At 64.9% G+C, this 94,267-nt stretch carries 94 protein-coding genes and 1 pseudogene; 61 read left to right on the top strand and 34 right to left on the bottom strand.

Annotation, left to right across the window (positions count from 1 at the left end; genetic code table 11):
- Positions 1-171: 171 nt before the first annotated feature.
- From ACFWCF_RS23685 to ACFWCF_RS23665, 5 genes are all read right to left on the bottom strand, one after another.
- Entirely contained in the window at positions 172-723 is a 552-nt protein-coding gene (locus tag ACFWCF_RS23685) for a PIN domain-containing protein (RefSeq protein ID WP_378566818.1), read from the bottom strand.
- A gap of 1 nt (position 724) precedes the next feature.
- Positions 725-1,162 (bottom strand): helix-turn-helix domain-containing protein, encoded by a 438-nt coding sequence (locus tag ACFWCF_RS23680; RefSeq protein ID WP_378566815.1) that lies wholly within the window; start codon positions 1,160-1,162, stop codon positions 725-727.
- 206 nt (positions 1,163-1,368) lie between these two features.
- Complete coding sequence (locus ACFWCF_RS23675; protein ID WP_378566812.1) at positions 1,369-2,184, bottom strand: N-formylglutamate amidohydrolase; 816 nt, start codon at positions 2,182-2,184, stop codon at positions 1,369-1,371.
- 140 nt (positions 2,185-2,324) lie between these two features.
- Positions 2,325-2,852, bottom strand: a complete 528-nt coding sequence (locus ACFWCF_RS23670; protein WP_378566809.1) for a DUF2510 domain-containing protein — start codon at positions 2,850-2,852, stop codon at positions 2,325-2,327.
- Between the two features lie 37 nt (positions 2,853-2,889).
- Complete coding sequence (locus ACFWCF_RS23665; protein ID WP_378566806.1) at positions 2,890-3,738, bottom strand: ribonuclease HI; 849 nt, start codon at positions 3,736-3,738, stop codon at positions 2,890-2,892.
- 176 nt (positions 3,739-3,914) lie between these two features.
- Between ACFWCF_RS23665 and ACFWCF_RS23660 the strand changes: the two genes are divergently transcribed.
- The 3 genes from ACFWCF_RS23660 to ACFWCF_RS23650 are packed head-to-tail and all read left to right on the top strand — an operon-like array spanning position 3,915 to position 8,802.
- Positions 3,915-5,984, top strand: coding sequence for a helix-turn-helix transcriptional regulator (locus ACFWCF_RS23660; protein ID WP_378566803.1), 2,070 nt, complete (start codon positions 3,915-3,917; stop codon positions 5,982-5,984).
- A gap of 2 nt (positions 5,985-5,986) precedes the next feature.
- Positions 5,987-7,600, top strand: a complete 1,614-nt coding sequence (locus ACFWCF_RS23655) for a type I restriction-modification system subunit M (RefSeq protein WP_378566800.1) — start codon at positions 5,987-5,989, stop codon at positions 7,598-7,600.
- Positions 7,597-8,802 carry a restriction endonuclease subunit S gene (locus tag ACFWCF_RS23650; RefSeq protein WP_378566797.1) on the top strand — a complete coding sequence of 402 codons (1,206 nt, stop codon included), beginning with the start codon at positions 7,597-7,599 and terminating at the stop codon, positions 8,800-8,802. Before ACFWCF_RS23655 ends, ACFWCF_RS23650 begins: the two co-directional genes overlap by 4 nt.
- 69 nt (positions 8,803-8,871) lie before the next feature.
- Here ACFWCF_RS23650 and ACFWCF_RS23645 read toward each other — a convergent pair whose 3' ends face one another.
- Together ACFWCF_RS23645 and ACFWCF_RS23640 are read right to left on the bottom strand one after the other, a co-directional pair.
- On the bottom strand, positions 8,872-9,318 hold the full coding sequence (locus ACFWCF_RS23645) for a GNAT family N-acetyltransferase (protein ID WP_378566794.1): 447 nt from the start codon (positions 9,316-9,318) through the stop codon (positions 8,872-8,874).
- Positions 9,319-9,432: 114 nt separating this feature from the next.
- Positions 9,433-10,623, bottom strand: coding sequence for a Fic family protein (locus ACFWCF_RS23640; protein WP_378566791.1), 1,191 nt, complete (start codon positions 10,621-10,623; stop codon positions 9,433-9,435).
- Positions 10,624-10,822: 199 nt separating this feature from the next.
- On the opposite strand from ACFWCF_RS23640, the gene ACFWCF_RS23635 reads away from it, so the two are divergent.
- Both ACFWCF_RS23635 and ACFWCF_RS23630 read left to right on the top strand, forming a co-directional pair.
- A complete protein-coding gene (locus ACFWCF_RS23635; protein WP_378566788.1) occupies positions 10,823-12,088 on the top strand; it encodes a VWA domain-containing protein in 1,266 nt (421 codons plus the stop codon).
- 5 nt (positions 12,089-12,093) lie between these two features.
- Positions 12,094-12,543: a DUF6508 domain-containing protein gene (locus ACFWCF_RS23630; protein ID WP_378566785.1), complete on the top strand. Its 450-nt coding sequence runs from the start codon at positions 12,094-12,096 to the stop codon at positions 12,541-12,543.
- Between the two features lie 632 nt (positions 12,544-13,175).
- Here the strand turns inward: ACFWCF_RS23630 and ACFWCF_RS23625 are convergent.
- Both ACFWCF_RS23625 and ACFWCF_RS23620 read right to left on the bottom strand, forming a co-directional pair.
- Entirely contained in the window at positions 13,176-14,039 is an 864-nt protein-coding gene (locus tag ACFWCF_RS23625) for a nucleotidyl transferase AbiEii/AbiGii toxin family protein (RefSeq protein ID WP_378566782.1), read from the bottom strand.
- Positions 14,036-14,866 (bottom strand): type IV toxin-antitoxin system AbiEi family antitoxin domain-containing protein, encoded by an 831-nt coding sequence (locus ACFWCF_RS23620; RefSeq protein WP_378566779.1) that lies wholly within the window; start codon positions 14,864-14,866, stop codon positions 14,036-14,038. Before ACFWCF_RS23620 ends, ACFWCF_RS23625 begins: the two co-directional genes overlap by 4 nt.
- A 401-nt stretch (positions 14,867-15,267) precedes the next feature.
- Here ACFWCF_RS23620 and ACFWCF_RS23615 point away from each other — a divergent pair, with 401 nt between their 5' ends.
- Entirely contained in the window at positions 15,268-16,311 is a 1,044-nt protein-coding gene (locus tag ACFWCF_RS23615) for an LLM class F420-dependent oxidoreductase (RefSeq protein ID WP_378566776.1), read from the top strand.
- Positions 16,312-16,323: 12 nt separating this feature from the next.
- Here the strand turns inward: ACFWCF_RS23615 and ACFWCF_RS23610 are convergent, their stop codons facing one another.
- The 4 genes from ACFWCF_RS23610 to ACFWCF_RS23595 form a co-directional block, all read right to left on the bottom strand.
- Positions 16,324-17,169: a phosphotransferase family protein gene (locus ACFWCF_RS23610; protein ID WP_378566773.1), complete on the bottom strand. Its 846-nt coding sequence runs from the start codon at positions 17,167-17,169 to the stop codon at positions 16,324-16,326.
- A 43-nt stretch (positions 17,170-17,212) separates the two neighbouring features.
- Complete coding sequence (locus ACFWCF_RS23605; RefSeq protein WP_378566770.1) at positions 17,213-17,848, bottom strand: RES family NAD+ phosphorylase; 636 nt, start codon at positions 17,846-17,848, stop codon at positions 17,213-17,215.
- A gap of 9 nt (positions 17,849-17,857) precedes the next feature.
- Positions 17,858-18,484, bottom strand: a complete 627-nt coding sequence (locus tag ACFWCF_RS23600) for a hypothetical protein (protein WP_378566767.1) — start codon at positions 18,482-18,484, stop codon at positions 17,858-17,860.
- A 66-nt stretch (positions 18,485-18,550) separates the two neighbouring features.
- Positions 18,551-19,198 carry a pyridoxamine 5'-phosphate oxidase family protein gene (locus ACFWCF_RS23595; protein WP_378566764.1) on the bottom strand — a complete coding sequence of 216 codons (648 nt, stop codon included), beginning with the start codon at positions 19,196-19,198 and terminating at the stop codon, positions 18,551-18,553.
- Between the two features lie 80 nt (positions 19,199-19,278).
- Between ACFWCF_RS23595 and ACFWCF_RS23590 the strand changes: the two genes are divergently transcribed.
- The 3 genes from ACFWCF_RS23590 to ACFWCF_RS23580 all read left to right on the top strand — a co-directional run bounded on the left by ACFWCF_RS23590 (position 19,279) and on the right by ACFWCF_RS23580 (position 22,619).
- Positions 19,279-20,724 carry a PLP-dependent aminotransferase family protein gene (locus ACFWCF_RS23590; RefSeq protein WP_378566761.1) on the top strand — a complete coding sequence of 482 codons (1,446 nt, stop codon included), beginning with the start codon at positions 19,279-19,281 and terminating at the stop codon, positions 20,722-20,724.
- Between the two features lie 101 nt (positions 20,725-20,825).
- The gene (locus ACFWCF_RS23585) at positions 20,826-21,602 is read left to right on the top strand and encodes a hypothetical protein (protein WP_378566759.1); all 777 of its coding nucleotides are present in this window, start codon (positions 20,826-20,828) and stop codon (positions 21,600-21,602) included.
- 171 nt (positions 21,603-21,773) lie between these two features.
- Complete coding sequence (locus ACFWCF_RS23580; protein WP_378566756.1) at positions 21,774-22,619, top strand: SGNH/GDSL hydrolase family protein; 846 nt, start codon at positions 21,774-21,776, stop codon at positions 22,617-22,619.
- A gap of 16 nt (positions 22,620-22,635) precedes the next feature.
- Here ACFWCF_RS23580 and ACFWCF_RS23575 read toward each other — a convergent pair whose 3' ends face one another.
- From ACFWCF_RS23575 to ACFWCF_RS23565, 3 genes are all read right to left on the bottom strand, one after another.
- A complete protein-coding gene (locus ACFWCF_RS23575; protein WP_378566753.1) occupies positions 22,636-23,235 on the bottom strand; it encodes a DUF2510 domain-containing protein in 600 nt (199 codons plus the stop codon).
- A gap of 82 nt (positions 23,236-23,317) precedes the next feature.
- The gene (locus tag ACFWCF_RS23570; RefSeq protein WP_378488635.1) at positions 23,318-24,022 is read right to left on the bottom strand and encodes a DUF4352 domain-containing protein; all 705 of its coding nucleotides are present in this window, start codon (positions 24,020-24,022) and stop codon (positions 23,318-23,320) included.
- Between the two features lie 32 nt (positions 24,023-24,054).
- Positions 24,055-24,555 carry a hypothetical protein gene (locus ACFWCF_RS23565; protein WP_378488634.1) on the bottom strand — a complete coding sequence of 167 codons (501 nt, stop codon included), beginning with the start codon at positions 24,553-24,555 and terminating at the stop codon, positions 24,055-24,057.
- A 136-nt stretch (positions 24,556-24,691) separates the two neighbouring features.
- Between ACFWCF_RS23565 and ACFWCF_RS23560 the strand changes: the two genes are divergently transcribed.
- On the top strand, positions 24,692-27,886 hold the full coding sequence (locus tag ACFWCF_RS23560; protein WP_378566750.1) for a type I restriction endonuclease subunit R: 3,195 nt from the start codon (positions 24,692-24,694) through the stop codon (positions 27,884-27,886).
- A gap of 110 nt (positions 27,887-27,996) precedes the next feature.
- On the opposite strand, the gene ACFWCF_RS23555 is transcribed toward ACFWCF_RS23560, so the two are convergent.
- The gene (locus ACFWCF_RS23555) at positions 27,997-29,004 is read right to left on the bottom strand and encodes an ABC transporter substrate-binding protein (protein ID WP_378566747.1); all 1,008 of its coding nucleotides are present in this window, start codon (positions 29,002-29,004) and stop codon (positions 27,997-27,999) included.
- 156 nt (positions 29,005-29,160) lie between these two features.
- Here ACFWCF_RS23555 and ACFWCF_RS23550 point away from each other — a divergent pair, with 156 nt between their 5' ends.
- Complete coding sequence (locus ACFWCF_RS23550; protein ID WP_378566744.1) at positions 29,161-29,505, top strand: CD225/dispanin family protein; 345 nt, start codon at positions 29,161-29,163, stop codon at positions 29,503-29,505.
- Here the strand turns inward: ACFWCF_RS23550 and ACFWCF_RS23545 are convergent.
- Positions 29,444-30,547 (bottom strand): hypothetical protein, encoded by a 1,104-nt coding sequence (locus tag ACFWCF_RS23545; RefSeq protein ID WP_378566741.1) that lies wholly within the window; start codon positions 30,545-30,547, stop codon positions 29,444-29,446. The genes ACFWCF_RS23550 and ACFWCF_RS23545 overlap by 62 nt on opposite strands.
- A gap of 30 nt (positions 30,548-30,577) precedes the next feature.
- Complete coding sequence (locus tag ACFWCF_RS23540; RefSeq protein WP_378566833.1) at positions 30,578-31,522, bottom strand: GlxA family transcriptional regulator; 945 nt, start codon at positions 31,520-31,522, stop codon at positions 30,578-30,580.
- A gap of 125 nt (positions 31,523-31,647) precedes the next feature.
- Between ACFWCF_RS23540 and ACFWCF_RS23535 the strand changes: the two genes are divergently transcribed.
- Complete coding sequence (locus tag ACFWCF_RS23535) at positions 31,648-32,286, top strand: isochorismatase family protein (RefSeq protein WP_378566738.1); 639 nt, start codon at positions 31,648-31,650, stop codon at positions 32,284-32,286.
- 133 nt (positions 32,287-32,419) lie between these two features.
- Here the strand turns inward: ACFWCF_RS23535 and ACFWCF_RS23530 are convergent, their stop codons facing one another.
- The 4 genes from ACFWCF_RS23530 to ACFWCF_RS23515 all read right to left on the bottom strand — a co-directional run bounded on the left by ACFWCF_RS23530 (position 32,420) and on the right by ACFWCF_RS23515 (position 36,380).
- Complete coding sequence (locus tag ACFWCF_RS23530) at positions 32,420-33,034, bottom strand: dihydrofolate reductase family protein (protein WP_378566735.1); 615 nt, start codon at positions 33,032-33,034, stop codon at positions 32,420-32,422.
- A gap of 42 nt (positions 33,035-33,076) precedes the next feature.
- Complete coding sequence (locus ACFWCF_RS23525) at positions 33,077-34,483, bottom strand: amino acid permease (RefSeq protein ID WP_378566732.1); 1,407 nt, start codon at positions 34,481-34,483, stop codon at positions 33,077-33,079.
- On the bottom strand, positions 34,476-35,729 hold the full coding sequence (locus ACFWCF_RS23520; protein ID WP_378566729.1) for a Glu/Leu/Phe/Val dehydrogenase dimerization domain-containing protein: 1,254 nt from the start codon (positions 35,727-35,729) through the stop codon (positions 34,476-34,478). Before ACFWCF_RS23520 ends, ACFWCF_RS23525 begins: the two co-directional genes overlap by 8 nt.
- Positions 35,730-35,870: 141 nt before the next feature.
- The gene (locus ACFWCF_RS23515; protein WP_378488624.1) at positions 35,871-36,380 is read right to left on the bottom strand and encodes an Lrp/AsnC family transcriptional regulator; all 510 of its coding nucleotides are present in this window, start codon (positions 36,378-36,380) and stop codon (positions 35,871-35,873) included.
- 187 nt (positions 36,381-36,567) lie between these two features.
- Between ACFWCF_RS23515 and hppD the strand changes: the two genes are divergently transcribed.
- Complete coding sequence (gene hppD / locus ACFWCF_RS23510) at positions 36,568-37,773, top strand: 4-hydroxyphenylpyruvate dioxygenase (protein ID WP_378488623.1); 1,206 nt, start codon at positions 36,568-36,570, stop codon at positions 37,771-37,773.
- 36 nt (positions 37,774-37,809) lie between these two features.
- Here the strand turns inward: hppD and ACFWCF_RS23505 are convergent, their stop codons facing one another.
- Positions 37,810-38,346, bottom strand: coding sequence for a helix-turn-helix transcriptional regulator (locus tag ACFWCF_RS23505; RefSeq protein WP_378488622.1), 537 nt, complete (start codon positions 38,344-38,346; stop codon positions 37,810-37,812).
- Positions 38,347-38,474: 128 nt separating this feature from the next.
- Between ACFWCF_RS23505 and ACFWCF_RS23500 the strand changes: the two genes are divergently transcribed.
- Both ACFWCF_RS23500 and ACFWCF_RS23495 read left to right on the top strand, forming a co-directional pair.
- Positions 38,475-38,897, top strand: a complete 423-nt coding sequence (locus ACFWCF_RS23500) for an Hsp20/alpha crystallin family protein (RefSeq protein ID WP_378488621.1) — start codon at positions 38,475-38,477, stop codon at positions 38,895-38,897.
- 99 nt (positions 38,898-38,996) lie between these two features.
- Positions 38,997-39,290: a hypothetical protein gene (locus ACFWCF_RS23495; RefSeq protein WP_378566726.1), complete on the top strand. Its 294-nt coding sequence runs from the start codon at positions 38,997-38,999 to the stop codon at positions 39,288-39,290.
- Between the two features lie 228 nt (positions 39,291-39,518).
- Here the strand turns inward: ACFWCF_RS23495 and ACFWCF_RS23490 are convergent, their stop codons facing one another.
- Complete coding sequence (locus tag ACFWCF_RS23490) at positions 39,519-39,962, bottom strand: SRPBCC family protein (RefSeq protein WP_378488619.1); 444 nt, start codon at positions 39,960-39,962, stop codon at positions 39,519-39,521.
- Positions 39,963-40,119: 157 nt separating this feature from the next.
- Between ACFWCF_RS23490 and ACFWCF_RS23485 the strand changes: the two genes are divergently transcribed.
- The 5 genes from ACFWCF_RS23485 to ACFWCF_RS23465 all read left to right on the top strand — a co-directional run bounded on the left by ACFWCF_RS23485 (position 40,120) and on the right by ACFWCF_RS23465 (position 44,970).
- A complete protein-coding gene (locus tag ACFWCF_RS23485) occupies positions 40,120-41,247 on the top strand; it encodes an NDMA-dependent alcohol dehydrogenase (RefSeq protein WP_378488618.1) in 1,128 nt (375 codons plus the stop codon).
- Between the two features lie 35 nt (positions 41,248-41,282).
- Positions 41,283-41,909 (top strand): TetR/AcrR family transcriptional regulator, encoded by a 627-nt coding sequence (locus ACFWCF_RS23480; RefSeq protein WP_378488617.1) that lies wholly within the window; start codon positions 41,283-41,285, stop codon positions 41,907-41,909.
- A gap of 81 nt (positions 41,910-41,990) precedes the next feature.
- Complete coding sequence (locus tag ACFWCF_RS23475) at positions 41,991-43,208, top strand: acyl-CoA dehydrogenase family protein (protein WP_378566721.1); 1,218 nt, start codon at positions 41,991-41,993, stop codon at positions 43,206-43,208.
- Complete coding sequence (locus ACFWCF_RS23470) at positions 43,205-44,236, top strand: phosphotransferase family protein (RefSeq protein WP_378566718.1); 1,032 nt, start codon at positions 43,205-43,207, stop codon at positions 44,234-44,236. The genes ACFWCF_RS23475 and ACFWCF_RS23470 overlap by 4 nt, the downstream gene beginning before the upstream one ends.
- A complete protein-coding gene (locus ACFWCF_RS23465) occupies positions 44,233-44,970 on the top strand; it encodes an SDR family NAD(P)-dependent oxidoreductase (protein WP_378488614.1) in 738 nt (245 codons plus the stop codon). Before ACFWCF_RS23470 ends, ACFWCF_RS23465 begins: the two co-directional genes overlap by 4 nt.
- Before the next feature lie 19 nt (positions 44,971-44,989).
- On the opposite strand, the gene ACFWCF_RS23460 is transcribed toward ACFWCF_RS23465, so the two are convergent.
- Positions 44,990-45,589: a ribulose 1,5-bisphosphate carboxylase large subunit gene (locus ACFWCF_RS23460; protein ID WP_378488613.1), complete on the bottom strand. Its 600-nt coding sequence runs from the start codon at positions 45,587-45,589 to the stop codon at positions 44,990-44,992.
- Positions 45,590-45,682: 93 nt separating this feature from the next.
- Between ACFWCF_RS23460 and ACFWCF_RS23455 the strand changes: the two genes are divergently transcribed.
- From ACFWCF_RS23455 to ACFWCF_RS23440, 4 genes are read left to right on the top strand one after another with little or no spacing between them, the layout of a single operon-like run.
- Positions 45,683-46,186 carry a methylated-DNA--[protein]-cysteine S-methyltransferase gene (locus ACFWCF_RS23455; RefSeq protein ID WP_378488612.1) on the top strand — a complete coding sequence of 168 codons (504 nt, stop codon included), beginning with the start codon at positions 45,683-45,685 and terminating at the stop codon, positions 46,184-46,186.
- A complete protein-coding gene (locus ACFWCF_RS23450) occupies positions 46,167-46,676 on the top strand; it encodes an RNA polymerase sigma factor (protein WP_378488611.1) in 510 nt (169 codons plus the stop codon). Before ACFWCF_RS23455 ends, ACFWCF_RS23450 begins: the two co-directional genes overlap by 20 nt.
- Before the next feature lie 8 nt (positions 46,677-46,684).
- Positions 46,685-47,260: a methylated-DNA--[protein]-cysteine S-methyltransferase gene (locus ACFWCF_RS23445; RefSeq protein ID WP_378488695.1), complete on the top strand. Its 576-nt coding sequence runs from the start codon at positions 46,685-46,687 to the stop codon at positions 47,258-47,260.
- Complete coding sequence (locus ACFWCF_RS23440; protein WP_378566715.1) at positions 47,257-48,153, top strand: DNA-3-methyladenine glycosylase family protein; 897 nt, start codon at positions 47,257-47,259, stop codon at positions 48,151-48,153. Before ACFWCF_RS23445 ends, ACFWCF_RS23440 begins: the two co-directional genes overlap by 4 nt.
- Here the strand turns inward: ACFWCF_RS23440 and ACFWCF_RS23435 are convergent.
- Positions 48,105-49,691 (bottom strand): bifunctional 3'-5' exonuclease/DNA polymerase, encoded by a 1,587-nt coding sequence (locus ACFWCF_RS23435; protein ID WP_378566712.1) that lies wholly within the window; start codon positions 49,689-49,691, stop codon positions 48,105-48,107. The two genes, ACFWCF_RS23440 and ACFWCF_RS23435, sit on opposite strands and share 49 nt — an antisense overlap.
- Positions 49,692-50,010: 319 nt before the next feature.
- Here ACFWCF_RS23435 and ACFWCF_RS23430 point away from each other — a divergent pair, with 319 nt between their 5' ends.
- Positions 50,011-50,784, top strand: a complete 774-nt coding sequence (locus ACFWCF_RS23430) for a CPBP family intramembrane glutamic endopeptidase (protein ID WP_378566830.1) — start codon at positions 50,011-50,013, stop codon at positions 50,782-50,784.
- 7 nt (positions 50,785-50,791) lie between these two features.
- On the opposite strand, the gene ACFWCF_RS23425 is transcribed toward ACFWCF_RS23430, so the two are convergent.
- The gene (locus ACFWCF_RS23425) at positions 50,792-52,135 is read right to left on the bottom strand and encodes a YhgE/Pip domain-containing protein (RefSeq protein WP_378566710.1); all 1,344 of its coding nucleotides are present in this window, start codon (positions 52,133-52,135) and stop codon (positions 50,792-50,794) included.
- Positions 52,136-52,260: 125 nt separating this feature from the next.
- Here ACFWCF_RS23425 and ACFWCF_RS23420 point away from each other — a divergent pair, with 125 nt between their 5' ends.
- The 7 genes from ACFWCF_RS23420 to ACFWCF_RS23390 all read left to right on the top strand — a co-directional run bounded on the left by ACFWCF_RS23420 (position 52,261) and on the right by ACFWCF_RS23390 (position 57,221).
- Positions 52,261-52,875: a DUF4178 domain-containing protein gene (locus ACFWCF_RS23420; protein ID WP_378488693.1), complete on the top strand. Its 615-nt coding sequence runs from the start codon at positions 52,261-52,263 to the stop codon at positions 52,873-52,875.
- Complete coding sequence (locus ACFWCF_RS23415; RefSeq protein WP_378566707.1) at positions 52,872-53,378, top strand: DUF2617 family protein; 507 nt, start codon at positions 52,872-52,874, stop codon at positions 53,376-53,378. The genes ACFWCF_RS23420 and ACFWCF_RS23415 overlap by 4 nt, the downstream gene beginning before the upstream one ends.
- A complete protein-coding gene (locus ACFWCF_RS23410; protein ID WP_378566705.1) occupies positions 53,366-53,776 on the top strand; it encodes a DUF4247 domain-containing protein in 411 nt (136 codons plus the stop codon). Before ACFWCF_RS23415 ends, ACFWCF_RS23410 begins: the two co-directional genes overlap by 13 nt.
- 33 nt (positions 53,777-53,809) lie before the next feature.
- Complete coding sequence (locus tag ACFWCF_RS23405) at positions 53,810-54,280, top strand: DUF350 domain-containing protein (protein ID WP_378488605.1); 471 nt, start codon at positions 53,810-53,812, stop codon at positions 54,278-54,280.
- Between the two features lie 13 nt (positions 54,281-54,293).
- Complete coding sequence (locus ACFWCF_RS23400; protein WP_378566702.1) at positions 54,294-55,859, top strand: polyamine aminopropyltransferase; 1,566 nt, start codon at positions 54,294-54,296, stop codon at positions 55,857-55,859.
- A gap of 70 nt (positions 55,860-55,929) precedes the next feature.
- Positions 55,930-56,280, top strand: a complete 351-nt coding sequence (locus ACFWCF_RS23395; protein ID WP_378566699.1) for a PadR family transcriptional regulator — start codon at positions 55,930-55,932, stop codon at positions 56,278-56,280.
- Entirely contained in the window at positions 56,277-57,221 is a 945-nt protein-coding gene (locus ACFWCF_RS23390) for a permease prefix domain 1-containing protein (protein WP_378488602.1), read from the top strand. The genes ACFWCF_RS23395 and ACFWCF_RS23390 overlap by 4 nt, the downstream gene beginning before the upstream one ends.
- A 98-nt stretch (positions 57,222-57,319) precedes the next feature.
- On the opposite strand, the gene ACFWCF_RS23385 is transcribed toward ACFWCF_RS23390, so the two are convergent.
- Positions 57,320-57,982, bottom strand: a complete 663-nt coding sequence (locus ACFWCF_RS23385; protein ID WP_378566696.1) for an IclR family transcriptional regulator — start codon at positions 57,980-57,982, stop codon at positions 57,320-57,322.
- A gap of 178 nt (positions 57,983-58,160) precedes the next feature.
- On the opposite strand from ACFWCF_RS23385, the gene ACFWCF_RS23380 reads away from it, so the two are divergent.
- From ACFWCF_RS23380 to ACFWCF_RS23330, 11 genes are all read left to right on the top strand, one after another.
- A complete protein-coding gene (locus tag ACFWCF_RS23380) occupies positions 58,161-58,592 on the top strand; it encodes a nuclear transport factor 2 family protein (RefSeq protein WP_378566693.1) in 432 nt (143 codons plus the stop codon).
- A 53-nt stretch (positions 58,593-58,645) separates the two neighbouring features.
- Positions 58,646-59,476 carry a glucose 1-dehydrogenase gene (locus ACFWCF_RS23375; protein ID WP_330133604.1) on the top strand — a complete coding sequence of 277 codons (831 nt, stop codon included), beginning with the start codon at positions 58,646-58,648 and terminating at the stop codon, positions 59,474-59,476.
- Positions 59,469-60,266 (top strand): SDR family NAD(P)-dependent oxidoreductase, encoded by a 798-nt coding sequence (locus tag ACFWCF_RS23370; protein ID WP_378488599.1) that lies wholly within the window; start codon positions 59,469-59,471, stop codon positions 60,264-60,266. The genes ACFWCF_RS23375 and ACFWCF_RS23370 overlap by 8 nt, the downstream gene beginning before the upstream one ends.
- Positions 60,263-61,750 carry an FAD-dependent oxidoreductase gene (locus tag ACFWCF_RS23365; RefSeq protein ID WP_378566690.1) on the top strand — a complete coding sequence of 496 codons (1,488 nt, stop codon included), beginning with the start codon at positions 60,263-60,265 and terminating at the stop codon, positions 61,748-61,750. The genes ACFWCF_RS23370 and ACFWCF_RS23365 overlap by 4 nt, the downstream gene beginning before the upstream one ends.
- A gap of 35 nt (positions 61,751-61,785) precedes the next feature.
- Positions 61,786-63,117: an MFS transporter gene (locus ACFWCF_RS23360; RefSeq protein WP_378488597.1), complete on the top strand. Its 1,332-nt coding sequence runs from the start codon at positions 61,786-61,788 to the stop codon at positions 63,115-63,117.
- Positions 63,118-63,225: 108 nt separating this feature from the next.
- On the top strand, positions 63,226-63,753 hold the full coding sequence (locus ACFWCF_RS23355; RefSeq protein WP_378566687.1) for a MarR family winged helix-turn-helix transcriptional regulator: 528 nt from the start codon (positions 63,226-63,228) through the stop codon (positions 63,751-63,753).
- Between the two features lie 121 nt (positions 63,754-63,874).
- Positions 63,875-65,074 carry a homogentisate 1,2-dioxygenase gene (locus ACFWCF_RS23350; RefSeq protein ID WP_378566684.1) on the top strand — a complete coding sequence of 400 codons (1,200 nt, stop codon included), beginning with the start codon at positions 63,875-63,877 and terminating at the stop codon, positions 65,072-65,074.
- Entirely contained in the window at positions 65,071-65,955 is an 885-nt protein-coding gene (locus tag ACFWCF_RS23345; RefSeq protein WP_378566681.1) for a hypothetical protein, read from the top strand. The genes ACFWCF_RS23350 and ACFWCF_RS23345 overlap by 4 nt, the downstream gene beginning before the upstream one ends.
- Complete coding sequence (gene fahA, locus ACFWCF_RS23340) at positions 65,952-67,142, top strand: fumarylacetoacetase (protein WP_378566678.1); 1,191 nt, start codon at positions 65,952-65,954, stop codon at positions 67,140-67,142. The genes ACFWCF_RS23345 and fahA overlap by 4 nt, the downstream gene beginning before the upstream one ends.
- The gene (locus ACFWCF_RS23335; protein WP_378566675.1) at positions 67,139-67,897 is read left to right on the top strand and encodes a CoA transferase subunit A; all 759 of its coding nucleotides are present in this window, start codon (positions 67,139-67,141) and stop codon (positions 67,895-67,897) included. The genes fahA and ACFWCF_RS23335 overlap by 4 nt, the downstream gene beginning before the upstream one ends.
- 2 nt (positions 67,898-67,899) lie before the next feature.
- Positions 67,900-68,547, top strand: coding sequence for a CoA transferase subunit B (locus ACFWCF_RS23330; RefSeq protein ID WP_378566672.1), 648 nt, complete (start codon positions 67,900-67,902; stop codon positions 68,545-68,547).
- Positions 68,548-68,609: 62 nt separating this feature from the next.
- Here ACFWCF_RS23330 and ACFWCF_RS23325 read toward each other — a convergent pair whose 3' ends face one another.
- The 3 genes from ACFWCF_RS23325 to ACFWCF_RS23315 all read right to left on the bottom strand — a co-directional run bounded on the left by ACFWCF_RS23325 (position 68,610) and on the right by ACFWCF_RS23315 (position 70,375).
- Positions 68,610-68,828, bottom strand: a complete 219-nt coding sequence (locus ACFWCF_RS23325; RefSeq protein ID WP_378566669.1) for a helix-turn-helix domain-containing protein — start codon at positions 68,826-68,828, stop codon at positions 68,610-68,612.
- Positions 68,828-69,460, bottom strand: coding sequence for a hypothetical protein (locus tag ACFWCF_RS23320; protein WP_378566666.1), 633 nt, complete (start codon positions 69,458-69,460; stop codon positions 68,828-68,830). The genes ACFWCF_RS23325 and ACFWCF_RS23320 overlap by 1 nt, the downstream gene beginning before the upstream one ends.
- Before the next feature lie 186 nt (positions 69,461-69,646).
- A complete protein-coding gene (locus ACFWCF_RS23315; protein ID WP_378566663.1) occupies positions 69,647-70,375 on the bottom strand; it encodes an MOSC domain-containing protein in 729 nt (242 codons plus the stop codon).
- Positions 70,376-70,428: 53 nt separating this feature from the next.
- Between ACFWCF_RS23315 and ACFWCF_RS23310 the strand changes: the two genes are divergently transcribed.
- Complete coding sequence (locus tag ACFWCF_RS23310; protein ID WP_378566660.1) at positions 70,429-71,397, top strand: LLM class F420-dependent oxidoreductase; 969 nt, start codon at positions 70,429-70,431, stop codon at positions 71,395-71,397.
- A gap of 87 nt (positions 71,398-71,484) precedes the next feature.
- Positions 71,485-72,381, top strand: coding sequence for an alpha/beta fold hydrolase (locus ACFWCF_RS23305; RefSeq protein WP_378566657.1), 897 nt, complete (start codon positions 71,485-71,487; stop codon positions 72,379-72,381).
- Here ACFWCF_RS23305 and ACFWCF_RS23300 read toward each other — a convergent pair.
- A complete protein-coding gene (locus ACFWCF_RS23300) occupies positions 72,337-73,527 on the bottom strand; it encodes an MFS transporter (protein ID WP_378566654.1) in 1,191 nt (396 codons plus the stop codon). The two genes, ACFWCF_RS23305 and ACFWCF_RS23300, sit on opposite strands and share 45 nt — an antisense overlap.
- 141 nt (positions 73,528-73,668) lie before the next feature.
- Between ACFWCF_RS23300 and ACFWCF_RS23295 the strand changes: the two genes are divergently transcribed.
- Complete coding sequence (locus tag ACFWCF_RS23295) at positions 73,669-75,039, top strand: amidase (protein WP_378566651.1); 1,371 nt, start codon at positions 73,669-73,671, stop codon at positions 75,037-75,039.
- A gap of 11 nt (positions 75,040-75,050) precedes the next feature.
- Here the strand turns inward: ACFWCF_RS23295 and ACFWCF_RS23290 are convergent, their stop codons facing one another.
- A complete protein-coding gene (locus ACFWCF_RS23290; protein ID WP_378566648.1) occupies positions 75,051-76,238 on the bottom strand; it encodes a CaiB/BaiF CoA transferase family protein in 1,188 nt (395 codons plus the stop codon).
- Between the two features lie 235 nt (positions 76,239-76,473).
- Here ACFWCF_RS23290 and ACFWCF_RS23285 point away from each other — a divergent pair, with 235 nt between their 5' ends.
- The 15 genes and pseudogenes from ACFWCF_RS23285 (at position 76,474) to ACFWCF_RS23215 (ending at position 94,194) form a co-directional block, all read left to right on the top strand.
- Positions 76,474-78,138 carry a helix-turn-helix domain-containing protein gene (locus tag ACFWCF_RS23285; protein WP_378566645.1) on the top strand — a complete coding sequence of 555 codons (1,665 nt, stop codon included), beginning with the start codon at positions 76,474-76,476 and terminating at the stop codon, positions 78,136-78,138.
- A 164-nt stretch (positions 78,139-78,302) separates the two neighbouring features.
- The gene (locus tag ACFWCF_RS23280) at positions 78,303-79,742 is read left to right on the top strand and encodes a uracil-xanthine permease family protein (RefSeq protein WP_378566642.1); all 1,440 of its coding nucleotides are present in this window, start codon (positions 78,303-78,305) and stop codon (positions 79,740-79,742) included.
- 87 nt (positions 79,743-79,829) lie between these two features.
- Positions 79,830-80,744 carry an FAD binding domain-containing protein gene (locus tag ACFWCF_RS23275; protein WP_378566639.1) on the top strand — a complete coding sequence of 305 codons (915 nt, stop codon included), beginning with the start codon at positions 79,830-79,832 and terminating at the stop codon, positions 80,742-80,744.
- A gap of 68 nt (positions 80,745-80,812) precedes the next feature.
- The gene (locus ACFWCF_RS23270) at positions 80,813-81,415 is read left to right on the top strand and encodes a (2Fe-2S)-binding protein (protein WP_378566827.1); all 603 of its coding nucleotides are present in this window, start codon (positions 80,813-80,815) and stop codon (positions 81,413-81,415) included.
- Positions 81,416-81,432: 17 nt separating this feature from the next.
- Positions 81,433-83,904 (top strand): aerobic carbon-monoxide dehydrogenase large subunit, encoded by a 2,472-nt coding sequence (gene cutA / locus ACFWCF_RS23265; protein ID WP_378566824.1) that lies wholly within the window; start codon positions 81,433-81,435, stop codon positions 83,902-83,904.
- On the top strand, positions 83,901-84,542 hold the full coding sequence (locus ACFWCF_RS23260) for a carbon monoxide dehydrogenase subunit G (RefSeq protein WP_378566636.1): 642 nt from the start codon (positions 83,901-83,903) through the stop codon (positions 84,540-84,542). The genes cutA and ACFWCF_RS23260 overlap by 4 nt, the downstream gene beginning before the upstream one ends.
- A 209-nt stretch (positions 84,543-84,751) precedes the next feature.
- Entirely contained in the window at positions 84,752-86,854 is a 2,103-nt protein-coding gene (locus ACFWCF_RS23255) for a hydantoinase/oxoprolinase family protein (protein ID WP_378566633.1), read from the top strand.
- Positions 86,851-88,803 carry a hydantoinase B/oxoprolinase family protein gene (locus tag ACFWCF_RS23250; RefSeq protein ID WP_378566630.1) on the top strand — a complete coding sequence of 651 codons (1,953 nt, stop codon included), beginning with the start codon at positions 86,851-86,853 and terminating at the stop codon, positions 88,801-88,803. Before ACFWCF_RS23255 ends, ACFWCF_RS23250 begins: the two co-directional genes overlap by 4 nt.
- 3 nt (positions 88,804-88,806) lie before the next feature.
- Positions 88,807-89,637, top strand: coding sequence for an NmrA family NAD(P)-binding protein (locus tag ACFWCF_RS23245; RefSeq protein ID WP_378566627.1), 831 nt, complete (start codon positions 88,807-88,809; stop codon positions 89,635-89,637).
- Between the two features lie 78 nt (positions 89,638-89,715).
- Positions 89,716-90,495, top strand: a complete 780-nt coding sequence (locus ACFWCF_RS23240) for an enoyl-CoA hydratase (protein WP_378566821.1) — start codon at positions 89,716-89,718, stop codon at positions 90,493-90,495.
- 67 nt (positions 90,496-90,562) lie between these two features.
- Positions 90,563-92,080 carry an acyl-CoA synthetase gene (locus tag ACFWCF_RS23235; RefSeq protein ID WP_378566624.1) on the top strand — a complete coding sequence of 506 codons (1,518 nt, stop codon included), beginning with the start codon at positions 90,563-90,565 and terminating at the stop codon, positions 92,078-92,080.
- A 90-nt stretch (positions 92,081-92,170) separates the two neighbouring features.
- Positions 92,171-92,290: pseudogene (locus tag ACFWCF_RS23230) on the top strand (acyl-CoA dehydrogenase); the annotation flags it as partial.
- Between the two features lie 29 nt (positions 92,291-92,319).
- The gene (locus tag ACFWCF_RS23225; RefSeq protein ID WP_378566621.1) at positions 92,320-92,820 is read left to right on the top strand and encodes an LGFP repeat-containing protein; all 501 of its coding nucleotides are present in this window, start codon (positions 92,320-92,322) and stop codon (positions 92,818-92,820) included.
- A 60-nt stretch (positions 92,821-92,880) separates the two neighbouring features.
- Positions 92,881-94,046, top strand: a protein-coding gene (locus ACFWCF_RS23220; RefSeq protein ID WP_112320133.1) for an IS3 family transposase whose coding sequence is annotated in 2 segments (ribosomal slippage) — positions 92,881-93,153 and positions 93,156-94,046 — 1,164 coding nt in all. Because the reading frame shifts where the segments join, the coding sequence is not laid out codon by codon here.
- Positions 94,047-94,065: 19 nt separating this feature from the next.
- Entirely contained in the window at positions 94,066-94,194 is a 129-nt protein-coding gene (locus ACFWCF_RS23215; protein ID WP_378566617.1) for a hypothetical protein, read from the top strand.
- Positions 94,195-94,267: the final 73 nt, after the last annotated feature.

The following is a 94,267-nucleotide window of genomic DNA, read 5'->3' as shown; positions in this document are numbered from 1 at the left end:
CCCCGGCGGGGTGGGGGTGCGGCCGCTGGGCCAATGGGGGTTTGTCGTTGGGTCACAATTTTGGGGGCTTCCGCCCCCTCACCCGGGCCCCCAATCCACACTGTTGAAAGGCGACGAGCCACCGGGCGTGCGGCCGAAGCGCTTCAGCTGCGCTGGGTTACCGCGCGGTCCCTATCGCCGGAGAGCCGCAGCAGAGATCGGCAAACCGGCCGCGGCGAGCCGGTCACATACATCCGAGGGTGTTCCGGGCGGATTGCGCCAGGCGGCGGCAGTCGCGCTGACCGCCTGATGGACCCGCGCCCCGTCCAGATTGAACAAGTCCATCACGAACTCATCCGGGTGCTTGGCCTCAACACCGAACTGTGCGAGCGCAGACTCGGGGAAATCTCGCAAGTTTGCGGTGACGATGACCTGAGCTCCAGCTCGAATCGCCGCGGCGAGCACATGGCGATCATTCTCGTCAGGCAGAGTGAGGGCTGGGATGAGTTTCTCGTATCCGGTGATCAGGCAGTCTGGTACAGCCGCGTTCATCAGTTCGCGCAGCTTCTTCATTCTCGCGGCCGGGATATCTGGACGGTCCTCCGCCAAGTTCCCGAAACTCTCGTCGAGAATGCGATCGGTCCACCGCGCGTGCACAAGCCCGGTCTGCGCGAGTCTGATCAACACATCCCGCAAAACATTCGGATACAACACATTTGCGTCGTACAGCACAGTGAATGTCACGTCAGTACAGCCCGAGATCGTCCGTCAATGCCGCGAGTTCATCTGCAGCAGTGCGTGCACTTCTCAGCTGGGAACGTTGGTACGAAAGAAGTGACGAAGCGAGGATTCGGCGATGGCGGCCGACCAGTCGATAGTCGATATGCCCTTCATTCAGCAGCTTGATTACATGGGGGCGCGAGACATTCAGCATTTGTGCAGCCTGTTGCGTCGTCAACTCTGCATGCGCAGGGACCACGGTGACGCCTTGCCCTGCTGCCATGTTGGCCAACACATCGCGGATCAGGTTCAGGGTGGTGCGAGGCAGGTGCACCGACTCTGTAGTGCCCGCAACGGTCACATCGAGAGTCTCGCCAGCTCCCGGCTCGACGCCACGCAAGACCTGGAGCGCCTGACGCGCCTGCTCTTGTTCGATAAGACTGGGCTGCTCACCATCGGACATAACTCACCTCGCATCCATCCGAAACGTCATGACACTTCAAACGCAATATACGCAGCATTCGAAATAAACGCAACGACATGTCAGGGTAGTCTGCCTCCAAACCACAGATGACGTCGCGTTCCCCGACCCGGATCGAATCCCGCCCACCGCGACGCGTGAGGCAACCCACGCAAGCGGGGCAGGCGTGCAGCGCAGTCCGGGCTTGGTTACTCATCGGCCGCCACCCGTGTAGTGATTTCGTCGATGAGGGTGGCCAAAGCACCGCCGAGCCGGTCGACGCGCGCAGCGTCTGGGGTACGTGGCTTGGTGAGGTAGACGTCGCGGCGCACCTCGATCATCACCGACACCACACGCTCATTGTGGCGGTAGTGACGCAGCGGCACGTAACATCCGGAATAGGGTGTGTTTTCGGCGATTTGGTCGAGTTCGGTGAGGGACGCGAATGCGCCACGGGTCGCGTCGAGAAGCCAATCGGGTGTGTGGTCCGGGTCGGTGCCGATGCACAATGCCGGGCGCGCGGCAGCGGGGTCCTCGAAGCCGGATGGATTCTCGGGATACGAGTGCAGGTCGATGATCACCGCACGCCCGCACGTGTCCAGACGATCGTCGACTGCTGCGGTGACCGCGTCGGCGTAGGGGCGGAAGTGAGCCTCGATCAGTTCGGTGGCACGGGGGTACGGCTCGGGTCGTAGCCGTGTGCCAGTGCAGGTGCGGGTGTAGACCGCACCCCGCCCGAAGGTGTGGGCCGGCTCTCCTGCGTCGGGAAACCGTTCGGGATCGATCACTAGGCGCGAGAGCATGTTGACCACGACAGTCGGACGCCGCAGGGTATGGCGCAGTGCCGCCGCGGCGATCTCGTCGGTGGCGGTGTCGGTCGATTCGTCGAGCTCGGCGGCGAGTTCAGCCTCGGTCAGGAGCAGGTCCGCGCGCACATCTGGCGTGATGACGCGGGATGCGTGTGGCACGTGGATGAGTACCGGAGACCGATTGTCTCCTGGTGTGACGAGTGCAGCGCTGGGCACGTGTTTCCCCTCCTCGGTATGGCCGAGCTCGCAGCGTTCGGCAGTTCCGCTGTAGTCGTCGATGGGCCGAGCAATGCCTCGCCGGTCTGGTTGTCGAGGCTGACGTCGATCTCGGACACGACATGTACGGCTGACGGAGGTCACGCCTTCGGTGGCCGCTTCATGATGGAGGACGACGTCAGGCACAGCGCCGCGGAGGAAATCAGCAGGAGCCACAGTCCCCAACCGATCTGGACGCCGACTGTCTCCCCGAAGAACTCACCGGTGACCGACGTGAGGTTCATGATGTCGACGATCGCGATCACCAGGCAGATCACTCCCACGACGGGTGTGCCCCAGCGCAGTGCTGCCCAGACATCGGCGCCTTGGGAAAACCGTAAGAACAGCGACACCGCGGCAACTACGCCCAGGATCAAGGTGATGATGCCGTCGCCATCCACCCCGCTCTTGGAGAACGCAAAGAAGCTCGCCCAAGGGCCCAAGCTCCCGATGACGATGCCGCCGCTCGCGACGAGCGCAGCGATCAGGTTGGCCGTGTATCGCCGGTCGGTCGGAGGCGTGTGGAGAGCAGCGTTGGGTCGAGTCTGCTCGCCCCATTGCTGACCGTCCCACCACCGTTCGAGGCCGGGGTTATGCGGGTCTGGATGCCATCCGGCAGTGAGGTTCATGGAGAATCCTTTCGGGTCTGGAACTTGTCTGTCTCATTCATGCTGTTGCCGAGCGAGATTCATCGAGTGAGGCAACAATGTTGCGTGCAATTTCCTCCGCTACCGCATGTGATGCGTTCGCGTCGTAGCAGCGCCGTGCCGCCACAGCGAGACGGTGTGCTGCTTCGTTGAGCGGGTGTCCGTCGTGTCCGCGCACCCAGGAGAACTGCACCGCTCGGCCCTTGATCGAGCGGTGAATGCGATCGACCACCGCGGAGATCCCGGGGCGTCCTTGGTAGGTGCCCTCGAGGCATGCGATCGCGAGCCGGCTGTCGGTGAGGATGTGCAGATCGCGGTCGGAGAACTTGGTCGTGGCCATCTCGATGGCGAGCAGTTCACCTTCGAGGATCGAGCGGGCTTCGGGCACCATGTGCATGCGGCGAGCGCCCGTCTCGGAGATGCATCCGAGGCCGGTGCCGTGCAGATTCCTGGCCTTGGATGCATCGGTGGCAACGACCAGCGGCGGCAGGGCTGCATGCGCTGCTTCGCGCCGTGCTTCCTCCTCTGCGAGGAGCGCGGCGACGTGTGCGCCGATAGCGTCGGAGGCGTGCTGAAGCAGTGTGCCGAGCGGACCGAACGGGGTATCGACGGACTCGACGGCGGGGAACGAGTCCGACACGGACTTCAAGGCCCGCCGGAGGTCGGCATCAGAAATATGGAGCCTCGCCGACGTATCGCGGGCACGCTCGTACAGGGCAGCGAAGGCGTCGAGGCCGGCCTGGTACCGGTCGGCGTCGTCCTTACCTTCCCTGGTGAACAGCGTGACATCGGTATCGGTGGCGAGAACGGCGCAGGTCATGGTGTTCGGACCGGTGTGGATCTGACGGATGTGGATCGCGGCGAGCATGTGGTTTCTCCCTCGTCTTCGGCTGCCAAGATCATGGTTCGGAGCAGCGAAAGAGAGTAAGGAACGAGGCGATAAGGGGGGATATCGTATTGCGTAACGCTCGTGTCCGGGGGTCCCGATAGATTCTTGGACGAACACGGCAGGCGTCGCGGGAACTACGGAAAGGGGCCGACGACGTGATCGATGAACCGGTCCTGCTGCTCACCAAGAGCGACATTGCATCGCTCGCCGGTGTGCAGCGACCCGTCGTCTCTGTGTGGCGCACCCGCTACAACGACACCGACCGGCCGTTTCCGCAGCCCGTCCGGATCGATGCACGGCAGGAGAGGTTCGCCGCAGCCGATGTCGTCGACTGGCTGAAGGAGCGCAAGCTCGGCAACAACGACGCCCTCGCAGAAGACGTCGCGATCCACGCGGCGCTCGACCATCCCACCGACGCCGACCCTGAAAGCGTGTTCGCGGGGATCACAGCATTGCTGTGCCTCAAGGCTCAGCTCGGAACGCCACTTGCCGACCTCGACGGCGACGACATCCTCGATGAGGCCGACAACCTCGATCCAGACGACGCCTACCTGTATCGGGAACTCGACGCGCTCGGCGATCACCTCGTCACCTATGCGCGGCATGCCGACCGCATGGCCGACGCCGCGTACACGCCCGAGCGGGCATTCGAAGCGTTGATGTCGCAGCGCTTTCGTCGTCCGATGCCGGAACTGGCGGCGTCGACCCTTGCAGCGGGTGCGCATGAGTTGTGCGTAAGTGTCGCAACGGCTCTCGTCTACGACGATCGTGCGGCATTCGTCGATCCTTCGATCGACAGCAGCGACCTGTTCGTCGCCCTGCGGAAAGAACTGTCCGAAGACATCGAGCCGATCGCGATCACCGGTCGCGCAAACACCGCGTCCGCCCGACTCGCGCGTCGACGCCTCGCCATGCACCGCTGGCGGCGACACCCCGCACCCGAGGGCGGGTTCGGCAACGACTTCTCGATCGACCGACCCGCACTGTTCTTGACCCAGTACCCCTCGCCGTCCACGCTCGGGTACTCACCGATCGAGATGCTCACCGAGGTCGACAACATCACGGTGCAGATGAGCAGCGAACACTACGCAGTGGTCATTGCACCTGCGGCTGTGCTGGTCGACCCGGTGCGCGACCGCGACACACTGTCGATCCGATCGGGCATCCTCCGGTCGGGTCGGCTTCGCGCGGCAATCCGGCTGCCCGAGGGGTTGCTCGTCACGAAACCCGGAACGGCGATGGCGCTCTGGGTGCTGGGCGCCGCCGACGCTCAGATCGCGCCGGCCGACCAGTGGACAGTGCTGGCCGACGTCAGCGACCGCCCGCTCGATCACCCGACCATCGACGGTGTCGTGTCCGATGTGGTGGCCGCGATGGGATCGTGGGATTCGGTCTGTGCGCACGCATTCCAGTTCGGCGCGATCTACAGGACGGCAGACCTCCTCGCCGACGACGGCAGGGGACTTGTCGCGACTCGTCACGTGCGGCCCTCCGGCCGGGGAGACGAAGTGGCGAGCCGGGTGATGTCGCTGGTCGATGCCACGAACAGTCATGCACACCGCATCGAGGGTGATCTCCGTGTGACGGTCGAATACGACCGAGCAGGAGTCGCAACGCTACCCACGGCCGGCGACCTCGTAGCCCAGCACAAACTCAGCCTCGTGCCCGGCAATCGGATCGACGAGGGCGATCTCGAACCCGATGGAAAGGTCCGCGCGATCGGGCCAGCAGAGCTGCTGGGGGAGAGGGTGATCGGGGAGCGCGGTGTAGACAGACTCGTGCACACCACGAAATATCCGAGCAGCCGCTACAGCGAACCTGGCGACATCGTGTTCTGCACGTCACCGAGATTCGGAATCACCATCGACGCCGAGGGTTCATCGCTCGTGGTCGCGCCTGCACGAGTGCTGAGGGTGCGCAACGGCGCAGTCGACGGTCTTGTCCCCGAGGTCATCGTCCGGCACGTGAAGAAGCTTGCCGCTGTGGAGAAACCCACTGGAGCGATCCGGGCGGGCCGGCGGTGGAAGGACTGGACGATTCCGGTGATCGCCCCCGACCGCGTCGGCGCCGTCGTAGAAACGTTGCGGGAATTCGACACACGACGACGCGAAGCGCAGAACCTGCTCGACAGCGTGAATGAACTGACCGACACAATGATCGACGGCGTGACTCGCGGAGTCCTGTCCGTCACTGTAGAAAACCGGCACGTCCCAGAGGAAGGGTGAAGATGCCACCGAGGAAGAAGGCGACGGTCACGGCACCGTCGACCATGAAGGAACTGAAGGATACGCTGTGGAAGGCCGCCGATAAACTGCGCGGTTCCATGGACGCGTCCCAGTACAAGGACGTCATCCTCGGGCTGGTGTTCCTCAAGTACGTGTCGGACGCGTTCGAAGAACGCCGCCAGCAGCTCGAAGCGGAACTGATCGCCGACGGTCTGGACGAGGAAGGCGTGGCGTCGCTGATCGACGACCGCGACGAATACCTCGGATCCACCGTGTTCTGGGTGCCTGAGGAGGCGCGCTGGGACTACCTCGCGCAGAACGCGAAGGGTATCCAGGAGTCGTCCGGGATCGAAGGCCGAACCATCGGCCAACTGATCGACGCTGCAATGCGCGGCTTGATGGAGGAGAACTCCACCCTCGCCGGCACACTCCCCATCATCTTCAACCGCGACAATGTCGACCAGCGTCGCCTTGGTGAGCTCCTGGATTTGCTCAACGACACCCGCTTCACAGGCGAGGGAGCACGTAAGGCCCGCGACCTGCTCGGGGAGGTATACGAGTACTTCCTGGAAAAGTTCGCCCGTGCCGAGGGTAAGCGTGGTGGCGAGTTCTACACGCCTGCAGGTGTTGTGCGCGTTCTCGTCGAGATGCTCGAGCCGTACAACGGACGTGTCTACGACCCGGCTTGTGGTTCGGGTGGCATGTTCGTGCAGGCAGAGAAGTTCACCGAACATCACGGCGGTAGCCCCGCCGATATCTCGGTGTACGGGCAGGAACTCAACGAGCGCACGTGGCGGATGGCGAAGATGAACCTCGCGATCCACGGCATCACCGCCCAGCTCGGTGATCGGTGGGAAGACACGTTCGCTCAGGACAAGCACCCCGATCTCCTTGCCGACTATGTGATGGCCAATCCGCCGTTCAACATCAAGGATTGGTCGCGCCGCGAAGACGACAAGCGGTGGAAGTTCGGTGTGCCGCCGGCCGGTAACGCGAACTACGCGTGGATTCAGCACATCATCGCGAAGCTTGCCGAAAAGGGCAGCGCAGGTGTGGTGATGGCGAACGGTTCGATGTCGTCGAACTCCGGTGGTGAGGGCGAGATCCGCGCGCGTCTGGTCGAGGCGGATCTGGTGTCGTGCATGGTGGCGTTGCCGACGCAGCTGTTCCGCAGCACCGGTATCCCGGTGTGCACGTGGTTCTTTGCGAAGGACAAGGCGCCAGGTGTGAAGGGTTCGATCGATCGGCGCGGGCAGGTGCTGTTTATCGACGCCCGCAACCTCGGTTACATGGTCGACCGCGCGGAGCGGGCGTTGTCGGACGACGATATCGCGAAGATTGCGGGCACGTTCCATGCTTGGCGGGGAACAGAATCCGCGAAGGGTGTCGAATACGTCGACGAGCCGGGCTTCTGCTATTCGGCTTCTTTGGCTGAGATCAAGGAAGCTGACTACGCGCTGACGCCGGGTCGGTATGTGGGTGCGGCGCCACTCGAAGATGACGGTGAGCCGATCCAAGAGAAGATCGCGCGGTTGACGAAGGAACTGTACGAGCAGTTCGACGAGTCGGCGCGTCTCCAGGCTGTTGCGCGCGAGCAGTTGGGGAGGGTGGAGTGATCGGACCGGTGAGTCTGGACGAGGTTTGCATATCCATTGTCGATTGTGAGCACAAGACTGCTCCGATTGATGAGGCTGGAGAGTTCTTTGCAGTCGGTACGCCTGCGATGCGTGACGGGGTAATCGATTACTCCCAAGCGCGCCGCATATCGAGAGATACATTTGAGAAGTGGACGCGCAGACTCAGTCCGCGCGTCGGCGATCTGCTCTTTGCGCGTGAGGCGCCAGTTGGGCCAATTGTGAGAATTCCGGTCGGCGAGAATGTAGCTCCGGGACAGCGCACTGTCCTCATTCGTCCCAATCCAGACGTCGTGGACTCGAGATTCTTGTACTATTTTCTCGGATCTCCGATGGCGCAGCAGCGACTTCAGGATCGCGCAGCAGGTTCGACAGTTGCGCATCTTAATGTCGCGGACATCAGGGACTTTGAGCTCGGTTTGTTGCCAGCCCTTGAGGGGCAGTATGCAATCGCCGAGGTCCTCGGCGCCCTCGACGACAAGATCGCCGCAAACCGCAAGCTGGCCGCAACCGCTGATGAACTCGCACGTGTCCACTTTCGGGAGATCTCAAGTCGGTCGGTTTGCTTGGACGAGGTCGGGTCAGCCTACGATGATGTTGCTGTAATCGGCGGCGGTGGAACCCCGAAGACCACCATGTCGGAGTATTGGGATGGCGATATCCCTTGGGCCACACCGACGGATGTTACAGCGCTCGATGTCCCATCGATCGGATCGACGGCGAGATCGATCACGGAAGAAGGACTCGCCAACAGTTCAGCGAAGCTGTACCCGGCCGGTTCCGTCCTGATGACCTCACGAGCGACGATTGGTGCGTTCGCCATTGCGGAGGAAGGCATCGCCGTGAACCAAGGGTTTATCGTGGTGAACGCGAAAGACCCAGAGAACCAATGGTGGCTGTTCCATGACATGCGTGCACGCGTCGATGAGTTTATCGCCCACGCAAACGGAGCCACCTTCCTTGAGATTCCGCGAGGACGGTTCAAGACACTGCCGGTCGCAATTCCAGATCGGGATGTTGTTGCAGATTTCTCGGCCAAGGCTGCTGAGTTGCACAGAGTTTCTGTGAGCGCGGCGACCGAGTCACGCTCGCTCACTACGCTTCGTGATGCACTGCTCCCACGCCTGATGTCCGGCGAGCTCCGCGTCCGCGACGCTGAGAAGTCTGTCGAAGCCGTGTTGTAGCCAGACCGACCACGGATTTGGGTGGATTCTTGCCCGCTCTCCGGGCAAAATCCACCCAAATCGAGTTTCCTACCGAGGCGGCCGTGTCGTGGTCACGCGCATCGGGACGTGGTTGATCCCGGCCTCGATGTAGTTCGGTCCTGTGCGGGCGAATCCGAAGCGCTCGTACCACTTTTCGAGTCGCGCCTGCGCTGATATCTCGACCGCGGTTGGAGACGCAGCCACAGCGGCCTCGATGAGACCGGCCGCGAGCCCACGGCCACGAGCCGAGCGCGCTGTTGCAACCCGGCCGATATGGGCGGGGTCGCCGTCATTGATCAAGCGAAGCGTCGCCACCACCGCATTGTTCTCTTCGATCCAGTACAACTCGGTGAACGGCTCGAGATCGACACCGTCCAATTCTGGCTCGTCGACGATGCGCTGCTCGTGGACGAACACGTCGGTGCGCAGCATCAGGATCTTGTACAAGGTGACAGGGTCGATGGCCGCGAGGGATGCATGCTTGATCGCTGGCATGAGTCGATCCTACTGTTCATCGATGGCGCGCCACTGCAGATGGAGATCTCGAAGCCGCTGCAATGCAAAGTGCTGAAGGACAAGAATTGGGGCAGCCTGGCGCGTCAGCCTCCGTCACACATGATCGGTGGTGCGTTTACCGATCGCAGCGCTGAGTGCGTCGAGTTCGGCCAGCACGTCCGTCACTGCCCAGATTCGATTCCGTTTCCTCTCCGACAGGACTTCGAGCACCCCCGCCTCGGTGAGCCGGTCCAGCGCCCGATAGGTGCTGACGTCGGTTGTGCCGGTAATTTGCTGTGCGGCATCGGCATTGAATACAGGAGTGTCGAGCAGGGCGTCGAGTAGTTTCGCGTCGGCCGAGTTGGCGCGTGGTTTCGCCATCGCCCGCCACCGGTCGGGAAGCTCGGAAAGTGCTCGGGCTGTTTCTTGCGCCGCCTCGCTGGAATGGATCGCGGCGACAGCAACATACTCGACGAATCCGTCTGCGTCACCGTCGCGGTAGCGGGTGAGTTTGTCGAAGTAGCGACGAGTATTGGCGAGCATCACCGAGGCCAGAGGAACCGTGACCCGGCGGGTCAGGCCGCGTCGGCGCAGGATTGCGCTGATCAACGCACGGCCGATTCGACCGTTGCCGTCGGTGAAGGGGTGGATGGATTCGAACTGCGCGTGCGCCAGCGCTGCCTGGGCGATGATCGGCAGGTCGGTGCGGTTGGCAAACGCCAGGAGATCTGCCATCAACTCCGGGACCAATTCAGGAGGTGGAGGTACGTGCAGAGCATTGATCGGGGTGTAGTCGCTGCCACCGATCCAGTTCTGGACTTCGCGTACCGCACCGGAATCGCTCGCGGTGTAGTAGTCGGGGGCCATCAGCAGTCTGTGTGCAGCGAGGAGGCTTTCCAGGGTGATCGGCCCCTTGCCGGCGGTGTCGACCATCGCGATCAGCGCCTGCACGGCGGCGAGTTGCGACTTGGCCTCATCGCTGGCTTTCCCGCCGGCCGCTGCCTTCCCGAACGCACGCCACCCCGCGTCGATGTGCTCGATCTTCGACGAGGCCACTGATTCGCTCCGGAGCAAGAAATCGGACAACGGTGCCAGATGGTCGCCGAAGCCGGCCTCGAGTCGAGCGACGGCGATGACGGCCGCCTCCTGAGCCCGAGCGACAGCACCGACAGCGTCGTACTCCAGGGAGGCGATCATCGGGGGAATGGACACCTCGATGTTTTCGAGAGTCCGGTCGTCGCGCGACCCCTGTCGCTGTCGCGGGTTCCACGATCGCCTCTCGATTCGGTGCGATGGCCAGACCATGCAGCTCCCTCAGGAAACGTAACTATGCGTAGCTATACCGTAGTTTAACCAGAATAAACGTAACTATGTGCAACCATACCGTATTTCTCATTTGTAAACGTAGCTAAGCGCGGCGGTGGTGTATGAAGAGCCAGCCATCAGTCATCGACGTAATGGCCGCCCGAACCGTCGCCGGTGGAGCTTGAGGTAAGAATCAGTCATGACGGAATTGGCACGCGGACAGAACACCACCATCGGCACTGGCGCGGTGACCGTGTCGGTCTCCGGCGCGAAGCAGGGGACCGTCGACTTGATGGTCTTCCAGCTCGGCGCCGACGGCAAAGTCCGCAGCGACAGTGACTTCGTGTTCTTCAACCAACCCGCCTCGCCCGAAGGCGCCGTCCGGCTGGTCGCCGCCGACCGCGTCGCCCTCGATCTCGCGACCATCCCTCCATCAATCGAACGGCTTTCCATCGCAGTGGCTCTCGACGACAGCGTCGCCGGGAGTCTTGCCTCCGTACCCGGGCTCGGAGTCGACGTCGCCCATCCAGCAGGAACCGCGACCGCGAAGGCGCTGGAACTGACCACCGAACGAGCGGCAGTGCTCCTCGAGGTCTACCGACGCAACGGTGAGTGGAAGATCCGCAACGTCTCCGCCGGCTGGGATGCCGGACTGTCCGCCCTCGTCACCGAACACGGCGTGCAAGTCGATGACGCCCCGCCGTCGCCCCCACCGGTCGCCGCAGATCAGAACGGTGTCCGGACTGTTGCCGGTGAGGAGAAGCTGTCGCTCGAGAAACGTCAGAAGCTCGATCTGCGCAAACGCGAAGTCGCGAAGGTCCTGCTCGACAAGGGGGAGCCCGGAGTGCGGGCGCGCGTGGTCCTCGTCATCGACAAGACCGGCAGCATGAGCAGGCAGTATTCGAAGAAGCGCATTCACGAGGTCGTCGAGCGCATGGTTCCCATCGCCGCGCAGGTCGATGACGACGGAACTCTCGAACCCTACCTGTACGCCCAGTCGTTCGCCCGGCTCCCCGACATCACCGTCCACGAAGTCGAAGAGTGGTCGTCGACATACCTGCACATCAACGGCGTCCACGGCGGCATCGACTACAAGCGCATCGGTGGGATCAACGACGAACTGCCCATCATGGGCGAGATCATCTCCTCACTCACTCCCGGCACGACGATGCCGACTCTGGTGCTGTTCTTCACCGACGGCGGCTTCTACCAGAAGAAGCAGATCAGCGGACTGATGAAAGAGGCGTCGGGGCTCCCGGCGTTCTGGCAGTTCGTCGGGCTCGGCAAGGCCAACTACGGAGTCCTCGAAAATCTCGACACCATGAGCGGTCGCGTCGTCGACAACGCCGGATTCTTCAGCGTCGACGACATCGGCAAGATCAGCGACGCCGAGCTGTACCGTCGTCTGCTCAGCGAATTCCCCGACTGGCTGCGTGCGGCACACGCAGCCGGGATCATCCGATGAACTCAGTGGGTGACGGGAACGACGACGCGCAATTCCGCTCTGCGCTGGACGCATTGGTCCCGGCGGACTGGGCAGAGTTGCGGGCGTTGGTCGAGCAGATCGACGAACATGGCGCGCCCTTCCAACGGCAAGCGAATTCAGCCGCCGGCACCGCCGGCATCGTTGATCAGGGGTATCCGATCGAAGCACCCATCATCGGCGACACTGTCGATTTCCTGTACAAGCGGGATCTGGTCGTTCCCTTCGACTGGCCTGGATGGGAAGGGAAACAGCACGTCGAGCGCGGCGATGTTGCTGCGCTTGCCGGGGCGTCGGCGGAGGATTGCCTGCGGTACTTGACGGTCATCGTTCGAGGAGATCGGTTCTCATCGGGCACGCTGCTGTGGTCGTTCGAGGAGCACATGACGCAGACACTGCTGCACCGACTTCTAGACTCCACCGGTAACGCGGAGTGAGGGAGAGAAAGGGAAACGGACGCCCTGCGGGCGACTGACCTCGACCATGCGGAGACCCTACGGGTCCCTGAGCTTGCCTTCGGCCCCTTCCCCAATGCTGCCCGGTCGCCATACCCCGATAGACCATCTCGGCCAATACTTTTGGCCCCACGTCGGAGGTGACGTGTGGCTGTACTGGACCCGGTCGTTCGTGTCGACCCTCACGATCGGGTGCTCCACCACCAGCTGCGGAGACGAAGGATACTGGCGCCCAGTCGGTTTCGAACGCGGGAATGGAACCCGGTTCGCAGCGTCGATGCGCTGACGTCGGACTGTGGGAGACAAGCGACGGTGCCTGCCGGTGTGCCGTGGTTACCGAAACGGCCCTTGTGTACACCGGTGCAGGCGGCAAACACCTCAAGCCCCTCGACCGGCTGCCGGAGCAGGATCGAGGGGCGAGAAGTCAGGACGTCGGTGAAGAACCTGGTGGCCAGGTGAGATAATGGCCGGCGCGGAATATCGCGCTCGCGGCTCGTTGCTGGTGCACGCCTCTGTGAGGAGTGCGGATAGAATCCACCGTACGGTGCATGACAGCTCACTTCTGTTGTGTACCCAGACCCCGGTTCGGTGTTGGCGCACCTGCCGGGGTCGACCTATTTCAAGGTCAGTGGAGGGATATTCCCATGTGCGGGGGTTTCCGTCAACTCGAATGGTTGTTCTATCAGATTCAACGCAGCTCTATACGGCACAGCTGAGGATGCGGGGTTGAACCGCGTCAATCCGACCAACCGCTGCCGGCCTGCCACCGCCCCCGCTTGCGCGAGCCGTCCAGGAGTGGGTTGAGGCAGTTGCCTACATATTCTAGTGCGGACTCCATGACGTGAAATGTCGGATCGATCGCGGTACCGAGACGAAGGGCTCTCGAGCTCGCCGTAGCGTTCGTACATCGCACAGACTTTGTCGGCCACCTGGTTCGCCAATGGATAGACCACGACCTCGGGCAGCTTGGCCAGGCCCGGCATGTCCACCACGGGGGTTGGCCTGATCCGTTCGGGCTCGGCCACCAGGTGCAGCTCGCGCGGGAGATCGAGGGGGAAGCTGCTGTACTTGGCGCCGATGTAGGCGGTGACGCTGATCTCGATGATCGGGTTGGTGTGGCGGTAGGCGATTCCCTCCTCGATGACGAATGTAAGGTGGTCGTTCTCCCGGGGAGCGGTGAGATCTCGCAGTTCAGCTATCGCCGCGTCCGGCGTGATCTCTCCGAGGCGGAGTAGGTCAAGGTCTTTGGAGAATCGGGCTTGTGTGAGCCTCATCAGAAGGCTTGCTCCGCCTTTGAGCACCCACTTGCTGTCCGTTGCCGAAAAGATCAAGGCGAGAAACCGCTGGAACAGGAACTCGCGCCGTAGCTCCGCGAGTACTCGTCCCCTGGTCTTCGCTTCGCGCTTGAGTCGGTCTTCGAGTGCTCTGCGGAATGCATTCGAGGTGGCGTACTGAGACGAGCCGTTGACAGTGCTCACTCGCGCTCCTCTGAGCCTTTTGCGGGAAGACGCGTCTCGTCGCTCCGCTGCGCGGACTGCGCTATCGCACGTTGGATCGAGGCTAGTTGTTCTCGAATTCTCTCGAGTTCTTCTGAAGTGTGGAGGGCTTCGAGCGTTGCCGACCCTCGTGCTCTTGATCCGGTGAGTTCTACCGCGCGGCCGATGGATTCGGAGATCCCGGCCTCCTGGAGGAGCCGTTGGAGAAGTGCCTGGCCGTTGCCTATCGGTGCACCGTAGCGGAGCGCGAACCGCCGAAGCGCGGTGATGAGTTGATGATCGTCGACCTGCCGTCTGGTCAGCGCGTCCCGTACGACGCTGGCGAGGTGGCCCCCATCGATATGCTGGGTGGCCAGATCGACGACAGTCCGGATCACGGACGTGACAGGCAGGCCATCAACCACCGTCCACTCTGCGGGATCGACCGTCCCGCGGTGAAGGCGAACATCCGGTCGTCGTGTCTGCTTGCGATGACCTGTGGTGAACTCGAGCCGATCTGCCTCGAGATCCCCCAGTTGGTGGATCTCGGCTGCAGACCGATGCGAGACCACAGCCGGTGTTCGCTCTCGGAGATGCTCGCTGGCCTTCCTTGCTGGATCGAGGGTTAGCCATGCCGCGCGAAGGTCATCGAGCGGTGATGGCGGAGCGCCACTCACCCGGTAGACGCCGTGTGTGAGTCTTTCGAGAGCGCCCTGACGAGTCAGGCGCGCCACCGCTTGTGCTGACACGCCCACCGATCGCGCCTGCGCGGTAGTCACCAAACCCCACTGCTCAGCGGCCAGGTCGGCAAGATCGAGTGCAGCAGACATGCCCCTCCTCTTGGCTGCTTCGATAATATACTAGGGTTAGTTTTGCAGTATATGGCTCTATTAATGCAGTAAGTCTTGAGTACCCAAGTGCGTAATCACCGACCATCGCTGGCATGGAGACATCCCAGACATGTTCTGCAGTGCGACGTAGGGCCGCGTTGTCGTGTTCGACGGCCGTCGGAGCCGAAGCTGTTCTCGGCCTCACAGGTCGCATATTCAGGCGACGTGCCTCCGAGCGTCGACCAGGCCAGGAACAAGGTTCGGCATAGGCATTGCTGATGCATCGCATCGGTGATGTGTCTTTGTGCCGGATGCCGCTGAGTGTTGAACTGCCCAAGTCCTCAGGTTCGCGAAGCTCGGGTCCGTAATCGATGCCGGGTAGCTCGATGGGAGTATTGCCGATGCGCATCGGAACGATGATCACCTACAGCGGCGGGTTCACCGAGACCGTCGCGGAGGCCGCCGATCTCGAACGCGCCGGACTCGACATCATCTTCATGGCGGAGGCGTACTCGTTCGACGCCGTCAGCCAACTCGGATACCTCGCGGCGAAGACCTCGCGAGTGCAGTTGGCGTCCGGAATCTTCCAGATCTACACCCGCACTCCGTCGCTGATGGCGATGACCGCGGCCGGTCTCGACTACGTGTCCGACGGCCGGTTCGTGCTCGGAATCGGCGCGTCGGGTCCGCAGGTGATCGAAGGTTTCCACGGTGTGCCGTACGACGCCCCGTTGGGTCGTACCCGCGAACTCGTCGACATCTGCAGGCAGGTGTGGCGACGCGAACCGGTGCGCCACGACGGCAAGTACTACCAGATCCCACTTCCTCCGGAGAAGGGCACCGGTCTCGGCAAGCCGCTCAAGCTCATCAACCATCCGGTGCGCGAGCGCATCCCGATCGTCGTGGCGGCACTGGGACCGAAGAACGTGGCGTTGACGGCGGAGATCGCGGAGGGATGGCAGCCGATCTTCTACCATCCCGAGCGGGCCCAAGACGTGTGGGGCGAGTCGCTTGCGAAGGGCGCGGCACGTCGTGATTCGTCGCTCGGTGATCTCGAGGTCTACGCCGGTCCGGCTCTCGCGATCGGAGACGACGTCGATCACCTGCTCGATGCCGTCAAACCGCACCTGGCGCTGTACATCGGCGGAATGGGCGCACGCGGCAAGAACTTCTACAACGACCTCGCCTGCCGATACGGATACGAGGCCGAAGCCAAGACCATTCAGGACCTGTACCTGGACGGCAAGAAGAAAGAGGCCGCTGCGGCCGTGCCCGACGAGCTGGTGCGGGCCATCTCGCTGATCGGCCCCGAAGGTTACGTGCGTGAACGGGTCGCGGCGTTCAAGGAGTCGGGCGCGACGACGCTGAACGTCAAAGCCCTCGCTCCCGACGCAGCGGGACGTGTCGCGCAGGTCGAGAAGTTGCGCACCATCGTGGATGCGTGACGGGTAGGCATATTATCTTCCGAGTAGCTGAGCGATCATGTGGTGCCCCTCGGCCTCGAAGGCCTCGTCGCCCACTTGAAATGCCCACACCGCGTTTCCGATGGCGGCGCGAATACGTTGGCGGAACCAGCCGTTCGGCTCACGTGGGTCGGTGCCGTAACCGCCCAGAAATGCACCTTCAGCTCCAGGGATACGGACGAACTCGCGCGCCGCCAATCTGTCGAAGTCTTCGATAGCGGGCCGAAGATCCGTCCGCCCGAAGTCGATCACCCGGACGATCCCGTCGTCGACGATCCAATTTCGGCTCTGCCAGTCGCCGTGTGTCGGTACCAGCGTCGCAGTGGGAGCGGGCCACGCCCGGATCATCGCCCGCAGGCGCTCAGCAACGTCGGGTTCGATGCGGTGAGGCGCCGCGAGCCAGCGCAACGATTTGTCGTTGGCGCGCCGCTCGTACCCGTCGTCTTCGACACTCTCCTGTGTGTGAAATGTGGCAAGAAGCTGCCCGGCCTGCGCGTACGTATCGAGGTTGAACATCGCAGCGTCGTCCTGGACGAGCCGTCCTGGTAGGAACTCGGTCACCACGAGCTTGGCGTCGCGGTCCGAGTGGACCATCCGAGCCGCATGGCCGGTCGCGACCCACGGGCCCGTCCAGACTTCGTGAGCCCGGATCTCGCGGGCGATGTGATGATCCGCTGCGCCGCCGGCCTTGACGACGAGCCGGCCGTCGGGTGTGGCGATCTGCAGAACGGTGGTCTCCACGAGGTTCCAGCTCATGTCGGCGACCACGTCGAACTCGGGAAATCGGCGACGCAGTGCTGTCTGTTGCGGCTGGGTCAGGCGGTCGAGTGCGGAGAGCATGAGCATCCACATTACGGAACTGGCAGACTGCGGGACTGCAGCGTCAGGTAGTGGTGTAGCCGAGCCGATAGGCCGCGCTGTCGATCGGCCCGGACAACCCGGGATGCGACAACGGGAGCGACAGCGCCGGCAGCGAGGGGAATGCGTCGGTGGCGCGTTCGGTGATCGCGATGCAGACACTCCCGGCGAACCGGCCGCGATAGATGATCCCGTCGAGATCGTCGTGGGCGCGGTGAATGGTGCGGGCCCAGTGTTGGGTTCGGCCATGCGCTGCGGAGTCGCGGGCATGGTTGCCGCCGACCCGGGTCGCCCACGTTCCCTCGCCGATGCCGGACACATCGAGCAGTCTCAGCGGGCGGGTGAATCGCAGCCCCGTCAGATACGGATCGCCGCGGTGGCGGTCGATGACACGGGAGCTTTGGAACGCCTCGGCCAGCCCGCCGCGGGGACTGGAGGCGCCGTACCAGATGCCGTAGCCGGGATGTTCGGCTCTCGGGGGCGGGTGGTAGTCGAACCGCCGGATCGGGCCGAATGCGCGCATGCCATGCCACGGCAGCACATGGGTTCCGGTAGTGCGATGCACCCGCCACACGAGCTCGGCCGGTTGCCAGTGGAACACTTCCTCGCCGCGCACGCCCGCACCACGAAGGTCTGCGATAGTCGGTGGTGTGGGCAGCATCGACCCCATCTATGCCGATTCCCATTCGGCGGCGGTGATCACGTCACGGGCCTGTTCGATATCGGCGGCGGTTCCGGCGCTGCCGGTCAGCCACGCCACGATCGACACCGGTCGGCCCTCCACGGTCAGGGACGGTTGTGGGAGGGTCAGCAACGCCTGCACTGTCAGAGGGTGCAGATCCTTCGCCAGTAACGGCATCACCTGGTCGAGGTGCGGCACCGTCCCGGTGTCAGTGAACTGGGCGGGCGGCAGCAATCGGTTACGGCCCGACGTAAACGCCCACAGGGTGCCGTCGCCGAGGCGTTGACGGATCCGAGCCGCGGTCACCCCGATACGGTCTGCTGCCTCAGCGATCGACAGGGAATTGCGGACCAGTTCCTGCATGCGGATGTCGCGCCCCACCCGTACGGCCGCCGCTGCGGCCGGGTCGTCGACGAATCCGGCCTGATCGAGCAGGGCCGCGTCGTGGTCGGACAGGGGCGGTGTTGCTGGGTTCCGGTCGGACAGGCTGTGCAGGATCTGGGCGAAGAACTTCCGGCCGACGTCGGTGCCGGTCACCTCTCGCAGCGCATCCTCGAAACCGAGATCACCGCGCAGGTAGCGGGCTTCGGTGCTGGCATCCGCGGCGTCGTTCACCACACCCACTCTCGCTTTCACCCATTATCAGGGACAAATTCATGATAGCGCGAAGCTGGGGGGACGCTACCGCGCTCGTGCCGCCGAACCGTAACCGGCGATCAGGCGCTGCACCGACGTGGGGAGTGGCGCATCGTCGGATATCCACGGCGCCGGAATCGGACGCTCGGCGACGGTACGCAACGGCACCACCCCGGCCCACGGGCCCGGCGTGTCCGTCCGTGTTGGCGGTGCATTACGTGCCTTCACCGTCCATTGCCCAGGCCGGATCGTCAGGGCCAGCGCCGAGGTGGCGGCGAGTTGTTTGGGAATCGGGCCGGGGACCTCGGTGCTGCGATCGGGAATCAATTTGTCGGACAAGCAGTTCAGCGCGTCGAGTGCCTCGTCCCCGCTGAGTTGCTCGATGGTCCCGCGGACCACGGCCGACCGGTAGTTGGCCGACGAGTGATACAGATCCTCGGCGACGACGATGCCGTCGAGAAGCATCACGCTCATGGCAACGGGCGTCCCTGCTGCGACGTGCCGCAGCGCGCCGGCCCCGGTGGAGCCGTGCAGCAGGATCCGGTCGCCATCCCGGGCGTAGAACATCGGCACCAGCCACGGCTGTCCGTCGAGCACAGTGGCGAACGTGCAGGTCGAAGCACTATCGAGCACGTGATCGAGGTCTTCGCGGTCGGTACGGGCGCGGTCGGGATAACGAGTCAGAGTGTCCATGACATCGACCCTGCCGGCAATCTGGACCGGAGAACAGATCCACATTCCAGCAATAGTGGCAGACCAGTATTCTGGCAGGCGTGCCACGCGTATCCCCTTCCGTCCACCTGCCGTTGACCGTGCTCGACGGGAAGACGCCGCTGCGACACCGCATTGCGGAAGCGATCGTCGAGCAGATCAGGCTCGGTCACCTGCGGATCGGTGACGCGCTCCCGTCGTCGAGGGTGCTCGCCGCAGAGCTGGGAGTGGCGCGCGGCGGAGTTGTCGAGGCATACGATGAGCTCTCCGCTTCCGGCTTCGTCGTTGCTGTGCCCGGGTCTGCTACCCGCATCTCCCCGGGCGCCGACATCGCTGCCCGCGCGCACGCGCGACCTCATCCTGTCGCGCCCGCCGCGGCACCAACGCCGCGCCCCCGAACCAGCCACACTCAGGCAGTCGTCGACCTCCGTCCAGGACTCCCCGACACCGCACTCATCGCCGAAGCTCCATGGCGGCGGGCCTGGCGTCGAGCTGCGAGCGCACCGCCGACCGCGGGTAGCGTCCACCCGCTTGACCACCCCGAGCTTCGACGTTCTCTCGCCGCGCACCTGCGCCGAACTCGCGGAATCGCAGTGATGCCGGATGATCTCGTGATTCTTCCCGGGGTTGCTGCCGCCACACGTGTCCTTGCGGTGGCTGCCGGACTCGACGGACGTGACGTTGCCTTCGAAGATCCCGGATACCATCGGGCGCGCCGCGCGCTGGTCACCGAGGGTGCTCGTATCCGACCGGTTCCCGTCGACTGCGACGGATTGCCTCCACATCTCCTCGCCGAGACCGATGCCGCCGTCTATTGCACACCCGCACATCAGTATCCGTTGGGATCGCGCATGCCGGTCGCGCGTCGTGCCGAACTGGTGGAGCGGGCGAGATCGACGGGAATGCTGGTGATCGAGGACGACTACGACGGCGAGTTCCGGTACGACGTGTCGGCGCTCCCGGCTCTGCGCAGCGTGGACGGCGGACGCGACTGTGTCGCCTACCTCGGAACCGCATCGAAGATCCTGTCGCCCACGCTACGGCTCGCGTGGCTGATTCCCCCGGACCCGTTGCGCGCCAGCATTTCCGAGGCCGTCGCCGTGTGCGGCGAGGGTGCGAACGCGATGTCGGCACTCGCGCTTTCCGCATTCATCGATGACGGCTCCCTGACCCGGCATCTCGCGCGGACGGCGCGCACCTACCGGGCGCGCCGCGCCGCGTTCGTCGACGCGCTACGACGAAAGACCGACGACCTGGACGAAGTGCGCGTGGTGGGTATCGATGCGGGACTGCACGTGGTATTGAGGCTGCCTGACGGTCTCGACGATGCCGCGGTCGCGGAGGCGACCGAACAACTGGGGGTGCGAACGACGCCGGTGTCGGCGCAGTTCACAGGTGGCCATGGGACACGTGGGCTGGTGTGCGGCTACGCGTGCCTGCCCGAATCCGCAGCGGGGGAGGTGGCGGCAGTGATCGCGACGGCGGTGCGGCAGGTGGTCGCTGGGTAGATGTGACGAGGGAGTCGGTAACGGCATGGTCGCTGCACCCGATTTCACCTACGAGGCCACGCCGACCATGTGCGTGTCGCCGGGTAGTTGGAGGAGCACACTTGAAGCCCTACCTGAGGGTTCTCGCAGGAATGTTCGCGGGCATCACGCTCTGGCTGGCGATCGTGGAACTGATCCACGGCAATGTCGTCCCGGCTCTTGTCCAGTGGATGTTCACGGTCGGTCTCGTCTACCTCGCCATCGGCAAACTGATAAGGGAGCATCGCTCCAGAGTCAAAGCCGAGCGCGACTCGCTCGCTGCCCGAGCGGAGGCAGGGCACCGCGCGTTCTTGGCGGGACATCCGGCAGCGTTCGCGCCTCCACCTCCACCGCCGCCGCCGTCGAAGGTGCGCCGCGGTGTCGTGATCGCCGCGGTTGTTGCAGGATTCTTCGTACTGATCGGGATCATCAGTGACATCTCCGACGGGCTCGATGCGCCATCCGAGGACGGTGCGGTCACGACGCCGCAGTCTTCCTCTCGTGCCGCCGCACAGCCGACGCAGACAGTGCCGATGTCTACGGAGGCGGCAACCACTGCGCGCACCGTAGCGCCGACGAGCACGGTCGCTGCCGCAGTAGTGACATCAACCGCTGCGGCAGTGACATCGACAGCGGTCATGCCCGCCGTGGTGTGCATGGACCTCCAAGCGGCACAAGACAGGATTCAAGCTGCCGGCGTGTTCTATTCGCGGAGCATCGATGCCACCGGCGAAGGACGTGCGCAGGTGCAGGACCGCAACTGGATCGTCGTCGACCAGGCACCGCCGGCCGGTGCGCTGTTCGGTGAGGGCGATGCAGTTCTGTCGGTCGTCAAGGAAGGCGAGCCCAGTGGTTGCTGACGTGAACCGTTCGATCAACCCGACACCACTTGAGTCGGGGAGCGGCATTAGGAAATCTGTGTATGCGGTCGGTCTCGTTTACCCTGCCGTCACGGCACTTGTACCGGATAATGCTTCTTCGTGAGCGTTGGTGCATCTGAAGCAGCCGGGGGACGAAATCCAATCCCCGCGGTGCGCGCGTTGGTCGTGGCGACAATCGTTGCTGCGATCGCGGTGTTGTCGAGTCCAGCGCTGGGTTCTGCAGACACACACGTCCGCTACGTTGCCCTCGGCGACTCACGGGCGGCCGGACCGCATCTCGACGCCGCTGCGTGGCTCGATGGGTGTGCGCGATCGAACCTGGGGTACCCGGGTGTGGTGGCGCAGATACTGCACCCGGAATCGTTCACGAACGTCTCGTGCGCCGGAGCGCGCACCGAGCACATCACCTCTGTTCCGCAACAGACGTCGACCGGGCCGGTGCCGCCTCAGCTCGACGCGCTCGGACCCGGCACCACACTCGTCACAGTCAGCGTCGGTGGCAATGACATCGCCTGGCCCCAATTGATTTCCGCGTGTTACACCGGCGCACCGCTTGTCGATGCGCACTGCCGGAGCGATCCGGCGGTGGCGTCGCGAATGGATACTGCGCTCGGTGCACTCGGTCCGAAAGTGACCGCAACGCTCGGAGTCATCGGCCAGCGGGCACCGAACGCGCGAGTTCTTCTCGTCGGCCACGGCGGCATCTTCGGCACCCGCGGATGCTGGCCCAACATCCCCACCAGCGACGCCGACGCAGCCTTCGTCAACGGGTTCTTCACAAGGATGAATCGTGTACTGGCAGGCTCAGCTGCCAGCGCCGGAGCCCAATTCGTCGACGTCACAGTCGGGGCAGGCGGCCACGACGCATGCGCCTTACCCGGCAACAGTTTCTTCGAGGGGCGGTACCCGCTGTCGCTGGCAAGGCCCTTGCACCCCACCGAGGCCGGGATGCGGCACATGGCCCGGCGTGTGGTGGAGGTGCTGCAGGCCGGCTGACGATCTTCGGAGCACACTACGACGACCCGTACCCGTACGTGTATTTGCCGGTGGACCAGTTTATCGTTGCGTGGTAGGTGTAGCCGCGCATCCGTCCGCCGCCGACATCCTCGTTCGCCACGAAACACTCGAATACGGTGGTGGTTTCACTCAGGTTGTCGGTCGATCCGCCATTGACCGGTGAACACGTCACCGACAGCACCGGGCCGTCGAGCATTCCTTCTGTGACGTGTTCGTTCGCCATCTCCTCGATGCTCGATTCGATGCCCGACACACTGAACTGCCGTGATGCGCGCTCCGTCTCGTCCCGGCTCTCCTGAGCGGCCTTCTCTGCCGCGACGCGCTCGGCCTCCTGGTGTGCGGCCTCCTCCGCTGCGGCCACCTGTGCGGCGACCTGAGCGTCGTGGTTGAGCTTCCAAGACACGGTGCCTCCCACGATGATGAGGAGGATGATGACCAGCGTGACCAAGATCGGCTTCTTGCGGATCTTCTTCTCGGGAGCGCCACCGGCCTCGGGGTCGGGCAGGTCGAGCCATGTGGCTCCGTCCCAGTAGCGCTGTCCGCCGTCGGGATTCGGGTACCAGCCGGCGGGTGCCGGGGAATTGTCGGGAGACATCGAAAGAGTCCTTCCAGGAAAGGCAGAGGGAGCACCGGTGCGCCCGACCCCTCGTCGAGCGCACCGGCAGGGAGAGGGGGAACTACTGCAGTGAGACGGTGACTCCGCCGGAGAACATGGAGTCGTGCAGTTCGATCGCGGTGGGGACGGCGTCCGCGGGCATGTCGAATACGACGGGCATCGTGACGGTGTTGCCCGGGTTGATCTCATCCCAGATCGGCACGTCCGAATCCAGGTTCAGCGCCGCCGAGGAATCGGGGCCGAAAGTGCGTCCCTGCTCGTCGATCAGCTTCTGGTCGCTGGGGCTCAGTCCCTTCGGCGCGTCGGAGATGTTGCTGACTGTCATCGTGACGATCACGAACTGCCCCTGGGCGTCTTTCGCCAGGAACGGGTTGTCGCCCAGGGTGGTGACTCCGGTCTGGACGCCGGTGACGACGAACTCGAACTTGCCGTCGCGCACGGGCATGTTCATCGATGCGGTCGTTTCTTCGGGTTCGGGGGCTTCCGCTTCAGGTGCCTGTGCGGCGGGGGCGTCGGCCGCAGGTGCCGCGACGCCCGGGTCGGAACCGCCTGCCGGTTCCTCGTCGGTGCCCGACACGGACACGACGACGAACAGCGCGACGACAGCGCCGACGATCCACGGCCACTTCTTGCGCTTCTTCGGTTCCTGCGGCGCGGGCTGCAGGTTCGGTGCGAACCCTCCGGACTGCTGCCACCCTGCCGGCTGCGTCGGATGCTGAGGGTTCGGCTGCTGGATACGCGGATCGGGCTGGTTGGGCATGGTCATGACAGGCCTCGTTTCTCGAGAAGGTTGATGGATCAGTTGCCGAGAGTGAGATGCACACCCGAATCGGCTTCGGTCTCGTTGTAGGAGACGGACCCGCGATGGGAGATCTCCACGTCGTAGGACGCCGCGCCGCGCGGCACCTCGGGGACGGTGAAGAAGAAGGTGCAGAAGTTTCCTTCGCTCACGCTGTGTGTGAGCGAACCCGTCGCGAGCAGGGCTCCGGCGGCGTCGGACACCCGGACCGCGGCGGTAGGAGAGATATCGTCGTAGCCGCGGGCGCCTTCGCACTCGAATCCTGACGTGCTGCTGGAAGCGGCGCCGTCGATGAGGGTGACGGTGCCGCTGATCGCGAACAGCGGGGTTCGATCTGCCACGACGAAGCCCGTAGCGATGAGTGCCCCGACCATCGTTGCGGCACACACGCCCACCGAGAAACCCGGCCAGAAGCGGCTGCCGGCGCCGTCGCCTGCGGTGCGACGGTCATCGGCGTAATAGTCGGGAACGGTGGTCGCAGGAGCGAACTGAATGGTCACGGCGATCTCCTGATCAAGTAATCGGAACACCTGAATCGTGCGTTCCGACAGGAGCCGTGAACCATTCTCGTCCTGATAACCCCCCTTATCGGATGCTGCTGTCGCTCCTTCTCGAAGAAGCTTCTAAATTGTGTGCATGGCAGACGTTTTGGACTTCCCCGGCCGCTTCAACGAATCGGTGTGGGAACAGATGGCACTCGAGACATTGGGCGAGCTCGGGTGGCGATACATTCCCGGCGCCGATATCGCTCCAGGCTCGGGCGAGCGCACCTCATGGGACGATCTCCTCGTACCCTCGCGTTTGCGCGCCGCCATCGTCGGACTGAACCCGAACGTGCCCTCCAGCGCCGTCGACGACGCCGTTGCGCTCGTGGCGACGGCCGGCTCGACCGACGCGATCGCAGAGAACCGGACCATCCACGAATATCTCACCGAGGGTCTGCGCAAGATCTCCTACACCGACGACACCGGAGTGGAGGTCACACCGACGATCCGGCTGGTGTCCATCGATCCCGACGACAACGACTGGTTCGTCGCCAGCCAGGTCACCGTGATCCGCAGTGACTACGAGCGCCGCTTCGATCTCGTGCTGTACCTGAACGGTATGCCGATCGCCGTCGTCGAACTGAAGAATGCGGGCAGCGAGTACGCCAGCCTCCCTGACGCCCACGCTCAGCTGCAGACTTACCTGCGTGAATTCCCGCTTGCCTTCCGCTACGCGGTGATGGCTCTTGTCTCCGATGGGATCACCGCGTCGTACGGCACTCCGTTCACTCCTTTCGAGCACTTCTCCCCGTGGAACGTCGACGACGACGGTGCTCCCGTCGAACCCAGCGGCAATCATCATCCGCTCGACACCGCGCTGTTCGGAATCTTCAATCAGGAACGGTTTCTCCAGCTCCTCCGCAACTACACCGCATTCGACGAAAGCGAGAACGGTCTACTCAAGCGAATTGCCAAGCCGCACCAATATTTCGCCGTAGCCAAGGCCGTGGGTTCCACTGTGGTCGCCGTCGGTTCCGGCGGTAAGGCCGGCGTTGTCTGGCACACCCAGGGCTCCGGAAAGTCCATGGAGATGGAGCTCTACGCCAATCAGGTGATCCGTCATCCGAAGCTCGCCAACCCGACGATCGTGGTGATCACCGATCGCAACGAGCTCGACGGCCAGCTCTACGAAACCTTCGCCCGGTCGCAGCTGCTTCCCGAACAGCCCAAACAGATTCGCCGACGCGAAGAGCTGCGTCAGGAACTCTCCGGCCGCACCACCGGCGGCATCTACTTCACGACCTTGCAGAAGTTCGGGAAGAGCAGGGAGGAACGCGAGGCCGGACTCAGCCACCCCGAGCTGTCCGACCGCCGCAACATCATCGTGGTCGTGGACGAAGCTCACCGCAGTCACTACGACGACCTCGACGGATACGCGCGGCACCTGCGCGATGCACTCCCGAACGCAACTCTCATCGCGTTCACCGGAACGCCGATCTCCTTCGAGGACCGCAATACTCGTGCAGTATTCGGCGACTACATCGACGTCTACGACCTCACCCGCGCGGTCGACGACGGCGCAACCGTCCCAGTGCATTTCGAGAGCCGACTCGTGAAGGTGTCGTTCGCAGGCGAGATCACCGAGGAGCAGATCGACGCGTCGGCCGACGAGCTCACTGCGGGCCTCGACGACACCGAGCGATCACGCATCGAGAAGTCCGTCGCCGTCATCAACGCCGTCTACGGCACGCCGGCTCGACTCCAGATGCTTGCGGAAGACCTCGTCGCGCATTGGGAGCGTCGTCGCTCGCAGATGGCGAAGTTCGTGGGCTCGGAAGAGAATCCGACGGCCCCAGGTAAGGCGATGATCGTCGGTGCGACCCGTGAGATCTGCGCCAACCTCTACAACGAGATCGTGGGGCTCCGGCCCGACTGGCACTCCGACGAACTCTCCGCCGGTCGCATCAAGGTCGTGTACTCCGGTGACGCGACCGACAAGCCACCCATCAGCGACCACGTGCGTCGCGATTCCGAGAACGCGGCAATCAAGAAGCGTCTCAAAGACATCGACGACGAACTCGAACTCGTCATCGTCAAAGACATGATGCTCACCGGATTCGACGCTCCACCGCTGCACACGCTGTATCTCGACCGGCCGCTCAAGGGCGCGCTGTTGATGCAGACCCTTGCTCGTGTGAATCGCACTTTCCGTGGCAAGCAGGACGGCTTGCTGGTTGCGTACGCACCTGTCGCGGACAACCTGGCGGACGCACTGGCCGAGTACACGGCCTCCGACCGCACGACCAAGCCGCTCGGCCGACCTGTCGAAGAGGCGGTCGACGCAGTGAAGAACTGCATGACGATCCTCGACAACATGTTGCACGGATTCGATTGGCGAGCGCACCGAAACGCCCCCGGACCGCGGGCATGGCTCGACGCGGTTCTCGCGACCGTCAACTTCGTGCGAGACAAGCAGAACCCGCAGAACAAGGTGGCCGAGGGCGAGAAGACCCTCTCGGCCCGTTTCCGGGAGCACGCGTCGCAGTTGTCGCGGGTGTGGGCGATCTGCAGTACCCACGAGGAGGTGCAGCCACTCGCTCGCGACGCGCGCTTCTTCGAAGAAGTGCGGGTGTACGTGGCGAAATACGACGCTGCCGAGCGGCAGGCGAACGGTGTCGCGGTGCCCGAGGACGTCAAGCGGGCTCTGCGTGCGCTGATGGCTGCATCCGTGGAATCCGGTGAGGTGCTGGACATCTACGACGCAGCCGGCATGCCCAAGCCGTCTCTCGCAGACCTCAACGCGGACTTCCTCGAACGCACTCTGCAGGCGAAGAACCCGGCCTTGGCGATCGAAGCGCTGCGCAAGCTGGTGTCGGAGGAATCCCGCAAGGTGTCGCGGCACAACCTGGTGCGGCAGCGAGCGTTCTCGCAGAAGCTGCAGGAACTGATGATCAAATACACCAACAGTCAACTGACGTCGGCCGAGGTGATCGCGGCACTCGTCGAGGTCGCGAAAGAGGTGCAGGCCGAAGCGCAGCGCGGGCAGCGATTCGACCCACCTCTCGGTGATCACGAATTGTCGTTCTACGACGCTGTGTCCCAGAACGAGTCGGCGTTGGAGGGGATGGGCGAGGACGTTCTCGCGCAGATCGCCCGCGAACTCGTCGGAGTCATGCGGCGCGACATCAAGACGGACTGGAAGGTGCGCGAGGACGTCAAGGCAAAGCTGCGGTCGCAGGTGAAGCGGTTGCTGACCCGCTACAAGTACCCACCGGATCGGCAGACCGGGGCGATCAAACTGGTACTCGAGCAGATGGAGGCGATCGCACCCACCATGGCGGCGTGAACTGCCCCGCTCGGCCCGAGCGAATGTATCCCTCGCTACGTTGACGAAGACGGGTGTGCCATTCGCTCACAGTGGGCGGACCGGGCACGGGAAGGCGGTTCACAGAGACGTCAGGATCCGAGCATGTCCTGAAGATCGTCGAGCACGAGCATCGCGCCGGTCGGGCCGAGGCCGAGGAACCATGTTTCGTCGCTGACGCGTTCCACTCGCCCCTCCTTGACAGCTTCGATCTGGTTCCACAGCGGTCCCGAGACGACCGCGGCTTCGCCGGTGTCCTCGGGGCGGCCGTAGCTGGTGTAGAAGATCTGGTCTCCCGCTGCTTCCGTGATGGTTTCGGGGCTGACCTCGACGGCCAGCTCGTCGATGTCCTGGATCTCGGGCCGGGGTAGTCCGACATCCTGAAGGATCACGCCGATGAACGACAGGTTGCCGTACAGGCGGAGCTTGCCCGACATGAACCGGACGAGCGAGATCGTGGGATCTCCGTCGATCGACGCGCGTACCTCGTCGGCGCGCGTTTGGTACGTGTTGAGGACGTCCACCGCCTCGTTCTCTTCACCCAGTGCGTCTGCAACGAGGAGGAAGTTCTCCTTCCACGGGAAACCGGGTCGGATGCTGAAGACGGTCGGCGCGATTTCCGAGAGCTGTGGGTACAACATGTCCGCTCGGAGTTTGCTGCCGATGATCAGGTCGGGCTCGAGCGCGCCGATCGCTTCGAGATCGAGGTTGTTGACCGTTCCGACGTCGGTCACGCCCTCGAGTTTGTCGGCAAGGTAGGACGGCTGCCCTGACGCGCTTTCCGGGTTGGCGAGTCCGACGGGGGTGACACCGAGCGACAGCACGTCGTCGAGTTCGCCGCTGTCGAGCACGACCACGCGCTCGGGCTTGCTTTCGATGACCGTGTCGCCGAGGGCGTGGGTGACGGTGCGGGGGAATGCGCCAGGCTCGGCGTCGCTGCCGAGCTTGGCTGTTTCGCTGTCGGCGGTGCTGAACTGTGCCCCACCTGTCGCGACATCGGCGTTGCCGGCTCCTGAGCTCGGCGTATTCGACGTACCGCAGGCGGCAAGGAACACGGTCGCGAGAGCCGCGACGCCGATGCGTGACAAAATTTTCGACATGTAGGTAAGCCTAAATTATCGGCTCGATCGATGGTGCGCGCATCCCGCGCGCGCAACGAATCTGCTCGGCGAGGGAACCAAACTGCTGCGCGGTGCATCCAACTATGTGACGGAGGATCACGAGCCTGCCTCCGCAGAGCCGCATACGGAGGAAGAATGACCCAGCAGTTCCAGCAGCACGGTTTCCAGCCCGGTGCAGCACCCGAATATTCACGGCCGCCGTTGCCCGCACAGAACACAGGCTGGGCCGTCGCGGCACTCATCTTCTTCTGGCCGCTCGCATTCTCGGCATTCGACAATTCTTCCAAGGTTTTCCCGCTGTGGATGATGGGCGACTACGAAGGCTCCCACCGCGCGTCGGCCCAGGTGAAGAAATTGGGAAAGATCTCGCTGATCATCTGGGCGGTGTTCATGGTGCTGCTCGTCGTCCTGTACGTCGTCATCTTTGCTGTGGCGATGGCGAGCGTCGAGGCGGTGACGGAGTACCCGTCGTATCGCTGAGCTGTTCGGTCCGGACCGAGATGTGGTGTGACAGCACAGCCATGGTGAACAGGCCGATGGCGAGATTGGGGAGGGCGCCGAACCCTGAAGTGGCGAAGTTGGCCAACGCATTCAGTGCGGTGAAGATCAGTGCCGCAGTCCGAAGAGTACGCAGGGCCCGCAATGAGTCGGTGCGGCGGACGGCGATCATCGCCGGGAGAGCCATCACCAACGTGATCACCGCGCTGACGAACAGGATTCCACCGGTGATCCCCATCTGGTCGATCTCGATGTGAGCATCGTCGGTATCGACATGCAGTCCACCGGCCACGAGCTGTACGACACCGAAGATCACCCCGGCTATCGCGGCCAGCACCATGAGCCACCCGACGATCGGCACCCATCGGGGACTGCGGAAGAAGCGTGGGACGAGGCCGGCGACGAAATGCTGGCCTGCTCCGATGCGGTCGGCACTGTGAGCTGCAGAATCGAGCAGCACGCGCACCCCTTCGACCGCGCGAGTGTCGCTGCCGAGCGCCTGCGCTTCGTCGAGCATGCGTGCAGCGGCCTCGCGTCGGTGCGGAGGAATCCCACCCGCGAGGCCGTCGGCGGCGATAGCGGCAGCATTTGCCAGATACTCGGCGGCCGTGGGGGCTCGGGCGATGCGAATGAGCCGGTTCGCCACCAGGACGACCACGATGAGCACGTACATGATTTCCGCTGACGGCCCGTAGAAGTAGTCGTTGTCCTTGGTGACGAACTTGCCGATCTCGTCGAGGAACAGTCCGAATCCGATGCCGCCGAGCACTACCGCGACCACCCGCGGCCCGAAACCGAGGAAAAGCCAACCGATCAGCAGCGCCGCCATCATCGCAGCCCCGCCGTAGAGGGCGTGCGCGATGTGCAGGGTCGCCCCGCCCACTTGGGGGTAACCGGTGAGAACCAGATACAGCCGAGTGACCAGAATCGTGATGATGGCAATGACCAAGAACGCTTCGGCATACGAACTGCCGTAGGCGGTGCGCAGTAGGTGCTGCTTCGAGTTTTCGGATCCGGTGCTCACAGAATGTGATTCAACAGGACCGGCTGCGGTTCAGTCGGCGAATCGCTGTCGGTAGGCCGTCGGGGTGGTTCCGAAGGTGGAGACGAAGTTCTGCCGGAACGTCACGGTGCTCCCGAACCCGCATGCGGATGCGATGGCGTCGATACCCCAGTCGGTGGTTTCGAGCAGAACGCGTGACTCTTGAAGTCGACGATCGAGAACCCACTGCGCCGGCGTCGTGGCGGTGGCCTGTTGAAAGTGCCGCACGAAGCTGCGTCGGCTCATCTTTGCGTGTTCGGCGAGTCGCTCGACGCCCAGCGGCTCATGGAGATGTGCTTGCGCCCAGTCCATTGTGTCGGTGATGGCGGTGTCGCCGGTGGGGCGGTGGAGGGGACGTTCGATGTACTGAGCTTGTCCGCCTTCGCGGTGCGGAGCCACGACGAGGCTGCGGGCTATCCGGGTGGCGATCGCCGACCCCAGATGCTTGCGCACCAGATGCAGACACGCGTCGATCGACGATGCGGTGCCTGCCGAGGTGAGGACATCACCGTGGTCGATGTACAGCACCGAGGAATCCACTTCGGTGCCGGGATGCCGTTCGGCGAGCTCGGGCATCATTTCCCAGTGGGTGACCGCTGCGCGGCCGTCGAGGAGTCCGGATTCGGTGACAGCGAATGCGCCGAGGCACAGTCCCGCAATGGTCGCGCCGCGAGTGTGCGCGTCTCGGAGCATGGTTGTCAGCGAGTCGCTGACCGGCGCCAGGGTCTGTGGCCAGGACGGGATGATGACGATGTCGGCCCAGTCGACGGTGTCCGGTCCTGAGATTTCACCGATCGGGTAGCCCTCGACGGTGCGGATCGAACCGGCGCTGTCCGACCAGAGGCGGGTCTCCCAGTCGGATGCGAGGTCGAGCCGCGCGAGTTCACCGAACACCATCAACGGTGCCGCGAGGTGAAACATGGTGATGTCGTCGAAGGCATAGATCGCGATATTCATCAGTTGGCCCAATCTCATCGTAAGTAGGCATCTGTGCCACTCGTGTCGAGCGTAGACCTATCGAACAATCGAAGTCGGAGGAGCACACACCGTGCGCCCGCTCAGTCTGATTCGAGGAGCCGATCGTGACCACACCCCGCCGCGCCCTTGTCGTCGTCGATGTCCAGCAGGAGTACTTCGACGGACCGCTCGAAATTCAGTACCCGCCCCGCGACGAATCGCTGGCCAACATCCTCGGCGCGGTGGAAGCCGCGACCGCGAACGACGTGCCCGTCATCGTTGTCCAGCACCGCATGCCCGAGGGCGTTCCCGTGTTCGCCGAAGGTTCGAAGGGCTGGTCGCTCCATCCCGAGTTCGAACAGCGCGTCGACCCGGAATGGAAGCGCGTCGACAAGGATTACGGAAGCGTGTTCGCCGGGACGGACGTGGCCGAGTGGCTGCGTGCACGCGACATCGACACGATCACGATCGTCGGATACATGACCAACAACTGCGACCTCGCGACCGCCGTCGAAGCGGAGGGATTGGGCTTCGCGACGGAAATCCTCTCCGACGCCACAGGTGCGATCCATCTGGCCAACGAGGCCGGAAGTGTCTCGGCGCAGGCGCTTCACACCACGCTGATGGTGTTGCTGCAGTCGAATTTCGCTGCGGTGGCCACGACCGAGGAATGGATCAAGGCGGTAAAGTCCGGTGCTGCTCTGTCCAAGAGCAACCTGGTCGAGTCTGCGCTGCAAGGTCGTTCGGCGGTCGCGTCCGTCTGACAGGTGCGTCGAGTCCGCTCACTCCGGTAGGGGTGAGCGGACTTGCCCGTTCATGCGTCTTCACCATCCGAGCGAACGGATCCTTCGCTACGTTGAACGAGACGGGTGTGCCGTTCGCTCGGTGCGGTCTCACTCATTCCACCTCTGCCAGCCCGTACTCGGGCCGCCCGGCAGGCACGTACGAGCAGATGCTCACACCCGACTTGGTGGTGCGGGAGTCGACGAGCGTCAGCGCGGTGTCGAGCCCCTGATCACCGAACAATCTCTGGCCCTGCCCGACGACAACCGGGAAGGTGAGCAGCCGGTATTCGTCCACCAGATCGTGGTCGTGCAGCAGGCGCACGAGCTCGAGGCTTCCGTGTACCTGTAGTTCGCGACCGGGTTGCTCCTTCAGCTTCGCCACCGCTGTCGGCACGTCGCCGTCGAGTACCGTCGTCGGACCCCACGGTGGTTCGGTGAGCGTGCGTGACGCGACGTACTTGGGGAGCGTGTTGAGTGCGTGCGCGACCGGGTCGTCGGGATCGGTCGAGTTGGGCCACGACGCGGCGAAGATGTCGTAGGTCTTCCGCCCGAGCAGAAAGGCGTCGACCTGCGCGAACACTTCGTCGATGAAGTCGCCGGTGTCTTCGTCGAACAATGGAACGGCCCAACCGCCCCGAGTGAACCCACCACTGAGGTCTTCCTCGGGGCCGCCGGGCCCCTGTGCCACACCGTCGACCGATACGAACGTCGTCACTGTCAGCTTCATGGTCTTCCCTTCCGAATGTGTCTCGAGAGGTAGACCCGACGGTTACCGGAAACTCATCGCCTTCGTCTTGCGACGGTGCAGGACCGTGCAGGTACCGGCAATGGCAGCGGTGAGTGCACCGGTCGCGAGCAGCTGAGTGCGAGCGGCGCTGTCGAACAATGCAAGTATCACGATTCCGGCGAGCAGACCGAGCGTCGCGTACGACAGGTACGGGAAGCCCCACATCTTCAGTGGCAGAGTATCTTCGGTGCCGTCGCGCCGAGCTCGACGACGCAACACCATGTGCGACACGGCGACGAATGTCCACAGCACCAGAATGGTGGAGCCGACGGCATTGAGCAGTAGCGGCAGCACCTTGTCGGGGTAGGCGTAGTTCAGGCCGACGGCGATGAATCCGAACGCCACCGAGGCGAGGACCGCATTGCGCGGGACCCCGTTCTTGGAGGTGCGTCCGAACGCTGGATGCGCCGAACCCCGGTGCGAGAGTGAGAAGATCATCCGTGATGCACTGAACAGCATCGCGTTGAGCGACGACAGCAGCGCCACCACCACGATCACGGTCATCACCGCAGCGGCTCCCGGCACCGCACCCGCCTGCAGCACCGCAACAAACGGTCCGGTCGCGAGATCCTCCGACGTCCACGGCAGGATCGTCACCATCACCAGCACGGAACCGATGTAGAACACGAGGATTCGCCACACCAGGGTGCGCACAGCGCGGCCGACGTTGCGTCGCGGATCAGAGGTTTCGGCAGCCGCGATCGCGATGATCTCGGTGCCACCGAATGCGAAGACGACGATCAGCAGGCCGGCGGCGATCCCCGCGATGCCGGTCGGCGCGAAACCGCCGTGGGCTGTGAGGTTGGCGAAACCGGTGGTGTCGAAGGTGGGCATCCACCCCGCGATCATGGCGATACCGATCGCGAGGAACGCGACGATTGCGGTGATCTTGATTGCTGCGAACCAGAATTCGACTTCGCCGAAGCGTTTGACGCCGACGAGATTCACGCCGGTGAGGACGACCATGTAGAACAGCGCCGACGCCCACTGCGGGATCCCGGGCAGTGCTACCGCGGTGATCGCCGCGGCCCCGGTTGCTTCGGCGGCGATCACGATGATCACCTGAATCCAATAGAGATAGCCGATTGTGCGTCCTGCAACCGGACCCAGCGCCGCTTCGGTGTGGGTGGAGAACGCACCGCTGGCCGGATTCGCAGCCGCCATCTCGCCCATCATCCGCATGATGAACACGACGAGCACAGCCGCGACCAGGAACGAGATCAGGATGGCGGGGCCCGCGACCGCGATTCCCGCGCCCGACCCGACGAACAGACCCGCGCCGATCGCGCCGCCGAGACTCATCATGACGAGCTGGCGCGGCTTCATCGCGCGATGCAGACCCGCCGGTTCGGCCGTGGTGGCCGGCGTGGCGACGAGGGTGTCAGTCATCGATGCGGTCCCCGGCGGGTACGAGTTGGTCGAGGGCGATTTCGAAGGCCGTCGCGGCGAGTCCGGTGAGCTCGGGCGAGCGGTCGTGGCAGCGCCGCAGCGCGGTCGCGATGGTGTTGGAGACATCACCGAAGATCGCCGCGTCGGACACCTCCACCTCGCCTTCCATGAGTTGGGCGAACGCGCGGGCCATGCCGCAGTTGGCGATGAAATCGGGGATGACGGCGACGGACTTGTCTGCGTGCTCGTAGGTGGGACCGTAGAAGATCTCGTCGTCGGCGAACGGAACGTTGGCGCCGCTCGCGATCACCTCGAGCCCGGCGCTCACCATCCGGTCGACCTGCTCGCGGGTGACGAGACGGCTTGCAGCGCAAGGGAGGAAGATCTCGGCACCGAGATCCCAGATCTTCTCGTTCACTTCGGCGAAGGGAAGCATGCGGTCGCTGCGCAGGGAGTTGCCGTTGCGGGTGAGCAGCAGGGTGCGGATCTCGTCGAACGACAGGCCGCCGGGTTCGATGATCCCGCCGTCGCGGTCGATGATGCCGACGATTCGAGCGCCGGCCTGCGCGAGGTAGTAGGCGGCCGCAGCGCCGACGTTGCCCCAACCCTGCACGATGACGCGCTTTCCTGCGAGATCATTGCCGGGATGGAGGTGTTGGTGGTGGCGCACCGATTCGGCGACACCCCACCCGGTGATCAGGTCAGCGACAGTGAATTTCGCGTCGAGGGCCGGAGTGAACCGCGAATCCTCGACGACTTTCGCGACACCGAGTCGCAGTTGGCCGACGCGCTGGATGCGCTCGCGCTCGTCGTTGCCGAAATGTCCTGTGACAACGCCCTCCTGGGGGTGCCACAGGCCGTTCGCTTCCGTGATCGGGACGACCTCGGCCATTTCGTCGACATTGAGGTCGCCGCCGGTGCCGTAGTAGGCGCGCAGCAGAGGTGTGACGGCGGCGAACCAACGTCGGAGGACGCCGTCCTTGCGGGGATCAGAGGGATCGAAGTCGATGCCGGACTTCGCGCCACCGATGGCAGGCCCGGACACGGTGAACTTGATTTCCATGGTCTTCGCGAGGGATTCGACCTCGCGGCGGTCGAGTCCGCGTCGCATACGGGTACCGCCGCCGGCCGCTCCGCCGCGCAACGAATTGATGACGACCCAGCCGCGGGCGGTGGTGTCGGTGTCGTGCCATTCGAAGACGATCTCGGGGGTTTTGTCTTCGAACTTCGTCAGCAGGTTTTTCATGGGGAAGAACTGTGACGGCAGTAACAATCCGCACGCAACTGCGGTTCAGGCAACTGTGCACCGTGCGGAGGTTCGGGCCAGTGATAGTGCGGTTTTCTGTGCAATTCGTCCAGCTGTGCAGGTGCGGTCTAGCTGATCGGCTCAGCGACGGTAGGCGGGTGCCTTCGCCGATCGTTCGGGCTCGAGGGTTCGGAGCAGCGGCATTGCGCGGTAATGCACCACCTCCGACAGCACCATCACGCTCGTCGACCGGGCAACGATCGACGAGCGGTTCAATTCGATGAGTGTCTGCTGCAGTCCGATATGTGAATCGGCGCCGATCCGGCACAGGATGTCGCCGGCACCGGTCGTGGCGAATGCTTCGAGTACTCCGGGGATCGCTTCGAGCACCTCGGTCACTGCTTCGAGCGCGCCTTGGACGATCTCCATCGTCACGAACGCCTGGACCTCGAATCCTGCTGCAGCCAGGTTGATCCGGGGTTCATATCCGGCGATGACACCGGTGTCCTCGAGGCGTTTGAGTCGCGCCGAGACCGTAGCGCGCGCGACTGTCAGTCGGCGGGACAGTTCGAGCGCACCGACCTTCGGATCGGTGTGCAGCGCCTCCAGGAGGGCGAAATCCAACTCGTCCAGTTGCACGGGCTCACGCATGGCCGGTCCTTCCCATTGAGCCGCAAATTCTAGACCGATTGTATAGCTGAATGCGGGTTGTTCGGTGGATTCGAGCCATCGCGACCAGTTGTACGAGGCGACGTTGCGCGACCCCGTTGGGTGGGTTTCTCCTGGTGATACACGACACACGGAACGGTGCCGCGGACGGCGGCAGGAGGTTCAGGACATGACTCTCGAATACACCCTCACCGACAGTGAGAAACTCGCCCACCTCGACGCCGACGAACTCCATCGGCTCGTCGGGCTCGTCGAATACGACAGTGACAGCGACCCGTTCCCGGTGAGCGGCTGGGATGCGGTGGTGTGGGTGGTCGGCAACGCGACGCAGACCGCGCACTACTTCCAATCCGTCTACGGAATGGAACTCATCGCCTATTCCGGACCGAACACCGGTAATCGCGACCATCATGCATTCGTATTGCGCAGTGGTGCTGTACGTTTCGTGATCAAGGGTGCGGTCGACCCGAACAGTCGGCTGATCGAACACCATCGACTCCACGGTGACGGTGTTGTCGACATCGCGCTGGAGGTGCCCGACGTCGACAAGTGCATCGAGCACGCTCGTCTGCAGGGCGCAACGATCCTCGAAGAGCCTCGCGACGTCGCCGACGAAAACGGCACCGTACGCACCGCAGCGATCGCGACGTACGGCGATACTCGCCACACGCTCGTCGACCGGTCACGTTACAACGGGCCGTACCTGCCCGGCTACGTCGAGCGCACCTCCACGTTCCGTAAGCGTGATGGCGCTCCGAAGCGGCTCTTCCAGGCGCTCGATCACGTGGTCGGCAATGTCGAGCTCGGCCGGATGGACGAGTGGGTCGGCTTCTACAACAAGGTCATGGGATTCACGAACATGGCCGAGTTCGTCGGCGACGATATCGCCACCGACTATTCGGCCCTCATGAGCAAGGTGGTGTGCAACGGCAACCACCGCGTGAAGTTCCCGCTCAACGAGCCGGCGATCGCGAAGAAGCGGTCGCAGATCGACGAGTACCTCGATTTCTATCGAGGGCCGGGGGCGCAGCATCTTGCGTTGGCCACCAACGACATTCTCACCACGGTGGATTGGTTGCGCCGCGAGGGCGTCGAATTCCTTGCCACTCCCGACGCGTACTACGAGGACCCGGAACTGCGGGCTCGTATCGGTGAGGTGCGAGTGCCGATCGAGGAGCTCAGGAAGCGTGGGATCCTCGTCGATCGCGACGAGGACGGCTATCTGCTGCAGATCTTCACCAAGCCGATCGGTGATCGTCCGACGGTGTTCTTCGAACTGATCGAGCGGCACGGGTCTCTGGGCTTCGGCAAGGGCAACTTCAAGGCGTTGTTCGAGGCCATCGAGCGGGAGCAGGCTGCGCGAGGAAATTTTTGAGGACACCTGCGCCCGCGACGACGTAGTCGGGGCGTGTCAGTGATGATCGCGTTCGGCGGCGTCGGATGTACCTGTTGAGCGCCCCGAGCGCTGGCGCTGAGCGGAGCTCTGTCGCCGGCGGGACCTCGCCGAGTTTGCCGCGGTCCGGGGGAGTGTGTGCTTCCCCCCGGGGGATATTGCGGTGTCTCCGTCTTCGAGCAGGCCCTGCGTTCCACTATGTTCCGGGGCGGTCGGGGGCGAGTACTCGGCGCGTAGCTGCGCGTTGTCTGCTTTCAAGCGGCGGTTGTCGCGTTCGAGTTCGTCGGTGCGGAGCTCGAGCTCGAGGACTCGGCCGATGCCGACGAGGTTGACTCCGGCATCGATGAGCTCGGCGATGCGCTGGAGCCGGGCGAGGTCGTCGTCGCTGTAGCGGCGGGTGCCGCCCACGGTACGGCCGGGGGTTATCAACCCGTAGTCCTCGTACAATCGCAGCGCCGCGGCCCCGAATCCGGAGAGCTCAGCGGCTACCGAGATACCGTATACACCACGAGCAGAAGATGATTCGGTGTGGTACCGATCGGATCGGTCTGACATTTTCTGCTCCAATCGGGAATTTTCTGCTGAACCCACTTGTCATGATATATGCAAGATGCTATAACGAATCTACAGCATCTGCTGTAGTTTACCTGGTGGAATGAACAGCGTTTCAGGAGGTGGACGCGATGTTGATGCGTACCGATCCGTTCCGAGAACTCGACCGACTGACACAGCAGATCCTCGGAACCACAGCCCGTCCGGCCGTCATGCCGATGGATGCCTGGCGTGAGGACGACCGGTTCGTAGTGGAGTTCGATCTGCCCGGCGTCGATCCCGACTCGCTGGATCTGGACGTCGAGAAGAACACCTTGACGGTCCACGCCGAACGGCCGGTGCTCGACGAAAGCCGGGAAATGGTCGCGGCCGAGCGTCCGCGCGGCGTGTTCAGTCGTCAGTTGTTTCTCGGTGAGAACCTTGATGCCGACAAGATCGAAGCGAGTTACGAGGCCGGCGTCCTACGCTTGATGATTCCGGTTGCTGAAAGGGCCAAGCCTCGCAAGATCGCCATCACCAACGGACATTCCGAGAGAAAGGCAGTCACCGCCTGACGGATGTGGAGGGGAAACGTCCGCTGGGGCGCGGCAGCGAGGCGTGTGGGATGACGAGCGAGCGGCGTGATGATGCGATGTGGAAGGAGGTGAACGACGATGACATCGGCAACCATGGAGATCGAGGCGGACATCGACGTAATGGCGGAGATCCGTGCGCGTGAAGTGATCCGTCCGTGGCACGAATTGGATTATGCAGCGTACGTGACTGATTCGGACCGCATTCTCGCCGACGCGCTCACACCGCATGCTGCGGCAATGCTCATGCGGTTGGCCGCGGCGCAGCCCGCCGCGCCGCGCCTGCACTGCCCTGCTTCGGTGAGCTGGTCGGTGTCTTCTTGCCCGGTTCCCGAGCGGCAAGCGACGCAACGCTCACCTCCGAGATCCGAATGAACCGATGACGCACACCGCCCGGCACCGCCGACTATTCGATGTGTACGTTACGGCGTCAACCATATCCGTCGCCTCGTCGACCGGCTGACGGATCTCTGGGGCGCAGGGCCACCGAAGGTGGAAGTCACTTGTCGGCCGTGCAGGGCGGCCAGTGCTTTGCGATGAGTCGACACTGGGCCGTGCTGCAGGCCCGAGCTCGGCTCGGGCGCACATGATGATCGGGGATGGTTACGTCAGGTTCTCGAGCTGGGAACGCAAGGCCTGCTCGGTCTGCCGTACGGCCGTGCCCACAATGGGCTCGATGAGTTTACCGAGGGCGCGGCCGGCCAGGCCTCCGGGAAGTTCATAGCCGAAGACGACGTCGAGCCGGGTCTGCTCGTTACCGAGTTCGGTGAATCGCCACGAGGATAACGTGCGGAACCCCGAGATCGACGACAACACGATTGCCTTGCTGCGGTCCCATTCGACGATCTCGACGCGGGAATCGAGATTCTTCGGGCCGACCCGCATGGTGGCATCGAACCTCGCCCCGAGGCCGTGGGTCCGGTCGCCGACCGGCTCGAATCGGGCGACACCGAACATCCAGTCGGGGACGGTGCGGTGGTCGTCGATGTAGCCGAAGGCGACGTCGACGGGGACTGTCGCGACGGCGCTGTGGCGGACCTCGATCATGGTGGACGGATTCCCTTCGAAGCGTGTTCCTGTTACCGAGAGTAGCTATTACTTTTAGGCGCGGGAAGGGATGTGTCCGAAATTCTCCCCGAAACGTCCGGAAACCTGTTTCACTCACCGGTGGATCACATGGTTCCCCATGACGCAGGAGGCTTCGGTGAAGGTAAAAGCAGCAGTCATCAAGGGCGTAAACCAGCCGTGGGAGATCGAGGAGATCGATCTCGGTGACCCGGTGGCGGGTGAGGTGCAGGTCAAACTCGCGGCGTCCGGACTGTGCCACTCCGACGAGCATCTGCGGACCGGGGCTTCACCGCTGCCGTCGTTCCCCGCGCTCGGCGGTCACGAGGGCGCGGGGGTGGTCACCAAGGTCGGGCCGGGCGTGACCAGCGTGGAGGAGGGCGACCACGTCGTTCTCGCGTTCATCCCGGCATGCGGACGGTGTCGCTCGTGCGCGAAGGGGCTGCAGAACATCTGCGACGAAGGTGCAGGCCTCCTCACCGGAAAGGCGATCTCCGACAAGACCAATCGGGTGACGCTGGGCGGTGAGCCTGTCATTCAGATGTGTCTGCTGGGAACCTTCGCCCCGTATGTCACTGTCAACGAGGCCTCGGTCATCAAGATCGAGAAGGATATTCCGCTCGACAAGGCGGCGCTCCTCGGGTGCGGCGTCGCGACCGGGTGGGGATCGGCGACGGCCATCGGCGGCACCAAGGTCGGTGACGCGGTGGTGGTCATCGGTGTCGGTGGCGTCGGTATCAATTCTGTGCAGGGCGCCGCGCACGCGGGTGCGCGCTTCGTGATTGCGATCGACCCTGTCGAATTCAAACGGCAGAAAGCGAAGGAGTTCGGCGCGACGCACGTTTTCGCATCGCTCGAGGAAGCCACTCCTGTGATCGGTGAGATCACCTGGGGTGCCATGGCCGACGTCACGATCATCACCGTCGGTGAAATCCACGGCGACATGATCGCACCGGCTCTCGCGGTGACCGCGAAGGGCGGTCAGGTGGTGGTCGTCGGCATGGGTGATGCGAGGGATATCGACGTCAAGATGAGTCTGTTCGAGCTCACCTTGCTCCAGAAGCGGGTGCAGGGCGCGATCTTCGGCGGGGTGGGGCCGCGTTCGCAGATCCCCAAGCTGCTCGAGCTGTACCGCAACAACCAGCTCGACCTCGACGGTCTCGTCACCAAGACGTACAAGCTCGAAGAGATCAACGAGGGCTACGCCGACATGCTCGCAGGCAAGAACCTGCGCGGTGTCATCGTCTACGGCGACGACGACTACTGAGGCTGCGAAACCGGCCGTCCTTTACCGTGATGTCCATGGACACGCGTGAGGATCAGGTCTCCGGCGACGCCGGGTCGTGGCGACACTACGGCCCGGTGTCATTGCCGAAACCCCTGGCTGCGGCGCTCGACGCGTTCGCCGAGCGTGGTTACGACGGCACGTCGATCCGGGAGGTCGCTGCGCGCGCGGGACTCTCCGTGCCCGGTCTTTATCACCATTACCCGTCGAAGCAGGCGCTCCTGGTGTCGCTGACGACGGCGGTCATGAACGACCTGCTGGACCGCAGTCGACGGGCTCTCGCCGAAGCAGGCCCGAGCCCGTCCGAGCGGTTCGACGCGGTGGTGGAGTCGCTGCTGCGCTTCCACATGTTCCGCCGCGACCAAGCCTTCGTTGCGTCCACGGAGATGCGCAGCATGGAGCCGGAGAGCCGCGAGGCATACGTCGCGCTGCGTGACGAACAGCAGCGCATGATCGACGAGATCATCGAGGCAGGTGTCGAGTCGGGCGAGTTCACCACGCCGTTTCCCAAGGATGCGGGACGTGCGGTGGCCACGATGTGCATCGGGGTGGCCGATTGGTATCGCCCGAACGGCTCGCTCACGCCCGATGAACTCGTCGAGCGGAACCTCGCTATCGCACGCAGTGCGGTGGGAGCGCGCTGACTCTTCTTGACCGCACGGGCGGGGTGTGTCACGGTATCCATAACCGAGCGATCGTTCGGTCGGTGTGGAGAGGAAGTGATCATGGCAGTCGATCTGTCGTATTCGGATCAGGTAACCGGCCTGGTCGCGAAGACCGAAGCATTCATCCGCGACCACGTGTTGCCCATCGAAGACGCCAACGGTGGTGACATCACAGCGGCCGGAGGCGATGCCATCCGCATCGAACTGCAGAAGGCCGCCAAGGACGCCGGGGTCTTCGCGCCCCACGCTCCCATCGAGTACGGCGGACACGGCCTCGATATGTCCAACCGCGCGCCCGTATTCGAAGCCGCCGGTTACTCGCTCTTCGGCCCCACCGCGCTGAATATCGCCGCACCCGACGAAGGCAACGTGCACATGCTCGCGCACATCGCGAGCAACGAGCAGAAACAGCAGTTTCTCGCCCCACTCGCGGCAGGCGACATGCGTTCCGCATTCGCGATGACCGAACCCGCACCCGGCGCAGGCGCCGACCCCAACGCGCTCAACACACTTGCCGAGAAGGCGCCGGGCGGTTGGAAGATCAACGGTCGCAAGCACTTCATCACCGGCGCCGACGGTGCCGGCTTCTTCATCATCATGGCTCGCACCTCCGGCGAACCCGGCCGGCGCGGCGGAGCCACCATGTTCCTCGCACCCGCGGATACCCCGGGTCTGACGGTCGGCCGGCACATCGGCACTCTCGACAGGTCGATGCTCGGCGGACACTGTGTGGTCGACTTCGAAGACCTTTTCGTTCCCGACTCCGCGGTGCTCGGTGAAGTCGACCAGGGCTTCTCCTACGCGCAGGTCCGTCTGGGGCCGGCCCGTATGACCCACGTGATGCGCTGGCTCGGTGCCGCCCGTCGCGGCCACGACGTCGCCGTCGACTACGTCACCGAACGTGAGGGGTTCGGCTCGAAACTCGGCGACCTCGGCATGATCCAGAAGATGGTCGCCGACAACGAAATCGACATCGCTGCCACCCGGGCCCTGCTCACACAGGCGTGCTGGGAACTCGACCAGGGCTCGCACGCCGCCAACGCCACGTCCATCGCAAAGACGTTCGCCGCCGAGGCGATCTTCCGGATCGTCGACCGATCGGTGCAGATGTGCGGCGGCCTCGGTGTGTCCGAAGACCTTCCGCTCGCACGCCTCTCGCGTGAGGTGCGTCCGTTCCGCGTGTACGACGGACCGTCCGAGGTGCACCGCTGGGCCATCGCGAAGCGCACCGTCGGTGCTGCTCGTAAGGCTGCTGCAGCGAAGGCGGCCCGGTCGTGACCGTAGTCGAGCACGAGGGCCTGGATCTTCCTGCTCTCCAGCGTTTCCTGTCGGAATCCGGAGTCGGTATCGACGGTGAGCTTCGCGCGGAACTCATCTCCGGCGGCAAATCGAACCTCACCTACGGAATCTTCGACGACACGTCGAAATGGGTTCTCCGCCGTCCCCCCACAGCGGGACTGACACCCTCCGCACACGACGTGGCGCGCGAATTCCGCATCACCTCGGCGCTGCAGGACAGCGGAGTCCCGGTCGCGGGGACGGTCGCGCTGTGCGAGGACGAGGCAGTGATGGGCGCACCCTTCACTGTCGTCGAGCACATCGACGGCCGCGTCATCCGAAGCAAGGACGACCTCGACACCCTGACCGACGACGAGATCACCCGCTGCACCGACGAACTCGTCCGCATCATTGCTGCACTGCACAACGTCGACTTCGGTGCGGTCGGCCTCGGCGAACTCGGTCGCCCCGACGGGTATGTCACGCGCCAGGTGAAGCTGTGGGCAAGCCAGTGGGACCGCGTCAAGACCCATGAACTCCCGGACCTCGAACGACTGCATGCGACGCTCGCCGACGCGATTCCCGAATCGCCTGCGCCGTCGATCGTGCACGGCGACTACCGGATCGACAACACCATCCTGGACAAGAACGACGCGAGCAAAGTTGCCGCAGTGGTCGATTGGGAACTGTCCACGCTCGGCGATCCTCTCACCGACCTTGCACTGATGTGCGTGTATCGCCATCCCGCACTCGACGATGTGCTCGGCTTCCCGGCTGCGTGGACGAGTTCCCGCTTGCCTGCCAACGACGATCTGGTCCAGCGATACGCGGTGGCGTCGGGTCGCGACATCGCACACTGGGACTTCTACATGGGTCTCGCGTACTTCAAACTCGCCGTGATCGCCGAGGGTATCAACCACCGGTGGCGCGTCGGCGCGACCATCGGTGACGGTTTCGACAAAGCAGGAGAAGCGGTTCCGGCACTCGTCGCGGCCGGCCTCGATGCAGTGAAGGGAGCGGCCTCGTGACTTCGAGTGCACTGGTGACCGGAGCGTCGCGGGGCATCGGTTTCGGTGTCGCGCTGAGGCTCGCCGAGCAGGGCTACGCCCTGACGATCTCGGCGCGCGGCGAGGAGCGGCTCGAGAAGGCCGCCACACAACTGCGTGAGGCGGGTGCCTCGGAGGTACGCGCAATCGCTGCGGATCTCGCCGACCCCGAAGCAGCCGCACAGGTCGTGGCGGCGCACGAAGAATCGTTCGGCGCGATGCGTGCGCTTATCCTCAACGCCGGCGTCGGCACCGCGGGTGCGATCGCCGACTTCCCGGCACGCCGCTTCGACAAGACGCTCGCGGTGAACCTTGCTGCACCGTTCGCGCTGCTCCAGTCGTCGCTACCGTTGCTGCGGGCGGCCGCGGCAGCCGACCCGGGCCGCGGCGCGAAGGTGGTGGCGTTGTCGTCCATCACCGGCGTGTACGCCGAGGCCGGGCTCGCGGCATACGGGGCGACGAAGGCCGCGCTGATCTCCCTGGTCGAGACCCTCAATCTCGAGGAATCCGGCAACGGGGTCTCCGCGTCGGCGATCGCGCCCGCCTACGTCGACACCGACATGTCCGGCTGGATCAAAGAGAAGATCCCCGCCGAGACGATGCTCGAGGTGAACGACGTCGTCGAATTGGTCGATGCGCTGCTCAAGTTGTCGTCGCGGGCGGTGCTGCCGAGGTTGGTGCTCAGCCGCGCGGGAGCGAGCTTGTACGAGGCCTGACGCCCCGCGGTTATGAGGGTCAGGCGTCCTGCACCTTGTCCTCGCCGCGGCGGAACAGGAAGTTGAAGCCGGGCATCCCGGTGACTGCCTGGCGCACGTCCTTGGCGACATCGAGCAGTTCGTGCAGTTCCGGTCCGACGGTCTCGAGGGTGGCGAGGACAGGCATCAGTCCGACCATCCGCTCGGACAGTTCCGGGAACTGGTCGAGCATCAGGATCGCCGCGTGTACTTCCTCTGGCGACAGTTCGTCGATGAACTGCGACGCCAGCGGTGCTGCCTGCTTGGCGAGCGGTGCGTACGTATCGAGGAGTTCACCTGCGACGGCAGTGCTGGTACCCGCCGACTCGATGACCTGCTTCGCGTGAGCAGCGGTACCCGCGGCTTCTTCGACGACCTGCGTCGTCGACTCGATCACTGCGGCCGCACGAGAGACGGCTGCGGCAGCGTCGGTGACGACGCCGTCCACTCGTGCCACAAGTGTTTCTGCGGTGTCGAGGAGGGCTTCGACCCGTCCGGGAACCGACACGGCGAACAGGACGGTGTCGACGGTGCGGTCGACGAGAGCGCGGGCCACACCCGTGACCGGTCCGACGAGGGGCAATGCGGGCAGCGGGATCATCCGCTCATAGTGCAGGAACGAGCCACCTCACGTTTTCACCGCCCCGTGCGTCTACCTCATGTAGACCTTGCACCGGATGGAAGGATCGAAGCCGTGACCGCATCGCGCACCCACATCGTGATCGGCTCGCCGATCGGCGAGCTGACCCTCGTGAACACCGACGACGTGCTGTCGGGCCTGTACATGGCCGATCACCACCCCGCACCTGATCGCGACAGTTTCGGGCCGCAGACGGCGGAGGGGTTCGAGGAGGCAATCGACCAACTCCGCGAGTACTTCGACGGCGCACGGACGACGTTCACGGTCCCGCTTGCCCCGGTCGGCACCGAATTCCAGCACACGGTGTGGTCCGCCCTTCGGGCCATCGAATTCGGAACCACGTCGACTTACGGGGAGGTGGCAGCCGCGATCGGCCGACCCACCGCGGTCCGGGCAGTCGCCGCCGCCAACGCCCGGAATCCTCTGAGCATCGTTGTTCCGTGCCATCGCGTCATCGGGAGCAGCGGCAGGCTCACCGGGTACGCCGGGGGAGTCGAGCGCAAACAGTTTCTTCTCGAGCAGGAGGCGCGGATCGCCCATGCCCCCACGCCGGCCTGATGCGCACCTGCCACCGTTCGAGCGGGTCGTCGCCGACCACGGCCCGACGGTGCTCCGGGTATGCCGCGCCATGCTCAGCGCTGCCGACGCCGACGACGCGTGGTCGGAGACGTTCCTCGCTGCTCTGCGGGCCTATCCGGAGCTGAAGCCGGGTGCCAACATCGAGGCGTGGCTCGTGACCATTGCGCATCGCAAGGCCATCGACGTCCACCGCGTGCACGAGCGAACACCGGTGCCCACTGAGGCGCTGCCCGAGCGCGCATCGACCACCGACCTCCCCGGCACCGGCGACGACGAACTGTGGAGTGAGGTCGCGGCACTGCCGTTCACCCAGCGGGCCGCGCTCGTCTACCACTACCTCGGCGGATTGCCGTACGCGGAGATCGGTGAACTCCTCGGCAACACCGCAGAAGCCGCGCGCCGCGCCGCCTCCGACGGGCGTGCAGCGTTGCGTCGTCGCTACAGCACAGAGACAGGGAGCGTGAAATGACCTTTCCGATGCCACCGGTCTCGACACCCGACCTCGCATGGCTACATCAGCGGCTCACGATCGATGCCGAAGCTGCCGGCCTCCTCGATGTCGCGTACCGAATCCTCGACACCCCCGTCGGACCGCTGCTGCTCGCGGCAACCGAGGCGGGACTCGTGAGGGTGGCGTATGTCGTCGACAGCCTGGACGACGTGCTCGACGAACTCGCCGCGCGGATCAGCCCTCGGATCCTCGAAGCCCCGGCACGGCTCGACGCCGCGGCAGCTCAGCTCGACGAGTACTTCGAGGGCGCTCGATCGTCGTTCGATCTGCCTCTCGATCTCAGGCTCGCGACCGGGTTCCGTCGCGACGTGATCACGCACCTACCCGACATTGCTTACGGGCACACGGCCAGTTACGCGGAGGTCGCGGCGGCGGCAGGTAGCCCCAGGGCTGTGCGCGCAGTGGGTACCGCATGCGCGAAGAACCCTCTACCCGTGATTGTTCCTTGCCACCGGGTAGTGCGCAGCGACGGTGGGATCGGGCAGTACGTGGGCGGTGTCGAGGCGAAACGGATCCTGCTGAGTCTCGAGACCGCAGCATGACCACCCTGCGATTGCCGTTGACACCGCCGTTCGCTGCGCAGGCGATGCTCGACGCTCTGCGGAGTCACACCGTCGCAGGACACGAACGGCACAACGCTCAGACCGGCACCCACAGCCGTGCGGTCCGGGGTCGTGGAGGTCCCGCGGTCGTGTCGGTGATGTTCGAGAACGATCCGGAACCCGCGCACATCACTGCGCGGATCGATGCCACCGATGATCGAGATGTTCCCGCACTCGAACGGTCTATCACCGCCTGGCTCGACCTCGACGCGGAACCGGCCGCGATCGACGCGGTGCTGGGCACAGACCCGTTGCTCGCGCCGTTCGTGTCGGCGAGGCCCGGTCTGCGTGTGCTCGGTGCCACCGACTGGTTCGCCACCGCCGTGCAGACAGTGCTCGGACAACAGGTGAGCCTCGCGGCGGCCTCGACGTTCGCATCGAGACTCGTTGCAGCATATGGTGAACCCGCGCCAGATGGGTTGCGGTGTTTCCCCACGCCGCAGCGTCTCGCGGCTGCGGATCCGGACGAACTGAAGGCGACGGTGCGGGTCACGGGTGCGCGCTCCCGCACGGTGCACGCACTCGCGACCGCCGCGGCCGACGGGCTCGACGCGACGCGGACCGCCGACTTCCGAACAGAACTGCTGGCCCTGTCGGGAATCGGACCGTGGACCGTCGACTACCTGTCGTTGCGTGCACTCGGCGATCGCGACGCGTATCCCTCCGGCGACCTGGTGCTGCGCCGAGCGTTGGGCGGCGTCACCGCCGGTGAGGCGACCGCGCGCGCCGAAGCCTGGCGGCCGTGGCGCGCCTACGCCGTGTCGCACCTGTGGACGCACGCGGCCTATACGCCGTCCCGCACATCCTCGTCGTCCGACTCGTCGTCGGCGTAACAGGCGCGGACCGACGTCGACATGGGAAACCGGACGTCGGTCGCGCCGAACATCAACCGAGTTGCCGCCTCGACCGACGCCTCGATGTGCGTGGCCGCGGCATCGGCATTACGGGTGTGCACCACGACCTCATCGTGCTGGAAGAACACCAGTTCGCCGTCGCGGCCATTCGGTGCCGCCGCGAGCCTGCGTCGCAGTTCGGCCAGCACACACAGCGCCCACTCCGCGGCCGTGGCCTGGACGACGAAATTGCGGGTAAAACGTCCGCGTGCACGCACGTCGCCGTGCGAAAGGAATCCGGGTTCGGCCGGTGGGCAGGCTCGCCCGAGCCACGAGTGCACGACCTCCCCGCGCTCCCCGGCGCGGGCTGCGCGTTCGACGAATTCGACCGCGTCGGGAAAGCTCCTCCGCAGCACCGTCAGCAGGGCACGGGAATCACCGGACGTCGCGCCGTACAGCACACCGAGCACCGCGACCTTCGCTTTCGCGCGATCTCCGCCGAACGCTGTTGCCGCGACCGGTGCGTACAGGTCGTCGCTGCCCGCGGCCGCGACCATGCGGGGATCTCCCGACATGGCGGCGAGGATGCGAGGTTCGAGCTGCCCGGCGTCGGCGATGACGAAGGTGTGCCCGGGATCGGCGAGCACGCTCGATCGCAATGCCTTGGGGATCTGCAGGGCACCACCACCACGGCTTGCCCACCGCCCGGAGACCACTGCGCCCGGCACGTACACGGGGCGGAAGCGGTCGTCGTGAACCCAGGTGTCGAGCCAACTCCACCCGTTGGTGCTGTACAGCTTCGACAGGTCGCGGTGCTGCAACAGCAACGGCACCGCGGGATGGTCGAGTTCGCGCAGTACATGTTTACGCGTCGACGTCAGTTCGATGCCTTCGCGACGAAACGCGTCGAGAACTTCGACGTGCGAGGCCGGGTTCACCGGTCGACCGAAAACGGCCTGAATCTCCGCGATCACCTCGGTGATCCGCGGCGGCTGCTCGTACCCGAGAGGGCGTCGGCCGAGGGTGCGCTCGAGCAGGGCGCGGTGTGCGGCGGCGGAGAACGGTAATCCGTCGAAACCCATTTCGGCGGCGGCGAGTGTCCCCGCGGATTCGGCTGCCACGAGCAGATCGAGACGACGATCGGCGGCCATACGCCGCCGCTGCTCGGCGAAGCGTTCGACCACGGTGCCGATGTCGACGGCAGGCGCCGCGTCGAAGAGTCCCGGTCGCTCGTCCGCGGGCTCTTCGATGGGGTCCGGGGGGATCCCGTCCCGCGTGTTCAGAATTGCGGCGGTGGTCGCGAGGTCGTGGCACCGCCCTACCCGCGCGCCGGCGCGCAGCAGGTCGGGGTACACGGTTGCGGTGGAGGTCCACACCCAGCGTGGGCTGCGGGACGATTCGAGTTCCGCGACGGTCGCGGCGAGATCGCGGCACTCCCGGATGTCGCCCACCGGGGCTTCCACATCGTCGAGCAGAGCAATCGCGCCCCCGCGCACGCCCCCGCTCTCGGAAGGGTGGGGAACGACGACGACACGCATCGGTTCAGGGTACGGAGCAGTGGGGGACCCCGGTCCTTCAGGCTCGGAAGGACCGCACTTCCCGTCAGTGCTCGTGGTTTCGGTCGGTCCGAGCAGGCCGATCGACAGTGACCAGAGATCGGCTACGCTGACCACCGCCGTATAGCAATCGGTATCCATATCGCGAGGAGAAGCCACTTTGTGCGATCGAAACGATATGGGTGATCGATCGGTCCCTCAGGTTCGTTCGTCCAGTGACAGAAGCCGAGCGGAGTCTGCGACGAACACGGCACCGGCCCGGACGCGCTCGGCCGGTGCCCGTTTCTTCGAACTTCCCTTGGTGTGGGTTTCGGTCGGAATCGTCGGCATCGTCGTGGTATCGGCGCTGACTGCACAGGGCATGGTGCTGCCGATCGCGGGCGCGATGGTCGCGGTGGCGGTCTACTGGGCGGTCATGCGGTATGTCGCCCACAGAGCAGCTCCGGAGATCGGGCGTGCACGGGCCGGGAGACTCGCTCTGCTGGGTGGTGTCATCGGTTTCGGGTTCGTTGCCGTGTCGATGCTCGCCGTGGTCACCGAATTCTCCTTCACCGCCAATTCCGGAGACACCTTCCACATCATTGCCGGCATTGCCGCAGTTTCGATCGGTGCTGCCGTCACCGAGGAACTGATCTTTCGTGGACTCTTGTTGCAGGCGCTGGAACGACTCTGCGGCAGCTGGGTTGCCCTGGCGATCACCGCGTTGCTCTTCGGAGGCCTGCATCTGGCCAACCCCGGCGCCACGCTGTGGAGTTCGTTCGCGATCGCTGTGGAGGCGGGAGTTCTGCTCGGCGCCGCGTTCCTGTGGAAGCGCAATATCTGGCTGGTCGTCGGCCTGCACTTCACGTGGAACACCACTATCGGCCTGATCGGCACCCCTGTCTCCGGCCACCCCTCGTCCGGCCTGCTGATCACCACCCCGACGGGGCCGACCCTGCTCACCGGCGGCGACTTCGGCCTGGAAGCGTCGGTCGTCCCGGTCGTGGTCAGCGTGCTCTTGGCCATCCCCATGCTCGTTGCCGCCCACCGCCGCGGCAACATTGTGCCTTTTCGTCGCAACCAGCGCGTGGGGTAGCGACCGTTCAGGGCCGAGTAGCCGACTCTCTGCTCTCGGAGACCGCCGGCAATTCGGTGGAGCGGTGGAATCCACGACGGTCGTACAGCCACGTCACGATGGCACCGAGCAGAACGCCGACGGCGAGACCCACGAAGGTCATCGCGACACCGTGCGTCAGTCCTGCGGCGCCGTGTCCGTCGAAGTAGAGGATCGCGCGGGTTGCGATGTAGATCTGATGCATCGGCTCGAATGTCGACAGCCACTCGAACATCTTGGGCATTGCCTCGATCGGCACCGTGCCGCCCGACGACGGCAGCCCGAGCACGATGAAGATGAACAGGTTCACGAGCAGGCCTGCGGATCCGAACACGGACATCATCGACACCGAGGTGACGCCCACGGCGGTGATCGCGAGTGCTCCGTATTCCCACATCAGCAGGGCGCGCGGTACGGGCATGCCGAGGGCTGTCCCGATCCACAGGTACAGCGCCGACACGATCAGCGACAGCACGATGATGATTCCCCACTTGATGAACAGCACCGTCAACCGGGACATACGGGTGGTCTCCCTGTTGATGTAGAGGGGACCGTATTCGGTGGGGATGAAGCCGAGAGCAGTGTCGACGAGGGTATTGACGATCGTGGCGCCGGTGAATCCCGCGAGGATCAGCAGCAGCGTGAAATAGAAGGCAGACAGGCCGGCGCCGGTGCCGTCGGGGAGTGGCTTGTGTTCGACGTTCAGGACGTTGATCGGTTCCTCGAGAGTGAGCAGACTCCCGCCGGGCAACTGCAGATCCGGTGCGGTTTCGGCGAGGGTGTTCGTGACCTGGGCGGTGAGCTGTTCTCCCACCGTGTTGTTGACCTCGGTCATGGCGGTGTCGCCGATGACGTCGACGATGCCGGTCGAGAACGTGCCGGTGCGGGGGTTGGAATAGACCGTGATGATCGGTTTCTCGATGTCGCCGGGCACGACGCTGCCCTGCGCGAGAATCGAGGTGCGTTTGGTGAAATCGCTGGGAATCACGATTGCGCCGTACAACGACCCGTTGTCGAGTCCCGAATTGGCCGCCGAGATGCCCATCTCCTGCATGTCGATCTGTGCAGGGTCGATGCCGTCCAGGATCGCGGCGGTGATCTCGGTCCCGAGGTTCCGTGGTTCGTCATCACCCGGCATCACGTCCCCGATGTCCTGGTTGACGATCGCCATCGGGAAGTCGCGCAGGTTCTCGGTCGGATTGACCATGCTGGCCAGATAGAAGTACGCGAGCGCAGACATCACCGCGGCCACAACGACGAGCGGTGCGAGCCAGAATCGAGGGCCGCGCAATGTGCCGCGGTGGGGATCGGGCGCGATATCGGTTGAACTCACCCATTGATTGTGCACATGCGTGTGCGGATTCGTACCCGGCCGACGCAGGTAAGTGCTCGAGCGCACGACGACGGGACGGCTGGGGCAGAGCTCACGTGGGCCGGTAGGGTCGACCCAACGGAAAAATTGCCGACCCGGGGTACTCGATGACCGAAGTCCTGCTTGTCCTGCTGATCGTGGCTGTCGTCGTAGCGGTTGTCGTGCTGGTGGTCCGCACCCGCAAACCCGCTGCCCCGTCTGTCCGGGTCGATCCGCTCGCCGACTATCCGGAAGTGTGGGATCCCTACAAGATCGGTGTCGGCGACATCATCACGTACGCGGGTATCGACCACGTGGTGCGCGGCACGCTGACCCTCGACGAAGAAGGTTATCGCTGGTACGAGCATCTGCTCGACGGGTCGACCGGCCGACGTTGGCTCACCGTCGAGAACGACGAGGGTGAACTCGAGATGGTCCTGTGGATGCGACGCGAGGGTACCGCCCTCGAACCCGGCGGCGATGTCGTCCTCGACGATCGTGTGCACCGCCAACTCGAAGCAGGAACCGCCCGATTCACCGCAGAAGGGACAACCGGCACGGCCCCGAACGGAACCATGGATTACGCCGATTACGCGACGGCGGACCGCACCGGTCTGCTTGCGTTCGAGCGGTGGTCGCGAGGTGGATCGTGGGAGGTGTCTACGGGACGTGCGGTGACGCGCAGCGAACTGACCGTCATCCATGCGGGACCTCCGCAATGAGTGTGCACGTACTCGACATCGCCCCGCGTGATGTCTCTGCTGCGGCATTGGGGTTGGTGCTCGACGCCCCCGCGCCCGCACCGCTCGTGTCCGTGCAACTGACCGATTCCGTCGCGGGCACCCTCACCCTCGGTGTGCTCGGAGCCTCGCACGTGGTCACCGCCGAATCGGGCGAACACACGCTCACCGAACAAGTTTCATGCGACGCCGTCGACGCGGGCGGTCGTCTGCTGCCCGACAGCGAAGACCACGACGGCTATCGCTTCCGGAGCCGAGCCACCACGGTGCAGCGCGACGAACTGGCACAGAAAGCCGCGGGACTCCGCGACACGGCGTCGTCCGAGCACGGTTGGCTGTGTGCGGGATTCCCGGGCGACGGCGACGCACTCACCGTCCTCAGTGGAGCAGTAGATTCCGGCGAATGGCATTGGCGTACTTGGCATCTCTATCCGTGCGGCGATGTGGGTGTGATCGTGGAGACGGAAAGCCGGTGGCGGCCGTGAGGCGAATCGTTGCAGGCTTCATGCTCGGGGTCGCGCTACTGATCATCGCAGCGTGTGGGAGTCAGGCACGCGACCACATCGCCGACACCTACGAACACCGCGGCACGTCGGGCGATATCGACACCTACTACTCGCCTGATCCGGTGGGAACCACGGTCTCCCGGATCGTCGCGGCGGACCAACCCGCGGCGCGACAGGCGGACGGCGGAAGAGAATATCTCCGGTACGACGACGACATCGTCACGGTCGGGGCTGCGCCGGAGGGCGGCAGCACCATTACCGTCGAAGATCTAGACGGCCGCTACAGCAGCGGCGGGTTCGTGTTCCTCGGGCCGGGCTTCACACCGGGTTCGCCGGCCGCCGGAAACACCTCCGGTGGCTCGGGGAGCGCGAAATGACGAACGAACTCACCAGATCGGAACCCTGAGACTATGACCGTCACCTTGCTGGCAGCCGACCTCGAGATCGGCACCGTCGACCCGTCCCTGCTCCTGCAGGGGGTGGTGGCGACGCTGATCTACTTCGTCATCGGCGTCGGCGTACTGGCCCTCGGGTTCACGGTGCTCGATGGTCTGACTCCCGGGAACCTGCGCCATCAGGTGTATGTGGACCACAATCCCAACGCCGCGTTGTTGCTCGGCGCGAATCACCTCGCGCTGGCCATCATCGTGGTGACCGCGATCGCCACCAGTGCCGACGGATTCGCGCAGGGGATAACCGACTCGCTCGTCTACGGCCTGATCGGCGTGCTGCTGCAGGCAGCGGCGTTGCTCATCATGAACCGCGTGTTGCCGGGACAGATCACGGAACTCGTCTCCGAGCCTCGCATGAACGGTGCCGCATGGGCTGTGGCGGTCACGTTGCTGTCGGTGGGGCTGGTCAACGCCGTCGCCCTGTCGTGACGGCTCTGATGCTGTGACTACGGTGACGACTCCGGACCTCGACTCGAGCGGCCCGGCTCTGGGACGTCGGACACGCGTGCTGTTGCTCGCGGCGGTGGCGGCGTGTGCCGCGTGCGGACTGGTGTACGAGCTTGCGCTGCTGACTCTGTCGGTGAGTTTGACCGGTGGTGGAATCACCGAGACCTCCCTGATCGTGGCGGGTTTCGTCGCCGCGCTCGGAGTGGGTGCGCTCGCCGCGAAGCCGTTGCTGCCCCATGCCGCGGCGGCATTCATCGGCGTCGAGGTTGCCCTCGGCCTGATCGGCGGGCTGAGCGCGACGGTGCTGTATGTGGCGTTCACGTTCGTCGGGTCGTCGACGTGGGTGCTCGTCGTCGCGACCGCCGCCATCGGGATGCTCGTGGGTGCCGAAGTGCCCCTGCTCATGACCTTGCTGCAGACCGGTCGCACCGCCGACGCCCGCGACACCGGCAAGGTGCTCGCCAATCTCAACGCGGCCGACTACGCGGGCGCATTGATCGGCGGTCTGGCGTGGCCGCTGCTGTTGCTGCCGGCAGCCGGGATGATCCGCGGCGCAGCACTGACCGGGATGGTGAACCTGGCTGCGGCGGCGATCGCAGCGTTGTTTCTGCTGCGGGGGCACCTGCGGCCGGCGACCCGGGCGTTGTCGCTGGTGGTGTTGCTGCTCGCCGCGACGGTACTGGCGATCCTGCTGATGCGTTCGTCCGATATCGAGACCACCTCGAGGCAGCGGCTTTACCCGGATCCCGTGGTGTATGCGGAGCGATCTCAGTATCAGGAGATCGTGCTCACCGAGCGCGGCGACGATATGCGCCTGTACCTCGACGGTGACCTGCAGTTCTCGAGCCGCGACGAGCACCGCTACACCGAATCGCTGGTATATCCGGCGCTCGCCCGCGACCCCGCCCGAGTCCTCGTTCTCGGGGGCGGCGACGGTCTCGCCGCGAGCGAGATCCTGCGCCATCCGCACGTGCAGGAGGTCGTGCAGGTGGAACTGGACCCGACGGTCCTCGACCTTGCGAACACCCGGCTGGTCGCGCTCAACGGTGGGGCGCTGCAGGACGACCGTGTGCAGGTGGTCGTCGCCGACGCATTCCGATGGTTGCGCGAGTACACCGGCCCCGGCTTCGACGCGATCGTCGTCGACATGCCCGACCCGGATACTCCCGCGCTGGGAAGGCTGTATTCGACGGAGTTCTACGGACTTACCGCAGCGGTGTTGAATCCCGACGGCCTGATGACGGTGCAGTCGGGCAGTCCGTTCTCGACCCCGGATGCGTACTGGCGGACGGTGTCGACGGTAGGGTCGGCGGGGCTGAGCACGACTCCGTATCACGTACATGTCCCGAGTTTCGGCGACTGGGGATTCACCCTCGCGCAGGCCGGCGCACCACCGACACCGGCTCTGTCGGTGAATGCCGCGCCGCGGAAGTTCCTCGACCCTGCGACCCTCGCTGCGGCATCGTCGTTTCCACTCGATCGGCAGCCTCGTGAGATGGAGCCGTCGACGTTGGATCGGCCGCGGATCGTCGACGACCTCCGCCGCGGATACCAGTTCTGACAGCGATGTCTTTCCCGTTCGGTGCCTGTGTCTGTTGCGATAGTGTGTGACACACACTATCGTGTGACGTGTGATCGACCCCGAGATCTCCACCGGCCACAGCCAAGAAGTGCGACGAGGTTCCGTCGTCGTCGCAAGTCTCCTGATGCTGCGCACGCCCGGGTACGGTTACGGCTTGCTCGAAGCGCTGGCCAATGCGGGTATCGCCGTCGACGCCAACACTCTCTATCCGCTGTTGCGCCGCCTCGAAAAGCAAGGGCTGCTCACAAGTGAGTGGAACACCGACGAGGCGCGCCCACGCAAGTTCTACCGGACCTCCACAGCGGGAGGCGAGTTGGCCGCGCTACTGCTCGATGAATGGACCGCACTCGGACGCAGCCTGCAGGCTATCGATTCTCTCACCGAAGGAGATGCGCGATGACGCTCACCGACCGTTACATCGCCACGACGTTGCGCAGAATTCCGACAGACAAACGCGACGACATCGACCGTGAACTGCGCGGCTCGATCGCAGACGCGGTTGATGCTCGCATCGACTCCGGTATCGATCCGGTCGCTGCCGAAACGGAGGTGCTCACCGAACTCGGAGACCCCGACCGTCTCGCAGCGGAATACGCAGGACGACCGCTGTACCTCATCGGACCCGAGCTCTACCTGGGCTGGCGCCGACTCCTCGCCGTCCTACTGTGGATCGCGCCGATTCCCGGCGTGGTCGTGCTTGCACTCGACGTCATCGAGGGTGGCGCGGTCGGTAGTGCGATCGCCTCCGGCATCTGGGTGACCGCGATCGTGGCAGTCCAGATCGTGTTCTGGACGACCCTGGTCTTCGCCGTCCTGGAACGGAACGGTCATCGTCAGCGCGACCTCGCCGGGGAATGGACCGTTGAGAGGCTGCCCGACACCGTGGGGGATCGTCAGATCCGGCTCAGCGATACCGTGTGGGCCGTCGCGTTCCAGATCTTCGTGATCGCGGCGGTGATCCTGCAACGCGATTTCACCGCATACCAGGACGCCGATGGTTCAACGATCCCGATTCTCGACCCGGAGCTGTGGTCGTTCTGGATTCCGGTACTCCTTGCTCTCACGGCACTCGGTGCGGTCCTCGAGATCGTCAAATATGCGGTCGGGCACTGGACGGTGTCGCTCGCTGCGGCCGTGACCGTCGTGAGCGTGTTGTTCACTGTTCCCCTGGTCTGGCTCGGCTCGACAGACCGACTGTTCGAGCCCGCATACTTCGAGGCGGCGTTCGGTGCGACCACCGAACCGATGCGCGTGGCCAACGTGGTCGTCATCGTCGTTGCCCTCGGAGTCGCAGCATGGGAGATCGGTGAAGGCTGGTGGAAGTTGTTGCGGACCCGGTAGTCCCGCTGCCGGCCGGCCGGGCTGCGATCCAGATCGAGCAGCGGGGTGAGTCCGCCCGCCGACGCGATGACGCCGTCCAGTAGCGGCGAAGGGTCCGGTCAGTGCAGGATGTCTCCGAGAGATTTCGCCGCCGCGGCTACCGCTGCGCCGACCCGCTTCTCGTCGGCCGCGGTGAACACCGAGACGCCGACCGCGGCCTGCGTCCCTCCGGGGCGACCCCGGACGCCGGCGGAGATACCGATGGTGGTGGAGACGACCTCGCCCGCCGAGACCGCATAACCGAGTCGGCGTGCCTGCTCGACCTCGGGGCGTTCGTCGGGTGCAGGCGGGAGTGATGCCAGGATTGCCAGGCCTGCGGACCCGCGATTGACCGGATGGACCTGTCCGGGCCGAAAAGCGATGTGCACCTGTGCTCGTCGTGGTTCGACCACCATCATGGCGCGGACCGTCGTGTCCGATTCGCGGACGACGAGGTGGGCAGTTGCCTCCACCGTGTCGGCGAGTTCCTCGAGGATCGGCCGCGCGAGTGTGCGCAGATCCTGCTCGACCGATTCGGAGAGCGTGACCAGTCCGGCTCCCAGCGAGACCCGCTTGTACTCGTCGCGGCGGCACAGCCGATGAGCCTCGAGGGTTCGGATCAACCGATGGGCGACTGTCCGGTGGACCCCGATTCCCTCCGCGATGTCGCTGACCGACAGCCCGTTCGGGTGTGCTGCCAGCAGTTCGAGGATCTCGAGCCCGTTGTGCAAGGTCTTCGACATGCCTGAATCGGGTGCGACTCGTGGCACGTCCAGCCCCTGTATAGGCGCAGCCTCATCCTGCGTTTGGGTCATCTTTCCCGGTACCTCCTTGACGTCTGTGAACTGTAACACCTAGCATCATCATTAATCGCACACTGCGTGCGATTATCGCACACAACCACGGACGGTTTCATACGACATGGCACGTACGGACGACGATGTCGACGCAGCACTGCTTGCGCGGATCCACCAGCTCTACGGACGGCAGAGCCACCTCATCGACGGTGGCTTCGCGCGGGAATGGGCGCAGACGTTCACGCCCGACGGGGAGTTCTGCTCACCCAGCTACCCGGCGCCTGTCACCGGAACGGATGCGCTCGAGGCATTCGCCGGCCGCTTCTACGTCGGAGCGCGGGACGCCGGCGAGGTGCATCGTCATGTGATCACCAACGTGGCCGTCGACCGGGTCGACGACGACACCCTGCGTGTCCGGGCGTATCTGCAGATCGTGGCCACCGCCCGTGGTGGTGCTTCACGTCTGGTTCGTTTCACCACCATCGACGACCGCGTCGTCCGGCACGGCGACACGTGGCTCGTCGACCGCCGCACCGTCGCTCGCGACGACGCTTGAACGCTGCGTTGTTGTAAACCAATTTGTTTCGTACTTACGGAGGAATTTCCACGATGACCACTGATGCCCAGAACCCGGGTCGTACCGTCACCTCGCAGATCATCGCGCAGTACCCGGAAATGGCAGGCAAGGTCGCCGTCGTCACCGGAGCCGCACGCGGAATGGGGGCACAGTTCGCCCGTGGTCTCGCGTCGCGCGGCGTCAACGTCGTCGGTGGCGACATCAACGACGTCCAGATGAAGGAGACCGCCGAGCAGATCAACGCCGAGCTCGCAGCCGAGTCCCTCGCCGAGACTCCCGGCATCGTGGTCGGCGCGCGCATCGACGTCACCGATCCTGCCGAGCACGAGGCGCTCGCCCAGGTCGCGCTGCAGGAGTTCGGCTGGATCGACTTCTGGATCAACAACGCCGGCATCTTCCCGTTCGCGCTCGCCGACGAGATCTCGAAGGAGCAGATCGCAGCCACGCTCGACGTCAACGTCGAGGGCGTCCTCTTCGGTGCGCAGGCCGCAGCGCGGCACATGCAGCCGGGCAGCGCGATCGTCAACATGTCGTCGGTGTCGGCACTGCGCGTGCGCAAGGGGCGCGGTGCCTACTGCGCGTCGAAGGCTGCCGTCGCGCATCTCACCGAGTCTCTCGCAGTCGAATTCGGCGACAAGGGAATTCGTGTCAACTCGATCGCTCCCGGCTACATCGACACCGAAATGACCCGGTGGGTGCAGGAGGATCCGGCAGCGCTGAAGCACGCACTCGACGTCGTGCCGCTGCACCGCCTGGGCTCGCCGGAAGAGGTCTTCGGTCCGCTGCTGTTCCTCCTGTCCGACAGCGCTCGCTACGTCACGGGACACTCGATCGCGGTCGACGGTGGCTCACGCCATGTCTGATCCGGTCCTGGAAACCGTGACGTACCCGTCGGTCGTTCTCGTCACGGGCGCGGCTACGGGTATGGGCGCCAACCACTCGCGGGTGCTCGCGGCCCGCGGTGTTCATGTGTGCCTGGCCGACGTGACGGACGCCTCCGCGGTCGTCGGGGAGATCGAAGCTGCAGGCGGTTCGGCGTCGGCTCACATGCTCGACGTCGCCGACTCGGCATCGTGGACCCGGGTGGTGGACGAGATCCGTTCTCAGCAGGGGACACTCGACGGACTGGTCAACAATGCCGGGATCTCGCGGCGGCTCGAGTTCATGGACACCCCGGACGACGTCTGGGAAGCCACGATGCGTATCAACCTGTTCGGTCCCTTCTATGGCATGAAAGCCGTTGCGCCCCTGATGCGCGACAGCGGCGGCGGATCCATCGTCAACATCTCCTCGATCTCCGGGCAGATCGGCTATTTCTCACCGGCCTACTCGTCGAGCAAGTGGGGAGTGCGGGGGTTGTCGAAATCGGCCGCAGGCAATTTCGCGAAGTGGGGCATCCGGGTCAACTCGGTGCATCCCGGACTCGTCGGAACCTCGCTGCTGGGCGGGGCGAACGCTTTCGTCGGCGCCGCTCTCGACAGCGTTCCGTTCGGGCGGATGGCGACGGTCGACGAAATCACCGACGCCGTCATGTTCCTGCTGTCCGACCGGTCCACGTACATGACCGGCAGCGAGGTCACCGTCGACGGCGGGATGACCTCCAACGGCCTCTACCACCGCATCATCGCGGAGACGGGAGATCAACTGTCATGAGCGACGACATCATCGACGTCGTGGTGATCGGCGGCGGCGGCGCGGGCCTCGCTGCGGCGGTGTCCGCTGCTGAAGCCGGCTCGAGCGTTCTGCTGTTCGAATCCGAAACCGAACTCGGCGGGTCGACGCAATTGTCGGCCGGATTGTTCACCGCCGCGGGCACCAGCGTGCAGGCCGGACTCGGCATCGAGGACTCCGCCGACAAGTTCTTCCAGCACTACATGGACCTCAATCACTGGATCCTCAACCCGGGACTGATCCGGGCGTTCTGCGAGAACGCAGGCCCGACCCTCGAATGGCTCCTCGAACTGGGTGTGGAGATCCCGGCGCGTCAATCGTCGAACGCCCACATGCCCGGTTTGTGCCAGGCCGGGGTCGAGGACGTGTGGCGCGGCCATGTGCCGAAGGATCAGGGATACGGGCTCGTGCAGACGCTCGACCGTGCCCGCCGCGCCCACGGCGTCGAGGCGATCCTCGCCACCCGGGTGCAGCGTCTGCTCGTCGAGGACGGTCGGGTCGTCGGTGTTGTGGCGGACGATATCGAGGTCCGTGCACACACCGTTGTCGTGGCGTCCGGCGGATTCGCACAGAGCCCGGAACTGCTCGAGCAGTACTACCCGTACCCTCTCGCCGCGGGCGAGTCGCTGTTCGTCGTCGCCGCACCCGGTAGCCGCGGCGATCACCTCCGGTTCGGTGAGCAGATCGGTTCCGCGGTCGTCGGCAAGGACTGGGGGTTGACCATGCCCACCGCCTACTTCCAGCGCTATCACCATTGGCAGGCCGGGTTCCCGCCCACATCGCGGATCTACGTCAACAAGGCCGGTCGCCGGTTCATGGACGAGGACGCGTCGTATGCGGTATCGGGCGGTCTCATGGACGCGCAGGCCGGGCCCGTCTGGGCGATCTTCGACGAGAAGGCCCGCACGGAACTTCCCACCGGTTACGCCGACTGGGACGCCGACCGCGTCGCGGCGGAAGCCGACGAGGGGCGCACAGTGCGCGCCGGCACCCTCGAAGAACTCGCAGGACTGATCGACGTGCCCGTCTCTGCGCTGGTAGCCACCGTGACGCGGTGGAATTTGCAGCTCCCGAACGGTACCGACGACGATTTCCTGCGCCACCGAACCCTTGCGAACAAGGGCTCGACCTCCGATCCGGACCCCGTCGCACAGGGGCCGTTCTACGCGGTGCGTATGCTGCCCGCCGAACTGGTCTGTACGCACGCGGGGCTCGAGATCAATCAGAACGCCGAAGTTCTCGACACGATCGGGAACGTCGTCCCCGGCCTGTATGCGGCCGGAGAGGCGGGAGCCGGGATCCTCGGCCTCCGCTACGTGGGTGGCGGTAACGCCGTCGCCAACGCATTGACCATGGGGCGCATCGCCGGCCGCAACGCGGCACGGGCATCCACCGTCGGCTCCGGCCCGACCGTTGAGACCATCGGCTCCGCGCCGCCCGCAGAACTCGGGACAGCCGGCATCTGACGCCGGTCGACCCCTCGAACCAAAAAGGACACATCATGCTTGGATCCGACGCGGCCACCGCCGCGGAAAGGCCGCCGCAGGCAGACCCAGCACCGCAGAAGCAATCGACGGTCAAGGTCATCCGCGCGGCTGTTGTGGGCACCATCGTCGAGTACTACGACTTCGGTATCTACGGCTATATGGCAACCATGGTCGCCACCCTGTTCTTCGTCTCGGAAGACGAGACGGCTGCACTGCTGGGCACGTTCGCTGCCTTCGCGGTGGCGTTCTTCCTGCGTGTGCCGGGCGGCATCTTCTTCGGGCACATCGGCGACAAGTACGGGCGCAAGACCGCATTGTCATGGACCATTCTGTTGATGGTCGTGGCGACGGCGGCCATGGGCCTGATGCCCACCTACGCCACTCTGGGTGTGTGGGCGACCGTTCTGCTCGTGCTCGCGCGCTGCCTGCAGGGTTTCGCGGCCGGTGGTGAACTCGGCGGCGCCAATGCATTCGTCTCGGAATCCGCTCCCGCTCGCTGGCGGGCCACACAGACGTCGATGGTCAACTCCGGTACCTATCTCGGTTCGTTGGCGGCGTCGCTCGTCGCACTCGGGATCACATCGACGTTCTCCGAGGAGCAGATCCTGGAGTGGGCGTGGCGCATTCCGTTCCTGCTCAGCGTCGTGATCGGTGTGGTCGGCGTCTGGATCCGGAATCATCTAGAGGACACCCCGCAGTTCGAGGAGATGGCCGACAAGGGTGAGACGAAGAAGCTGCCCATCATGGAGTTGCTGAAGACCTCCGGTGGAAGCGTCGTCAAGATCGTTCTGCTCGGTGCGCTCATCGTCGGTGGCTACTACATCGCGTCCGTCTACGCGGCGACCTACCTGCAGACCGAAGGCGGACAGACGTCGTCGGCGGCGTTCCTGTCCACGTCGCTCGCGCTCGTTCTCGGTGTGATCACGCTGCCCATCGCCGGATACATGGCCGACAAATACGGGCGCAAGCCGGTGCTGTTCACCGGTAGCGTGGCGTCGGCGGTGCTCGGCGTCCCGATGTTCATGTTGATGTCGGGCGGAACCCTGTGGCAGGCCGTTCTCGGTCAGTCCGTGCTGTTCATCTGTGTGTCGATCGTCAACGGGGCCTCCTTCGTCGTCTATGTCGAGATGCTGAAGGCATCGGTGCGGTACAGCGGCATCGCCCTCGGCAACAACGTCACGAACATGTGCCTCGGCGGCACCGCACCGTTCATCGCGACCTACCTGATCAATGTCACCGGTAACTCGCTGGCACCGGCCGGATACTTCGTCTTCTGTGCCTTGCTCACGCTGGGCGCGGTCTTCTTCATCAAGGAGACCAAGGGCGTCGAACTGCGGACCGACTGAACCCGACAGACCCTGCTCGAACGCCGGCGCCCATCAGGGCGTCGGCGTTCGGCATTGCTGTGGTAATAAATACATGAACAAATACTTCCCCTGCGGTACTGTGACCGCATGTCCGCACCCCGCGACCTCGACTACTGGTCCTTCGTCGAACTCGCGCAGGAGCGCCTGAACAGCAAGTTCGGCGAACATCACCGCAGTGCCACCGAAGTACTGCTCACTCTGAACCGGGCGTCGGACATCGTCACCTACGACCTCGAATCGACCGTGCACCGCCCGCGCGGGCGCTCCTGGTCGGCCTATCGCCTGATGTTCGTGATCTGGCTGGCCGGGCCCATCGAACCGAATGTGGCGGCGCGGCTGACCGGAATGAGTCGCGCAGCCGTATCGAATCTCGCGAAACCGCTGGTCGAAGCGGGTGTCCTGGAAAAGACGCCGGTCAGTCACGATGCCCGCTCGGTGCAACTGTCCCTCACGGAGGCCGGCGAGAAGGAAATCGTCGAATCCTTCGGCGCGCAGAACGAACGCGAACTGGCATGGGTGAACGTCCTCAGCGACGCTGAGCAGCAGATCCTCGTAATGCTGCTGAACAAGCTCATCACCAACCGCAGCCAGTTCGACGTGCGCGGGCGTAACTGATTCACGGCAATTTCAACCCTGTGGTTGCGCTCACGCTCTCAAGTTAGTTAATGTGTTTACTAACCCCGGCGGCGACAGAGACCCCGCGCAGCCCGATTCATCATTTCCGAGGAGCTGAACCATGGCTTTCTACCGACAGCTCGGCGTCATCCCGCCCAAGCGTCACACCCAGCACCGCGACGACAACGGCAACCTCTATTACGAGGAGCTGATGGGTGAGGAAGGCTTCTCGTCCGATTCCGCGCTGCTGTACCACAAGTACATTCCGTCGGCGATCGTCGAAGCCACCGAATGGGCGGTGCCGGATCAGTCCACGACACCGAACCATCCGCTCGTGCCGCGGCATCTGAAGCTGCACGATCTGTTCCCGGAGAGCGTCTGGAACGACACCGACGTCGTCACCGGCCGCCGGATGATCCTCGGCAACCCCGACGTGCGCATCTCCTACGCCGTGTCCAAGAAGCCCTCGCCGCTCTACCGCAACGTGGTGGGCGACGAGATGGTCTACGTCGAGTCGGGCACCGCGAACGTCGAAACCGTGTTCGGCACCCTCGAAGCCAAGCCCGGCGACTACGTGCTGCTGCCGATGGCGACCACACATCGCTGGGTTCCCACGGGCGACGAGCCGCTGCGTGCCTACACGATCGAGGCCAACAGCCACATCGTGCCGCCGAAGCGCTACCTGTCGAAGTTCGGCCAGTTCCTCGAGAACGCCCCGTTCTGCGAACGCGACCTGCACGGCCCCACCGAGCCGCTGATCGTCGAGGAAGAGAACGTCGAGGTGCTCGTCAAGCACCGCACCTCCCACGGCATCGTCGGTACCCGCTACCTCGTGCCGAACCACCCGTTCGACGTCGTCGGCTGGGACGGCTGCCTGTACCCGTACACGTTCTCGATCCACGACTACGAGCCCATCACCGGTCGCGTGCACCAGCCGCCGCCGGCGCACCAGTCGTTCGAGGGCAACAACTTCGTGATCTGCAACTTCGTGCCCCGCAAGGTCGACTACCACCCGCTGGCGATCCCGGTGCCGTACTACCACTCGAACGTCGACTCCGACGAGGTCATGTTCTACGTCGGTGGCGACTACGAAGCCCGCAAGGGTTCGGGCATCGCCCAGGGTTCCATCTCGGTGCACCCCGGTGGTCACGCTCACGGCCCGCAGCCCGGCGCGTACGAACGCAGCATCGGAGCGGAGTTCTTCGACGAACTCGCCGTCATGGTCGACACCTTCCGTCCCCTCGAACTCGGTGAAGGCGCCTTGGCGTGCGAGGACGACTCGTACGCTGGTAGCTGGAACCGCAACCGGGAGGCCAAGTGACCACCTTCGGGCCCCTGCTCACGCACCTGTGCGACGACGCCGCGCTCTTCCCGCCCGGCAATGCGCCGATCGCGGAGGCAGTCCCTGCGCACGCCGTCCACGCCGATGCCGATCACGCACCACTCGTCGGTTCGTTCGTGTTCCCCGCCGGACGCCTCGGCGAGCTCGCCGAACTGCTCGAGCGGCAGCCCTACGCCGGTGAGCTCGAACTGAGCCTGACGGTGCCGGCAGGCACCGCCGCGGTTGCTCCGGCGCTGGCGAAGGCAGCGACACTCGATTCGGTGTCCGTCACCGCCCTCGAGATCGCGGTACCCGCGGAGCAAACCGTCGACGAACTTTTTGCCGCCCTCGACGAGATCGCTTCGGCCGAACCGGAACTCGGCATCTTCGTCGAGGTGCCCCGCGACGAGCGCCGCTCCGAGATCCTGACTCGCCTGGCGGGGACGCCGTTCTCGGCGAAGTTCCGCACCGGCGGCATCGTTGCCGAGGCATACCCCGACGAAGCAGAACTGGCCGACGCGATCCGCACGGTTGTCGCGACGGATGTCCCGTTCAAGGCCACCGCCGGATTGCACCACGCGGTTCGCAACACCGACCCCGAAACCGGTTTCGAACAGCACGGTTTCCTGAACATCCTCGACGCGGTTGCCGTGGCACTCGACGGCGGCGACAATGCTGCAGTCGCGAATGCGCTCGCCGACCGCGACAGTGCGGCACTCGCGTCGCGCCTGAAAGAGCTGTCCGACGAGCGAGCCGCAGAGGTGCGCAGCCGGTTCCGTTCGTACGGCACCTGCAGCATCGCCGACCCGCTCACCGATCTGCTCGAACTCGGGCTCGCACCGTCGACCGTATCTCCGATCAGCGAAGGAAATCACGCATGACCACCATTGCAATCCCGGACGATTCGCTCTTCGGGCTCGCCAACCTGCCCTACGGCATCTTCTCCACCGTCGACTCGGAGCCGCGCGTCGGTGTGCGCGTGGGCGATTCGGTTCTCGACCTGAGTCGCGTGTTCGAAGACGACGTGGTCTTCGCCGAGCCGAGCCTCAACGCCTTCATGGCTCAGGGTCGTGCCCGCTGGGACGAGGTGCGCGCCATCATCAAGGAGACGGTCGTCGGCGACGTGGCCGACAACGCCGTCTTCCCGATCGCCGACGTCACGCTGCACATGCCGATCGAGGTCGCCGACTACGTCGACTTCTATGCGTCGGAGAACCACGCATCGAACTTGGGCCGTCTGTTCCGCCCCCAGAACCCCGACCCGCTCATGCCGAACTGGAAGCACTTGCCCGTCGGCTACCACGGTCGTTCGTCGACCGTCGTCACCTCGGGTGTCGACATCGTCCGTCCGTGCGGTCAACGCAAGGGCCCGAATGACGAAGCGCCCCTCTACGGCCCGTCGATCCGGCTCGACATCGAAGCAGAGATGGGCTTCATCGTCGGCGCGGGGTCGAAGATGGGTGAGCAGATCGCTCCCGACGAGTTTGCCGAACACTGCTTCGGTGCCGTGATCCTCAACGACTGGTCGGCCCGCGATATCCAGGCCTGGGAGTACGTACCGCTCGGACCGAACCTCGGCAAGTCGTTCGCGACGTCGATCTCGCCGTGGGTCGTGCCGATCGCCGCGCTCGAAGCCGCGCGCATCGACACCCCGGTTCAGGACCCCGAGCCGCTCCCGTACCTGTTGGGCACCGAGAAGTGGGGCCTGGACATCGATCTCGCCGTCGAGTGGAACGGCCACGTCGTGTCGCGTCCGCCGTATGCGCAGATGTACTGGTCGCCCGCGCAGATGCTGGCGCACACCTCGGTCAACGGTGCCGCGACCCGCACCGGCGATCTGTTCGGCTCCGGCACCATCTCCGGTACGGAGAAGGATCAGCGCGGTGCATTCATCGAACTCACCTGGGGTGGAGCAGAACCCGTCCAGGTCGGTGACGAGACCCGTACCTTCCTCGAGGACGGCGACGAGATCTCCATCTCCGCTACCGCTCCGGGCCCGAACGGCTCGCGTATCGGTTTCGGCGAGGTGCGCAACCGCATCCTGCCTGCCACGGGAGACGCCAAGTGAGCAAGGTCTTCGCTACGACGGCCGATGCGGTCGCCGACATTCCCTCGGGTGCATCGCTCGCCGTCGGTGGTTTCGGGCTGTCGGGTATCCCCGACGAGTTGATCGCAGCGATCGCCGCCGGCGACGCCACCGACTTCGAGGTGTTCTCCAACAACTGCGGCGTCGACGGGCACGGTTTGGGGATTCTTCTCGGTGAGAAGCGGATCCGCCGGGTCACCGCGTCGTACGTCGGTGAGAACAAGGAGTTCGCGCGTCAGTACCTCTCGGGTGAGCTCGAGGTGGAGCTGACACCGCAGGGCACCCTCGCGGAGAAGCTTCGTGCCGGTGGTGCCGGTATTCCGGCGTTCTTCACCCCCGCCGGGGTCGGTACCCCGATTTCCGACGGCGGTCTGCCGTGGCGCTACGCCGCCGACGGGTCGGTGGAGATCGCGTCGCCCGCGAAGGAGATCCGTGAGTTCCGCGGTAAGCGGTATGTGCTCGAGGAGTCGATCGACGCCGATTATTCGCTGGTGCATGCGCTCAAGGGCGATACCGAGGGCAATCTGGTGTTCAACAAGGCGGCGATGAACTTCAATCCGCTCGCGGCGATGGCCGGCAAGGTGTGCATCGTGCAGGTCGAGGAGCTCGTCGAGCCGGGTGAGATCGATCCGGGGCAGGTGCACCTGCCGGGTGTTTTCGTTGACCGGATCGTGCACACGGGCGTGCAGGACAAGCAGATCGAGAAGCGCACCGTCAGCGCAGGAAAGGTGGCGTGAGCATGACTGCTGTTGTGGAGACGCTCGGCTGGTCGCGGACGGAGATGGCGGCCCGGGCTGCACAGGAACTCTCGCCGGGCGAGTACGTCAACCTCGGTATCGGTCTGCCGACTCTGATTCCGAATTATCTGCCCGAGGGTGTGCGGGTGACGTTGCACAGTGAGAACGGGATCTTGGGTACCGGACGGTATCCGACCGAGGAGGAGATCGATCCGGATCTGATCAACGCGGGTAAGGAGACCGTGACGGTCAATCCGGGTGCGGCGTTCTTCGATTCGTCGTTGAGCTTCGGGATGATCCGTGGCGGTCATATCGATACCGCTGTGCTCGGTGGCATGGAGGTTTCCCAGACGGGTGATCTGGCGAACTGGATGGTGCCGGGCAAGATGGTCAAGGGTATGGGTGGTGCGATGGATCTGGTGCACGGTGCCCGCAAGGTGATCGTGTTGATGGAGCACACCGATAAGCAGGGCAATCCGAAGATTGTGGAGAAGTGTTCGCTTCCGTTGACGGGTGAGGGTGTGGTCCAGAGGATCATCACCAACCTCGCCGTCATCGATGTCACCGACAATGGTCTGGCCCTGCGTGAGTGCGCGCCGGGTGTGACCGAAGAGCAGGTCCGCGCAGCAACAGGAGCGCCCCTGGCTTGACAGCCGGACCACGCATCGATACCCGGGACCCACAAAGGACCCGGGTATCGATGTCTGTCCAGTCAGTCGATCGAGAGGATATCTCCCACAGAGCAATTCAGGACTCGGCACAGGGCGGTCAGGGTGGAGAACCGGATGGCGCGAGCACGACCGTTCTTCAGCACCGACAGGTTGACGACGCTCACCCCCACCTCGTCGGCCAATTGCGCCAACGTCATACCTCGGTCGGCGAGCAGTGTGTCGAGGTGGCAGCGGACGGCATGCTCGGTTTCGGGGGGCATCAGACGAGGCCTTCGTTGTCCCGGGCCATGCGGCTTCCGATGCGCAGCGCGACCGCGACTGCCGACAGCGCCATGCAGAAGACGTAGCCGTACCAGAACTCGGGCCCGAGGGGCGCGAAGTCGAGCATCTCGCGTGCCTCCACGTCGCGGAGCAGCATGTTGGTGCCGAGCGTTCGTGGGATCTGCGGAACGATGATGGTCGCGACCGCCACGATGGAGGAAATCATGACGAGGCGTACCGCGAGGCGGTCGAACAGGTGGCCGCGGATGAATCGCACGACCATCCACGTCAGCAGTGCCAGTATCGCCAGATAGCCGAACGTCTGCAGTGCGTCGGCGCTACGGATGAAGCCGACGGTGACGGGGGAGAGCGGGTCTGTCGACACGTCGATGGTGGAAGGCGACCCCAGTTGCATCGCGACACCGTCGATCGACGTCAGGGCCTGAGGCTCGTCGAACTCGACACGTGCTGTGACGATCCCGTCGTTCAGTTCGCGGAGGAGTCCGGTGACATACGTGTAGAGGACGACGCCGCCGGTGAGGGCGAAGACGGTGATCGACGCCCACAGGTCGCGGCGGTCTTTCTTCGATGTGTCGGTCGGAGTGATCGGTCCGGTATCGGTCGTGTCCATGGCTGCTCCCGCGCCTCGTAAAGGTCCATATCGATAAACGATGCATCGATTATCGTTATACGCATCGATAAACGATATGTCCAGAGGTGCAGTATCGGCGACGTCCGGAACTTTCCTCCGATAGTCGGGGTTTCCGCAGGTCGACGACCTGCGGAAACCCGTGGAACCAGAGGAAAGTTGCCGGCCTCAGATTCTGGCGACCGGGTCACCGCAGTGAATGGCGCCCGGCACACTGACCTGTGCATACACGCCGACACACGGTGCTTCCTTGCCACCCTCACGGGTCAGCACGCGATTGCGCGACATGACGGTACGCAACATCTCGCGTCGGGCCGGGACGTCCTGATGATCGAGCGTCACCATCACGCACCGATCGGTGCGCTTGTTCGGTTCGATGACGACGTCACCGAGCTCGAGCTGAACACCCAGCCAGTCGTTCTCGACGAACCCGTCGATGCCCTCGGTGTCGACGACGATCGTCGGCCGGAACCGGCGAACCGCAACCCCGATCGGATCGCCCGTGTCCAGCGCATTCACCGACGACGAAGTGACCACGTGCAGGGGAGCGGCATCGTAGGAGCGGGATCTCGCCTCGAGTCGGACCGGGTGCGAAGTCAGGTCCGACAACACCGCGTCGACGCGGTTGTCGTCGCCTTGCAGAACCGTGCCGTCGGGAAACGTCAGTTCCAGCGACGCCGGGTCGCGTGGGTCGGTCTCGTCGGTCAGGCGCGCACCGCAGGTCAGCAGCACGCCGAAACGACGAAACTTCTTCGCGCTCGCCACGGCTCCTGATTCTGCGTCGACCACCGCCCACACATGGTCGCCGCGCAGGCCATCGGTTTCGATCGTCGCGGACTGCAGCCGCTCGCCTCCGAACGACTTGACCGGATACCGCCACAGTTGACCGACATGCACAACGAGCCAGCATACGGATGCGGTGTGACCTGTGGGGACCTAGTGTGACGGCCATGACGGAGAACAGACGACGGTGGGGGCTCACAGTGCCCCTCGACGGCATCCCCCTTGCCGACCAGCGCAGCATCATCGAAGAGCTTCCCGACCTCGGCTACACCGACGTCTGGTCGTCCGAAGCGAACGTGGCCGACGCCTTCACCCCGCTCGCACTCGCGAGCGTATGGGCTCCATCGCTGCGGCTCGGCACCGCGATCGTTCCCGTCTACACCCGCGGCCCGGCCACGCTCGCCATGTCTGCAGCGACCCTCGCCTCCGCTGCTCCGGGCCGATTCGTGCTCGGTGTGGGCACGTCGTCCAATGTCATCGTCGAGAAATGGAATGGCATCCCGTTCGACGAGCCGTACAAGCGCGCCCGCGACACGTTGCGGTTCCTGAAGTCGGCGCTGGCCGGCGAGAAGGTGACGCAGGAATACGACACCTTCACCGTCGACGGGTTCCGTGCCGGGCTGGTCGCCGACCCCGCTCCACCGGTATTGCTCGCGGCGCTGCGCCCGGGGATGCTCCGCCTCGCAGGCAAGGAAGCCGACGGAGCGATCGTCAACTGGTTGTCGGCCGACGACGTGCGTACCGTCACGCCCTACGTTCACGAGGGTGGCGACGGCAAGGAGATCGTCGCGCGGATCTTCGTCTTGCCGGGATACGACACCGACACCGCTCGCGCCATGGGCCGCCGGATGATCGCGGCATACATGAATGTGCCCGTCTACCGTGCGTTCCACGAATTCCTCGGACGCTCCGACGAGTTCGAGGGCATGTGGCGTCTGTGGGCGGAGGGCGACCGTAAGGCTGCGCTCGAGGCGATCCCCGACAGCGTCGTCGACGACCTCATCGTGCACGGCCATCCCGACGAATGCCGTGAGCACATCGAGCGGTACACCGAGGCGGGAGTCACGACGCCGGCCATTCTGCTCGTTGCCGACGGCGATCCGACGCCGATGATCCGCGCCCTCGCACCGCGCTGAGCTTCCGGTCGTCACGATTCGGTAGCGGCGGTTAACGGAAGGGAACGGCGACACGACTAATCGAGCAGGTCGCTCGAGGAGTTGTTCATGTCCGATTCATCTTCCCGGTTCACGGTCGCTGCCGACGACGGCGTACCACTCGTCGCCTATGTGGACGGTCCGGCCGATGCCGAGCTCACCGTCGTGTTCGTGCACGGCCACTGCCAGGATTCGGCGTGCTGGGTCGGTGTCGGTGCGCAGTTGGACGTTTCCGCCGTGCGGACGGTGAGGTACGACCAGCGCGGTCACGGGCGCTCCGGGATCGGCGACGTCGAGTCGTTCACGTTCGACCAGTTGGCGCGCGACCTCGAGTCCGTCCTCCGTACGCTCGTGCCGCGCGGCCCGGTGGTGCTGGCCGGCTATTCGATGGGCGGCATGGTGTCGCTGGCATATGCACGGCTGCATCCGGCTGCGATCGGAACGCGGATCGTGGGGTTCGCACTGGTGTCGACCGCAGCGGGAGGACTCGCCGACGCCGGTGTCGGCCGGTACCTGCGACATCCCGCCGCATCGTTCCTGCATCGGGCGGTGCTGCGCGCGCCGCGGACCATGGAGCGGTCGAAGCGTGCGGGCGGTGCGGTGTGCACGATGCTGGGCCGACGACGTTCGGCCGACTCGTGGCTGCGCATGCTCGGAATGGTGCTGGCGAACGAGACGTCCGTCGTCACCTGGTCGCGGCTGCTGGCGGCGTTCGCGGTGCTCGACGAGTACGACGCGATCGGGGCACTCGCGACCGTTCCTGTCGTGGTGGCATCGGGAACGGACGACCGGTTCGTGCCGATCGCCCACTCGGAGGCGATCGTGTCGCATCTACCCGGGGCCGAGTTGGTTCGGATCTCCGGCGCGGGACACCGTGTGCTCTCCGAGAGCGCGGTCGCGGTCGCGGGTGCGGTCGGCGGACTACTTGCGCGGGTGCGTGAGAGCGCGCTCATCGAGGCGTGCTGATGAAGGAACTGTGCGGCCCAGCATCACGCCGACGCACATCAACGCTGCGGCCGCACCGAAGCACACACCGAACCCGACGTGGGGGGCGGCGAGCGAGATGGCGAACGGTACCGCGAAACCGAGATAGATCAGGCAGTAGAACACCGCCACGCTCTGCGCCAATTCATCGGCCGGTGCCGTGTTCTCCACCGCAACGAGGCCCGAGATGAGCAGGATGCCGTAACCCGCACCGAGGAGAATCGCAGCGGCGACGATCACGGCCACCGCCCAGGGGCCGTCCGTGTAGGCGGTGCCGGTGGCAGCAGCGAATCCCAGCACGCCGATCCCGACCCCGGTGCGGATCCCCACCGTCTCTCCGTGTCGGGCGATGCGCCGCGCCCAGGGCTGGATCAGGGCGCCGGTGAGCAGGGTGAGCGCGGCGATCGCGCCGGTGAACGCGATGGACACGTCGCTCACGCTGTCGGACACGAGAGGCGGAAGCGTGACAAAAGATACTGTGGCACACCCGAACACCCACGGTGCCCACGGCACCACACCCCACCGGAACCGTGGGCTCGACAACACGGACAGTCGCCACGAACCCCGCACGGTGCGGGGCACGTGACCGTCGGGCACCGACCACACCAGCGCCAGAGCCACCACCATCAACACGATGTGCACGAGATACGCCAGCACTTCGGGCGCAGGCAACCATTGCGCGATGAACCCGGCGAACAGCGCTCCGCACCCGAAGCCGGCCGACAGCGACACCGCTGCGCGGCGCGCCCCCACTCCGGCGCCGGCGCTCAGTTCCTTCATCCAGGCGGTTCCCGCGCCGAACGCCATTCCCGATGCGAGACCGGCGAGGATCCGGCCCAGATACAGCAACAGCGGTAACTCGGCACCGAGAAGCAACACCACCGACGAGACGATGCTCACCGGGACCATCGCGAGGATCACCGGACGTCGACCGATCCGATCAGCGACGCGGCCGAAGTACAGCAGGGCGGGAATCAGCCCGATGATGTAGGAACCGAGCATCGCGGCGAACGATCCGCTGCCGAGACCGAGGTGCTCGCGGTAGACGAGCTGCATCGGGGCGAACTGATTCGCGCCCCAGCTCACCGCGAACACGGCGAACGACAGGCGTGCCCAGGGTGAGAACATGGACCGATCCTCGCAGGTGCGCGCGAACGTCGACGTATCAACTGTTCACATCCCGCCCGCCGAGATCCTGTGGAGACTGGACGTTGGCGGCCCCGCCTGTCCGCACCTAGCGTTCACCTCCATCGGAACGAAGGAGGACGCGTGCGGTCGAACGTGGCAGATATCTGGGTCGGCGCGGACGCGCACACGATCGCGCGGGCGGTGCACCGCCGCGAGATCTCAGCGCGCGCCGTCGTCGAACAGCATCTCGCACACATCGACGACCGCAATCCGAGTCTGAACGCGATCGTCACCGTCGCGACCGAGCAAGCCCTGCGCGAGGCCGACGCTCTCGATGGGCTGATCGCGCGTGGCGAGCAACCCGGCCTGCTGGCGGGTGTTCCGTTCACCGCGAAGGACCTCATCACTACCGACGGAGTGCGCACCACGGCCGGGTCGCGGGCGCTCGCCGAGAATGTGCCCGGTGTCGACGCACCTGCGGTTGCAGCGATGAGGGCGGCCGGGGCCATCCTCGTCGGAAAGACCAACACCCCGGAGTTCGGCACGTCCGGTCTCACCGACAACGAACTCTTCGGACCGACCGTGAACCCGCTCGGAACACCGGAGGTGCCACGATCGCCCGGCGGGTCGAGTGGCGGCGAGGCGGCGGCGATCGCCTCGGAAATGAGCGTGGTCGGACTCGGCACGGACTTCGGCGGTTCCGTGCGCTGGCCCGCGCACTGCGCAGGGCTGGCGTCGATCCGTCCGACTCTCGGCAGGGTCTGCCCCGATGGCCAGTACCCCGGCGTTGTCGCCGGTGATCACTTGTTGGCGAATCCGACGACCGTGCACGGCATGCTCCAGACCATCGGCCCGATGGCGCGCAGTCTCGACGACGCCGCCCTCGTCCTGCGGGTGGTGTCGGAACCGCATGTCGTGTGGGCCGATCCGGCGTCCGTCGACGTGAACAGTCTGGACATCACATGGGCGCCCGGGGAAGGCACCGTGCCGGTTTCCGCGGAGATCGTGGCCGCCGTGGCAGAGATGGCGGGCAGGCTCGGTGCGCGCCGCTACGAAGGATCGGCGCTCGGCGAGGGCAACGCCCTGTTCGGACAGCTGCGGTCGACCCAGTCCCACACCGATATCACCGCGCTGGCGATATCCGGCGAGTTCGGCGCGAGCATCCGGACGATGCTGGCCACCGGCCATCGTGCAGACAGCGTCGAGGTCGAGGAATTGTGGGCACTCCGTACCCGGCTCGTCCATCGGTTACTCGCCGAGATGGGCGATCTGCTGGTGCTGCCCGTGGCGTCTATCGGCGCACCGCCGCTCGAGCTCGATCGGTTCGACGTGGAAGGCCGAGCCCTCACCTGGCAGGAGGCACTCGCGAGCTGTCGCGCGATCAGCGTCGTCGGGTTCCCGTCAGTGGTTGTGCCGGTGGGCGAGACGGCCGACGGCATGCCGATCGGTGTGCAGCTCGTCGCCCGTCCCTTCTGCGAACACGTTGCGCTGGCAGCGGCAGCGCGACTGTGACAGGGCCCGGGTCAGATCACACCGGATCGGTGTAGGGATTCGAGTTCGTCGTCGGCGACACCGAATTCGGCGAGCACCGCGTCGGTGTCCTGTCCGAGGGTCATCGGCGGGGCGTTCCGGATCGGCAGCGTTTCGGAATCGACCCAGAACGGTCCCCGCATCAGCGGCAGATCCTTGCCGTCGGGCGTGGACACGGTCTGGACCATGTTCAGAGCCTGCACCTGCGGATCGGCGAACGCCTGGTCGACGGAATGCACCGGACCGCAAGGTATTCCCGCCTTCCTCATGTCCGATACCCACTCGGCCGCCGACCTGTGCGTCAGCAATTCGAGCAGCTCCTCGGTCAATCGATCGCGGTACTCGAGGCGAGATTTGCCGGTGGCGTACTCGGGACGCGCCGCGAGATCGGGGTCGCCGAGCACGGCGCACAGCGCTTCCCAATGCTTGTCGGATCCCGTTGCGATGATGATCGGGTGGTCGGCGGTATCGAAGCAGCCGTACGGGGTGATGGTGGGGTGAGTGTTGCCATTGGGTTCGGCGACCCGTCCGGTGCTGAGATAGTCCTGCGCTTGGAACGTCATGATCGACAAGGCCGATTCGATCAAAGAAGTCTGCACGTGGTGGCCCTCGCCGTCTCGGGACCGGGCGACGAGCGCAGCCGTGATTCCCAGTGCCGCATATATTCCCGACACCGTGTCGATGATGGGAATACCGACTCGCAGGGGTGTGTTCTCGCCGGCGCCGGTGACGGACATGAGTCCGGACATGCCCTGCGCGACCTGATCGAGACCCGGTGCGAACTGGTCGGGTCCGGTGGGTCCGAAGCCGCTGACGCTCATCACGATCACTCCGGGGTTGTCGCGGCGCAGCGTTTCCTGGTCGAGTCCCATCGCAGCGAGTACCCCGGGCCGAAAGTTCTCGACGACCACATCTACTTCGGATGCCATGCGGAGAAGCAACTTCCGCCCTTCGTCGCTTCGCATGTCGAGTGCGACAGACCGCTTGCTCCGGTTCACCGATGCGAAGTACAAGCTGTCGGAGCCGTCGAACGGAGGCCACTGACGTGAACTGTCGCCGCTACCGAGGGACTCGACCTTGATGATGTCGGCGCCGAAATCGGCGAGCAGTGAGGTGCACAGGGGGCCGGCGAGGGCTCGGGACAGATCGAGGACGCGGACGCCGTGGAGTAGAGGCTTCATCGTCACGACGATGGTCGAGTCGGGCACCATGGCGCGACGGCGACAATGTACAAGTGGGTGCCCCTGATTTCGGCGTATTCTGTGCCCGGTGATGTCGAGCGTTGCGGATAACGTCGAGACTCGACCGTCGTCAACCGTGTTGACGACGACGTAGCGGGAATCTATGGTCATGGTCTCGCGCCCGGCGGGACGAACTACTGGCAGGTGAACGGGTGTTGCTGTGACGGTACGGAAGATGAACGCCTCCCGGAGCGCCGACGCAGGCGGCACCCATCACGCCGTATCCGAGCCGATTCCGTTCGCCGACATCGTCGTTTCGGGACTTCTCGTCGACCCGACGGTGATAGCGGGCGACGTGGCCACTGCACGTGACGTCACGGACGTCGCCGTGATGATGCTCCCGGAAATAGGCCCGTGGCTCCGTCCGAACCAACTCCTCGTCACCTCGACCACGGTGCTCCGGCGCCTGGCTGGAACGATCGGCGACTTCACCGCCCGGCTGGCCCGGCACGAGATCGCAGGCCTCGTCGTCCGGCTCGACGAGGGATGCGGGCTGCCGGACGATATCGCGCGGGACGCCGCTTTCCCGGTCGTGACGACCCCCGACGACATCGACGCAGATCACGAGCTCGCATACGGCCTCTCCGGCATGGCGAAGACACAGGTCGATGCCGTGTTGCGAGCCGATCACCTGCGCCGCGGACTGCTCGAGATCGTGATGGCGGGTGGCGGTCACAAGGCGCTCGCCGATGGTGTGGCACGCGGCCTCGGTGGCGCGGTGCTCATCACCACCCCGGACGGTCGTCAGACCTGCCGTGCCGGAGCGGACGCGGATTTCGGTTGGCTGGCGTCGACCGCTGCACTGGATTCGACGGGACGGGTCCGCACGGATTGCCTCGACGGCGGACTCGGCCTGCATCGCTTCGGTGACGAGTATGTGGCGATCGCTGCGATCTCGGCCAACAGCATCGACCACGGCAGGCTCGTACTCTTCTGTCCGGGGCGGACTCTCGCGAGTGAGGATCTGTATCTCGTCGAGCAGGCCGCGACGGTGTGTGCACTCGTGGTGAGCCGGGAGTTGGCCGTCTCCGCGGTCGAGGAGAAACACAGAGCCAACTTCGTCCGCGATCTGTTGCGTGGGCGCGGTGGCGATCCCGAGCAGGTCATCGTGCATGCGCAGATGTTCGGGTGGAATCTCGATCGGCCCATCGTGGTCGTGGCGGTCGAGCCCGACGTCGTCGACGACGACGACGAGCCACCCGCCCCCGCTCGTCTGCCGGTCGTCGAGCGGCAGGCGCGAGCGTTCGTCGGTGCTGTCGCAGGACGCGATCCCGGGGCTGCGGTGACAGCGCTCGCGACGGAGACCGTGATCATCATGGGCGAAGGTAGCGACACCATGACCCTCGTTCATGAACTTGTTGCGCAGGTACGAGGCGCCGGAGGTGGCGGACGTCGGCCGTTCGGAGTGGGGGTGTCGCGGGCATCGTCGTCGACTGCCGATCTTCCGGCGCTCTACGGACAGGCCAGAACCGCACTCGAGGTGGGGCGCAAGATAACCGGGTCGTGGGCGGTGACGCACTTCGACGATCTCGGTGTGTACCGGTTGCTCAGCCTCGTCGAGGACACCGACGAACTCGAGTCGTTCGCGCGGGAGACGCTCAAGGAGCTCACCGACGACACCGCCGAAGCGCAGGACATGCGACGCACCCTCGAGGTGTTGCTCGCGACGAACATCAACATCGCAGAAACCGCGCGCCAGTTACATTTTCATTACAACACGTTACGATATCGGGTTGCGAAGCTCGAGAAGATATTGGGCCCGTTCACCGCGCAGCCCGAACTGCGTCTCGACCTCTCGCTCGCACTCAAGATCATCGCCATGCGTGGGATCAATTCCTAATATTGCCAATATCTGCCGTCGCGCACTGGCAGATTGTTCCTATCCTCGAACGCCCTGACTCAATTAACGTTTGCGCCTATCCAGGTGCACGTGTGAGCGGCAACACAACCGTAACAATCGACGTCGACTCTCTTGGCACCACACTCTTCCTGAAAGGTCCGACCATGGCCATATGGACGTTGCACGGAGACGGAAAGACCATCGAGCCGGGGCAAGTGGTCGCGCCGAACGAACGGCTGACCTGGGGCCGCACCATCGGGCTCGGCGGTCAGCACGTGGTGTCGATGTTCGGTGCAACCTTCGTCTTCCCGATCATCATGGGACTCAATCCACAGCTCGCTGTGATGCTTTCGGGATTCTGCACGCTGTTCTTCCTGCTCGTCGTGAAAGGTCGGATCCCCAGCTATCTCGGAACATCGGCTGCGTTCGTCGGCGGTATAGCCGCGATCCACGCGCAAGGCGGCACCTCCGCGGAGGTGACGGGCGCGATCATGGTGTCGGGCCTCGTCCTCGCCGCGATCGGTGTGGCGGTCCACTTCCTCGGCGGTTCGATGGTGTTCAGAGTTCTGCCTCCTGTCGTCACCGGCGCCGTCGTCATGCTCATCGGATTCAACCTGGCGCCCGTGGTGGCCGGTACCTACTGGCCACAAGACCAGTGGGTCGCGTTGATCGTGATGGTGGTACTGGTCATCGGCAGTGTCGCCCTCCGCGGATTCCTCGGCCGGGTGGCGATCTTCCTGGCGCTGCTGTTCGGGTACGCGCTGTCGTGGGTGCTCGATCTGGTCACCGGGCCGATCACCTCGTACGACGCCACCGCAGGCGCCGTCACCGAACACTTCCGCGTCAACTGGGACGGTGTCGCGTCCGCATCGTGGTTCGGGTTGCCCCCGTTCACCGATGAGGCCAACGGCATCGTCGGCATCCACGCACCCTCCTTCAGCCTCACGTTCATCGTGCTCGTACTGCCCGGCGTCATCGCCTTGATCGCGGAGAACGCAGGCCACGTCAAGGCCGTTGCCGAGATCACGAAGACCGACCTGGACCCGATGATGGGGCGCGCACTCGCCGCGGACGGTCTGGCCACAGCCATGGCGACCGGCGTCGGCGGCTCTCCGACCACCACATACGCCGAGAACATCGGCGTCATGGCCGCGACCAAGGTGTACTCGACCGCGGCCTACGCGGCGGCAGGTGTGATCGCGATGCTGCTCGGGTTCTCGCCCAAGTTCGGTGCCGTGATCTCGGCGACGCCCGGCGGTGTGCTCGGCGGGATCACCGTCGTCCTCTACGGCATCATCGGACTGCTCGGCGCCAAGATCTGGAAGGAGAACGGCGTCGACTTCGGCAACCCGGTCAACCTCATGCCCGTCGCTGCGGGCCTGATCATCGCCATCGGCGACACCTCACTGAACTTCACCGACTCCTTCTCGCTCAGCGGCATCGCGCTCGGCACCATCGTCGTCATCGTGCTCTACCACGTGTGCCGGGCCATTGCCCCGAAGGACGATGCGGACACCGGCGGCAGCGGCGCCGAGCTGGATCGTGAACCCGACACCGACCCGGACGGCGGGACCACGCGGCACCGGGTCGAACAACCCGCGTGACCTCGATTACTTTTGACAGAGGAAGGGCGTGAGCGTTGTCACTTCTTCACCAAACACCGATCGCACGATGCGGGCAGGATCTACTGAATGAAACCGTCGCCACTCACCTATCACCGACCCCGGTCGATCGACGAGGCCTGCGAAATTCTCGCGCGGGTGGCCCATGAGGGCAAGGTGCTCGCCGGTGGTCAATCGCTGATACCGCTGCTGTCGATGCGGCTCGCGGCGCCCGCGCACCTCGTGGACATCGGCTCCATCCCGCGTCTCGACGCGGTGTCGGCCTCGCCCGAGCTGGGCGTCACGTTCGATGCCCTCACCACCCACACCGCGCTGGAAGCCGATGCCTCGGCAGCAACGGTGCAGCCCCTCCTCGGACGGGCGCTGCGGCTGGTGGCGCATCCGACCATCCGCAACCGCGGCACCACAGTGGGCTCGATCGTCCACGCCGACCCCTCCGCGGAGATGCCCGCCGTGCTGGCATTACTGGGTGGCACACTCACCGTGCGATCGGTGCGCGGCGTGCGGGAGATCAAGGCCGACGAGTTGTTCGCCGGCCCGCTCGAGTCGACCCTCGAACCCGACGAGATCGCCACGAGCGTGACTGTGCCGCCCGCCAGACCCGGAGTGGGCACAGCGATCGACGAGATCGCTCGTCGTCATGGCGATTACGCACTCGTGGGTGTCGTGGCGCAGGTGGAAGTCGAGGACGGCGCCGTTATCTCCGCACGGGTGACCTATGTGTCCGCCGGGGAGCTCGGCCAGGTCGTCGACTACAGCGACGCGCTGCGCGGAGCATCGGCCACCGACGTCCGCGACCCGATGTGGCAGCACATCTCGGAGATCGCCCGTGAGACCGTCGACACCGATGCGGACATCCACGCCACCGCCCGCTACCGCTCACAGCTGGTGGCGGCGCTGACCGGACGGGTCGGTTTCGCCGCCGCGCAAGATGCTGCGCGCGACGGGACCAGAATGCCGATGCCGACAGGAGGACGATCATGACGAGCACGACGCCGCGTGGAGGCCGAGGTCGCGCACCGGAACGCACCCTCGAGGAGCGTGTGAGCGAAATGGAGGCCGACACCGGCGAACAACATGTGGCCGTGACCTTCACATTGAACTCCGTGACACAGACGGTTGTGCTGCCGTCACGAACGCTCGCGTCCGACGCGATCCGGCACCATCTGCGCCAGACCGGCACCCACGTCGGATGTGAGCACGGCGTATGCGGTGCGTGCACGGTGCTGCTCGACGGTAAACCCGTGCGCTCCTGCCTCGTGCTCGCCGCGAGCCTCGAAGGCCGTTCGATGACGACGGTCGAAGGACTCGTCGAACCCGACGGCACGCTGCATCCCGTGCAGCAGGCGTTCATCGACTGCCACGGTCTGCAATGCGGCTTCTGCACACCGGGTTTCGTCACCACGATTGCCGCCTACCTCGAGGAGAACCCCACGCCCACCCGCGAGGAGGCGACGGAGGCGATCGCAGGCAATCTCTGCCGGTGCACCGGATACAAGAACATCCAGGCCGCGGTGCTCCGTGCCGCGGAGATCACGCGGGAACGCGCCGGCGGTTCACCGCTCGGGCCCGACGACGAATCGGCGCGTGCTTCGCTCGACGGCAAAGTTCGCGGCACCACCCATCCGGTGGGTGGAAAGGCAGGACGCGCGTGAGTACCACCACTCCCGATATTGCGGGCGCTACCCCGGACCTCGAGGACGACAAGGACGGCAAGTCGTTCGGCAAACCGATCCCGCGCAGTGAGGACCGCCGCCTGCTCAGCGGGCAGGGCCGCTACCTCGACGACCTCGGGCATGGCGCGCTCATCGCGGCGTTCGTCCGGTCGCCGCACGCCCACGCCCGCATCACCGGGATCGATATCGACGCCGCCCTCGACGTGCCGGGTGTGCACGCGATCTACACCTACGACGATCTCGTGGACGACACCCCGGAGATGGCGGAGAATCTGCCGCTGCTGATTCCGCATCCGGCGATCACCGCCCCACGCAACGGGTATCCGCTCGCGAAGGACGAGGTGAACCACGTCGGTGAGGCCATCGCGATGGTCGTCGCCGACAACCGGTACATCGCGGAGGACGCGTGCGCACTCATCGACGTCACCTACGACACGTTGCCCGAGGTCGTCGGTATCGACGTGTCCCGTCGTGCCGAGCACACCGTCCATCCTGATGTCGCGGACAATGTCGCCGCGCACCTGCAGCACGGATTCGGCGACGTCGACGCCGAACTCGAAGCTGCACCGCACCGTCTGACACTGAACCTCGAGATCGAGCGGTCGGCCTCCATGCCGATGGAAGGCAAGGGTGTCTACGCGCGCTGGGACGAAGACGAGAAGGCCCTGACCTTCTGGACCTCTACCCAGACCTCGACCTCCGCGCGCGCGGCGATTGCCGCGAGACTCGGTATGGCACACAACAAGGTGCATTGCATCGCCCCCGACGTCGGCGGCGGATTCGGTGTGAAGATCGTGCACCCGTGGCCCGAAGAGGTGATGGTCACCTGGGCCGCCCGCAGGCTCGGACAAGCAGGCATCTCCAACGAGGTGAAATGGGTCGAAGACCGGCGTGAGCACTTCATCTCGAGCGCGCACGAACGCGGGCAGGTGCACGAGGTGACGGTCGGGTTCGACGACGAGGGCCGGTTGCTTGCCTTCGACTTCTCCCTCTGGCACGACAACGGCGCCTACCTGCCGTACGGCATCATCGTCATCCTCAACACCTCCACGCAGGTGCTCGGCCCGTACAAGCCGAAATCCTTCCGGGTGGACGCCTATTCGCTGTATACAAACACGGTCATCGTCACGCCCTACCGGGGTGCAGGCCGGCCGCAGGGCGTGTTCGCGATGGAACGGTCGATGGACGCGATCGCGAAGTACCTCGGCAAGGACGTCATCGCGGTGCGCGAGGCCAATCTCATCCGGCCGGAGGAGATGCCCTACGACTTCCACCTCACCTTCCAGGACGGCCGGCCCCTCATCTACGACACCGGCGATTACCAGGCCGGCATCGACAAGTTGAAGGAACTCGTCGACTGGGACGGCTTTGCCGAGTACAAGGAGCAGGCGAAGGCCGAAGGCCGTACCGTCGGTATCGGAATCGGCGCCTATGTCGAAGGAACCGGCCCCGGGCCGTACGAGGGCGCGCATGTGCTCGTCGAGACCTCTGGCAAGGTGAAAGCCGCGACCGGCCTCACCACCCAGGGGCAGGGCCACCAGACGTCGTTCGCGCAGATCGTCGCCGACGATCTCGGTGTACCCGTGTCGGATGTCGAGATCGTGACCGGAGATACTCGCCGGTTCGGTTACGCAGTGGGCACCTTCGCGTCGCGCGGTGCCGTGATGTCCGGCTCGGCGTTCCATGTCGCGGGGCAGATGGTCGCGGAGAAGGCGAAGAAGATCGCCGCCGACCACCTGCATGTCGACCCGGCAATGCTCGAGCTGCGCGGCGGACATGTGTGCGTCCTCGGCACCGAGCCCGGCGCCGAGGGCACATCGATCCCGCTCGGAGTGGTTGCGGTGCTCTCCAACCCGTTGCGTTACGCGTTCGATGACGCCTCCCGGCAGGCGACAGGTTTCGCGAAGGCGGACACCGACATGACGGTGCCGCCCGTTCCCGAAGGCGAGCAGCCGGGGCTCGAGGCCACCGGCTACTATTCGCCGCCCACGTCGACGTTCGCGTCCGGTGTGCATGCGGCGATCGTCGAAACCGACCCCGTGACCGCGGAGATCCACGTGCGGAAGTACGCGGTGGTGCACGACTGCGGCAACGTGATCAACCCGCGGATCGTCGAAGGCCAGGTGATCGGGGCGGTGGCCCAGGGTATCGGCGGTGCGCTCTACGAGCGGATCGTCTACGACGAGCACGGGCAGATGCTCAATGCGTCGTACATGGATTTCCTCATGCCGTTCGTCACCGAGATGCCCGATTCCCTCGAGATGGATCACACGGTGACCCCGTCCGCGCTCAATCCTCTCGGCATGAAGGGTGCCGGTGAGGCAGGAGTGATCCCGACCTCGGCCGTCATCGCCGCTGCGATCGAGGACGCGGAAGGCATCCCGATCACGTCCATGCCGATTTCCCCCTCGGAGTTGTTCGAGCTGCGTCTGAACCACGCGGCGAACCGGATCAAGGAGAACGAATGAGAATCGCCGGTACCGCGCAGTTGATCGCCCCGCCGGAGGTCGTGTACGACAGCCTGCAGGACGGCCGTGTTCTCGCGGCCACGATCCCCGGTGTGCAATCGCTCGAGCAGATCAGCGACAACCATTACAAGCTGTCCATCACCGCGGGCGTCGCCTCGATCAAGGGCACTTACGACGGCGAAGTGCTGTTGTCCCAGCAGAACCGGCCCGACTCGTTCGTGATGACCGCATCGGGCTCCGGCGCGCCGGGGACGGTCAAGGCCGACGTGACGGTACGACTCGAGGAGCGCGACGGCGGCACTGTCCTGAGCTACGACGCCGACGCGGTCGTGGGCGGAATGGTCGGCGGCGTGGGCCAGCGAATGATCACCGGTGTCGCGAAGAAGATGGCCGGGGTGTTCTTCAACGGCATCGACGGGGTGATCGCGAACGGAATCCCCGAACCGGTGGCCGACGAGGCCGTTGCTGTCGCCGGGTCCGCTGCAATCGAGAGCGCAACGGTTGCAGTCGCGCCGGCCGCTGCGGTGCAGGGCTCCGATCAGGCCACGCCGGTCGCCACAGTTCTGGCCTCGGCAGCGGTGGGTGCGGTCATTGCACTCGCCGGTGTGGTCCTCGGCGGGATTCTCGCCCGCCGATAGAGCGCTGCGACACGAACCGAACGGCACCCCAGGCCCGGGCATCCGCCCTGCCGGCCCGGGGTGCCGTCGTGTGTACAGCGGTCGATGCACGAAGCCCCCAACAAGTGCGAGTGAGTTCGGCGATATGTGACAAAGAAACGGCGTCGCGCAGCGGGTGGAATGTCACCAAGCGTCAAAGAAGAACCGGCGAGACGAACCCAGGAGGAAGTGTGGGATCCAGGAAGATTCGGGTCGGTATCGACACCGGCGGAACATTCACGGACATCGTGGCCGTGGACGACGAGTCGGGTGCGATCGTCACCACGAAGACCCCGTCGACCCCGTCGGACCCCGCAGTGGGCTTTCTCGCCGGTGTCGAGAAAGTGCTCGCGAAGCTCGGCGAGACCGGCGATGCGATCGGGGCCGTCAGTCACGGCACCACCGTCGCAACCAACAAGCTGCTCGAAGGCAAGGTCGGACACCTCGGTTTCATCACCACCGAGGGCTACGAGCACGTGCTCGAGATCGCCCGTCAGTCCGTCCCGGACGGTTACGGTAACTCGTACTTCTGGGTCAAGCCCGACCGCATCGTCCCGGCCGACCGGGTCCGCACGGTGGGTGGACGACTCAACTTCGAGGGCAAAGAGATTCGCCCGCTGAACGAGGACGACGTCCGCGCTGCGGCACGGTTCTTCCGGGAGCGCGAAGTGCTCACCATCGGTGTGTGCCTGATGCACTCGTACGCGAACCCCGAGCACGAGCGCCGCGTCCACGACATCCTCCTCGACGAGTACCCCGAGGCGACGGTGAGCATCTCGAGCGAGGTGCTGCGCGAGTACCGCGAATACGAGCGCTCCATCACGACACTCGTCGATGCTTCCGTCAAGCCCAACATCCGCAGCTATGTCGGCAACATCGCCACCCGTCTGCGGGAGTTCTCCTCGATCGACGGGGAACAGCGCGACATCCCGTTCTACGTGATGAAGTCCAACGGCGGTGTGCTGTCGGCGAAAGAGGTCGTGAATCAGCCGATCACGACGGTGCTGTCGGGGCCGGCGGCAGGCGCACTCGGCGCCGCTCTGATCGCAGGTGTCGCGGGTGTCGACCAGGTGCTCACGTGCGATGGCGGCGGCACGTCGACGGACGTCACCGTGGTCGTCGGCGGAGAGCCTGCTCTCACCACCGAGGGCCGAGTGGGGATGTACCCGTCGAAGATCCCGATGATCGACGTGGTCACCGTCGGTGCCGGTGGTGGTTCGATCGCGTGGATGACCCCCGAAGGCACGCTGCGTGTCGGTCCGCAGTCGGCCGGCGCCGATCCCGGACCGCTGTGCTACGCCAAGGGCGGTGACGAACCGACCATCACCGACGCGCACGTGCTGCTCGGCCGGATCCCCCCGCACCTGCTCGGCGGTGAGATCCCCCTCGACACCGAGCTCGCGCGCAAGGGCGTCGAGGAACTCGCCCACCGGCTGGGTCTCGAGTTCGAGGCATGTGCCACCGGCATCCTCGAAGTATCGGCATGGAACCAGGCGAACGCGTTGCGTCAGGTCACCGTGAAGCGTGGACTCGACGTCCGCGACTTCACGCTGGTGACCTTCGGCGGCTCCGGTTCATTGCTCGCGTGCCGCCTCATCGACATCCTCGGCCTCAAAGATGTTCTCGTCCCACTCAACCCGGGTAACGTCTCCGCGTTCGGGCTGCTCACCGTCGACGTCCGCAACGACTACGTGCAGACGCACGTGAGTCGGCACGACCGGCTGCAGGTCACCGAGCTGCAGTCCGGACTGGACGCGCTCGCGGTGGAGGCCGAGCGCGCGCTCGCCGACGAAGGTTTCGCTCCCGACGAGCGTCGCTACGCACGCTCGGCAGACCTCCGGTACCTCGGACAGGCCTTCGAGGTGCGCGTACCGCTCGGTGACGGACCCGTCACCCAGGAGTTGATGGACGAGGCGGCGGCACGCTTCCACGAAGCCCACCGCGAACTCTACGGATACGACTTCTGCGGTGACCCGCACCAGCATGTGGAGTGGGTCAATCTTCGGGTGAGCGGCATCGGGCCCATCAAGCGTCCCGAGCTGAAGGAGATCGCCGCGGGTCGCGGCGCCGAGGTCGCTGTCACGGGAACCCGCGACGCCTACTTCGGAGAGTGGGTCACCACCGCGGTGTACGACCGGGCCCTGCTCGGTGCCGGTGACGAACTGAACGGTCCCGCAGTGATCGAGGAGTTCAGCTCCACGATTCCCGTGCACCCCGGATTCCACGCGCGCATCGATGCTTTCGGAAATATCCGCATCACCAAGACGTCCGACTCGAACGGAGTGAACCGATGACCGCGATCCTCGATGCTGCCGCAGCACAGGCGGCGAAACCCTACCGGCTCACCGAGGCCGGGGGAGCAGCTCCCGACCCGGTGCTCGTGGAGATCGTCGCCGGCTACCTCGCGAGTGTCGAGATGGAAGTGGAGACCTCCATCTCGCGGACCTCGCGTTCGCCGATGATCCGCGATGCCCACGACTTCCGCGCGGGAATCCACGACCGGAACCTTCGCAAGCTCACGGGCCGTTCGTATTCGGCGCTGGTGCACCCGATCGCGCGGGATTTCCCGCTCGACACGATGAAGCCGGGCGACGTCTTCTTCCACAACGACGTCTACCTCTCCGAAGGCGGCATCGGCCACCTGCCGGATCTGTGCGTCACCGTACCGGTGTTCGCGACCAAGCCCGGCGACACCGAGCCGAAGGTCGTTGCCTTCGTGCAGGCGTTCGGCCACCACGACGACATCGGCGGATGCTGCCCGGGATCGATGCCGTCGGGTGCCACCACGGTGTTCGAGGAGGGCCTGATGGTTCCGCCGATCAAGTTGTGGGACCAGGGTGTTCCCAACGAGGCGGCCTTGCGCATCATGACCCGCAACTCGCGGATGCCCGACGCCCTCGCCGCGGATCTCGACGCCGAATGCTCGGCCTGCCTCATGGGGGCACGTCGTCTCACAGAACTGTTCGAGCGGTACGGCGTGGAGACCGTCGAATCATGCTTCGACGCAATGATGGACGCCACCACGGAGACCTACCGTCGCGAGATCCTCAGCAAGATCCCGAAGGGCGAATACACCTGGGAGGACTACGCCGAGCACGACGGTGTGGACGAACCCATGCTGCATGTTCAGCGGATCACTCTGACGAAGACGGGCCCGGAGGACGAGGGCGGGGAACGCCTGATCCTCGACTTCAACGGCACCGGTCCTCAGGCGAAGGGACCGATCAACCACTGCGGCGACTACGCCGACGGCAACTTCCTGATCAAGTGGCTGGCCCCGATCCTCCGCAACCTGGCCGACACCCCGGAACGCATGGCCGAACTCGACGTCAACGAGGGCGTCGTGCCGTTGATCGAGATGAAGTTCCCCGAAAAGGGCACGCTCATCACGCCGATCTTCCCGGCGCCCACCAATGCCCGCACCTTCGTGATCCTGCGTCTGCTCGGTGTGCTGGCAGGCGTGGTTGCGAAGGCCGTCGACGGCAATATGCCCGCCGACCAGGAAACCATCCGCTACACCGGTGTGTACGGCGAGGACTTCGAGGGCCACTCGTACCTCATGCGTGAGGTGCTGGGCGGCGGCTCCGGCGGCAGGCACTATGCGGACGGGGAGGACACCATCCACGTGGTGCCCGATTCCCGCAATCTGCCGACGGAGTTCACCGAGAGTCGGTTCCCGTTCATCGTCGAAAAGTTGGGTCTGGCCGTCGATTCCGGTGGAGCCGGTCGCTACCGCGGTGGTCTCGGATACGAGAAGCACATCCGGATGCTCAAGGACGCGCACTTCATGTCCATCGCCGACCGATCGATCCTCGCATGCTGGGGAGTCAAGGGCGGCAAGGCTGGACGGCCGTTCTCCGTCGTGTTGAATCCGGGTGGTCCCGACGAACGCGAGTTCGACGCGCTCACCGATGCGGATCCCATCAAGGCGGGCGAAGTCGTCCGGATTCGCACGACGGGCGGCGGCGGCTGGGGCGACCCGCTCGACCGACCTGTCGACGAGGTAGTTCGAGATGTACTGTGGCGCAAGGTGTCTGTGGAGGGTGCGCGCGCCGACTATGGTGTCGTCCTGAAAGATGCGCCGGCCGATGCGCCGGTCGCGGATGTCGAAGCAACCGAGGCGTTGCGTGAGCGGATCCGATCCGAGCGTGCTGCGGAAGAGCCGTTCTTCGATCGAGGACCCGGTTACGAAAGATTGTCCGGTGGAGCAAAGTTCGCCGAGTACGACTTTATCGGGAGCTGACTCGTGGTTGCCTTCACGTCCGGCGGCGCTGATCTTGCAGTGATCGGCGCCGCTGGGAAGACGGGGGCCGCCGTCGTGGCAGCGCTCGAGGAGAAGGCTTCTGTTCGCCGGGTGGTGCATACCGCCCGGCGGGCGGACGATCACGCCGTCGACCTCGAGACCGGTGCCGGCCTGCGGGAGGCCCTGTCGGGATGCCGGGGTGTGTACTTCATCGCGCCCAATGTGCACCCCGACGAGCCCGCACTGCTGCGTCGGGTGCTCGCCGCTGCTGTCGAGGCGGGCGTCGACCACGTCGTCTATCACTCCGTCGCGTGGCCGTACACACCCGAGATGCCGCACCATCTCGACAAAGCACGGTGTGAGGACGAGCTGCACACGTACGGCGGTGTGCGATGGACGGTGTTGCAACCCTGTGCGTACGCGGAGAATTTTGCCGGCGTACTCGACGGCTCGGTGAACACACTCGCGGTGCCGTACGACCCGGAAGCAGTGTTCTCGTTCGTGGGCCTCGCGGATGTCGCGGCGACCGCCGCCCGTGTCCTGATCGAGGGCGCGGACATCCACCACGGTGCGACGTACGAGCTCGGCGGGCCGGAGCAGCTCAGCGTTCGGCAGTTGTGCCGTCGGGCGCCTGGGTCCGTGGTGGTCGAGCAGGTGCCGGTGGCCGACTGGATGGACCGACACGGGGGCGACCTCACCGTCGATGCGCGTGCACGCTTGGCAGCGATGTTCGACTTCTACGATCGGCACGGATTCGTCGCCGGAAGCACGCAGCTACGTGCGCTCCTGGGCCGCCGTCCTCTCGGAGTCACCGATCTGGTCGGCGCGATGTGAGGACGTCTGCCGTCTGCGTCGTGTAGGAAAGGGGCTGTGACGGATCACCACGCGAACGGCCGCTCCGCCGACGAGTCCCTGCCCGCGTCCGTACTCATCGCGGTCGCCGAGTCCTCTAACATCGGTGTGCTCACCCTCAATCGCCCCGAGCAGCGGAATCCGCTCTCGGTGGCAACCATGCGCGAGGTGACACTGGGGCTGCAGGCGTTGTCCGCAGAAGCCGCGGTTCGGGTGATCGTGATCCGGGCCGAGGGGCCGGTGTTCTCGGCGGGCCACAACCTGCGGGAGATGATCGGTCGCACCCTGGAGGAAGAGCGGGCAGTTTTCGACACCTGCACCGAGATGATGCAGACGGTGCAGTCGATCCCGCAGCCGGTGATCGCCTCGGTGCAGGGCACGGCGGTCGCTGCCGGATGTCAGCTGGTCGCGGCGTGCGATCTCGCGGTGGCGTCGTCCGCTGCGGTGTTCGGTACACCGGGTGTGAAGATCGGCCTGTTCTGCTCGACGCCGATGGTTGCGGTGAGCCGGGCAATCGGACGCAAACGTGCGCTGCAGATGCTGCTCACGGGCGAGACGATCGACGCGCACACTGCAGCCGACTGGGGTCTGGTGAACTTCGTCGTCGACCCGGACGAGCTGGAGATCGAGACGACGGCACTGGCCGCGAAAATCGTCGGCGCCTCGCCCGCGACAGTGAAGATCGGCAAGGAAGCGTTCTACCGGCAGATCGATCTTCCTCAGGACCAGGCGTATGAAGCGATGGGCGAGACGATGGCCCAGAACGCGATGATCTGCGACGCGCAGGAAGGTATGAGCGCGTTCGTGGAGAAGCGCGCGCCGGTGTGGCAGGGGCGGTGATGGCCTTCCGGCCCGAATCGATCGCTGGATCTGGACCGATGGTTGGACGTCCTATAACCTCGTCGCCATGAGTTCCGACCCTCGTTCCAGCACTGTCGATGCCATCGTCCGACGCTCTGCCGGACGCTTCCCCGATCGTGTCGCATTGCGGTTCGAGAACCGCACGGTCACCTACCGAGAACTCGACGACGCGGTGTCGCGCGCAGCCGCGCACCTGCTGTCACTCGGGCTCGATTCCGGAGATCGGGTCGCTGCGTACGGCACCAACTCCGATGCCTACGTGATCGGCTACCTCGCAACCGCGCGTGCCGGCCTGGTGCACGTGCCGATCAACTACGCACTGCGCGGTGAGGAGCTGAGCTACCTCCTCGGGCAGTCGGGCGCGCGAGCGGTTCTCGTCGATCCCGCGCTGCGCGAGAACGTCGACCAGGTGCTCTCCGAGGTCCCCGCAGGGACCGTCCTTGCCCTGCGCGACACGGACGACTCGCTCCTCGTACTCGCCACCACGGGGGATGTCCCCGTCGTCGAGGCGGAGGTGGCCGACACCGACCTGGCACAGCTCCTCTACACCTCCGGTACGACGTCGAAGCCCAAGGGCGCGATGATGACTCATCGAGCGCTCGTGTTCGAGTACACGTCGTCGATAGTCGCGCTCGATCTCGCGCCCGACGACAATCCCCTCATCTGCATGCCGCTGTACCATTCGGCGGCGATGCACGTGTTCATGCTGCCGTACCTCGCGATCGGGGCGACGGTCCGGCTGTTGCCTGCACCCGACATTCCGGGGATCCTGCGCATGATCGAGGAGGAGTCCGTCGGATCGCTGTTCCTCGCGCCCACGGTGTGGGTGCCGCTCGCCAACCACCCCGATCTCGATACCCGAGACCTGTCGTCGCTACGCAAGGCCCAGTACGGTGCGTCGATCATGCCGGTGACGGTGCTCAACCGACTGCGTGAGCGCTATCCGGACCTGGCGTTCTACAACTGCTTCGGCCAGTCGGAGATCGGCCCGCTCGCGTGCGTGCTGCGCCCCGAGGAACATGAGGCCAGGCCGTCGTCGTGCGGTAAGACGATCTTGTTCGTCGAAACCCGTGTCGTCGACACCGAGGGCAACGACGTACCGGACGGCGAACCCGGTGAGGTGCTGTACCGGTCGCCGCAGCTGTGCCTCGGCTACTGGGAGAATCCCGATGCCACAGCGGAAGCGTTCCGCGACGGCTGGTTCCACTCGGGCGATCTCGTCACGCGCGACACTCAGGGATACATCACCGTCGTCGACCGCATCAAGGACGTCATCAATACCGGCGGCATTCTGGTTGCCTCCCGCGAAGTCGAGGATGCGATCTACACGCACAGTGCGGTCGCGGAGGTTGCAGTGATCGGCACTCCGGACGAGAAGTGGATCGAGGCCGTCACCGCGGTCGTCGTGCGTAAGGACGGCGAGACCGTCACCGAGAGTGAACTCATCGATCACGTGAAGCAGCGTCTCGCGCCGTTCAAGGTGCCCAAGGCCGTGCGGTTCGTCGACACCCTGCCGCGGAACCAGAGCGGCAAGCTTCTCAAGCGTGAGTTGCGTTCGGGATAGTCTCGCCGCTGCACAGTCGGCCGAATGTCACCTTCGGCCACTTCAACTAGCCGAAGGTGACATTCGGCTACAAGATCGGAAGAGTCCAGTATGAACAAGCACGTTCCCTCGTGGTACGACGACGAAGTGAGCGCCGTCCACGAACTCGCGAGCGACTTCTTCGAACGCGAGGTCATGGGCCATGCCGAGAAGTGGGACGCGCAGGTGCGGTGCGGACAATTGGCACACTCGCCATCGCGATGACGGTTATCACAACGTCCGGCGGAAGCGGACATGCCGACCCTGTACCACCGCCCCCAACTTCGCCATCCCCCTCGAATAATGGACAGGTGTCACCGGCTGAGAGCACCAGCACTCCCTCGAGCGAGACAATGCCGCCACGGCCTGAGTCGGATGGACCGAACGAGGATGCCGCCAAGCCACGCAAACAAACGGAACGCAACGCTCAGGCGATGGCGCTGCCGGGATGCGCCGACTACTGGAATCCCGCTCTGAACAGTTGGTTTATGGTATGTGGACGCATTCTCGATAAATACAATGAGATGGGCGGTCCAGGAGGTCTCCTCGGACTGCCCACTTCGAACGAACTCACAAACCCGGACGGAATCGGAAAGAGAAACTCGTTCACCAATGACTCATCGATCTACTGGTCGCCCGCTACTGACGCACATCAGATCGGCGGGGCGATCGGTGCCGAGTGGGCGCGCACCGGATGGGAATCGGGAAACCATGGGGACTGATGTAGGAGCAGGTGACATCTGAACTGTGGTGCCGTGAGGCACTGCTGGAAGGATGGACCCGTGCCCAAGCCCTATCCGAAAGAGTTCCGCGACGACGTCGTCCGCGTGGCCCGCAACCGCGAACCAGGTCAGCACCTGCGGCAGATCGCCGCCGACTTCGGCATCAGCGAATCCTGCCTGACCAACTGGCTCAGGAATGCCGACGTCGAGGACGGCACCAAGCCAGGGACGACGAACGAGGAGTCCAGAGAGAACCGCGAGCTGAGAAAGCGGATCCGGTTGCTTGAGCAGGAGAACGAAGTGCTGCGGCGGGCCGCGGCGTATCTATCACAGGCGAATCTTCCGGGAAAATGATGTACCCGCTCGTCCGCGAGCTGGCCGCCGGCGGGATTCCCGTCGCGGTGACGTGCCGGGTTCTGGGGATCGCGCGCCAGCCGTACTACCGGTGGCTCGCCGACCCGGTCACCGACGCCGAACTCGAGGAGGCGTACCGGGCGAACGCCCTGTTCGACGCCCACCGCGAGGACCCGGAGTTCGGCTACCGGTTCCTCGCCGACGAAGCCCGCGATGCGGGCGAGTCGATGTCGGACCGCACGGCGTGGCGGATCTGTTCGACCAACAGGTGGTGGAGTGTGTTCGGCAAGAAACGTGGCTCGAAGAAGGGCCGCTCCGGGCCGCCGGTGCACGATGATCTCGTCGGCCGCGTCTTCACCGCGGATGCTCCAAACACTTTGTGGCTCACCGATATCACCGAACACAGAACCGAGGAAGGCAAGCTCTACCTGTGTGCGGTCAAGGACGTGTACTCGAACCGGATCGTCGGCTACTCGATCAGCGATCGGATGAAATCCCGTCTGGCTGTCACGGCCCTCGAATCGGCAGTGGCACGGCGGGACTCGGTTGCCGGATGTGTGGTTCATTCCGACCGTGGATCGCAATTTCGCAGCCGGAAATTTGTCCGCGCCCTCGCCCGCCACGACCTGGTCGGATCGATGGGTCGGGTGGGTGCGGCCGGCGACAATGCCGCGATGGAATCGTTCTTTGCGCTGCTCCAGAAGAACGTCCTCGACCGGCAGAGATGGGCCACACGCGAGCAGTTGCGCATCGCGATCGTGACTTGGATCGAGCGGACCTATCACCGCCGGCGACGTCAGCTCCGGCTCGGCAGATTGACGCCTGTCGAGTTCGAGACCATCATGACCACACCAGCCACACAGGCTGCGTGACCGAATCTGTCACCGGATCGTGCAGCAGTCCCATGGCTACCCAATCACCGATGAGTGGCGACCGCCGGATGGTGTAGGAAGGTTTAATCACTTCGAGAAGAATTCTTCCATTTACTGGAACCCTAACCTCGATCTTTCGTGCGGGTGACGCGCCGGCCTGAGCAGTTCGGACTGGGTGTGGAAACCGCGGATCCGGTGTGCGGCCACGATCGACTACCCGA

Source organism: Rhodococcus sp. NPDC060090 (genome assembly GCF_042729855.1).
Lineage (GTDB): Bacteria > Actinomycetota > Actinomycetes > Mycobacteriales > Mycobacteriaceae > Rhodococcus.
The sequence above is the reverse complement of the archived record's forward strand: the minus strand, read 5'-3'. Positions and strand labels throughout refer to the sequence as shown.

What these genes read in the sequence shown, in the direction of transcription:
- ACFWCF_RS23500 (WP_378488621.1), top strand. Translation starts at nt 38,475, where the DNA reads ATGTTGATGCGTACCGATCCGTTCCGAGAACTCGACCGACTGACACAG.
- ACFWCF_RS23305 (WP_378566657.1), top strand. Translation starts at nt 71,485, where the DNA reads ATGTCCGATTCATCTTCCCGGTTCACGGTCGCTGCCGACGACGGCGTA.
- ACFWCF_RS23275 (WP_378566639.1), top strand. Translation starts at nt 79,830, where the DNA reads ATGAAACCGTCGCCACTCACCTATCACCGACCCCGGTCGATCGACGAG.
- ACFWCF_RS23460 (WP_378488613.1), bottom strand. Translation starts at nt 45,589, where the DNA reads ATGATCCCGCTGCCCGCATTGCCCCTCGTCGGACCGGTCACGGGTGTG.
- ACFWCF_RS23635 (WP_378566788.1), top strand. Translation starts at nt 10,823, where the DNA reads ATGACGGAATTGGCACGCGGACAGAACACCACCATCGGCACTGGCGCG.
- ACFWCF_RS23375 (WP_330133604.1), top strand. Translation starts at nt 58,646, where the DNA reads ATGACCACTGATGCCCAGAACCCGGGTCGTACCGTCACCTCGCAGATC.
- ACFWCF_RS23605 (WP_378566770.1), bottom strand. Translation starts at nt 17,848, where the DNA reads ATGCTGCCCACACCACCGACTATCGCAGACCTTCGTGGTGCGGGCGTG.
- ACFWCF_RS23670 (WP_378566809.1), bottom strand. Translation starts at nt 2,852, where the DNA reads ATGAACCTCACTGCCGGATGGCATCCAGACCCGCATAACCCCGGCCTC.
- hppD (WP_378488623.1), top strand. Translation starts at nt 36,568, where the DNA reads ATGACTCTCGAATACACCCTCACCGACAGTGAGAAACTCGCCCACCTC.
- ACFWCF_RS23645 (WP_378566794.1), bottom strand. Translation starts at nt 9,318, where the DNA reads ATGCCAGCGATCAAGCATGCATCCCTCGCGGCCATCGACCCTGTCACC.
- ACFWCF_RS23285 (WP_378566645.1), top strand. Translation starts at nt 76,474, where the DNA reads ATGAACGCCTCCCGGAGCGCCGACGCAGGCGGCACCCATCACGCCGTA.
- ACFWCF_RS23235 (WP_378566624.1), top strand. Translation starts at nt 90,563, where the DNA reads ATGAGTTCCGACCCTCGTTCCAGCACTGTCGATGCCATCGTCCGACGC.
- ACFWCF_RS23525 (WP_378566732.1), bottom strand. Translation starts at nt 34,483, where the DNA reads ATGACTGACACCCTCGTCGCCACGCCGGCCACCACGGCCGAACCGGCG.
- ACFWCF_RS23490 (WP_378488619.1), bottom strand. Translation starts at nt 39,962, where the DNA reads ATGATCGAGGTCCGCCACAGCGCCGTCGCGACAGTCCCCGTCGACGTC.
- ACFWCF_RS23655 (WP_378566800.1), top strand. Translation starts at nt 5,987, where the DNA reads ATGCCACCGAGGAAGAAGGCGACGGTCACGGCACCGTCGACCATGAAG.
- ACFWCF_RS23325 (WP_378566669.1), bottom strand. Translation starts at nt 68,828, where the DNA reads ATGCCCCCCGAAACCGAGCATGCCGTCCGCTGCCACCTCGACACACTG.
- ACFWCF_RS23570 (WP_378488635.1), bottom strand. Translation starts at nt 24,022, where the DNA reads ATGACCATGCCCAACCAGCCCGATCCGCGTATCCAGCAGCCGAACCCT.
- ACFWCF_RS23405 (WP_378488605.1), top strand. Translation starts at nt 53,810, where the DNA reads ATGACCGTCACCTTGCTGGCAGCCGACCTCGAGATCGGCACCGTCGAC.
- ACFWCF_RS23250 (WP_378566630.1), top strand. Translation starts at nt 86,851, where the DNA reads ATGACCGCGATCCTCGATGCTGCCGCAGCACAGGCGGCGAAACCCTAC.
- ACFWCF_RS23555 (WP_378566747.1), bottom strand. Translation starts at nt 29,004, where the DNA reads ATGTCGAAAATTTTGTCACGCATCGGCGTCGCGGCTCTCGCGACCGTG.
- fahA (WP_378566678.1), top strand. Translation starts at nt 65,952, where the DNA reads ATGACCACCATTGCAATCCCGGACGATTCGCTCTTCGGGCTCGCCAAC.
- ACFWCF_RS23615 (WP_378566776.1), top strand. Translation starts at nt 15,268, where the DNA reads ATGCGCATCGGAACGATGATCACCTACAGCGGCGGGTTCACCGAGACC.
- ACFWCF_RS23310 (WP_378566660.1), top strand. Translation starts at nt 70,429, where the DNA reads ATGACGGAGAACAGACGACGGTGGGGGCTCACAGTGCCCCTCGACGGC.
- ACFWCF_RS23450 (WP_378488611.1), top strand. Translation starts at nt 46,167, where the DNA reads ATGCCCCCACGCCGGCCTGATGCGCACCTGCCACCGTTCGAGCGGGTC.
- ACFWCF_RS23620 (WP_378566779.1), bottom strand. Translation starts at nt 14,866, where the DNA reads ATGTCTGCTGCACTCGATCTTGCCGACCTGGCCGCTGAGCAGTGGGGT.
- ACFWCF_RS23560 (WP_378566750.1), top strand. Translation starts at nt 24,692, where the DNA reads ATGGCAGACGTTTTGGACTTCCCCGGCCGCTTCAACGAATCGGTGTGG.
- ACFWCF_RS23320 (WP_378566666.1), bottom strand. Translation starts at nt 69,460, where the DNA reads ATGGACACGACCGATACCGGACCGATCACTCCGACCGACACATCGAAG.
- ACFWCF_RS23640 (WP_378566791.1), bottom strand. Translation starts at nt 10,623, where the DNA reads ATGGTCTGGCCATCGCACCGAATCGAGAGGCGATCGTGGAACCCGCGA.
- ACFWCF_RS23380 (WP_378566693.1), top strand. Translation starts at nt 58,161, where the DNA reads ATGGCACGTACGGACGACGATGTCGACGCAGCACTGCTTGCGCGGATC.
- ACFWCF_RS23595 (WP_378566764.1), bottom strand. Translation starts at nt 19,198, where the DNA reads ATGGACACTCTGACTCGTTATCCCGACCGCGCCCGTACCGACCGCGAA.
- ACFWCF_RS23435 (WP_378566712.1), bottom strand. Translation starts at nt 49,691, where the DNA reads ATGCGTGTCGTCGTCGTTCCCCACCCTTCCGAGAGCGGGGGCGTGCGC.
- ACFWCF_RS23225 (WP_378566621.1), top strand. Translation starts at nt 92,320, where the DNA reads ATGACGGTTATCACAACGTCCGGCGGAAGCGGACATGCCGACCCTGTA.
- ACFWCF_RS23350 (WP_378566684.1), top strand. Translation starts at nt 63,875, where the DNA reads ATGGCTTTCTACCGACAGCTCGGCGTCATCCCGCCCAAGCGTCACACC.
- ACFWCF_RS23270 (WP_378566827.1), top strand. Translation starts at nt 80,813, where the DNA reads ATGGAGGCCGACACCGGCGAACAACATGTGGCCGTGACCTTCACATTG.
- ACFWCF_RS23300 (WP_378566654.1), bottom strand. Translation starts at nt 73,527, where the DNA reads ATGTTCTCACCCTGGGCACGCCTGTCGTTCGCCGTGTTCGCGGTGAGC.
- ACFWCF_RS23365 (WP_378566690.1), top strand. Translation starts at nt 60,263, where the DNA reads ATGAGCGACGACATCATCGACGTCGTGGTGATCGGCGGCGGCGGCGCG.
- ACFWCF_RS23610 (WP_378566773.1), bottom strand. Translation starts at nt 17,169, where the DNA reads ATGCTCTCCGCACTCGACCGCCTGACCCAGCCGCAACAGACAGCACTG.
- ACFWCF_RS23415 (WP_378566707.1), top strand. Translation starts at nt 52,872, where the DNA reads ATGAGTGTGCACGTACTCGACATCGCCCCGCGTGATGTCTCTGCTGCG.
- ACFWCF_RS23495 (WP_378566726.1), top strand. Translation starts at nt 38,997, where the DNA reads ATGACATCGGCAACCATGGAGATCGAGGCGGACATCGACGTAATGGCG.
- ACFWCF_RS23360 (WP_378488597.1), top strand. Translation starts at nt 61,786, where the DNA reads ATGCTTGGATCCGACGCGGCCACCGCCGCGGAAAGGCCGCCGCAGGCA.
- ACFWCF_RS23390 (WP_378488602.1), top strand. Translation starts at nt 56,277, where the DNA reads ATGACGCTCACCGACCGTTACATCGCCACGACGTTGCGCAGAATTCCG.
- ACFWCF_RS23290 (WP_378566648.1), bottom strand. Translation starts at nt 76,238, where the DNA reads ATGAAGCCTCTACTCCACGGCGTCCGCGTCCTCGATCTGTCCCGAGCC.
- ACFWCF_RS23680 (WP_378566815.1), bottom strand. Translation starts at nt 1,162, where the DNA reads ATGTCCGATGGTGAGCAGCCCAGTCTTATCGAACAAGAGCAGGCGCGT.
- ACFWCF_RS23445 (WP_378488695.1), top strand. Translation starts at nt 46,685, where the DNA reads ATGCCACCGGTCTCGACACCCGACCTCGCATGGCTACATCAGCGGCTC.
- ACFWCF_RS23520 (WP_378566729.1), bottom strand. Translation starts at nt 35,729, where the DNA reads ATGAAAAACCTGCTGACGAAGTTCGAAGACAAAACCCCCGAGATCGTC.
- ACFWCF_RS23385 (WP_378566696.1), bottom strand. Translation starts at nt 57,982, where the DNA reads ATGTCGAAGACCTTGCACAACGGGCTCGAGATCCTCGAACTGCTGGCA.
- ACFWCF_RS23355 (WP_378566687.1), top strand. Translation starts at nt 63,226, where the DNA reads ATGTCCGCACCCCGCGACCTCGACTACTGGTCCTTCGTCGAACTCGCG.
- ACFWCF_RS23540 (WP_378566833.1), bottom strand. Translation starts at nt 31,522, where the DNA reads ATGAATATCGCGATCTATGCCTTCGACGACATCACCATGTTTCACCTC.
- ACFWCF_RS23550 (WP_378566744.1), top strand. Translation starts at nt 29,161, where the DNA reads ATGACCCAGCAGTTCCAGCAGCACGGTTTCCAGCCCGGTGCAGCACCC.
- ACFWCF_RS23575 (WP_378566753.1), bottom strand. Translation starts at nt 23,235, where the DNA reads ATGTCTCCCGACAATTCCCCGGCACCCGCCGGCTGGTACCCGAATCCC.
- ACFWCF_RS23440 (WP_378566715.1), top strand. Translation starts at nt 47,257, where the DNA reads ATGACCACCCTGCGATTGCCGTTGACACCGCCGTTCGCTGCGCAGGCG.
- ACFWCF_RS23505 (WP_378488622.1), bottom strand. Translation starts at nt 38,346, where the DNA reads ATGTCAGACCGATCCGATCGGTACCACACCGAATCATCTTCTGCTCGT.
- ACFWCF_RS23370 (WP_378488599.1), top strand. Translation starts at nt 59,469, where the DNA reads ATGTCTGATCCGGTCCTGGAAACCGTGACGTACCCGTCGGTCGTTCTC.
- ACFWCF_RS23665 (WP_378566806.1), bottom strand. Translation starts at nt 3,738, where the DNA reads ATGCTCGCCGCGATCCACATCCGTCAGATCCACACCGGTCCGAACACC.
- ACFWCF_RS23475 (WP_378566721.1), top strand. Translation starts at nt 41,991, where the DNA reads ATGGCAGTCGATCTGTCGTATTCGGATCAGGTAACCGGCCTGGTCGCG.
- ACFWCF_RS23515 (WP_378488624.1), bottom strand. Translation starts at nt 36,380, where the DNA reads ATGCGTGAGCCCGTGCAACTGGACGAGTTGGATTTCGCCCTCCTGGAG.
- ACFWCF_RS23260 (WP_378566636.1), top strand. Translation starts at nt 83,901, where the DNA reads ATGAGAATCGCCGGTACCGCGCAGTTGATCGCCCCGCCGGAGGTCGTG.
- ACFWCF_RS23480 (WP_378488617.1), top strand. Translation starts at nt 41,283, where the DNA reads ATGGACACGCGTGAGGATCAGGTCTCCGGCGACGCCGGGTCGTGGCGA.
- ACFWCF_RS23530 (WP_378566735.1), bottom strand. Translation starts at nt 33,034, where the DNA reads ATGAAGCTGACAGTGACGACGTTCGTATCGGTCGACGGTGTGGCACAG.
- ACFWCF_RS23330 (WP_378566672.1), top strand. Translation starts at nt 67,900, where the DNA reads ATGACTGCTGTTGTGGAGACGCTCGGCTGGTCGCGGACGGAGATGGCG.
- ACFWCF_RS23280 (WP_378566642.1), top strand. Translation starts at nt 78,303, where the DNA reads ATGGCCATATGGACGTTGCACGGAGACGGAAAGACCATCGAGCCGGGG.